The organism is Kitasatospora sp. NPDC057904 (genome assembly GCF_042887925.1).
Classification (GTDB): Bacteria; Actinomycetota; Actinomycetes; order Streptomycetales; family Streptomycetaceae; genus Kitasatospora.
Map to the genome: position 1 here is coordinate 110381 of NZ_JBHVOL010000012.1, position 114549 is coordinate 224929.

A 114549-nucleotide genomic window follows, 5' to 3' on the forward strand; every position below is an offset into this window, starting at 1 on the left:
CTCGCGACACTCTACGCGCGTAACAAATGCAGATGCTAGAGCCGCTCCGGCCCGAACGCGTCGGGCAGGACCTCGCTCATCGGCTTCACACCGGAGGCCAGGTCGACCAGCAGGTCGGGCCCGCCGTGCTCGTACAGCAGCTGGCGGCAGCGCCCGCACGGCATGAGCAGCTCGCCGGAGCCGTCCACGCAGGTGAACGCGGTCAGCCGGCCGCCGCCACTGGCGTGCAGCGCGGACACCAGCCCGCACTCGGCGCACAGTCCGAGCCCGTACGAGGCGTTCTCGACGTTGCAGCCGGTGACCAGCCGCCCGTCGTCCACCAGCGCGGCCGCGCCGACCGGGAACTTGCTGTACGGCGCGTACGCGCGGGTCATGGCCTCGCGCGCGGCGTCGCGCAGCCGCTCCCAGTCGATCACGGGGGCCGTCACTTGCCCTGGCCCTTGCGGTAGATCTGGCCGTCCGCCTTGGGCATCCGCAGGCGCTGCGAGGCCAGCGAGAGCACCACGAGGGTGATCACGTACGGCGTCGCGACGATCAGCGGGCGCTGCACCTCGTCGGTGAGCGCGTACCAGGCGCCGAGGCCGCCGGCGACCACCAGCGAGATCACCACGGCGGTGTACTTGCGGCGGTACAGCTGCCACAGCGCGAGGAGGCCCATCGCGATGGAGACGGTCAGGATCAGCACGTGCACCGACTGCGGGTCACGCAGCTGGAGGCTGTCGGTGAAGCCGAACAGCCCGGCGCCCATGGAGAGCCCGCCCGGCATCCAGTTGCCGAAGATCATCGCCGCGAGGCCGATGAAGCCGCGGCCGTTGGTCTGGCCGTCCTTGTAGAAGTGCGCGGCGACCAGCGAGAGGTACGCGCCGCCGAGGCCCGCGAAGGCGCCGGAGGCCATGACCGCCAGGTACTTGTACTTGTAGACGTTGACGCCCAGCGACTCGGCCGCGGTCGGGTTCTCACCGCAGGAGCGCAGTCGCAGGCCGAACACCGTGCGCCAGAGCGCGAAGTAGCTGACCACGATCAGCGCACCGGCCAGGACCACGACCACCGAGATGTTGGTGACCATGCCGCCGACCACGCCGGCGACGTCCGAGACGAAGAACCAGTGGTGCTTCTCGATGCCGTCCAGCCAGGGCGACAGACCCGGGATGGTGATGTACGGCAACGGGTCGGCCGGCGGGGACTGGTTGGCGCCGGCACCGACGGCGACGTAGTCCTTGTAGTAGATCCGGTTGACGTACGCGCAGATGCCGGGGATCAGCAGGTTGATGCCGACGCCGGAGACGATGTGGTCGACGCCGAAGGTCACGGTGATGACCGCGTGCAGCAGGCCGCCGAGGGCGCCGCCCGCCATGCCGGCCAGCAGGCCGACCCACGGGTTCACCAGGTAGCCGGCCCAGGCACCGCAGAAGGTGCCGGCGACCATCATGCCTTCGAGGCCGATGTTGACCACGCCGGCCCGCTCGGACCACAGACCGCCGAGACCGGCCATGCCGATCGGCACGGCGGCGCTGAGCGCGGCGGTGATCTGACCGGAGGAGGTCAGCGAGTGGTTGCCGGTGGCCATGCCCACGGCGGAGAAGAGCGCGAGGGCGCCGGCGATCAGCAGCAGCACGACCGGCCAGGACAGCTTGCGCTTCTTGGCGGGCGCACCGGGCGCCTTGGGACGAGCGGCAGCGGTGGCCGTGCTCATGCCGACACCTCCTTCTTCTCCGTGGCCGCGAGCTGGGCGGCGAGCTGGGCGCCGACCTTCTGCTGCTGGCGCTTCAGGCCGTAGCGGCGCACGAGCTCGTACGCGACGACGACGCAGATGACGATGGTGCCCTGCATGACCGCGACGATCTCGAACGGGAAGCCGCCGTTCAGCGGCAACTGCGAGCCGGTGGCGTCCAGGAACGCGAACAGCAGCGCCGCGAAGGCCATGCCGAGCGGGCTGTTGCGGCCCAGCAGCGCGACCGAGATCCCGAGGAAGCCGAGACCGGCCTGGAAGCTCTGGCCGAAGTAGAACGAGTTCTGCAGCAGTTCGGGCAGGCCGATCAGACCGGCGATGGCGCCGGAGACGGCCATCGAGATCATGACCATCCGCTTGACGTTCACGCCCGACGCGGTCGCGGCGCTCTCCGAGCGGCCGGTGGCGCGCAGGTCGAAGCCGAAGCGGGTGCGGGTCAGCACGAACTGGAAGACCACGCCGACCAGGATCGCGATGAACAGGAAGCCCCAGAGGTCGCCGCCGGCCGTGTTGATCGAGAAGAAGTGGCTGGACTGCGAGACCGGGCTGGTCTGGATCGAGTTGCTGGTGCTGCTGACCTTCGGGGCGAAGATGCCCGGGACGAGGAGCAGACCGACGATCGCGATCGAGATGGCGTTCAGCATGATGGTCGCGATGACCTCGCTGACGCCGCGGAAGACCTTCAGCGCACCGGCGATCGCCGCGTACAGGCCACCGGCCAGCATGGCGGTGATCAGCAGCAGCGGGATCTGGATGAACGACGGCAGGTCGATCTGGCTGCCGACGTACGCCGTGAACAGCGCCGCGACGCGGTACTGGCCCTCGACGCCGATGTTGAACAGGTTCATCCGGAACCCGAACGCGGCGGCCGCGGCGGCCAGGTAGTAGGTGGTGGCCCGGTTGAGGATCGCCACCTGGCCGTCCGACTTGGTGGCGTACGTGATCATCACGTTCCACGCGTCGAACGGGTTCTTGCCCGAGGTCGCCAGCAGGATCGAGCAGATCGTCACCGAGAGCAGGACCGCGAGCACCGGCGCCGCCAGTGCGAACACGATCCGCTCACCGCTGATCCGCTGCGCCAGACTGCGCTTGGCGGCAGGGGGGTTGGGACTGGTCATGTGGGTTACTCCCCCGCCTCGGCGTCGTCGGCGGTGTCGGTGTGCGGGTGCGCGTCCTCGACCGTGGTGCCCTCGGCCGCGACGGCCTGCGCGGCGGCGACGGCCTCCGGGTCGGACTCCAGGTGGCCGCGGGCCGCACCGGTCATCGCGGTGCCCAGGTCCTCGGCGGTGACGGTGGCCGGGTCGGCGTCGGCGACCAGGCGGCCGCGGTAGATGACCCGGATGGTGTCGGAGAGGCCGATGAGCTCGTCCAGGTCGGCGGAGATCAGCAGCACGGCCAGGCCGTTGCGCTGCGCGACCCGGATGTGCTCCCAGATCTGCGCCTGCGCGCCGACGTCCACGCCGCGGGTGGGGTGCGCGGCGATCAGCAGCTTGGGCTCGTGGGCCATCTCGCGGCCGATGATCAGCTTCTGCTGGTTGCCGCCGGAGAGGGAGGCCGCGGTGACCTCGATGCCCGGGGTGCGGACGTCGAACTCCCGGACGATGCGCCAGGTGTCCTGCCGGGCCCCGGCCGGGTCGAGCAGCGGGCCGTTGGAGTTCGGCTTCTCGGTGACGTGACCGAGGATCCGGTTCTCCCAGAGCGGGGCCTCCAGCAGCAGGCCGTGGCGGTGGCGGTCCTCGGGGATGTAGCCGATGCCGGCCTCGCGACGGGCGCGGGTGAGGCTGCCGGACAGGTCCTTGCCGTCGAGGGTGACGGTGCCGGCGTCCAGCGGGAGCATGCCCATGATGGCCTCGACCAGTTCGGCCTGGCCGTTGCCCTCGACACCGGCGATGCCGAGGACCTCGCCCTTGCGGATGGTCAGCGAGATGTCGTCGAGGACGACGCGCTCGATGCCCTCGGCGTCGGTCTTGGCGATCCGCAGGCCCTGGACGTCCAGCATCTCGGTGCTGGTGACGGTCGACTCGCGGCTCTCCGGGGAGGGCAGCTCGGCGCCGACCATCATCTCGGCGAGCTGGCGGGCGGTCACGGACTTCGGGTCCGCGTCGCCGACCGTGGTGCCGCGGCGGATGACGCTGATCGCGTCGGCGACCGCGAGCACCTCGTGCAGCTTGTGCGAGATGAAGATGACGGTGACGCCCTCGGACTTCAGCTCCCGCAGGTTGTCGAACAGCGCGTCGACCTCCTGCGGGACGAGGACGGCGGTGGGCTCGTCGAGGATCAGGATCCGGGCGCCGCGGTAGAGCACCTTGAGGATCTCGACGCGCTGGCGGTCGGCGACGCCGAGGTCCTCGACCAGCGCGTCCGGGCGCACGCCCAGGCCGTACTGGTCGGAGATCTCCTTGATCTTCGCCTTGGCCTTGGCGCCGATGCCGTAGAGGCTCTCGCCGCCGAGGACGACGTTCTCCCACACCGTGAGGTTGTCGGCGAGCATGAAGTGCTGGTGCACCATGCCGATGCCGCGGGCGATGGCGTCGCCCGGGGAATTGAACTCGCACTGCTCGCCGTTGATCGCGATGGTGCCCTCGTCCGGCTTCTGCATGCCGTAGAGGATCTTCATCAGCGTCGACTTGCCGGCGCCGTTCTCGCCCATGAGGGCGTGCACGGTGCCACCGCGGACGGTGAGGTTGATGTCGTGGTTGGCCACGACTCCGGGGAAGCGCTTGGTGATACCGCGCAGTTCGACGGCCGTAGTCGCCGTCCCCGCGCTGGGGGTTCCGTCCTTGCGCAGGGGGACGGGGTCGGATGCGGTGATGGCGATCTCCTGGTGGTCTGGAGGCGCGTCGTTGCGCTGGGAGGGCCAAAAGGGGGGAACGGGAAAGTGAGGGGGGACGGAAGGGGGCCCGGGGGTACGCGTTGAGCGCACCCTGCCGGGCCCCTCCCGTGTTGCTGTGCCCATCATCGCGCTGCCGGGCAGGCGGCAGCCGCTACGACGTCCGGGCCGCGCGGCGCCTTACTGGGCGGGCGCGGTCGGGACGGTGGTGGCGCCGGTCTTGATCGCGTTGGCGGCGGCGTCCAGCTGGGTCTTGATGTCGTCGATCTTGCCACCGGTGGTGGCGAGCTGGACACCGTCGGCCTTCAGGTCGAAGAGCTTGGTGCCGGTGAACGGGGCACCCTGCTTGACCGACTGGATGTACGAGAACACCGCGTTGTCGACGTTCTTCACCATCGAGGTGAGGATGCTGTTCTTGTACTTCGCCAGGGCCGGCTGGGTGGCCTGGTCGGAGTCGACACCGATGGCCAGGGCGCCCTGCTTGTTGGCGACGGCCTCGATGGCGCCGTTGCCGGAGGAGCCGGCGGCGGAGTAGATGACGTCCGCGCCCTTGTCGAGCTGGCCCTGCGCGGCCTCCTTGCCCTTGTCGGGCGAGGCGAAGCCGGAGAAGTCCGGGGGCGTGGTGAGGTAGGTGACCTCGACCGGCATCTGCGGGTCGACGGACTTGACGCCCGCGCGGTAACCGGCCTCGAACTTCTTGATCAGCTCGGTCTGCACACCGCCGATGAAGCCAACGTGCTTGGTCTTGGTCTTCAGCGCGGCGGCCACACCGGCGAGGTAGGAGCCCTCCTGCTCGGCGAAGACGAGCGAGGTGACGTTGGCCGGCTGGGCGTCGTCGTGCGAGTCGATGATCGCGAACTTGACGTCCGGGTTGTCCTTGGCGATCTTGTTGACGGCCGGCTGGTACACGAACCCGACCGCGATGACGGTCTTGTAACCGGCGTCGATCAGGTTCTTGAGGCGGGTCTCCTTGTCCGCCTCGGCCTCGCCGGCCTTGGCCTCGGCCTCGGTGACCGAGACGCCGAGGTCGGACTTGGCCTTGTCGAGACCGCGGGCGGCGGAGTCGTTGAACGACTGGTCGCCACGGCCGCCGATGTCGTAGGCCATACCGACCTTGAGGCCGCCGTCGGAGGACGAGCCGGAGGAGGTGTTGTCAGTGCTCTTTGCGCCGCAAGCGGCGAGCGAGGCCATGCCCAGGGAACCCGAGAGCACAACCGCGGCGAGCTTCATTGAACGGCGCAAGGGAGTTTCTCCTTCTCACACGCACCCGATTAGCGTGGTCGGACGCCACCGTAACGCGCGTAGAACACGGTTGTGTTACGGGGTGCCGGAGCATTCGGGTTGTTATCAAACCGTGGTCTGACGGTCGCCCCGAGGCCCATTTCCCGTGCGCGGACGGTGATCCGGAACTGGTGCGCTCCAGTTTACGGAACTGCGCCGAAACCCCGGATCCCGACGTCTCCGCCACGCGACGGCCGCACGCGCGCGGATGCGGGTCAGCTCCCGTCGACCTCCAGCGCCAGCGCCGCGAACAGTTCCGCACCGATCCCGATCGCCCGCTCGTCCACGTCGAAGCGGCCCTGGTGCAGGTCGCGGACGGAGGTGTCGCCGGGGGCGCGGACGCCCAACCGGGCCAGCGCGCCCGGGGCGTGCTCCAGGTACCAGGAGAAGTCCTCGCCGCCCAGGCTCTGTTCGGTGCTCTCGACCACCTGCTCGCCGCCCCGGCCGAACCGGGCCGTCATGGCCTCGTCCAGGAGGGCGACGGAGACCGCCTCGTTCACCACCGGCGGCACCCCGCGGTGGTAGTCGAGCGTCCACTTCGCCCGGTAGGTCTCGGCGACCTTGGCGATCAGGTCGTGCAGGACGTCCGGCGCCTCCCGCCAGCCGTCCAGCTCCAGGCAGCGGATGGTGCCCTCCAGTTCGGCGTGCTGCGGGATGACGTTGGGCGCGGAGCCGGAGGCGATCCGGCCCCAGACCAGGCTGACGCCCCACCGCGGGTCCATCCGGCGGGCGAACGCGGCCGGCAGGTCGGCGGCCATCCGGGCGATCGCGGTCACCAGGTCGGTGGTCAGGTGCGGCCGGGCGGTGTGCCCGCCGGGGCCGTCCAGGTGGAGCACCAGGCGGTCGCAGGCGGAGGTGATGGCCCCGGTGCGCAGCGCGATGCGGCCCACCTCGACCTTCGGGTCGCAGTGCACGGCGAAGATCCGCTCGACGCCGTCCATCCCGTCGGCCTTGATGACGTCCAGCGCGCCGCCGGGCATGACCTCCTCGGCCGGCTGGAACACCAGCCGGACCGGGCGGCGCAGCTCGCCGCTGCGGGCGGCGTCGGCCAGCACCAGCGCGGTGCCGAGCACGACCGCGGTGTGCACGTCGTGGCCGCAGGCGTGGGCCCGGCCGGGGACGGTCGAGCGGTAGGGGACGTCGGTCTTGGCGTCGTCGATCGGCAGCGCGTCGATGTCGGCGCGGAAGGCGAGGATCCCGGTGCCGGGGGCCGTCCCGGCGGGGACGATGTCGACGATCAGGCCGGTGCCGCCGGGCAGCACCCGGGGGGTGAGACCGGCCGCCACCAGCCGGTCGCGGATCAGGCCGGTGGTGCGGAACTCCTGGCGGCCCAGCTCCGGGTGCCGGTGCAGATCGCGGCGGAAGGCGATCAGCTCTGGCTCCAGCCTCCTGACCCGGGCGCGCAGTTCGGCGGCGGGACGGGCAGCGGACAGAGTGGCGCCCGGCTGAGCGGGCTCAGGACGGTTCATCTCCCCAAGGATAGGCCTGTCGGGGGTTCTTGGCCCGACTTCCGGAAAATTAGTCCCCGGATGGGCGCATACCGGCCGGACAGGTGGGTATGACATCTCGTTTCAGCCGCCTTCCCCGGGTTGCTTGTCCTGTGCAACGATCACCCGGGGCGGCGGTCACGGCCTTTGCGTGTTTGACGGATAGTCAGAAACGTTCCACCGGCGCGTACGTGCCCCACACCTCGCGCAGCGCGTCGCACACCTCGCCGACGGTAGCGCGGGCCGCCAGCGCGTCCTTCATGGGATAGAGCACGTTCTCCCCTCCTTCGGCGGTCCGACGCAGCGTGTTCAGCGTCCGGTCCACCGCGCTCGCGTCGCGCTCGGCGCGCAGCCGGGCGAGGCGCCCGGCCTGCTGCCGCTCGATCGCCGGGTCCACCCGCAGCGGCTGGTACGGCTCCTCGGCGTCCAGCTGGAAGCGGTTGACGCCGACCACCGTCCGCTCGCCGGCGTCGGTCTCCTGCTGGACGCGGTAGGCGGTGCGCTCGATCTCCGCCTTCTGGTAGCCGCTCTCGATCGCGGCCACCGCACCGCCCAGCTCCTCCACCCGGGCCATCAGGGCGAGGGCGGCGGCCTCCACCTCGTCGGTCAGCGACTCGACGACGTAGGAGCCGGCGAACGGGTCGACGGTGGCGGTCACGTCGGTCTCGAACGCGAGGACCTGCTGGGTGCGCAGGGCGAGCCGGGCGGCCTTCTCGGTGGGCAGCGCGATCGCCTCGTCGAAGCTGTTGGTGTGCAGCGACTGGGTGCCGCCGAGCACCGCGGCGAGCGCCTGCACCGAGACCCGGACGAGGTTCACCTCGGGCTGCTGGGCGGTGAGCTGCACCCCGGCGGTCTGGGTGTGGAAGCGCAGCATCTGCGAGCGGGGGTCCCGGGCGCCGAACTCCTGGCGCATCACCCGGGCCCAGATGCGGCGCGCGGCGCGGAACTTGGCGACCTCCTCCAGCAGCGTGGTGCGGGCCACGAAGAAGAAGGAGAGCCGGGGCGCGAAGTCGTCGACGGCCATCCCGGCGGCGAGCGCGGTGCGCACGTACGCGATGCCGTTGGCCAGCGTGAAGGCGATCTCCTGCGCCGGACCGGCCCCGGCCTCGGCCATGTGGTAGCCGGAGATCGAGATGGTGTTCCAGCGCGGGATCTCCGCCCGGCAGTACCGGAACACGTCCGCGACCAGCCGCAGCGAGGGGGCGGGCGGGAAGATGTAGGTGCCGCGCGCGATGTACTCCTTCAGCACGTCGTTCTGGATCGTCCCGGTGAGCCGGTCCGGCGCCACCCCCTGGGCCTCGCCGACGAGTTGGTAGAGGAGGAGCAGCAGGCCGGCCGGCGCGTTGATGGTCATCGAGGTGGACACCTCGCCCAGCGGGATCCCGTCGAACAGCACCGCCATGTCCTCGACGCTGTCGACGGCCACCCCGACCTTGCCGACCTCCCCGGCGGCGAGCGCCGCGTCCGAGTCGTAGCCCATCTGGGTGGGCAGGTCGAAGGCCACCGAGAGCCCGGTGCCGCCGCCGGCGATCAGCTGCCGGTAGCGGGCGTTGGACTCGGCCGCGGTGCCGAAGCCCGCGTACTGGCGCATCGTCCACGGCCGGCCGGTGTACATCGACGGGTAGACGCCCCGGGTGTACGGGAACTCCCCCGGTCTCCCGAGGCGGCTGCCCGGATCCCACCCGGCCAGCGCCTCCGGTCCGTACAGCGGCTCGATCGGGAAGCCTGACTCGGCACGGCGCGGCTCGGCTGCCATGGGTCCCTCCACGGGGATCGGCGGGCTGGGGCTCGTCGCTCGCAATGTAGGGCCTGCCGGGCCGGAGAACGGGGAGCCGACGCGATTGAGATGATCGGACCTACGACCGAAGTGCGTACCTCTTTACCGACGAGCCCCAGGGAGTGGCAATGACCGAGCAGAAGGTGGCCGTGGTCACCGGTGCCAGCAGCGGGATCGGCGCGGCGACGGCCCGCCGGCTGGCCGCCGAGGGCTTCGACGTGGTGCTGACCGCCCGGCGCACCGAGCGCGTCGAGGCGCTCGCCAAGGAGATCGGCGGCCGGGCCTTCACCCTGGACGTCACCGACCGGGCGGCCGTGGACGCCTTCGCCGCCGAGGTCGGCCGGGTCGACGTCCTGGTGAACAACGCCGGCGGGGCGCTGGGCGCCGACTCGGTCGAGCACGGCGACCCGGCCGACTGGCGCGCCATGTACGAGGTGAACGTGCTCGGCGTGCTGCACGTGACGCAGGCCCTGCTGCCCGCCCTGCGCGCCACCGGCGACGGCACCGTGCTGGTGCTCTCCTCGACCGCCGCGCTGGCCGCGTACGAGGGCGGCGGCGGGTACGTCGCGGCCAAGCACGCCGCGCACACCATCGCGGCGACGCTGCGGCTGGAGCTGTGCGGCGAGCCGATCCGGGTGATCGAGATCGCCCCCGGCATGGTGAAGTCCGAGGGCTTCGCGCTCACCCGCTTCGGCGGCGACGAGGCGAAGGCGGAGGCCGTCTACGCGGGCGTCGCCGAGCCGCTGACGTCGGAGGACGTCGCCGACACCGTCGCCTGGACGGTCACCCGCCCGTCGCACGTGAACATCGACCTGCTGGTCGTCCGCCCGCGTGCCCAGGCCGCCAACCACAAGGTGCATCGCGCCTGATCAGAGCCCCGGCGGGCAGCCCGGCACCCGTTGATCAACGGTGTGACCCGGCAGTGATACACACGTGCGATGAACATCAACCGGGCCGCCCGCCCACGGGTCCTGCTGACCGCCCTGGCAGCCGGCACCCTGCTCCTCACCTCCGCCTGCAACGACACCGCCACGACGGCCCAGGACAAGGCCGCCGGCAGCCCGGCGTCCGCCGCCACCACCGCGACGGCCACCCCGACGCCGAAGCCGACCGGGGCGGACGACCCGGCGCTCAAGCCCTTCTACGCCCAGCAGATCACCTGGGCCCCCTGCCCGCCGGACCCGAAGGCCGCGGACGCCAAGGCCGACGTCTCCGCCATGCTGTGCGGCAAGCTGCACGTCCCGCTGGACTACGCCGACCCGGCCAAGGACGCGCTCGACCTCGCGCTCGTCAAGTACCCGGCCACCAAGCCCGACCAGCGGATCGGCTCGCTCGTGGTCAACCCCGGCGGCCCGGGCGGCTCCGGCGTCGAGATGGTCAAGTACGGCGCCAAGGACTTCGCCGGCACCCTGCACAGCCGCTTCGACGTGGTCGGCTTCGACCCGCGCGGCACCGGTGCCAGCTCCCCGATCACCTGCCTGGACGACAAGCGGCGCGACGCCGAGGCCCAGGTCGACTCGCCGCTCGACCCGGCCGCCCGCAAGGCCCAGTCCGACCAGCAGAACGCCGAGTTCATCGCCGCCTGCCAGGCGAAGTCCGGCAAGCTGCTGGCCTTCGTCGGCACGCGCAACTCCGCCCGCGACATGGACGTGCTGCGCGCCGCCGTCGGCGACAAGAAGCTCAACTACCTGGGCGTCTCCTACGGCACCTACCTCGGCTCGCTGTACGCCGAGGAGTTCCCGAAGAACGCCGGCCGCCTCGTCCTGGACGGCGCCGTCGACCCCGCCGCCGACGAGCTCGACTCGGTCGTCAAGCAGCAGGCCGGCTTCGAGAAGTCCTTCGAGCGCTTCGCCGCCGACTGCGTCGACAACCACGCGGCCGAGTGCCCGCTGGGCAAGGACTCGGGCCAGGCCGCCAAGAAGGCCGCCGACTTCCTGGACGGCCTGCGCGACCACCCGCTGCCCACCAAGGACGGCCGCAAGGTCGGCAGCGACCTCGCCTGGACGGGCGTGCGCGGCGCGCTCTACGGCGACGAGAACAGCACCTGGCAGTACCTGCGCGTCGCGCTCTCCGTCGCGATGAAGAACGACAAGGGCGACGTCCTGCTCGCCTTCGCCGACGACTACGACGAGCGCGACGAGAACGGCCACTACTCCCCGATGGAGGAGGCGCACGCGGCGATCTCCTGCGCCGACGGCTCCGCCCCGGCCCCCACGGCCGAGCGCGCCCAGCAGGCCGTCAAGCAGCTCCAGGAGCAGGCCCCGCTGCTCACCAAGGGCGTCGACGTGCAGGACTTCACCGAGTCCTCGTGCAACGGCTGGCCGTTCCGGAGCCCCGAGAAGCCGCACACCATCCGGGCCGAGGGCGCCGACCCGATCCTGGTCGTCGGCTCCACCGGCGACCCCGCCACCCCGTACGCCGCCGCCGAGGCGCTGGCCAAGGGCTTCGCCGGCGCCACCCTGCTGACCCGGGTGGGCGAGGGCCACGGCGCGTTCGGCAAGGGCAACGCCTGCATCGACCAGGCCCTGGAGGCTTACCTGACCGCGGGCACGATGCCGGCCGCCGGGACGCGCTGCACCTGAGCGTCCGCGGCCCTCTAGCAGACGAAGACGGGGAGGGCGCTGACGCGAAGGTGTCAACGTCACAACTTGATAGCTCGTTCGGATGAAATCCGCGTGCGCCCTCCCCAACTGATGAGCGCTCAACTACCGTTGAGCCGCTGCCCGGCAGGCTCAGGACGCCACCCCGCGGCCCCATACTTCACCTGCTCCACCCGGACCCTTCACCGGCCACCTTCCCGCCCTCACGAGGAGGACCCGCTGGCCAGCGACATCCCGCCACAGCGGCTCGATCCCAGTTCCGAGCCGACCCTCCTCGGGTTGCACCGCTTCAACGAGGCCGACGCCGGCGCCGCCGAGGAGGCCCTGCTGGCCTGCTGCGGCAGCCACCGCTGGGCCCTGCGGCTCACCGCCCACCGGCCGTACCCCGACATAGAGTCCCTGCTGGCCGCCGCCAGCGAGGCCTCCTACGACCTCCGCCCGGCCGACCTCGCCGAGGCCCTGGCCGACGAGAGCTGGATGCCGCAGCCACTGCTCGGCATGCGGGCCCCGGGCAGCCAGGCGGCGCACACCGCGCTGCGGGCGGCCCACGCCGCGTACGAGGCCAGGTTCGGCCACGTCTTCGTGGTCTGCCTGGAGGGCGTCGCGCCCGAGGAGATGCTCGACACCGTGCTCTCCTCGATCCGCACCCGGCTCGCCAACGACCCGGACGAGGAGCGCCTGGTCGCGGCCGACGAGCTGCGCCGGATCGCCCTCACCCGGCTGGAGCACCTCGTCGCCACCCATTCGGAGGCCGGCGCGCACTGAGCCGCCGGCCCGCGTCGACCCGTCCGGGCGGCCCCTCACTTCCCGGTCTGGGCCGCCCGCAGCTTCGCCACCTGCTGCCGCACGATCCGCTCGTCCGGCGCCGCGGCCGGCTCGGAGGAGACGCCGAAGGTCGTGAACACCGCGAGTGCGGGACCGACCCGGGTCAGCACGGCACGCTGGGACAGCACGGCCGTACCCGATTCATTCGTGAGGGTGAATCCGGTCGCCGCGTCCGCTCCCTCGGGCGTGGGCGTGTCGGCCTGGGCCAGCCGGTGCCGGGTGTGCGTCGACTGCGCCCCCTTCTTCCCCCGCTCCGCCGGTGGCGGCGGCGCCGTCGAGGTGAAGACGGCGCACGGACCGAACAGCTTCTCCAGTTCCGCCTGCACCTGCGCGGCCCGCCCCGAGCGGTAGCCCACCAGGGCGCCGTACGCCGCGCCCGCGGGGTCGGCCCCCCGGGCCACGCTCAGATCGGTCTCCGCGTACGGCAGCCCCGCGCCGGGCGAGGCCGCGCCCGGGCCCGCACCACCGCCGGGTGCCACGGCGTCCAGCAGCGGCTGGCAGGCCGGGACGTCCGACGTCTCCCGCCCGGAGCCCTGCCCGGTGTCACCGTGACCGGGCGTCATGACCGTCACCGCGTAGCCGGCGCCGAGGTCGGCGTCGGTCACCGCGGCCGTCCGCAGTTCGGCCGCGGACAGTTCGTGCACCGGCGCGGCCCGGTCGTCGGACGGCCCGCCGACCGTGGTGCAGCCCGCGGCGAGCGCCAGCGCACAGAGGAGGGAGACGACGGACGGTCGGGGACGATGCGGCACAGATGCCTCAGAAGGGTGTCGGCGGCGGCGGATGCGACACCGTAGCGCAATCGATCGATCACCCAGAGTCCTCATCGGGGGTCCGGTTCCCGCCGAACTAGGCCAGTCGTGCCTGATTGATCACACCTGGGGCCCCCGGAGGCGGTTCCCGATACGGCGTCGATAGGATGCTCGCGGCCGGTGGACCGTACCCGGCCGGGCTGACCGACACCGAAGCCGGCCGAGCCCCCAATCGCTTCCGGAGGGTTTTTCCGTGCCGGCTGGAACGCTGTACCGCGGCCGGGAAGGCATGTGGAGCTGGGTGGCTCATCGAGTCACCGGCGTCCTCATCTTCTTCTTCCTGTTCGCCCACGTCCTGGACACCGCACTGGTGCGAGTGTCGCCGGAGTCGTACGACACCGTCATCCAGACGTACAAGACTCCCCTCGTGAACCTGATGGAGTACGGCCTCGTGGCCGCCATCCTGTTCCACGCCCTGAACGGCCTGCGGGTCGTCGCCGTGGACTTCTGGTCGAAGGGCCCGAAGTACCAGAAGCAGATGCTCTGGACGGTGGTCGGAGTCTGGGTCGTCCTGATGGCCGGCGCCTTCTACCCGATCCTGCAGCACACGCTGGTCGACTGGTTCGGGAAGTGAGCTGACTGATGTCCACGGAAATCTCCGACGCCCTGGTGGTCCCCTCCAACCAGGCGCACACCGGCAAGGGCCTCGGCACCGGGAACCCGGCCGACGCGTTCGTCATCGAGCCGCCGCGCAAGCGGACCAAGAGGACGCCGCGCCGCACCCGGACCAACTTCGAGATGCTGGCCTGGCTCTTCATGCGCCTGTCCGGCATCGTCCTGGTCGTGCTGATCCTCGGCCACCTGCTGATCATGCTGGTGCTCGACGGTGGCGTCTCCAAGATCGGCTTCGCCTTCGTGGCCGGCCGCTGGGCCTCGCCGTTCTGGCAGGTCTGGGACCTCACGATGCTCTGGCTCGCCATGCTGCACGGCGCCAACGGCATGCGTCAGGTCATCAACGACTACGCCGAGAAGGACTCGACCCGGCTCTGGCTCAAGGGGCTCATGGGTACCGCCACGGTCTTCACCGTGCTGCTGGGCACCCTGGTGATCTTCACCTTCGACCCCAACATCTGAGCCGCGAGCACCATCGACCATCGGCAGAGGCCAGAGGCGAGTTAACCCCCCATGCAGATTCACCAGTACGACACCGTCATCGTCGGCGCCGGTGGCGCCGGCATGCGCGCGGCCATCGAGTCGACGCAGCGCAGCCGCACCGCGGTCCTGACCAAGCTCTACCCGACCCGGTCCCACACCGGCGCGGCCCAGGGCGGCATGTGCGCCGCCCTCGCCAACGTCGAGGAGGACAACTGGGAGTGGCACACCTTCGACACGGTCAAGGGCGGTGACTACCTGGTCGACCAGGACGCCGCCGAGATCATGTGCAAGGAGGCCATCGACGCCGTCCTCGACCTGGAGAAGATGGGCCTGCCCTTCTCCCGCACCGAGCAGGGCCGGATCGACCAGCGCCGCTTCGGCGGTCACTCCCGCAACCACGGCGAGGCCCCGGTCCGCCGCTCGTGCTACGCGGCCGACCGCACCGGCCACATGATCCTCCAGACGCTGTTCCAGAACTGCGTCAAGCACGGCGTCGAGTTCTTCAACGAGTTCTACGTCCTCGACCTGCTGATCAACGACGGCAAGACGGCCGGCGTCGTCGCCTACGAGCTGGCCACCGGCGAGATCCACGTATTCCAGGCCAAGTCGGTCGTGTTCGCCTCCGGCGGCACCGGCAAGTTCTTCAAGGTCTCCTCCAACGCCCACACCCTCACCGGTGACGGCCAGGCCCTGGTGTACCGCCGCGGCCTGCCGCTGGAGGACATGGAGTTCTTCCAGTTCCACCCGACGGGCATCTGGCGCATGGGCATCCTGCTCACCGAGGGCGCCCGCGGCGAGGGCGGCATCCTGCGCAACAAGGACGGCGAGCGCTTCATGGAGCGCTACGCCCCCGTCATGAAGGACCTCGCGTCCCGTGACGTCTGCTCCCGCGCGATCTACACCGAGATCCGCGAAGGCCGCGGCTGCGGTCCGGACGGCGACCACGTCTACCTGGACCTCACCCACCTGCCGCCGGAGCAGCTGGACGCCAAGCTGCCGGACATCACCGAGTTCGCGCGCACCTACCTCGGCATCGAGCCCTACACGGACCCGATCCCGATCCAGCCCACCGCGCACTACGCCATGGGCGGCATCCCGACCAACGTCGAGGGTGAGGTCCTGCGCAACAACACCGACATCGTCCCCGGCCTGTACGCCGCCGGCGAGGTCGCGTGCGTGTCCGTGCACGGCGCCAACCGCCTGGGCACCAACTCGCTGCTGGACATCAACGTGTTCGGCAAGCGCGCGGGCATCGCCGCCGCCGACTACGCGCAGACGGTGGGCTTCACCGAGCTGCCCGAGAACCCGGCCGAGAAGGTCCAGGCCCTGGTCGACGGCCTGCGCGAGGCCACCGGCGAGGAGTCCGTGGCGCAGATCCGCAAGGAGCTGCAGGAGACCATGGACGCCAACGCCATGGTGTACCGCACCGGCGCCACCCTGAAGCAGGCGGTCGAGGACATCGCCGCGCTGAAGGAGCGCTACAAGAACGTCTCCATCCAGGACAAGGGCTTCCGCTACAACACGGACCTCCTGGAGGCCGTCGAGCTGGGCAACCTGCTCGACCTGGCCGAGGTGCTGGCCGTCTCCGCGCTGGCCCGCGAGGAGTCCCGCGGCGGCCACTACCGCGAGGACTTCCCGACCCGTGACGACGTGAAGTTCATGCAGCACACCATGGCGTACCAGGAGGTCGCCGCCGACGGCACGACCTCCATCCGCCTCGACTACAAGCCGGTCGTCACGACCCGCTACCAGCCGATGGAGCGTAAGTACTGATGAGCACTCCGACCGTGGAGCACTCGGCCGCTCTGGACGCGGCCGAGAGCGGTGCCACTCAGCTGATCACCGTCACCTTCCGGATCCGCCGGTTCAACCCGGAGGAGCACCCGGACCCGGTGTGGGTCGACTACCAGCTCACGATGGACCCGAAGGAGCGCGTCCTGGACGCGCTCAACAAGATCAAGTGGGAGCAGGACGGCACCCTCACCTACCGCCGTTCCTGCGCGCACGGCATCTGCGGCTCCGACGCGATGCGGATCAACGGCCGCAACCGGCTGGCGTGCAAGACCCTGATCAAGGACGTCAACCCGGAGAAGCCGATCACGATCGAGGCCATCAAGGGCCTCACGGTCCTCAAGGACCTGGTCGTGGACATGGACCCGTTCTTCCAGGCGTACAAGGACGTCATGCCGTTCCTCATCACCAAGGGGAACGAGCCGACCCGCGAGCGCCTGCAGTCCGCCGAGGACCGCGAGCGCTTCGACGACACCACCAAGTGCATCCTGTGCGCCGCGTGCACGTCGTCCTGCCCGGTCTTCTGGAACGACGGCCAGTACTTCGGCCCGGCCGCCATCGTCAACGCGCACCGCTTCATCTTCGACTCGCGCGACGAGGGTGCCGAGCAGCGCCTGGAGATCCTCAACGACCGCGACGGCGTGTGGCGCTGCCGCACCACCTTCAACTGCTCCGAGGCCTGCCCCCGTGGCATCGAGGTCACCAAGGCGATCCAGGAAGTGAAGCGGGCGCTGGTCACCCGCCGCTTCTGATCCCCGCCTGACACACACCGAAGGCCCTGTCCGACCAATCGGACGGGGCCTTCGGCGTCGTATCAGGCCAGCACGCCGAGGTCGTTGGCGTCGGTCCAGCCGCTGTACATCACCAGGTGACGGTCGGCGGTGACGGCCCACAGGTCGGGCTTGCCGTCGCCGTCCGCGTCGCCCGAGCTGCCGAGCGTCGGGTAGGCGGTCACGGTGAAGCCGCTCGCGACCACGTCCGCCTTCGGGTCGGCGAGCGCGGAGAAGTCGAAGGTGCCGTCGGCCTTCTTCGGGATCGGGTAGGCGTGCAGCTCGCCGGTGGCCCGGTCACGGGCCCAGAGGGCCAGGTTGCCGCCCTTGTCCGCCCCGGGGGCGATCAGGTCGTAGCCGTTCCAGGCACCGGAGGTGGTGAGCTTGGTGACCTTGTCGAAATCGGAGATGGCCCCGTCGAGCAACCAGAGGTTCCCGCCCTCCAGTGTCAGCAGCGACGGCGCAGTGCCGTCGCTCACCGGGCCGAGGGCGACGAGCTGGTCGGTCTTGGACCAGTCGGCGGCGAAGCCGTCCGGGCAGGACGAGCTGAAGGGGTCGCCGCACACGCGCTGGCCCGACCCCGTGAAGCCCTTGGTCATGGCTCCGTAGTCGAAGTTCCGGTAGACGGTCAGGTAGGAGTCGCCCGGCTTGTGGATGAACAGGTCGTCCGAGGACGGCGCGTGGACGTTGTCCCACCCCCGGTGGGCGACCTGGTAGGGCGCCCAACCCCGCCCGGCAGGAGCACGGTTGGCCGGGATGACGGTGGTCGGCGTGGCGTCGGTCGCGTTGACCGGGATGTACTGCAGGTTCCCCTGCGCGTCCGGCAGCACGATGTCCGCGACGCCGTCCCCGTCGACGTCACCGAGGGTCTTCGGCGGGTTCGGGTTGGACGGGGCGTAGAAGGTGTAGGTCGTCCGGCCGACGTTGCCCGCTCCGTCGATCACGTTGACGATGAGGTTGTTGGTACCCCAGTCGAGGACCTTGAGGTCGATCTTCGCGGTGCCGTCGGCGTCCGGCTCGACGGCCCCCGGCGAACTGCAGTCGCTCCCGGCGGAGTCCCAGCCGTACTGGAAGCAGGCGACGCCGGATCCCTCTCCGCCCGCGGGGACCGGGTCGGCGCCCTTGAGGACGAAGGTCCCCGTCTGCCCCGCGAACTTGGCCGGCTTGCCACCCGAACCGCTCGCCGGGAAGTCCGGCGAGGAGATCGTGACGGTCGGGTCCGTCGCGTCGATCGTGAAGTGGCAGTCCGCCGACGGGGCGGAGAGCTGCGTGCCCTGAAGCGCCCAGGCGTGCCAGGCGTAGCTGTGGCCGTCCACCAGGCCGGGGACGTGGAGGCCGGCGCTCGGCTGACCGTAGGTCTGGGCGTCGCCGGTGAACACCGGGTCCTCCGCGCCCGTGGTCACGTCCCACACGCTGAACCGGACCCCGCTGCCGGTGACCTTCGCGTTGAGCGCCGGTCCGTCGACGGACCGTCCGAGCCAGGTCGGATCGGCGGTCGGGTTGCAGTCGGCGGTGCGGTTGCCCGTCCCCTGAGCGGTGCCGAGGACGGCCGGCGCGGTGTCGGCGGCGGCCGCCGGCGCGGCGAGCAGGCCCGCGGCCACGGCGAACGCCGCGCCCGTCCCCAGCCGCCGGGCATGCGTGTGCTTCATCAAGTTTCCCCACCCTGGAACGATTTCATGATCGAGCGGTGAGGATCTTGCCAGTGCGCACCGACAGCGGCAACGGGGATTCCTCAGTCGGTGGCCGGGGTGCGGCGGGTGGCGCGCAGGCCGCGGAGGCCGATGGTGCCGACGGCGATGCCGAGGCAGAAGGAGGTGACGGCGAGCAGGAGGTGGATCCAGAAGAAGGCGGTGGGCTGGGAGTGGTCGCCGTTGACGAAGGCCTGGCCGCCGGAGTCCTTCCACAGGTTCTTGACGAAGGTGGTCCAGATGACGACCGACCAGACGCCGAAGGCGGTCAGGAACCAGGAGGTGCGGCGGCTGAGCTTCATGCGGGGTCCTCGGCGGCGGTGTGGAGGCGGTGTGCACCCCCAGTATGCGCGGGCTGCCGATCGGCGTACGGCTGGCCCCTCCTGCGGAGGACCTTGCCGGTGTGGCGCACGGCGGGGGTCCCGAGTGGGTACGGTCGGCGGGTGATCGCACGCCCTCGCAAGCTCGCGCACCTGTTCGCCGCCACCGCCGTGCTGCCGGCCCTGTTCGTCGCTCCGGCGGCGGCCGCGGCCCCCTCCGCGCCGGCTCCGCCGACCGTGGTCGGCGGCGACCGGCTCGGCCAGTCCGGGGTCCAGGTCTCGCCGATGGCCGGCGCTCCGGCACTGCCCGGGGATCTGACCGGCCAGTCCTGGATAGTCTCCGACGCCGCGTCGGGAGAGGTCCTGGCGTCCTACAACCCGCACCTGCGGCTGCCGCCGGCCAGCACCTTGAAGATCCTCTTCGCGGACACCGTGCTGCCCAAGTTCGACCGCAACGCGGTCCACCGGGTCGCGGACGAGGAGATCCAGGGGATCGGTCCCGGCAGCAGCCTGGTCGGCATCAAGGAGAACCTGGACTACCGGGTCGAGGACCTGTGGCGCGGTGTGTTCCTCAGCTCGGGCAACGACGCCGTGCACGTCCTCGCGCACATGAACGGCGGCGTCCCGCAGACCGTCGCCGAGATGCAGTCGCGGGCGGAGGCCCTCCAGGCGCGGGACACCAAGGTGATCTCCCCGGACGGCTACGACATGGACGGCCAGCTCTCCTCGGCCTACGACCTGTCCCTGTTCGCGCGGGCCGGCCTGCGCAACGCGGACTTCCGGGGCTACTGCGCCACCCGGGACGCGATGTTCCCGGGCGCCGTGGACAAGAACACCGGCCAGCGCGGCAGCTTCGGCATCGCCAACACCGACCGGCTGCTGGGCAAGTACCCGGGCCTGATCGGGGTGAAGAACGGCACCACGACCAACGCCGGCTCGACCTTCGTCGGCGCCGCCGAGCGCGACGGCCGCACGCTGCTGGTGACGGTGATGCACCCGGCGTCGTACCAGAAGGTCTACGACGAGACGGCCGCGCTGCTGGACTGGGGCTTCGCCGCGGCCGGGAAGGTGCAGCCGGTCGGCAGGCTCGTGGACGAGCAGCAGCCCGGCGCCGAGCAGCCCACCGGCCAGGCGGGCGGCAGGGACGGGACGCCGGCGCCGCCGCCGCACCCGTCGGCGGCCGCGTCCGGGGTCGCGGCGGCCGGTTCGAAGGACGGGGACGACGGGATCGGCGTCGGCGGCTGGCTCGCGATCGTCGTCGGGGCGGTGGCCGGGGCCGGGGCCCTGGTGGTGCTGAAGCGCCGGACGGCCGCTCCCACCGACGGCGGCTGACGCGGCGTCGCCCCGCGGCGGCCCGGCCTCACCCCAGGGGCCGGGCCGCCGCCGTCTGCGCCTCGTCCGCGGCCGCCAGCAGCGTTCGCGCGTGTTCGCGGGTCCGCTCGCGCGCGGCGGCCGGGTCGGCCAGGGCCGTCCACGCGACGCAGTACATCAGCAGGCGGCAGACGAAGTTCATCCAGAGCAGCAGCGCCACCGGCACGCCGAAGGCGCCGTACAGGCTCTTCCCGGCCACCGAGCCGAGGTAGGACGCGAGCAGGATCTTCAGCAGCTCGAAGCCGACCGCGCCGATCAGCGCGCCCTGCAGGACGTCGCGCCGGCGCTGGCCGCGGATCCCCGCGAACGGCCCGAGCAGGTAGCCGAACAGCAGGGTGTCGCAGGCGACCGCTATCACGAGGCCGACCCCGGTGAGCAGGTAGCCGTTGTGCAGGCCGATCGCGTCGGCGATCCGCCCGGCGAGCGTCGTGCCGGCGGCGGAGGTGCCCAGCGAGACCAGCGACACCAGGCCGAGGCCGCCGAGCACGACGCAGTCCCACGCCTTGCGCAGGATCACGTTGCCGTCCTCCGCCGGCAGCTGCCAGACGTCCCGGATCGAGGTGCGCATGGTGTCCACCCAGCCCAGGCCGGAGAGCAGCAGCAGCGCCCCGCTGACCAGCCCGACGGCGCCCGCGTTGGACACCAGGGACGGCAGGTTGAGCGCGTCGGAGATGCCCGGCAACTGGTCGGAGATGCGCTTCTGCAGGTCGGCGACCCGGCTGTCGCTGAGGGTCGTGGCGGCGATCGCCAGGGCCACGGTGAGCAGCGGGAACAGCGCGAGGAAGCCGAAGAAGGTGACCGCGCCGGCCAGCCGGTTGCCGCGGGCGGCGGTGAAGTGCTCGTACACCCGGTACGGGCGGCTGCGCAGCACCCGCGCGACGAGCGGGCCGACGACCGGAAGGCGGGTCAGGAAGTCCACCCGACCGGTTATACCGGCCCGTCCCCCGAACGGCCGTCAGGCTCGACCTGCGGCGGGCGGGTTCAGCGCCCCACCAGCCGCCGGGCCCGGGCGAGCACGCGGACCGTCCGGTAGGCGCCGTAGCGGCCGTGGCTGAGCAGTTCGGTGCGCACCCCGTCCACCCCGGCGGGCGGGCGGTAGCCGGCCGGGCGCAGCCGGGCGCAGTGCTCGGCGGCACGGCGGAAGTACTCGCGGCGGTCGCCGGCCGGGACCCGGCCGGGCTTGGCGACGACGGTGTTGAGGTGGTGCAGCATCTTGCCGTAGACCACCGGGCGCCAGTGGTCGAGGTCGGGGCGCCGGTCGAGGAAGGCGAAGACCAGGTCGTACTGGGCGAAGACGTCGAAGTGCTTGCGGCCGGCGGTGGCCAGGATGTTGCCGCCCTCCTGCCGCTGGCGGTAGTGCACGCCGATCCGGTCGAGCAGGGTGATGCTCGCGGCGGCGAGGAGCGCCGGGTACGTCCAGGGGGTGTCCTCGTAGTAGCCGGCCGGGAAGACCAGCTCCTGCTCGGTGATGAACCCGCGGCGGTAGGCCTTGTTCCAGACGACCTGGAGCAGGTCGAGCAGGTCGGGGCGGGCGTCGAGGTCGAAGACGTCCGGGGAGGCGGCGCCGAAGACGTGGGCGGAGGCGGCGCGGGTGATCCGGCCGTCGACGTAGGTGCGGGCGTAGTCGTAGACCAGGACGTCCGGGTCCCCGGTGGCGGCGAGCCGGTCCTCGACGGCCCGGAGCAGGCCAGGGGTGAGCGTGTCGTCGCTGTCGAGGAAGATCACGTACTCGCCGGTGGCGACCTCCAGGCCGGCGTTGCGGGCGCGGCCGAGGCCGACGTTCTCCGGCAGGTGCAGCACCCGGACCCGGGGGTCCGCGGCGGCCGCCTCGTCGAGCACCGCGCCGCAGCCGTCCGGGGAGCGGTCGTCCACCGCGATCAGTTCGAAGTCGGGACCGTCCTGGCCGAGGACCGAGTCGAGGCACTCGGCGAGGTAGTCCTGGACCTGGTACACGGGGACGATCACGCTGAAGCGGGGCACGGGCCCCAAGCGTAGTGGCCCCCGGGAGCGCCTTGGCCAGGACGGTAGGATCGCGGTGCACGTACGCACCGATTCAAAAGTGCGGCCAGACCCCGACCCGGGCTGCCACGCTGATTCCCGAGAAAGGCCTGCGTAGCCGATGGCTCCCCGCCTCTCCATCGTCGTTCCGATCTACAACGTCGAGCGCTACCTCGTCGAGTGCCTCGACTCGATCGCCGCCCAGACCTTCGGCGACTTCGAGTGCGTGATGGTCGACGACGGTTCAAAGGACGGCAGCGCGGCGCTCGCCGAGGCCTACGCCGCCAAGGACTCCCGGTTCCGCCTGGTGCGCCAGGTGAACAAGGGCCTCGGCGCGGCCCGCAACACCGGCATCCGGCACATCGACCCGGACGCCGAGTTCCTGTGCTTCGTCGACAGCGACGACTCGATGCCGCCGAGCGCGTACGAGCTCATGATCAACACGCTGGACGAGACCGGCTCCGACTTCGCCACCGGCAACGTGCTGCGCTTCCGCGCGGTGGGCTACTACCAGTCCGGCGGCCACGTGAAGCCGTTCAAGGAGACCAGGCTCAAGACCCACATCACCGAGATCCCCGCGCTGGTCACCGACCGCACCGCGTGGAACAAGGTGTACCGCCGCTCCTTCTTCGACGCGGCCGGCCTGCTGTACCCCGAGGGCATCCTGTACGAGGACGCCCCGGTCAGCGTGCCGCACCACTACCTCGCCAAGAGCGTGGACGTGCTCGCCGAGCCGATCTACCACTGGCGCGAGCGCGAGGTCGGCGAGATGTCGATCACGCAGATGCGCACCAACCCGAAGGGCCTGATCGACCGCGTCGCCTCGGTCGAGCTGGTCCGCGGCTGGCTGAAGAAGCAGACCGAGCCGCGCTTCGCCCAGTACCTGCGCTCCTACGACGAGAACACCCTCGTCGAGGAGATCCCGATGTTCTTCTGGTCCGTCGTGGACGGCGACAAGGAGTACCGGGACGCCTACGTCAAGCACGTCAGCCGGCTGCTGCGGGCGATCGGCCCCGAGCAGGTCCGCAAGCTGCGCGCGCCGCTGCGGCTCAAGTACCACCTGACCCTCCAGGGCCGGGTCGACGAGTTCGTCGAGCAGATCAAGTACGAGGGCGAGAGCAACGGCGGCGTCCAGGCCCGCGGCCTGCTGCGCCCCTACGCCGACTACCCGTTCCTGCGCGGCGGCCGCAAGAGCGTCCCGGCCGGCGTCCTGAAGCTGGACAACTCGCTGGTCATGCGCAGCCGGCTGTACGGCTCGGCCTGGGTCGGCGGCAAGCTGGAGCTGACCGGGCACGCGTACCCGGAGCAGCTGGGCGCGGCCGGCAAGCACGACATGGTCCGCACGCTGGTGCTGCGCGAGACCAAGGGCCGCCGGGTCGTCGCCGTGCCGATGAAGACCCAGTACAGCCCCGAGGCCACCGCGAGCTGCAGCCACGACCTGTACAACTGCGACTGGGCCGGCTTCACCGTCGCCCTCGACCCGAAGAAGCTCAAGCACCGCGGGCAGTGGAAGGACGGCCACTGGCGCGTCCTGGTCGCCGGCGCGGGCAAGGGCGGCGTGTACAAGGGCCGGGTCTCGGCCGGCTGGAGCGACACCGCCGAGTACCTCCCGACGCACTGGGTCGAGCCGGACGTGCGGATCGTGCCGTGGGTGCGGGACAACTTCGTCTACCTGAAGGTGGAGACGGTCAGGGCCCGGGTGACCGGCCTGGCCGCGCACGCCGGCCGGGTGGAGGTCTCGGGCGCGGCCCGCTCCGGCGCGAGCCTCGCCGGGGCCCGCCTGCGGCTCACCCACGTCGAGTCCGACCGCGAGCTGGCCTTCCCGCTGGAGCCGGGCGCGCCGGTCGGCACGCTGCAGCCGTTCTCGGTCTCCTTCCCCGCGGCCGAGCTGACCGCCGTCCGCGAGGCCTGGGCCGAGCTGGACCCGGTGGCCGCCGAGCGTGCCCGCGACCGCTGGGACACCGCCCTGGTGCTCACCGACGGAAGCGTCGTGCCGGTGGTCTGGGACGAGCGCAACGCGCCCGAGCAGCTGCACGTCGTCCTCAACCCGCAGGCGCCGACCGCGGAGCGCCGCGCGCTCTACTCCAAGCCCTCCCCCGCCGGGAACCTGCAGTTCTCGGACCAGCTGCTCCAGCCGATCGTCGAGGAGGTCGCCTCGCGCGGCGCCGACGGCTTCCTGCTGAGCGGCTCCTTCCCGCTGCCCGACTCGCACCGCTGGGAGCTGGTCGTCCGGCACGACTGGCGCGAGGAGGAGCACGTCTACCCGGTGGAGATCACCGACGGCCGCTTCCGCACCGCGATGCCGGCCGTGCCGACCGCCTCCTTCGCCGGGCGCGTGCCGCTCGCCCAGGGCACCTGGAACGTCTTCTTCCGTCCGGTCGGCGCCCCGGTCGACGACGCCGTCGTCCTGCACGCGCTGATCTCGCCGGACTGCTTCGGCACGCTGCCGCTGGAGGTGGAGTCCCGCGGCAAGCGGATAGTGCTGGAGCGGCGCCACCACGACGGCCTGTCGCTGGAGTCGCACTCGGCCCTGCTGCCCGAGGAGCGCAGCGGCTACCGCCAGCGCCAGCTGCGGACGGCCGACTACCCGGCCGCCCGTCGGCACCCGGTGCGCGAGACCGTCCTGTACAACGGCGGCCTCGGCGGCCTCTACGCGGACTCCCCGCGGGCGATCCACGAGGAGCTCGTGCGCCGCGGCCTGCCGCTGGAGCACCTGTGGGGCAGCGACGACCTCCAGGCCGACCTGCCGCAGACCGCGCAGGCGATCCGGCTGTGGAGCCCGGAGTGGTTCGAGGCGCTGGCGACCGCCAAGTACATCGTCACCAGCACCCACCTGCCCGACTTCTTCGTCCGCCGCCCCGGCCAGGTGGTCGTGCAGACCTGGCTCGGCACGCCGCTGAAGCAGATCGGCCTGGACTTCGAGAAGGTCTGGTTCACCGACTCCAACTACCTGAAGGGCCTCGCCAAGGAGGTCCCGAACTGGAACCTCCTGGTGGCCGGCAACAGCTGGTCGGCCCCGCTGCTCAAGCGCGCCTTCGACTACAAGGGCGAGATCCTGGAGAGCGGTTCGCCCCGCAACGACCTGCTGTTCGCCCCGGACCGGGAGAAGACCGCGGAGCAGGTCCGCGAGCGCCTCGGGCTGCCCGAGGGCAAGAAGGTCGTGCTCTACGCGCCGACCTGGCGCGAGGACCGGCGCCGGCCCAACGGCGGCTACCAGATCGACCTGCGGATCGACCTGGAGGCGGCCAGGGCCGCGCTCGGCGAGGACCAGGTGCTGCTGGTGCGCCGGCACAGCGTGATGTGCGGCCAGATCCCGGACGCCGGCAACGGCTACGTCTGGGACGTCGGCAGCTACCCCGACATGGCGGAGCTGCTGCTGATCGCCGACGTCCTGGTCACCGACTACTCGGCCTCGGTCTTCGACTTCGCGTCGACCGGCAAGCCGGTGCTGTTCTTCACGTATGACCTGGAGCACTACCGGGACAACCTGCGCGGTTTCAGCCTGGACTTCGAATCGGTGGTCCCCGGCCCGCTGCTGGCCACGTCCGCCGAACTCGTCTCCGCGCTCGGCCGGGTCGACGAGGTCGCCGCCGAATTCGCCGACAAGGCCGCCGCTTTCCGCGAGGCCTACTGCGACCTGGACGACGGCAAGGCCGCCGCCCGCGTCGTCGATGCGATGCTCCGAAAGGAGTAATTTTTCCCTCGAACGTCCCGAGGCGTCCGGTGCGATTGCGCACCGGACGCCTCGGCATTTCCGGGAGTTACCCGAGAGCGCCCGGATCTTTACGCCCGCATTGCACTCGAACTGGCGTTTCGTCGGCAAATTTCTCAGGAAATTCTACGAACCGTACAGTTGACCCCGGGTGTCGTCCCGGTATGGGATGTCAATTCGACTGTCACCGTTCCGGCTCCCGCCGGTCGCCAGCACCCCCCGGCCAAGCCCCACGCCGGGTTCCCGTCCCGAAGGGCTCCACCCGAAATGCCAGTGCTCACGCGGCTCGTCCTGCCCCACGCCGACCCCCGTGTGACCACCGCGCTGCCCACCCCGTCCGAGGACGCCGTCTTCGGCCTGCTGCGCGCCCGCTGGGCCGGCCGCGGCCTGGAGCTCACCGGCTTCGCCCGCCCGCACGACCAGGACACCGGCCGGGCCGGCTCCGCCTGGACCTGGCTCACCCTGCGCCACCCCGAGGACGCCCAGCCGCCCGTGCACGTGCGCTCCCGGCCGCGGCGCTTGCCCGAGATCACCGACGAGAGCGCCCAGCCCGAGCACAACCACGACTGGTCCGGGTTCACCGCCGTGATCGAGCCCGGGCGGCTGCGCCGCGGCGGCGCGTGGCTGCTGGGCGACTGGCAGATCGAGACCACCCTCTTCACCCGCCCCCGCCCCACCCGGGTGCGCCGCCAGTACGGCACGCTCGCCCCGCACTGGTGCGGCTCGGGCGAGTACCCGCCGGCCCGCTGGGTCGACCGCGACGTCCGCCTCCAGCCCCACTTCACCGACGACCGGCTGCACCTGCTGCTGGAGCGCCCCGGCGTCCGGCTCACCGCCGCCACCCCGGTCGACGGGGGCCTCGACCTGCGCGGCACCGCCGGCCACTGCCCGTCCGGCACCGTGCTGCGGCTGCGCCACCGGCAGAGCGACGCCGTCGTCGAACAGCCCGTCATCCGCACCGGCGACGCCTTCGCCGTCCACCTGCCCTACCGGCCGTTCACCGCCGAGGGACGCGGCACCGGCGACCTGGAGCACTGGGACACCGAACTGCGCCGCCCCGACGGCAGCACCGAGCAGCTCGTCGTGGACGAGCGCGGCGGCCCGGTGGCCGGCCAGCACCGGCTGCCCGGCACCGCGGACCGGGCGCTCTACCTCAAGCACCTCGCCGACGGCCGGCTCCAGGTCTGCGTCCAGCCCGCGGCCGGCCTGATCGACCGGATCGCCGTCAAGGCCGGCGCCTTCGAGCTCGCCGGGCACTGCCCCGACCCGGCCGCGGGCCGGCTGGAGCTGGTGCTGCGGCACACCGGCACGGCCGGCGAGGTCCGCCGACCGGTCGAGGCCGGCGCCGACGGCCGCTTCCGGGTGCGGGTGCCCGCCACCCGCACCGGCTCGGACGGCACCGCCCTGCCACTGCGCAAGGGCATCTGGGAGGCCGCTCTGGAGCCCGCCGACCGCTCCGGCCCGACCCGCCCGCTGCTGGCCGCGCCCGGCGCGCTGGCCGTCCTGCCGGCCGCCACCCAGGCCGGCGGCAAGCCCGTCCTGCTCCAGCGCCGCTGGCACGACACCCTGCTGGTGGACTCCACGCCGGTGCTCAGCGCCACCGAGCGCAGTGCCTGGACGCAGTCCCGCCTGCGGGCCTCCGAGTACCCCGCCGCCCGCCGCGAGCCGCTGCGCGAGGCCGTGCTGTACGACGTGTTCGGCGGCCGCGGCTACGCCGACTCCCCGCGCGCGGTGCACGCCGAACTCGTCCGCCGCGAGCTGCCGTTGGAGCACCTGTGGGTGGTCGACGACGCCCAGGCGGACCTGCCGCCCGGGGTCACCGCGGTGCGGATCTGGAGCCCCGAGTGGTACCGGGCGCTGGCCACCTGCCGGTACCTGGTCGGCAACACCCACTTCCCGGACTTCCTGGAGCGCCGCCGCGGCCAGGTGGTCGTGCAGACCTGGCACGGCTCGCTGCTGAAGCGCATCGCCCACGACGTCGAGAACCCCTGGCTGTCGGACCACGGCTACCTGGACGCGCTCGACCGCGAGACCCCGCAGTGGAGCGTGCTCGTCTCCCCCAGCCCGTTCGCCACCCCGATCCTGCGCCGGGCGTTCCGGTACGGCGGCGAGATCCTGGAGGCCGGCTACCCGCGCAACGACGTCCTGGCCCGGCCCGACGGGCGCACCGCCGCGGCCGTCCGCCGCCGCCTCGGCATCCCCGAGGGCAAGCGGATCGTGCTGTACGCGCCGACCTGGCGCGAGGACCAGCAGCGCGGCGACGGCGACGGCTTCCGGCTCGACCTGCGGATCGACGTCGACCACGCGCGCCGCGCCCTCGGCCCGGACCACGTGCTGCTGATCCGCCCGCACGCCCACGTGCGCGAGCCGCTGCCGGGCGCCGGGGACGGCTTCCTGTACGACTGCGCGGACTACCCGGACGTCCAGGAGCTGCTGCTGGTCGCGGACGTGCTGGTGACGGACTACTCGTCGATCATGTTCGACTTCGCGATCACCGGCCGCCCGGTGCTCTTCTTCACGTACGACCTGGAGCACTACCGCGACACCCTGCGCGGCTTCTACTTCGACTTCGAGACGGAGGCCCCCGGCCCGCTCGTCCCGGACTCGGCCGAGCTGGTCGGCGCGCTGCGCGGACTCGCCGACGGCGGCACCGGGCTGACCGCCGGGTACGCGGAGCGCTACCGCCGCTTCCGGGCCGCCCACTGCGCGCTGGACGAGGGCGGCGCGGCCCGCCGGGTCGTCGACCGGATGCTCGAACTCACCCGCACCGCCAGCTGATCCGGCCGCTCAGGCCGCTCGGGCCGGTCCGGCCGTTCCCGCGGGTCCAACCGGTTCAACGGTCCGGCCGGTCCGGCCGGTTCACGCGAAGGAGTAGCTCCGCCAGGGCCGCCAGACCTCGTCCGCGTCGAACCGGGAGAGGCCGAACCCGGGCACCGTGAACGCCGCCCGGAAGCCGCGCGCCTGCTCGTACGCCTGGTCCAGCACGTCGTCCGGCAGGCCGTGCGCCACCGTCACGTGCGGGTGGTAGGGGAACGCCAGCTCGCGGGCCAGCGGGCCGGAGCGGACGTCCGCCTCCAGCAGCCGGCACTCCTGCGCGCCCTCCTCGACCCGGACGAACACCACCGGGGAGACCGGGCGGAAGGTGCCGCCGCCGCGCAGCAGCATCCGGAACGGCCGGTGCGCCGCGGCCACCGCCGCCAGGTGCTCCTCGATCTTGGGGAGCTCCCCGGCCGGCACCTCGGTCGGCGGCAGCAGCGTGACGTGCGTCGGTATCGACCGGGCGAGCGGATCGCCGTGCCCGGCCCGGGCGTCCTGGATCCGCGCGCCGAACGGGTCCGGGACGCTCACGGACACGCCGATGGTGACGACCTCGGGGAGGTCGCCACCACCGGGCAGGCGTGTGAGGGGAGTCACCGCTTGGCGGCCGGGAGGAAGCCGATCCGGTCGTACACCGTCTCCAGCGTCTGCGACGCCACCTCGCGGGCCTTGTCCGCACCGAGCGCCAGCACCCGGTCCAGCTCGGCCGGGTCGTCCAGGTAGGTGCGGGTGCGCTCCTGGAAGGGGGTGACCCACTCGGTGAACAGCTCGGCCAGCTCGGTCTTCAGGGCGCCGTACATCTTGCCCTCGAAGTGGGCGACCAGGTCCTCGACGGACCGGCCGCTGAGCGCGGAGTGGATCCGCAGCAGGTTGGAGACGCCGGGCTTGGCGTCCTCGTCGTAGGAGACGACGGTGCCGGTGTCGGTGACGGCGCTCTTGAACTTCTTGGCGCTGACCTTCGGGTCGTCCAGCAGGCTGACCAGGCCCTTGGGCGAGGAGGCCGACTTGCTCATCTTGACGGCCGGGTCCTGGAGGTCCTGGATCTTCGCCGTCTCCTTGAGGATGTACGCCTTCGGCACCGTGAAGGTCGGGGTGTAGCGGGAGTTGAAGCGCTCCGCGATGTCCCGGGTGATCTCCACGTGCTGGCGCTGGTCCTCGCCGACCGGGACGGCGTCCGCCTGGTAGAGCAGGATGTCGGCGATCTGGAGGATCGGATAGGTGAACAGGCCGACCGTGGTGCTGTCGGCGCCGTAGCGGGCGGACTTGTCCTTGAACTGGGTCATCCGGGAGGCCTCGCCGAAGCCGGTGAGGCAGTTCATCACCCAGGCCAGCTGCGCGTGTTCGGGCACGTGCGACTGGACGAAGAGCGTGCAGTGCTCCGGGTCCAGGCCGGCGCCGAGCAGCTGGGCGGCGGAGATCCGGGTGTTCTCGCGCAGGGTCGCCGGGTCCTGCGGCACCGTGATCGCGTGCAGGTCGACCACCATGTAGAAGGCGTCGTTGTCCTTCTGGAGGTCGACCCACTGGCGCACCGCGCCGAGGTAGTTGCCGAGGTGGAACGACCCGGAGGTGGGCTGGATCCCGGAGAGCACCCGAGGACGGTCCTTGACCGGACCAGTGACCGCTGCGTTGACCATGCGGGCCATTGTTCCAGTTCCACCGGGCGGTCAGGAAACCTCTGCCCCTGGAGGTTCCGACAGTGTGACGGCACTCACCCTGACCCGGGCGATCCGCCGGCCCTCCAGCTTGGCCACCGTCAGCAGCACCCCGCCGCCGCCCTCGACCGGCACCCGCACCTGGTCGCCGTCCCTGGGCAGCCGGCCCAGCGAGGCGACCAGGCAGCCGGCCACCGTCTCGTACGGGCCCTCCGGGAGGGCGACGCCGGTCTCCTCCGCGAAGTCGCCGAGGTTGAGCAGGCCGTCCAGCTCCATGCCGCCGCCGGCCAGCCGGCGGATGGTGGCGGTCTGCGGGCGGTCGTACTCGTCCCGGATCTCGCCGATGACCTCCTCGACCAGGTCCTCCAGCGTGACGATGCCCGCGGTGCCGCCGTACTCGTCGACCACGATCGCCAGGTGGTGGCCCTCCCGGCGCATCTCGCCCATCGCCTCCAGCACCAGTTTGGTGCCGGGCAGCAGCTTGACCGGGCGGGCCAGGTCGCGGACCTTGGCGGCCTGCTCGCCGCGCGTGCCGTACAGGTCGCGGACGTGGACGAAGCCGACCACGGCGTCGGCGCTGCCCTCGACCACCGGGTAGCGCGAGTGCGGCGAGGTCTCGGCCTGGTGGCGGACGGCGGTCAGCGCGCGCTCGGCGTCCAGGAAGGTCACCTCGGTGCGCGGGACCATCACCTCGCGCAGCTGCCGCTCCCCGGCGGAGAACACGTCGGCGATCAACGCCCGTTCGTCGCTGCCGAGTTCGGTGTTGGCGGCGACCAGGCCGCGCAACTCCTCGGAGCTCATCGAGCCGCGCCCGGCGGTCGGGTCGCCGCCCAGCAGCCGGACCATCATGTCGGTCGAGTGTCCGAGCAGCCAGATCACCGGCCGCAGCACCGAGGACATCACGTCGACAACGGGCGCGGCGGTCACCGCGATCGACTCGGCGCGCTGCAGGCCGATCCGCTTGGGGGTGAGCTCGCCGAGCACCAGCGACACGTAGCTGATCACCAGGGTGAGGCCGACCAGCGCGACGGCGTCCGCGACGCCCCGGGTGAGCCCGGCCCGCACGAACAGCGGGGCGACCTTGCCGGCCAGCGTGTCCGCGCCGAAGGCGGCGGACAGGAAGCCCATGCAGGTCACGCCGACCTGCACGGCGGCGAGGAAGCGGTTGGGGTCGGCGGCCAGGTGCGCGGCCCGGGCGGAGCGCCGGGTGCCCTGCGCCTCCAGCGTCCGGATCTGGCCCTCGCGCAGCGAGATCAGCGAGATCTCGGCGACGTTGAAGAGCCCGCCCAGGAGGATGAAGACGAGGACGAGCGCCGCGTCCCCGATGGTTTCGTTCACAGCGCGCCAGTGTAAGGCGACGGCCCGCCGCTTCCCCGGGAGGGAGGCGGCGGGCCGTCGAAGAAGCCGGTCGGCTCAGATGAGGCCGAGCTCCTGGACCGCGTCGCGCTCCTCGGTCAGCTCCTTGACCGAGGCGTCGATGCGGGCGCGGGAGAAGTCGGAGATCTCCAGGCCCTGGACGATCTCGAACTTGCCGTCCTTGGTGGTGACGGGGAAGGAGGAGATCAGGCCGGCCGGGACGCCGTAGGAGCCGTCGGAGACGACGCCCATCGAGGTCCAGTCACCCTCGGCGGTGCCGTTGACCCAGGTGTGCACGTGGTCGATGGCGGCGTTGGCGGCCGAGGCGGCCGAGGACGCGCCGCGGGCCTCGATGATGGCCGCGCCGCGCTTGGCGACGGTCGGGATGAAGTCGTTCTCCAGCCAGGCCTGGTCGCTGCCGACGGCCTCGAAGGCCGGCTTGCCGGCGACCTCGGCCTGGAAGATGTCCGGGTACTGGGTCGCGGAGTGGTTGCCCCAGATGGTGACGCGCTTGATGTCCGAGACCAGGGCGCCGGTCTTGGCGGAGAGCTGGCCGACGGCGCGGTTGTGGTCCAGGCGGGTCATCGCGGTGAAGCGCTCGGCCGGGACGTCCGGGGCGTTGCGCTGGGCGATCAGGGCGTTGGTGTTGGCCGGGTTGCCGACGACCAGGACCTTGATGTCGGCCGCGGCGTGGTCGTTGATGGCCTTGCCCTGCGGGCCGAAGATGCCGCCGTTGGCCTGCAGCAGGTCGCCGCGCTCCATGCCCGCGGTGCGCGGACGGGCGCCGACCAGCAGGGCGACGTTGGCGCCGTCGAAGGCCACGTTCGGGTTGTCGGTGATGGTGATGTCGCGCAGCAGCGGGAACGCGCAGTCCACGAGCTCCATCGCGGTGCCCTCGGCGGCCTTCAGGCCCTGCGGGATCTCCAGGAGGCGCAGGTTCACCGGCACGTCGGCACCGAGCAGGTGGCCCGAGGCGATGCGGAAGAGCAGCGCGTAGCCGATCTGGCCGGCTGCTCCGGTGATGGTGACGTTGACGGGGGTGCGGGTCATTTCTACCTTCTCCAGCAAATCGCCAGGTGCCCCAGGCACACCGGCACTGGAGCCGAGGATGGTCTCTCGACATCGAGAGACCGGCGTCAGGTTATCGCAAAGGGAAGCGTACGCCGCGTGCGCGGGCGTGGCTGATGCGTCACAACGGCGGAACGCCCGGCGGGCACGCGGACGGCCCCCGCCCGGAGAACCCGGACGGGGGCCGTCTCGCGGCGCGGTGGCGCGGGATCAGTGCTTGGGACGCCCGATCAGCTGCCCGATGTTGTCGAGCAGCGGGAACTCCAGCCACGGGTTCGGCTGGGCCACCAGCGTCAGCAGGACGATCGCCGACCCCAGGAAGCCCAGCACGATCACGTCGGTGAAGCGGCTGCGCACCGCGAGCATCCCGACCTCGGGCAGCACCAGCCGCAGGACGGCGCCGAGCAGCACGCCGCCGCCGAGGATCAGCAGCCCGAACTTGAAACCGTCCTTGAAGTCGGCGAACCAGGTGACCGCGAGCCCGGCGCCGACCACCAGCAGGACCAGCGTTATCGGCCACTGCCGCACCGGCAGGGCGTGCTCGCGCCCGAGGGCCGCGGCCGAGCCCTCCGGCGGGATGGTGCCGGTGGTCTTGACCGGCCGCTGCCGGGACCGCGCCGCGGGTCGTGGGTCACTCATGTCCGCCGCCTCCCGGAGGTGTCAGACGCCGGCGCGGCGCTCGGCCGCCTCGACGATGTTGTTGAGCAGCATCGCGCGGGTCATCGGGCCCACGCCGCCCGGGTTCGGCGAGATCCAGCCGGCCACCTCCGCCACGCCCGGGTGCACGTCGCCGACGATCTTGCCCTCGCTGCGGCTGACGCCCACGTCCAGGACGGCCGCGCCCGCCTTGACGTCCTCCGGCTTGATCAGGTGCGGCACGCCGGCGGCGGCCACGATGATGTCGGCCTTGCGCAGGTGGTAGGCCAGGTCCCGGGTGCCGGTGTGGCACAGGGTCACGGTGGCGTTCTCGGAGCGGCGGGTCAGCAGCAGGCCGATCGAGCGGCCGACGGTGACCCCGCGGCCGACGACGACCACCTCGGCGCCGTTGATCTCGACGTCGTGGCGGCGCAGCAGCTCGACGATGCCCAGCGGGGTGCAGGGCAGCGGGCCCTGGATGCCGAGGGCGAGGCGGCCGAGCGAGGTCGGGTGCAGGCCGTCCGCGTCCTTGTCCGGGTCCATGAGCTCCAGGACCGGGTTCTGGTCCAGGCCCTTGGGCAGCGGCAGCTGGACGATGTAGCCGGTGCAGGCCGGGTCGGCGTTGAGCTCGCGGACGACGTCCTCGACGTCCTGCTGGGTGGCGGTGGCGGGCAGCTCGCGCTGGATCGAGGCGATGCCGACCTCGGCGCAGTCCTTGTGCTTGCCGTTCACGTACCAGCGGCTGCCCGGGTCGTCGCCGACCAGGACGGTGCCGAGGCCGGGCGTGACGCCCTTCGCCTTGAGGGCCGCCACGCGGACGGCGAGTTCGGACTTGATCGCGGCAGCAGTGGCCTTGCCATCGAGAATCTGGGCAGTCATGACCCCATTCTCCCGGATCGCGGCAAGCCTCCGTACCAGGGCACCGGACCCGCTCCGCCGGGGCCCGCGGGAGAACGGGACGGACACGGAAGGCCGGTACCGCGTTGCGGTTGCGCCACAGTCTCGCCACCGCCGCGGGGGCGGCTGGACACGGCACTCCCGTCCGGTCGACGATATGGGGCACGGCCCTGCCGCGACCGGCCCGGTGACGGGCCGACGGACACCACGGCGGGGCGCACCCGGGGGAAAGAAGCAGTGAGCCGACCACACGACACAGCGCCGTCCAGCGCGCCGCAGCCGTTCCCGCTCGCTCCGCACCGGGCACGTTCCTGAGCCGCCGGCGCTCGGCACCGCGGCACCGTCGCCGTGCCGCCGACGCGCCCGACCGGCGTCCCGTCCGTCCGGCACCCCGACCCGCCGGCCGGCTCCGGGCGCTCCGCCGCCCCGTCCCCACGTCCCCGTAACTGCCCGGAGGCTTCGATGAGTTACCCGCCCGACCCGAACAACCCGTACGGCCAGCCGCAGCAGCCCGGGTACGGCTACCCGCAGCAGGCCCCGCCGGCCGCCGGGTACGGCTACCCGCAGCCGGCCGCGCAGCCCGTGTACGGGTACCCGCCGGTCGCGCCCCAGCGCATGTCGATGCCGGGTCTGATGGTCACCGCCCGGGTGTTCCTGTTCATCATCGGCGCGGTGCAGGTCTTCATCACGGCCGGTCTGCTGATCGGGGCCGCCGGCGCCAAGAAGGTCGCCAACGAGCACACCACCGGCAGCGACACCGCGATCTTCGGCAACGCGGCGGCGAGCGTCCTGCTGGTCATCGGGGTCGTCTACCTGCTCGCCGCGGTGCTCTCCATCACGCTCGGCGTGAAGTTCGGCAGCGGCGGCCCGGCCACCCGGATCACCACCATCGTGTACGGCTCGATCGCCCTGCTGCTCGGCCTCGGCGTGCTGGTCAGCTCGATCACCGGGGGCGCCAACTCCCAGGTCGCGGGCGCCGCGGCGGGCGCCGGGGTCGGGGTCGGGGTCGGCGTGCTGTGGATCGCGATCTGCGTCCTGTGGATCGCCGCGGTGACCACCCGGGACGGCGTCGCCTGGTTCAACCGGCCGCGCTACTGACCGGCCCGCCCGCACGGCGACGCGGAGCGGCCCGGCCCCCTCTCGGAGGGAGCCGGGCCGCTCCTGCGTTCCGTCACGCCGTCAGTGGAAGAAGTGGCGCGCGCCGGTGAAGTACATCGTCACGCCCGCCTTGGTGGCGGCCTCGACGACCTGCTCGTCGCGGATCGAACCGCCGGGCTGCACGATCGCCCTGACGCCCGCGGCGATCAGGATCTCCGGGCCGTCCGGGAACGGGAAGAACGCGTCCGAGGCCGCGTACGAGCCCTTGGCCCGCTCGCCGGCCCGCTCGACCGCGAGCTTGCACGAGTCCACGCGGTTGACCTGGCCCATGCCGACGCCGACCGAGGCACCGTCCTTGGCCAGCAGGATCGCGTTGGACTTGACGGCCCGGCAGGCCCGCCAGGCGAAGGCCAGCTCGGCCAGCTCCGCCTCGGACAGCGCCTCGCCGCTGGCCAGCGTCCAGGTCGCCGGGTCGTCGCCCTCGGCGTGCACCCGGTCGGCGTCCTGGAGCAGCACGCCGCCGGAGACCGGGCGCACCTCCTGGCGGTTGACCGGGGCCTCGGGGGCGAGCAGCACCCGCAGGTTCTTCTTGCGGGCCAGGACCTCGACCGCGCCCTCCTCGTAGCCGGGGGCCACGACGACCTCGGTGAAGATCGGGGCGATCTGCTCGGCCAGCTCGACGGTGACCGGGCGGTTGACCGCGATGACGCCGCCGTACGCGGAGACCGGGTCGCACTCGTGCGCCTTGCGGTGCGCCTCGGCGACGTCGGCGCCGGTCGCGATGCCGCACGGGTTGGCGTGCTTGATGATCGCGACGGCCGGCTCGGCGTGGTCGTAGGCGGCGCGGCGCGCGGCGTCGGTGTCGACGAAGTTGTTGTACGACATCTCCTTGCCGTGCAGCTGCTGCGCGCCGGCCAGGCCGCCGGTGCCGGCGCTGTACAGCGCGGCGCCCTGGTGCGGGTTCTCGCCGTAGCGCAGCACGTTCTGCCGCTCCCAGGTGGCGCCCAGGAACTCGGGGAAGCGCTCGTCGCTCGGGGCGTAGCCGGCCTCGAACCAGGAGGCGACGGCCACGTCGTAGGCGGCGGTGTGGGCGAACGCCGCACCGGCCAGGCGCTTGCGGGTGGCCAGGTCGAAGCCGCCCTCGCGGGCGGCCGTCAGCACGTCGCCGTAGCGGGCCGGGTCGACCACGACGGCGACCGACGGGTGGTTCTTGGCGGCGGCGCGGACCATGCTCGGGCCGCCGATGTCGATCTGCTCGACGCACTCGTCCGGGGTGGCGCCGGAGGCGACGGTGGCCTTGAACGGGTAGAGGTTCACGACGACCAGGTCGAACGGCTCGACGCCGAGCTCGGCCAGCTGAGCGCGGTGCGACTCCAGGCGCAGGTCGGCGAGCACGCCGGCGTGCACGCGGGGGTGCAGCGTCTTCACGCGCCCGTCCAGGCACTCCGGGAAGCCGGTCAGCTCGGAGACCTCGGTCACCGGGACGCCGGCGGCGGCGATGCGGCCGGCGGTCGAGCCGGTGGAGACGATCGCGACCCCGGCGGCGTGCAGGCCCTGGGCCAGCTCCTCCAGACCGGTCTTGTCGTACACGCTGATCAGCGCACGACGGATCGGACGGATGTTCTCCGAAACGGGGGGCGTGGTGGAGCTGGCACTCATGCCGGGATCCATACCTTTCGGTCCTCGATGCGGTGACCTTCGCGGGCCAGCCGGCCCACGACGTCGACGAGCAGCTTGCGCTCGACAGTCTTGATGCGCTCGTGCAGCGCTTCGCCGCCATCGGCGTGATCGGCGTCGGCGACCTCGACGACGCCCTGCGCGATGATCGGCCCGGTGTCCACCCCGGCGTCGACCAGGTGGACGGTGCAGCCGGTGACCCTCACCCCGTACGCGAGCGCGTCGGTGACGCCGTGGGCGCCGGGGAAGGACGGCAGCAGCGCGGGGTGGGTGTTGACGATCCGCCCCGCGAAGGCCGCGATGAACTCGGGGCCGAGGATCTTCATGAAGCCGGCCGTGACGACCAGGTCCGGCTCGTGGGCGGCGACGGAGGCGGTCAGCGCGCGGTCCCAGTCGGCGCGGTCCGCGTGGTCCTTGACCCGGTGGACGAAGGTCGGCAGGCCCGCCCGCTCGGCTCGCTCCAGACCCGCGATGCCGTCGCGGTCCGCGCCCACCGCGAGGATCTCGGCCCCGTAGGCCGGGTCGGCGGCGGCGTCGAGCAGCGCCTGCAGGTTGGTGCCCGAGCCGGAGACCAGCACCACCAGGCGGGCCGGTCCGGGCGTACGGGGCGGGAAGAGCTGGGCGGGGGCGGCGGCCACTGCGCGATTCTCCGTAGGTCGGGCGCCGCCCGCTGGTACGTCCACCGGCGGTGGGGCCACTACGAACGGCAGGTCGAGCGAGGGGGAACACCAGGAGAACCCGCCGCGACGCGGGCCCCGGGGAACCTCTGTGAGCTGCTGACCGTCACCACGATAACGGCTGGTCGGACGGCCCCCGAACCCTCCGGCCGGGGCTACGCGCGTAGTTGAGACGGGGATCTCCCCGCGCCCGGCCCGGCAGGCCGCCGGGGGCCCGTCGGACCGCTGCGGGATCATAGGGGCACGGGCACCCGCCCCACCGACCGAGAAGGAATGGCGGAAACCATGAGCAGCGGTGACAACCCCGGCGAGCGCAACCCCTTCGCGCCGCCGCCGGCGGATGCCCCGGACCAGCCGTGGCAGCCGCGTGCCCCCCGGTCCGCCGACGGCGGCGACGGCCCCGACGGCGAGGGCCCCGGCCGGTCCGGCGGCGACGGCTGGCAGCCCCGCCCGCCGGCCCCGCAGCCGCCACGGCTCGACCCCACCGATCCGGCCCAGCGCAAGGCCCGCAACGCGGCGCTCGCCGGGCTGTTCGCGCTGATCTGCGTGCTCGCCGGGGTCACCTGGGTGGCACTGTTCGTCGGCGCGCTCGGCATCGTGTGGGGCATCGGCGCGATGCGCGCCCCCCGGCCGGCCACCGCCGTGGGCGTCGCGCCCGCCGGGCCGAACCCGCTCACGCCGGCCGCGCTCGCCGGGGTGCTCACCGGCGCGATGACCGTCGTGGTGGCGTCCTCGGTGATCGGCCTCGGGCTCTACTACGACGACTACGTGACCTGCGTCCGCGACTCGCTGACGACGGTCGGCGCCGACAACTGCAGCTGGCTCGCGCCGCAGTGGTACGTCGACCTGGTCGGGAACGGCCGGAACTAGGACCGGCCCTTTCCGCTCGGAGGGCCGCGGCGTCAGGGCGTGTCCAATCGCAGGGCGGAGGCTGAGGGACATCGGCCGCCGACGACGACGCGGCGACGTGCGCTCCCTGGCGTCGCGGCGCCCGGCCTGAGCCGAAAGGACACGCCCTACGGTCGATCCTCCGACGCCTCGGGGGCGCTTCCGCTCAGCCGCAGCACCGCGCCGTGCGCGCGGGCACGCAACTGCCAGCCGCTCCGGCGGGCGCGGCCGGCCAGGCCCGCGAGGACGCCGGCTCCCGGAGCGGCCGGGCCCAGCGCCCGGTGGCGCGCCAGCAGCGCCCCGGGCACCACCACGACGACGAACCAGCCCGCCGCCGCAAGGCCCGCCCACCACGGCGCCGGCCCCAGCCGGGCCATCCGGCCGCCCGCCAGCGCGCCGCCGGACAGCCAGCCCAGCGCGGCCGCCCCGGCACCCGTGAGCAGTGCCGCCAGCAAGGCCGCCACGGCCGTCGCGGCCGGCTCCCACGCGCGCCGGGCCGCGGCCCGGCCGAGCAACACCGCCGGGACCGCCCCGGCCAGGACGGGGAGCGCGATCGCCGCGAGCCGCCAGCCGCCCGGGCCGGACTCCGGGAGCAGCGCGAACAGCGGGAAGTCCGGCACCGGCCCGAGCGCCGTGCCACCCGGCGCCACCACCGTCCCCTCCCCCACGGCGAACCCCGGCCCCAGCGCGTACGCCGCTCCCCACAGGACCGCGTTCGGCAGGAGCACCACCGCCAGCAGCACCAGCCCCGCGACGGCCGTCGGGCCCCGGCCCAGCACCGCCATCCCCCGGCCGCCGCCGGTCACCGCGTCCGACACCGCCGCGACGGCGACCAGCACTCCGCCCACCGCCACCAACCCGGCCCCCGCCGCGAGCGCCGCACGGCGGACGGCTTCCGCGCAGTCCGCCGGACGGGCGTGCTCGGGAAGGCGGCCGAGGAGGCAGCTCGCGAACACGGCCCCGAGCACGTCGGAGTCGTCCGGCTCGTCCGGCTCGTCCAGCTCATCCGGCCCGTACGACGCGTAGGGCTCGTACGCCCCATAGGGCTCGTCGGGCTCGCGGACCTCGCGCGTCGACCGGGCCCCCGCGGTGACCGCGAGCGCGGCCAGCAGCCCGACCACCAGGACGTCCGGCAGCACCCGGGTGCGGAACAGGCCCGCTCCCGCGCAGTGCACCACGACCACGACCGCCACCCCGCAGTAGCCCGCCCACACCGCCACCGGGCCGCCCCACCACGACCGCAGCCCCCGCCGCGCCGACACCCGGGCGCCCGCCCGGAACAGCTGAACCACCGCCAGCAGGCCGATGAGCAGCGGAGTGACCGTCAGCGGCGCCCCCGCGCCCCCGCGCAGCAGCGGCGCACCGTGCCCCAGCAGCCACAGCGCCCCCGCGAGCCGCGACGCACCGGCCGCGTCGTCGTCCGCGTACGGCGTCACCACCCACAGCCCGAGCACTGGCACCCCGACCACCGCGAGGCCGACGAGCGCCGTCCGTACCCCCGCCAGGAGGTCGGCCAGGGCGGGGCGAGCACCCAGTTCGCCCGGCACCTCCAGGATCGGACGGCCCATCAGCTGCGTCATGCGCCTCATGGTGCCAAGGCGACTCGCCATGCTCCGTGAAGCGGCAAACCGCCGTCGTGTCCCAGATTATTGGCTTATGCGCATTTTCAGACCCTGCCCCCAAGCCGCCGGCGGCCCGACCCGGAGCGTCTGATGACCACGCCACCCCGCACGCGGAAACTGACCCCCCGTGAGGCAGAGGCCCTCGCCCAGCTCGTCGCCGGGCACCCCCTGCCCCGCGGCACCCGCGCCGCCCTGCGCCGCGCCATGGAGAAGCTGGGTGCCGCCACCGAGGCCGAGGCGGTGGCCCTGGCGAAGCGCCTCGGCGCGGACCCGGCCGAGGCGCCGTCAGCCGTCCGGCGGAAGCCCCCCGCCGAGGCCCAGGCCGAGACGGCGGCCCCGGCCAGGGCTGCTGCCCCGGCCAAGACGGCGGCACCCGCCAAGAGGGCGGCACCCGCCAAGACGGCCGCCCCGCCGGGCGAGCGCCCCCGATCCGCCGCCCGCGCCGAGGAGCAGCCGCGCCGCGAGCCCGGCAAGGTGCCCGGCCGCCCGACCGAAGGCACCGGCGGCGGCCTGGCCGCCGGCACCGCCCGCCCCGCCCCCGCCCCCGCCGAACAGCGGCGGATCCCCGCGAAGCGCCGCGAAGCCGGCGCGGAGCAGCGGCCCGGCGCGCGGCCGGCCGACCCCGGGCCGCGGACGGGCGCGCGCGACGACGCCGGCCCGGGAACGTTCGAGGAGCTGTACGAGGCCTCCCACACGCGGCTCGTCCAGCAGGTCTTCCTGCTGACGGCGTGCCGGCACCGGGCGGCGCACTGCGTGCGGCGGGCGTTCGGGGAAGCGCGGCGCGCGTGGGACGCGGTGGCGGGCTCCGGGAATCCGGAGGCGTGGGTGCGGGTGCGGGCGTCCGAGCTGGCGCTGTCGCCGTGGCACCGGGGCGGGCCGCGCCGGGCGCACGCGTGGCGGCTGCCGCACCGGCGGATCAAGGTGCGCCCGGCCGACGAGTCACAGGCGGTGCTGCCGGACCACGACCGCCTGACGGACCGGGACCGGGCCCTGCTGAAGGCGCTGAAGCGGTTGTCCCGGCCGCAGCGTCGCGCACTGGTGCTGCACGACGGGCTGGGGCTGCCGGCGGCGGCCGTCGCGGTGGAGGTGGAGTCGACGCTGGCCGCGGCGGAGGGGCGGGTGTGGGCGGCCCGGGCGGCGCTGGCGCAATGGGTGCCGGACCTGGCCGGGCCGGATCCGGCCGATCCCGGGTTCGCGGACCGGCTGAGCGGGCTGCTGCACCGGGCGGCCGTGCGCGGGTGCCCGGAGCCGCACCGGCCCGCGGTGCCGGTGCTCCGGGCCCGGCACGGGCTGCGGAGCCTGGTCCTGACGGGTGCGGCGGCGGCGCTGACGGCGTCGGTGGGCGGCGCGGCGATGATGACGCTGGTCGGCGGCCGTCCGGCGGTGCTGTTCCGGGAGCCGGAACCGCCGGCGCCGTCGGTGTGCGTCCAGGCGCCGGACGCGGCCGAGCCCGGGGTGCCGGTGGCGCCGGGCGGGCCGGCCGGCGGGATCAGCAGCCTGTGGTGCAGCCCGACGCCCGGGCTGGAGGCGGTGGTGGTGGACCCGCCGCCGCGCGCGATCGCGCTGTGGGAGCTGCCGGCGGCGGCCAAGGGGGCGGAGGCCCCGCCGCCGCAGGGACCGCCGAAGTGCGCCCGCTGGGCGCCGCTGCCCTGCACCCCGGCGCGCTGACGGGCCCCGCGAGAAGGCGAGTGCCCCCGCCCGGCGAACCGGGCGGGGGCACTCGTCGGCCGGGCTGGGGTCAGCCGGCGATGATCTCGCGCGCCAGGCGGGCGGTCTCGGACGGCGTCTTGCCGACCTTGACACCGGCGGCCTCGAGGGCCTCCTTCTTGGCCTGGGCGGTGCCCGAGGAGCCGGAGACGATGGCGCCGGCGTGGCCCATGGTCTTGCCCTCGGGGGCGGTGAAGCCCGCGACGTAGCCGACGACCGGCTTGGTGACGTGCTCGGCGATGTAGGCCGCGGCACGCTCCTCGGCGTCGCCGCCGATCTCACCGATCATGACGATGAGCTCGGTCTCCGGGTCCTCCTGGAACGCCTTGAGGGCGTCGATGTGGGTGGTGCCGATGACCGGGTCACCGCCGATGCCCACGGCCGAGGAGAAGCCGATGTCGCGCAGCTCGTACATGAGCTGGTAGGTCAGGGTGCCCGACTTCGAGACCAGACCGATCTTGCCGGAGGTGGTGATGTCGGCCGGGATGATGCCGGCGTTCGACTGTCCGGGGCTGATCAGGCCGGGGCAGTTCGGGCCGATGATCCGGGTCTTGTTGCCCTTGGAGCCGGCGTGGGCCCAGAAGGCGGCGGTGTCGTGCACCGGGACGCCCTCGGTGATGACGACGGCCAGGCCGATCTCGGCGTCGATGGCCTCGACGACGGCGGCCTTGGTGAACGCCGGCGGGACGAACAGGACGGAGACGTCGGCGCCGGTCTCCTTCATCGCCTCGGCGACGGAGCCGAAGACCGGGATCTCGGTGCCGTCGACGTCGACCGTGGTGCCGGCCTTGCGCGGGTTGACACCGCCGACGATCTGGGTGCCGGAGGCGAGCATGCGGCGGGTGTGCTTCATGCCCTCGGCGCCGGTCATGCCCTGGACGATGACCTTGCTGTCCTTGGTAAGGAAGATAGCCATGGTGTGAAAGTCCCCTTCCTTACTTGTTGGCCAGCTCGGCGGCGCGGTCAGCGGCGCCGTCCATGGTGTCCACGCGCTGGACCAGCGGGTGGTTGGCGTCGTCGAGGATCTTGCGACCCAGCTCCGCGTTGTTGCCGTCCAGGCGGACGACCAGCGGCTTGGAGACGTTCTCGCCCTTGCTCGCGAGGAGCTCCAGCGCCTGCACGATGCCGTTGGCGACCGCGTCACAGGCGGTGATGCCGCCGAAGACGTTGACGAAGACCGACTTGACGTCGGGGTCGCCCAGGATGATCTCCAGGCCGTTCGCCATGACCTCGGCGGACGCGCCGCCACCGATGTCGAGGAAGTTGGCGGGCTTGACGCCGCCGTGCTTCTCACCGGCGTAGGCGACCACGTCGAGGGTGCTCATGACGAGGCCCGCGCCGTTGCCGATGATGCCGACCTGGCCGTCGAGCTTGACGTAGTTCAGGCCCTTGGCCTTGGCGGCGGCCTCCAGCGGGTTGGCCGCGGCCTTGTCCTCCAGGGCCTCGTGCTCGGGCTGGCGGAACTCGGCGTTCTCGTCCAGGGAGACCTTGCCGTCGAGCGCGATGATCTTGCCGTCACCGGACTTGATCAGCGGGTTGACCTCGACGAGGAGGGCGTCCTCGGCGATGAAGACCTTCCACAGCTTCTGCAGGACCTCGGCGACCTGGTCGGCGACCTCGGCCGGGAACTTCGCCGCGGCGACGATCTCGGCGGCCTTCTCCGGGGTGCAGCCCTCGTTGGCGTCGACCGGGATCTTGGCGAGCGCGTCGGGGTTCTCCTCGGCGACGACCTCGATCTCCACGCCGCCCTCGACGCTGGCCATGGCCAGGAAGGTGCGGTTGGTGCGGTCCAGCAGGAACGAGACGTAGTACTCGTCCTTGATGTCGGCGGTCTGGGCGAGCATCACCTTGTGAACGGTGTGGCCCTTGATGTCCATGCCGAGGATCTGCTCGGCCTTGGCGACGGCGTCGGCCGGGTCGGCGGCGAGCTTCACGCCACCGGCCTTGCCACGGCCTCCCACCTTCACCTGAGCCTTGACGACGGCGCGGCCGCCGAAGCGCTCGGCGATGGCGCGAGCCGCTTCGGGGGTCTCGATGACGTCGCCGTCAAGCACGGGCACGCCGTGCTTGGCGAAGAGGTCCCTCGCCTGGTACTCGAACAGGTCCACGTGTTTGTCCTTGTTCGTGGTCGCGGATTGTGTCTCTACGAGCGTGCCACGGCAGGATCTTCGCTGCGGGTCGTCGGGGCGGTGCGGGTACGCAGAGGTACGGCCTTGCGGCCCACACAGCCACGGGCGCACACGTCAATCAACACGCGCGTCACGTCCGTCTGGCAGGTTATCCCCGTGGGACGGGACTCTTTCGCCCGGGACCGGCCCGTCTTTGGTGAGAACCGTCACAGACAGCCTAAAGCGGCGTGACAAACGCCCGGTCCACCCGTCGGGCGGATTCGCACGTCCGGGTGAATCCGACGGGCCGCCTGGTCAGAACCCCTGCCCGGCCCCCTCGATCAGGTGCCGGGGGATCGGCCGCTTCTCGATCGCCGCCGCCATGACGTCCGGGAAGGCGTCGGGGGTGCAGGCGAAGGCGGGAGCGCCGAGGGCGGCCAGGGCGGCGGCGTGGGCGTGGTCGTAGGAGGGGGCGCCCTCGTCGGAGAGCGCGAGCAGGGCGACGAACCGGACGCCGGCCGCCTTCATCGCGGCGACCCGCCGGAGCATCTCGTCCCGGACCCCGCCCTCGTAGAGGTCGCTGATCAGGACGACGATCGTCTCCGCCGGACGGGTGATCTTCGACTGGCAGTAGGCGAGGGCGCGGTTGATGTCGGTGCCGCCGCCGAGCTGCGTGGCGAACAGGACGTCGATCGGGTCGGTGAGCTGCTCGGTCAGGTCGACCACCGAGGTGTCGAAGACGACCAGCCGGGTGTCGAGTGTGCGCATCGAGGCGAGGACCGCGCCGAAGACGGCCGAGTGGACGACCGAGGCCGCCATCGAACCGGACTGGTCCACGCAGAGGATGACGTCCTTGCGGACGGCGCGCCGGGCGCGGGCGTGGCCGACCAGCCGCTCGGGGACGACGGTGCCGTGCTCGGGCAGGTGGTTCTTCAGGTTGGCCCGGATGGTGCGGTCCCAGTCGATGTCGCGGTGGCGCGGCCGGTGCACCCGGGCGCTGCGGTCGAGGGCGCCGCCCAGGGCGGACCTGGTCCGGTCGGCCAGTCGGCGCTCCAGGTCGGCCACCACCCGGCCGACGACGGCGCGGGCCGTCTCCCTGGTGGTCTCCGGCAGGGCGTGCTTGAGCGAGAGCAGGGTGCCGACGAGGTGGACGTCCGGCTCGACGGCGGCGAGCATCTCGGGCTCCAGCAGGAGCCGGTCCAGGCCGAGCCGGGTGATCGCGTCCTGCTGCATCAGCTGCACGACGGTGGACGGGAAGTAGCTGCGGATGTCGCCGAGCCAGCGGGCCACCTGCGGGGCCGAGCCGCCGAGCCCGGCGCCGCGGCGGCCGCCCCGGCCGGGCCGGGCGGTCTCGTCGGGGGCGGCCCGGTAGAGCGCGGCGAGCGCGCCGTCCATCGCGGCGTCGCGGCCGCGCAGCGCGCAGCCGGTGCCGTCGGCCTCGCCGCCGAGCACCAGGCGCCACCGGCGGAGGCGTTCGTCGGTCGTGGTCGTCATGTGCTCCTCCTTCACGAGGGCTTTCGAGGGGAACGGCTCAACTGTCGCGGCCGGCGGCCTGCCGGGGGATGAACGGCCGGACGCCCAGCAGCAGGGCCACCACCGGCACGGCGGCGTCGGCCCTGGCCCGGTCCAGCTCGCCGGCGGCGGGCTCGCCGGACGGCTCGGCGTCGAGCGGGCCGGCCGCGACCCGGGCACCGACGGTGCTGCGCACGCCCGCCTCCAGGCCGCTGAAGGTGCGGCGCAGCAGCGGCAGGACGTCGGTGAAGGTCGTGTCGGAGACGCCGGTCAGCCACTCGTCGAGCAGCGCGAGCAGCCGGGGGTCGTGCAGCAGCAGGGCGCCGCCGCCGGAGAGGAAGCCCTCGACCCAGCCGGCCGCGTCCGCCGGTGCGCCGGCGGCGGACAGCACCAGGCGCAGGCGGCGGCCGGCCTCCTCGGTGTCGAGCCGGCCGTCGTCCAGCAGCAGCCGGACGGCGCGCCCGCGCAGCAGGCCGGGGACCCCGGTGGCCGGGCCGCCGGCGGGCTCGCGGCGGGCCAGCGCGTGCAGGGCGGCGGCCCAGCGGTCGGCGAGGCCGTCCGCGGCGAGCAGGCCGACGGCGCCGTGCACCTCGTCGAGCCGGGCGCGCAGGTCCGCCGCGCTCGCGGCGTCCAGGCCGACGCACGCGGGCGGCAGGCCGACGCAGACGCGGTCGGCCAGACCGGTGGCGGCCTCCTTGAGCGCGCCGTGGTCGGTGCCGCGCACGTCGCCGTAGCGCAGCGCGCGGACGAGGGCGGGCAGGGCGCCGGCCAGGTGGGCCACGTCGGTGTCGAGGGCGGCGCAGTCGGCGAGCACCCGCATGACGGCGGGCAGGGCGGTGGACAGGCCGGCCAGCAGGCAGGTCTCCACCAGGCCGGTGAGCTGTCCGAGTTCGCCGGCCGCGCGGGCGGTGGCGACGGCCTTCGCGGTGGCCGCGTCCTCGACCGTGGTGCCCCACTGGGCGGCCTCCGCGATCCGGACCGCGAACTCGGGCTGCCAGCACAGCCGCCAGCTCTCCCGGAAGGTGCCGGTCGAGGCGACGGCGGAGCGCGCGGGCACGCCCCACTCGACGCCCAGCAGCCGCAGCCGGTGCAGCAGGCGGGAGCGGGCGGCGTCGGTGTCCTTGCGCAGGTCGAGGTCGAGGTCCCGGGGCGCGGCCGCGGGCTTGAGGCGCAGCGTGCGCTGCAGCCGGGCGAGGTCGCGCTGGAGCGGCACCGCCGGTGCGGCGTCCGGGACCTCGCCGAGGGCGTCGCCGATCACCAGGCGGTCGCGGACGAGCTCCAGCGCGACGTCCGAGCCGTCGCACATGACCGCGCGGACGGCGTCCAGCGTCTCGGTGAGCCCGGCCAGCGGGCGGCCGCGCAGGGCGGCGAGGGTCTCGGCGAGCCGGACCGCCTCGATGACGTGCGCGGACGAGACCGGGTGGTCCTCGGCGCGGAGCAGCTCGGCGGCGCGGGCGAGCCAGCGCGGCACCGGGTCGGCCCCGGCCGCGTACAGGTGGTGGTACCAGCCGGGCGACTCGATGCCCGCGCCGTACCCGGCGGACTGGGCGAGCCTGCGGTGCGTCCAGGGCACCCAGGTGATGTCCGTCCTGGTCTTCTTCGGCAGCTGCGCGAGCAGCGCCCGGTCGTGGGCGACGGTCGGCAGCTCGGCGAGGGCGGGCACGTGGAAGGCCCCGCAGACGACGGCGATCCGCCGGTGCCCGGCCCGCCGGGCGGCCCGGATCTGCCGGCGCATGTACGCCTCGCGCACGAGGTCCCGGCGGGACTCGGCGAGGCCCTCGGCGCGCAGTGCGGCCATCGCCTCGGCGACGGCCGCGAACGGCGCCAGGGCGTCGGCGCCGGGCGCGCGGTGCTCGACGACGTCCTCCCACCAGCGCTCCGGGTCGTCGTGGCCGGCGGCCTCGGCGAGCAGGGCGATCGGGTCGGCGGCGGGCTCGTCGGCGGCCGCAGGCTCGTCGGCGGCTCCAGCACCGTCGGCGGCGGCCTCGTCGGCGAAGCCGTACGCGGCGGGCAGGTCGATGAAGCGGACCGGCAGCTCCCGCTCCACCGCGTACCGGATCGCCACCCACTCCGGGGAGAACTCGGCGTACGGCCAGAACGCGGCCCGGGCCGGGTCGTCCACCGCGTGGGCGAGCAGCGCGACGGGCGGCACCATGTCCTTCTCGGCGGCCAGCCCGATGATGCCGTCGGCCTCGGGCGGACCCTCGATCAGCACCGCGTCCGGCGCGAGCCGTGCGAGGGCGGCGCCCACCGCCCGGGCCGAGCCGGGGCCGTGGTGGCGGACCCCGAGCAGGGTCACGTCCGGGGTGCTCGTGCCCGGTGCGGTCGGGCCCGGGGAGGTCATGCGGCCACCTCGCGGGCGGCGCGGTAGAAGTCCTTCCAGCCGTCGCGCTCGCGCACCACCCCTTCGACGTACTCGCGCCACACCGCCCGGTCCGCGACCGGGTCGCGGACGACGGCGCCGACGATGCCCGCCGTCACGTCCGCGGCGCGCAGGACGCCGTCGCCGAAGTGGGCGGCCAGGGCGAGGCCGTTGGTGACCACCGAGATCGCCTCGGCCGTGGACAGCGTGCCGCCCGGCGTCTTGACCTTCGTCCGGCCGTCGACCGTGATCCCCGCGCGCAGCTCGCGGAAGACCGTCACGACCCGCCTGATCTCCTCGGCGCCGCCGGGCAGTTCGGGCAGGTCCAGGGAGCGGCCGAGCTGGCTCACCCGGCGGGTGACGATGTCGACCTCCTCCTCCAACGAGGCAGGCAGCGGCAGCACGACGGTGTTGAAGCGGCGCCGCAGCGCGCTGGACAGCTCGTTGACGCCGCGGTCCCGATCGTTCGCGGTGGCGATCACGTTGAAGCCGCGCACGGCCTGCGTCTCGGAGCCCAGTTCCGGCACCGGGAGCGTCTTCTCGGACAGGACGGTGATCAGGGCGTCCTGCACGTCGGCCGGGATCCTGGTCAGCTCCTCGATGCGGGCGAGCTTGCCGTCCGCCATCGCCCGCATGACGGGCGAGGGCACCAGGGCCTCCCGGCTGGGCCCGTTGGTGAGCAGCTGGGCGTAGTTCCAGCCGTAGCGGACGGCCTCCTCGGGGGTGCCGGCGGTGCCCTGCACGAGCAGGGTGGAGTCGCCGCCGATCGCGGCGGCCAGGTGCTCGGACACCCAGGTCTTGGCGGTGCCCGGCACGCCGAGCAGGAGCAGCGCGCGGTCCGTCGCCAGCGTCGTGACGGCGACCTCCACGATGCGGCGCGGGCCGACGTACTTGGGCGTGATCCGGGTGCCGTCGGGCAGTTCGCCGCCGAGCAGGTACGTCGCCACGGCCCAGGGCGAGAGCTTCCAGCGCTCGGGGCGCGGACGGTCGTCCTGCGCGGCCAGGGCGGCCAGTTCACCGGCGAAGGCGTCCTCGGCGTGCTGCCGCAGAACGTCGGTCATGGGGGCTCCTTCGGGTCGGCCGCCGGGCACGGTGACGGCGGGGCGGCGGGTGACGGGAGGGCAACTCCGGCCTGCGGGAGCCACCCTGCACCCGGGCACTGACAATCCGCGGCGGGCGGTGAGGAAGTGTCAGCGCCCCCGCCTACGGTCGGTGCCATGGAGGAACGCTGGAGCACCGAACACGTCCTGTCCCTGGCGCCTGACGCCGCGTCGCAGAAGGCGGCCGGCAAGCTCTCCACGCCCGCGCCCTGGTCGGCCCAGGGCACCGACGGCGCCGCGGTCTGGGGCGAGTGCGGGGGCAGCGGCAGCACGCCGTACCGCACCGTGGTCGAGCTCGCCACGCCCGCTTACCAGTGCAGTTGCCCGAGCCGGAAGTTCCCGTGCAAGCACGCGCTCGGACTCCTCCTGCTGTGGAGCGGCACCCCGCAGGCCGTCCCCGCCGCCGAGCCCGCCGACTGGGCGGCAGCCTGGCTCGACGCCCGCCGCGAGCGGGCCGAGCAGCGCGCCGCCGCCCCCGCCGCCGCCCCCGCGGGCCCCGCCGATCCGGCCGCCGCCCGCCGCCGGGCCGAGCGGCGCGGCGCCCGGGTCGCCGCCGGCGCGGCCGAGCTGCGGCTGCGGCTCGCCGACGGGATCCGGCACGGCCTGGCCGACCGGTCCGCCGCCGGTCCGTGGGAGGAGGTGGCGGCGCGAATGGTCGACGCCCAGGCGCCGGGCCTCGCCGCCCGGGTCCGCGAGCTGGACGGCCTCCCGCAGGAGCGGCTCCTGGAGGAGTACGCGATGCTCCACCTGCTCGCCACCGCCGCCACCCGGCTCGACGAGCTGCCCACCGGGCTGGCGGCGACGGTGCGGACGAGGGTCGGCTACACCACCGACGCCGCCGAACTGCTCGCCGGGCCCACGGTCCGGGACCGCTGGCTCGTCCTCGGCAGCCGGACCGCGCCCATGGGCGAGGGCGGGGACGACCGGCTCACCACCCGCCGGCTCTGGCTGCGCGGCGCCAAGACCGGCCGCCCGGCCCTGCTGCTCGCCTTCGGCCGCCCCGGCCAGGCCCCCGACCTCGCCCTGCCCACCGGCCACGCGCTGGAGGCCGAGCTCGCCTTCCACCCCGGCGCCCGTCCGCTGCGCGCCGCCCTCGGCACCCGGTACGGCGCCCCCGCGCCCGGCCCGGCCGCCCCGCCGGACGGCCTGTCCGTCGCCGAGGCGGTGGCCGGCTACGGCACCGCCGTCGCCGACGACCCGTGGCTGGACGCCTGGCCCACCGTCCTCACAAGCGTCGTCCCCGTCCTCACCCCGGACGGCTGGCGCCTGACGGACGGCCACCACACCGTCCCCGTCCGCCCCGCGGCCGTCCCGGAGGCCGCCCTGTGGCGCCTGGCCGCCGTGTCCACCGGCCGCCCGCTCACCGTCTTCGGCGAGTACGGCCACCAGGGCTTCGCCCCGGTCACCGCCTGGCCCGGCGACGACCACCGCCCCATAGGCCTGACCACCGTCTAGGAGCAGAACATGACGACCGCCCAGGACCCGTGGGAGACCCTCCACACCACCGCCCTCCTCGGCACCGACCGCCGCCGGCTCCCCGACACCGCCCTGCCCCTCGGCGGGTCCGTGGACCGGGACGACCCGGCCACCGCCCTGCTGGAGCTCGCCGCGCTCGCGACCGTCCGGCGCCGCGCGGGCGCCCTGCCCGCCCCGGCCGCGGAGCCGCCGGACCCGCCCGCCCCGCAGGACGGCCGCCCCGAGCTGCCCCCTGCGGCGGCCCGGCGGCTCGCCGTCCTGCTCGCCGCCCGCACCACCGGCGGCACCGGCACCCTCGCCAACCTCACCGAGCTGCTGCCGCAGTGGCTCGCCGCCGCCCGCGAGCGGGGCCTGCGCCCGCCGGCCGCCCTGGTGCCCGCCCTGCTCGACGCCTCCCGAGCCCGCAGCGAACTGCGCCAGGACGGCGTCGCCCTGGCCGGTCCCCTCGGCCGCTGGCTGGCCGTGCGGAACCCGGACTGGCGCTACGTCCTGCGCACCACGCCGCCCGGCGCGCCGCCGGAGCCCGCGGACGACCGCCTGTGGCACGAGGGCCTGTTCGCCGAGCGCGTCACCCACCTCACGCTGCTGCGCCGCCGCGATCCGGCGGCCGGCCTCGCCCTGCTGCGGAGCACGTGGCCGACCGAGCGCGCCGAGGACCGGCTGCTCTTCCTGGACGCCCTCCAGGACGGCCTCTCCCCCGAGGACGAGCCGTTCCTGGAGGCCGCCCTCGGCGACCGCAGCAAGAACGTCCGGGCGACGGCCGCCGAGCTGCTCTCCACCCTCCCCGGCTCCGCGCTCGCCCGGCGGATGGCCGTCCGCGCCACCGCCGCCGTCCGCCTCGCCGATCCGGGCACACACCTGCTGGTCACCCCGCCCGCCGAGTGCGACGCGGCCATGGAGCGCGACGGCATACCCCCCAAGTCACCGACCGGGCGCGGCGAACGGGCCTGGTGGTTCGGCGAGGTGGTCGCGGCGGCGCCGCTCGCCACCTGGCCCGAGACGACGGGCCTGACACCGGACCAGCTGCTCGCCCTGCGGGTCGGCGACAGCATCGACGAGACCAGCAGCAGCTGGGCCGACGACCTCCGCGAGGCCTGGGCCCGCGCCGCCGTCCGCCAGCACGACCCCGACTGGGCCCGCGCGCTGCTCGGCCCGGCGCCCGTCCCGCCCGTCCGCGGCGCGGGCCGGGCGCGGGCGCCGCGGGCCACCGGCGCGCCCGCCAAGCTGCTGTCCGTCCTGCCGCCCGCCGAACGGGCCGCCTGGACGGCCGCGTTCATCGAGGTGCACGGCCTGGGCGAGGCCTTCCAGCTGCTCGGCGCGTGCACCACGCCGTGGACGCCGCCGCTGTCCACCGCGGTCGTCACCGCACTGTCCCGCGCCGCCGCCTCCGGGGCGTACCCGTGGAGCCACAGCGGCGTGCTCGGGATGACTGAGCGCGCGCTGGCCCCGGAGACGGCCGGCGCCGTCGAGGAGCTGGCCGCCGGCACCACACCGGACTCGGCGTGGGCCGAGACCTTCGCCCGCCTCGCCGGGACGCTCCGCTTCCGGGAGGCGATGCTCGCCGAGCTCGGGGCGTGAGCCCGGCCCGGCGCGTGAGCCCGGGTCCGGGGCCTGAGCCGAGCCCGGCCCCCGGCCCGAGTCGAGCCCCGGGCACGAGAAAGCGGGCCGGCCCCCGCCCGGGGACCGGCCCGCTCACCCGACGATGAGGGCGGAGATCAGCCCGCCGCGCGGAGGTTGGCCTCGACCCAGGCGACGACGTCCCGGGTCGGGGTGCCCGGGGTGAAGATGTCCGCGACGCCCATCGCCTTCAGCTCGGCGATGTCCTCGTCCGGGATGATCCCGCCGCAGAACACCTTGATGTCGGCCGCGTCGCGCTCCTTCAGCAGTTCCAGCACCCGCGCGCACAGCGTCATGTGGGCGCCCGAGAGGATCGACAGGCCGATGCCGTCCGCGTCCTCCTGGATCGCGGTGTCCACGACCTGCTCGGGCGTCTGGTGCAGCCCGGTGTAGATGACCTCCATGCCGGCGTCGCGCAGGGCGCGCGCGATGACCTTGGCGCCGCGGTCGTGACCGTCCAGCCCCGGCTTGGCCACCACCACACGGATCGGCCCTGACACACCCATGACTGCCTCCTGGACCTCGTCGTCCACCAACCCACCCGGCCTCGTGGGCCGTGGGCGCGTTAACGGTCAATAACCAACCTGAGGGGAGGTTAGCGCCACCCGGGCCGGTTGGCCGTGCCACCCCTCAAGAGGAGGGCAAAATCACAGGCCCACCCCTTCCTACCAGTGGGTATACCCACCTCCGGGCAATCGCACGGACCCCCGCGCGACCTCTTGACAAGCGGAGGTTTTTCGGGGGCACGGAACGTACGGATACAGTCACGCCTGTTTTCCCTCGCCCGACGACGTGACCGAGGCCCACCGAGGAGGCAGCCCCCGATGGCTCCCGACGCAGCCGCCCGTCCGACCCGTGCGGAGCTGCGCGTGGCCGCCCGGGAGCAGTCCCGCGCGCAGCGGCGCGGCGCCGCCAAGGCGGCCACCCGGGCCGCGCTGTTCCGGGTCGCGGTGCCGTCGGTGGCCGCGCTCGGGGTCGCCGCGGCCGCGGCGATCACGGTGGTGCAGGACGAGGCCGGCCGGGTGCCCCCGCAGGCGACGGCGGCCGACGCCCCCGACAGCACCGCCGCCACGGCCACCAAGGTCACCGCCCAGCAGGCCGTCGCGGCCGGCGGCGACCACTCCCAGGCCTCGCGCGGCGACGCCCGCCAGCCGCTGACCGGCGCCCAGCCGACGGACGCCCCGACCGCCCAGCCGACGCCGCCGCCCGCCCCGCAGCCGAAGGTCGTCATGCCGGTCGCCCAGCACGGCCTCGGCGAACTGTTCGGCGCGGCCGGCACCCACTGGGCCAACCGCCACACCGGCATCGACTTCCCGGTGGACGGCGGCTCCGAGGTCTACGCCGTCGCCGACGGCACGATCCGCACGCAGTGGAACCCGTTCTACGGCTACATGTCGATACTGAAGATGAACGACGGCACCGAGGCCTGGTTCTGCCACCTGCGCGGCTACAAGGTCCGCAAGGGCCCGGTGAAGCAGGGCGACCTCATCGCCTTCGTCGGCAGCAGCGGCAACAGCACCGGCCCGCACCTGCACTTCGAGATCCGGCCGCCGGGCAGCGGGCCGGTCGACCCGCTGCCGTGGTTCCTCTCGAACGGCCTGGACCCGCGCTAGCGGGCCGGGCCGGCTCGAAGGGCCCGGGCCTGCCAGCGCGGTGGCACTAGAGCTTCTCCACCGGCGCGTAGCGCAGGAGCAGCTGCTTGCGCCCCTCCGTGCCGAAGTCCACCGTGGCCTGGGCCCGGTCGCCGACACCCGTGACGGTGACCACCGTGCCCAGCCCGAAGGTGTCGTGGGTGACCCGGTCCCCGACCGCGAGCGAGACGGCCTCGCGCTCCACGACCTTGCCCGAGCGCCGCGCCGACTGCCCCCAGCCCGCCTTCGGCGAGGCCGAGGCCGACGAGCCCGCCCGCGAACCGCCGCCCCCGGAGGAGGACTTGCCCCACGAGGAGCCCGAGGAGAAGCCCCGCGCGGCCGGCGCCTGCGCCGCCCCCGTCCGCTTCCACTCCACCAGGTTCTCCGGGATCTCCTCCAGGAACCGCGAGGCCGGGTTGTACGCGGGCTGCCCCCACGCGCTGCGCAGCACCGAGCGGGTCAGGTAGAGCCGCTCGCGCGCCCGGGTCAGCCCGACGTACGCGAGGCGGCGCTCCTCCTCCAGCTCCTTGACCTGGTTGAGGGCCCGCATGTGCGGGAAGATGCCGTCCTCCATGCCGGTCAGGAAGACCACCGGGAACTCCAGGCCCTTGGCGGTGTGCAGGGTCATCATCGTGATGACGCCCCGGCCCTCCTCGTCCTCGTCCGGGCTTCCTCCTTCGGTCCCGTACTGCTTCGCATCCGGGATCTGGTCGGAGTCGGCGACCAGCGCGACCCGCTCCAGGAAGTCGGCCAGCGAGCCGACCGGCGGCGCGCCGTCCTCGCCGGCGTCCGGCCGCTCGCCCGGGTCCTGCTCGTACTCCAGGGCGACGGAGGCGAGTTCCTGCAGGTTCTCCACCCGGGTCTCGTCCTGCGGGTCGGTGGAGGACTGGAGCTCGGCCAGGTAGCCGGTCTCCTCCAGGACGGCCTCCAGCACCGCCGCCGGGCCCGCGCCCGACTCGACGACCTGGCGCAGCCCGGCCATCAGGGTGTTGAACTTCTTGACCGCGTTGGCCGAGCGCGCGGCCATCCCGTACGCCTCGTCGACCCGCAGCAGCGCCTGGGGGAAGGAGATCCGCTCCCGCGAGGAGAGCGCGTCGATCATCGCCTCGGCCCGCTCGCCGATGCCGCGCTTGGGCACGTTGAGGATCCGGCGCAGCGGCACGGTGTCCTCGGGGTTGGAGAGCACCCGCAGGTACGCGAGGACGTCCCGGACCTCCTTGCGCTCGTAGAAGCGCACCCCGCCGACGACCTTGTACGGCAGGCCGACCCGGATGAACACCTCCTCGAACACGCGGGACTGGGCGTTGGTGCGGTAGAAGATCGCGACGTCGCCGGGCTTGGCCTCGCCCTTGTCGGTGAGCCGGTCGATCTCGTCGGCGATGAACTGGGCCTCGCCGTGCTCGTCGTCGGCGACGTAGCCGACGACCTTCTCGCCGTGGTCGCCGGCCGTCCAGAGCTTCTTCTCGCGCCGGTTGGCGTTGCGCTCGATGACGGCGTTGGCGGCGCTCAGGATCGTCTGCGTGGAGCGGTAGTTCTGCTCCAGCAGGATCGTCGTCGCGTTCGGGTAGTCCTCCTCGAACTGGAGGATGTTGCGGATGGTCGCGCCGCGGAAGGCGTAGATCGACTGGTCCGCGTCACCGACGACGCACAGCTCGGCGGGCGGCACCTCGGCGAGGTGCGCGGCGGCCGGGTTCACGAACTCCCCGTCCACGGTGCGCTTCGGCGCGGCGGCGACGGAGCCGCCGCTCAGCTCCCGGACCAGCATGTACTGGGCGTGGTTGGTGTCCTGGTACTCGTCGACCAGGATGTGCCGGAAGCGCCGGCGGTAGTGCTCGGCGACGTCGGGGAAGGCCTGGAGCAGGTTCACCGTCGTCATGATGATGTCGTCGAAGTCGAGCGCGTTGGCCTCGCGCAGCCGCCGCTGGTAGAGCGCGTACGCCTCGGCGAGCTTCTTCTCCATCGGGTTGGCGGCCTGGTCGGCGAAGGTCTCCTCGTCGATCAGCTCGTTCTTGAGGTTGCTGACCTTCGCCGTGAAGGACTTCGGCGGGAACTGCTTGGGGTCCAGGTCGAGGTCGCGGCAGACCAGCGACATCAGCCGCTGGGAGTCGGCCGAGTCGTAGATCGAGAAGCTGGACGTGAAGCCCAGCACCTTGGACTCGCGGCGCAGGATCCGCACGCACGCGCTGTGGAAGGTGGAGACCCACATGGCCCGGGCGCGCGGGCCGACCAGCTGCTCGACGCGCTCGCGCATCTCGCCGGCGGCCTTGTTGGTGAAGGTGATCGCCAGGATCTCGCCCGGCTGCACGCCGCGGGCGCCGAGCAGGTGGGCGATGCGGTGGGTGAGCACCCGGGTCTTGCCGGAGCCGGCGCCGGCCACGATGAGCAGCGGCGAGCCGGCGTGCAGGACGGCCTCGCGCTGGGGGTCGTTCATGCCCTCCAGCAGCTGGGCCGGGTCGACCACCGTCCGGGCGGCGCCGTTGCGGTACCAGGCGTCGCGCTCGGCCGCGGCGGCGTGGTCCGTGTGGAAGAGCCCCTCCGGGATCGCCTCCTCGTACGCGTCGTACGGGACGTCGTCCTCGAACGGCGGGGGCTCCTCGTCGAGGGGAGTGGCGGCGGGCTGCTTCGACCCGGCGGCGGGGGCCTCGAAACCGGGGAGCGGGAGGTCGTCAAAGAGGCTACTCATGGCACTCCGAGTCTATGGCCCCGCACCGACAAGCCCGCCCGGCCCGGGCAGACCCATCGGTGCGGGGCCGGGGGCGGACGGGCTCGTGCGGACGGTGCTCAGACCAGGCGGCGCGCGGTGGCCCAGCGGGTGAGCTCGTGCCGGTTGCTCAGCTGGAGCTTGCGCAGGACGGCGGAGACGTGGCTCTCGACCGTCTTCACCGAGATGAACAGCTGCTTGGCGATCTCCTTGTACGCGTACCCGCGCGCGATCAGCCGCAGCACCTCGCGCTCGCGCTGGGTGAGGCGGTCGAGGTCCTCGTCGACCGGCGGGGTGTCGGTGGCCGCGAAGGCGTCCAGGACGAAGCCCGCGAGCCGGGGCGAGAACACCGCGTCGCCGTCGGCGATCCGGAAGATCGCGTTGACCAGGTCGTTCCCCGTGATCGTCTTGGTGACGTAGCCGCGAGCACCGCCGCGGATGACGCCGATGACGTCCTCGGCCGCGTCCGACACCGACAGCGCGAGGAACTTCACCGACTGCTCGCCGGTCATCACCCCCGCCGAGCGCCGCAGCACCTCGACGCCGCCGCCACCGGGCAGGTGGACGTCGAGCAGCACGACGTCCGGCCGGGTCTCGGCGACGACGCGGACCGCCGACTCGACGTCGTCCGCCTCCCCGACCACGTCGATGCCGGTCTCCGCGGTGCGCCCGATCTCGGCCCTGACCCCGGTCCGGAACATCCGGTGGTCGTCCACCAGCACGACCCGAGCGGTGCGCTCCGGCGCTGCCTCAGTCATTCGTTCTCTCCATCTCCAGCTCGACCTCGGTGCCGCCGTCCGGCGCGGGCCGCACCCGGGCGGTGCCGCCGTTGCGCTTCATCCGGCCGATGATCGACTCCCGTACGCCCATCCGGTCCTCGGGCACCGTGTCGGGGTCGAAGCCGGGGCCGTGATCGCGCACGAACACCGACACCGTCCTCCCCTCGACCTCCGCGTACACCTGGACCGGTCCCCCGCCACCGTACTTGGCCGCGTTGACGGTCGCCTCCCTCGCGGCCTGCATCTGTGCCGCGATCTTCTCGTCCATCGGGCAGTCGCCGACGATCACGAGCTCGACCGGGACGCCGTGCCGGTCCTCGACCTCGGCGACGACCGAGCGCAGGGTCTCCGCCATCGTCTCCGGCGCGGCCTCGGCGGCGGCCTCCGGGCGGTACAGCCACAGCCGCAGCTCGCGCTCCTGCGAGCGGGCCAGCCGCAGCACCTCCTTGGGGTCCTCGGCCCGGCGCTGGATCAGGGTGAGGGTGTGCAGCACCGAGTCGTGGATGTGCGCCGCGATCTCGGCGCGCTCCTGGGCGCGGATGCGGGCGGTCCGCTCGGCCCCGAGGTCCTGCCAGAGCCGCAGCCCGTACGGGCCGAGCAGCACGAGCACGCCGGCGAGCACCGCGATCGAGGCCTCGATGACCGAGCCGAGCGTCGAGTCGCTGGTCTGCATCGCGAGCAGGGCGATCGTGCCGGCCACCGCGAGCAGGACGCCCGCGCCGACCCGGGTGTAGGCGCCGCGCCGCTTCTCCCCCTCCTCCAGGCCGAACCAGCGCTGCCAGCGCGAGTCGTCGGCCTGCCGCCACACCAGCGCGACGCCGACGCCGATCGCCAGCAGCGGCCAGGTGTACGGCTTGGCGGTCTGCCAGCCGAGGACGTTGAGCAGCGCGATCACGCCGATGACGACCATGACCAGCGCGGCGAGCTGGCCGAGGCCGCCCTTGGCCGGGCGGGCGGAGGCCTCGCCCTCGGTGGCGGCGGCGGTCTGCACGACCGGCTCGCCCTGCAGGGCGTGCTGGAGCAGTTCGCGCAGCCGGCCGACCCAGCCCGTGCCGGCCCCCGGTTTGGTCAGCGGAGCGCTCGGCCCCTGCCACTGCGCGGCGGGCACGAACGTGCCGTTGACGTACACCCAGTGCGCGCCGCGCCGCGAGGGCTCGCCGATGCCGATCGGCACCACGAACCAGAACGCCGCGTACAGCAGCCCGCCGATCCCCTGCGCGAAGAACAGCAGCACGAACGCCAGCCGGACCCACCGCACCGGCAGCCCGAGGTGCACCGCGAGGCCGTGCGCGACGCCGCCGAGCATCCGCCCGTGCGGGCTGCGGTAGAGCCGGCGGTAGGGCGGACGGCCACCGTCGGACGCGTTCGGGTCGCCGCCCGACGGCGGCGGGGCGTCGGGGGCGAGGGGACGGGGATCGGTACCGGGTGCTGCCACGCCACCGATGGTTCCACGCGGGCGCCCGCGGGCGCATCAGGGTGGGTCCCTACCGCTTATCAGGGACAAGTCAGGGTGCGGACAGGGCTGGTACCGGTTGGGCCCGGCGGCCCGGCCCGGGAGGATGGTGCCCATGACCGAGGACCACCGCATCCAGGACGCCGGGCCCGCCGCCCCGCCGGAACCCGACCGCCCGCCGCTGACCCGGGCCGAGCACCACCGCGTGGTGGCCGGCGTCTGCGGCGGCCTCGGGCGCCACCTGGACATCGACCCGGTGGTCTTCCGCGTCGTCACCGTCGTGCTCTGCCTCTCCGGCGGGCTCGGCCTGTTCCTGTACGGCCTGGCCTGGCTGGTCGTCCCGACCGAGGGCTCGCCGGACGGCCGGGGCGCCGGCCGCGGCGGGCGCACCGAGCTCCAGCGGGTGCTCACCGGCCGGGTGGACGGCCAGTCGGTCGGCGCGGTGCTCCTGACCGTCATCGGCACCGGGGTGTTCTTCTCCTCGATGGGCGACGGCGACCAGATGCTCCCGCTGCTGCTGCTCGCCGGGCTGGTCTTCCTGGCGGTGCGCTACGACCCGGAGCGCCGCAAGGCCCGGGCCCGCGGACGCCGCCGCGGCGGCCCGTACGACCGCTACTTCCCCGAGGCCGAGGCACCCGGCTCCCCGTACGTCTGGCCCCGGCAGGACGTGCCGCAAGACGAGTCGGCCCGCGCCCGGCACGCCGCCATGGGGGTCCCCCCGGCCGAAGGCTGGGGGAGCGCCGCCGGCACCGTCCCCGCGGACACCCCCGCCCCCGGCCCCACCGGCTACCTGTGGGACCCGCGCCACCCGGAGCGGAACCCGTACGGCACCACGGCCACGCCGCCCAGGAGCGGCGCGCCGAAGACCGGCGCCACGCCCCCGTACGGCACCCCGGTGCCCCCGCCCGGCACGCCGTCCCAGCCGTGGTGGCAGCGCACCGACCTGCCGGAGGGGGACCCGCTGCGCAAGGCCGGCCCCGCGGCGCCGCCGAAGCCGACCGTGGTCCGTCACCCGAAGGAACGCTCGGCGCTCGGCTTCTTCGGATTCCTGCTGGCGATCGGCGCGGGCGCCGCGGTCTGGTCCGCCACCGTCGGCCACAACAGCATCACCGTGGTGAGCTCGACCGTCCTGGCCACCGCCCTGCTGGTGGTCGGTCTGACCCTGCTGGTCGGCGCGAAGTTCGGCCGGGCCCGCAAGCTGGCCGCGATCGGCCTGCTGCTCACCCTGGGCCTGGCCTTCGTCGGCCGCTCGCCGAACTCGCTGCAGAACGCCTTCGGCGACCGCACCTGGACGGTCGCCTCGGCGTCCCAGCTCAAGGAGAAGTACGGCCTCGGGGCCGGCCAGGCCCGGCTCGACCTGAGCGCGCTCGACCCGGCCGGGGCCGAGCTCTCCAGCCGGGTGGAGATGGGCGCGGGCGACCTGACGGTCGTGGTGCCCTCCGACGTCACCGTCAACGTGGTCACCCAGATGGCGCTCGGCAGCATCAGCGTCCCCGGCAGCGACGGGAACGACAGCACCGGCCGCCACACCTACGAGATCCACCCCGGCACCGACCGGCCGTCCAAGGGCACGCTCGACCTCATGCTGGAGGTCGGACTCGGCAACATCAAGGTGGTCCAGAAGTGAGGAAGCACCGGATCGACCTGTTCTCGCTGATCGCGGGCGCGCTGTTCACCGTGATCGCGGTGGTCTACCTGGTCGCGGCGGTCAACGACCAGTCGGTGAACGGACGGATCGTCATCCCCGTCACCTTCATCGTGCTCGGCGCCGGCGGCCTGGCCGGCGCGGTCGCGGCGGTGGCCCGCCGCGGCCGGTCCGACGACGGGGACTAGGGCCGGCGGCTCAGCTCTGCTGCGGGCCGAGGTTCAGCTTTTCGCCGCTCTTCGTGACGGTGTACTTCGCGAGCGGCTTGGTGGCCGGACCGTTGACCACCGCGCCGGTGGCCGCGTCGAACCGCGAGCCGTGGCACGGGCAGTACAGCTGGCCGTTCTTGGGGGCGTCCACCGCGCAGCCGGAGTGCGTGCAGACCGACGAGAGGCCGCAGTACTGGCCCGCCTTGGGCTGGACGATGTAGACGGCGTCGCCCGTCGCCGGGTCCTTGACCTGGGCCGAGCCGCCGACCGGCACGCTCGCGGCGGCCACCGAGGGGGCCGGCCCGGGGGGCGCGGAAGGGGTCGCGACCGGGGCGGCGGACTGCTTCGGCGCCGCCGCCTTGTCCCGCCCGAAGGTCCGGGTGAGCGAGCCGGTCAGCAGCCCGGCGCCGCCGATCGCGACGGCGGCGATCCCGCCGTCCATCAGGGCCCGGCGCCGCACGTGCTCCTCGCCCAGCCCGCGCTCGCGGTCCCGCCCGGCGCGCCGGGCGAGGTAGCCGTCCACCGAGAGCTCCGGGGTGCCGGCCAGCAGGAGCGGCGTCCAGGCCAGCAGGTAGACCAGGTCGTTGCCGAGGTAGTACGGCGAGACGTTCCAGCTGACGGTCAGCCACAGGCTCAGGCTGATCGCCGCGCCGCCGAGCGCCGCCACCCGGCCCCACAGGCCGAGCAGCGTGCCGAGGCCGACGGCCAGCTCGCCGAAGGCCACGAGGAGCGCGAACAGGGTCGGCGCGTCCAGCGCGGGGCCGAGCAGGAAGGAGACGGGGCTGGCGGCCCGGACGGCCTGCGTCTGCGAGACGAACGACGCCGGATCGCCGGCCCCGGCCAGGTAGTGCGCGTCGGACAGCTTGTCGAGGGCCGCGTAGACGAAGGTGACGCCGAGGAAGAGCCGCAGCGGCAGCATCGCGAACCGGGTCGCGAACGCCCGCCGCTGGGCCGCCCGGTCCGCCCGTCCGGCCGCGCCCCCGCCGACCGCCACGGAGTTGCCAGCCTCCGACATGCCTCACACCTTCCCTCGCGGCCTGCCGCTCCTGACAGGTCCGGTCCGCATTCTGCCCGCTCGTGAACGCTTTCGGTGGGAGGTCCACCTCACGCGGACCCCCCGGAACCGCCGACGGCCGCGCCGTCGCCCCCTCTCAAGGGAACGACGGCGCGGCCGTTCAGGCTCCGGTCCGGCGTCGGACACCCGGGCCGGCGGGAGTGCCTACTCCCACTCGATGGTGCCCGGCGGCTTGCTGGTGACGTCCACGACGACGCGGTTCACGTCGCGGACCTCGTTGGTGATGCGGGTCGAGATGCGGGCCAGCACGTCGTACGGCAGGCGCGACCAGTCCGCGGTCATGGCGTCCTCGGAGGACACCGGACGCAGCACGATCGGGTGACCGTAGGTGCGGCCGTCGCCCTGCACGCCCACGCTGCGCACGTCGGCGAGCAGCACGACCGGGCACTGCCAGATCTCGCGGTCCAGGCCGGCCGCGGTCAGCTCCTCGCGGGCGATGGCGTCGGCCTCGCGCAGCAGGTCCAGGCGCTCCTCGGTGACCTCGCCGACGATGCGGATGCCGAGGCCCGGGCCCGGGAACGGCTGGCGCTGGACGATCTCCTCCGGCAGGCCCAGCTCCTGGCCGACCATCCGGACCTCGTCCTTGAACAGCTTGCGCAGCGGCTCGACCAGCTGGAACTGGAGGTCCTCGGGCAGGCCGCCGACGTTGTGGTGGGACTTGATGTTGGCGGTGCCGGTGCCGCCGCCGGACTCCACGACGTCCGGGTACAGGGTGCCCTGGACCAGGAAGTCGACCGACTCGCCCTGCTCGCCGGCCTCGGCGATGATCTCGGCCTGGGCCTGCTCGAAGACCCGGATGAACTCGCGGCCGATGATCTTGCGCTTCTCCTCGGGGTCGGTGACCCCCTTCAGCGCGTCCAGGAAGCGCTCGGCCGCGTCGACGACCTTCAGCTGCACGCCGGTGGCCGCGACGAAGTCCTTCTCGACCTGCTCGGTCTCGCCCTTGCGCATCAGGCCGTGGTCGACGTAGACGCAGGTCAGCTGGTCGCCGATGGCCTTGTTGACCAGGGCCGCGGCGACCGCGGAGTCCACGCCGCCGGACAGGCCGCAGATCGCCCGCTTGGTGCCGACCTGCGCGCGGATCAGCGCGACCTGCTCCTCGACGACGTTGCCCGTCGTCCAGGTCGGGGCGAGGCCGGCGCCGCGGTAGAGGAAGTGCTCCAGGATCTGCTGGCCGTGGTCGGAGTGCAGCACCTCGGGGTGGTACTGGACGCCGTAGAGCCGGGCCTCGTCGTTCTCGAAGGCCGCGACCGGCACCACGTCGGTGGAGGCGGTGACGGTGAAGCCCTCGGGCGCCGCGGAGCAGGCGTCGCCGTGCGACATCCACACCGAGTGCTTCGCCGGGACGCCCTCGAACAGGGTGGAGCCGGAGCGGCTGACGGTCAGCGGGGTGCGGCCGTACTCGCGGGCGCCGCTGTTGTCGACGGTGCCACCGAGCGTCTTGGCCATCAGCTGGAAGCCGTAGCACATGCCGAACACCGGGACGCCGGCCTCGAAGATCGCACGGTCGAGCTGCGGCGCGCCCTCCTCGTAGACCGAGGACGGGCCGCCGGACAGGATGATCGCCTTCGGGTTCTTGGCGAGCATCTCGGCGACCGGCATGGAGCTCGGCACGATCTCGCTGTAGACCCGGGCCTCACGCACCCGGCGGGCGATGAGCTGGGCGTACTGGGCACCGAAGTCGACGACCAGCACGGTGTCGGTCTCAGGTACGGACTGGACGGGAATTGCAGCGGACACAGACGGCCTTCCGGCAGCGGTATCGAGGGTGTCGCTCGGCACGCGTCCCGGGCAGGGGCCACGACGGCGACGGGTGGGGGTGTCTGAGCCCGATTCTACCGGGCTGCCCGGTTTCACTCGTCTGCACGTCCAAGCGGCCGTGACCGGACGGGCTCGCGCTTCGTTGCTTCACACGACGTGCGACCGCGCCGCGCCCGCCAGACGCGCCGCCTCCGCCCCGGGCGCGGGGCGCCGCCGCGCGTCACGCAGGACCACGCGTGGAGCTCCATTCCAGTCCACCGGCGCACGTGGCGCCGCCGTCGTTCCGGCCAGACCGGGCGCGGCGCGCCGTGGGACCGTGCGCGGGTGCCGCGGCCGGCCAGCAGGGGACAGCGACCCCGGCCGCGACTGGACCGCGAGGTGGGGCGGCCGGCCCCGGGGACGCCCGGGGCCGGCCGCTGCACCCCGGCACGACCCCCGGGCGCGCGCCCGGGGGCGCACACCACTCATCGTTGCGCGCCGCTACGCGCGTCCCCGTGCGCCGCAATCGACCGAACCACTACGCACCGTGATCATCACCGCGGCGAAGCGGAGCTCGTCGTCACAAAATGGACCGGGCCGAAGTGTGCCGAACCGGTTGCAGACCGAGCCCTCCGTCCAGCACGATGCTCCGTGGAAGCGGTTCTCCCGGCGGCCTACGGCCCACTGTGGAGTCCGGGACCGCTGCCGCCGCGACCTGGGGCGGCAACGGTCGCCACCTCACGCTCCGTGATCGAGTGTCCGGCGCAGGACTGCGCGCCGACCCGACGCACCGCGAGCGTGCGCGCCCCCCGCGCCGCCGGCCACCCACGCCGGAGCCGCACCGGGCGCGGCCCCGAAGCCAACCGAATGACGGCGCTCCTCCCCCGGCGCCGTCACCTCCAGCACCGGCGCAGCCCTGACGCCGCGTGCTGAGCGACAAAGGGCCCCGTTCCCCCGCGGGGCCCTTTGCCCTTTCCGGCGCCGGCCTTTCCGGCCCCGACCGGTCCCGCTCGACCTGCCGGGGCCCCGACCTGCCGGGATCCGCGCTACGGGTGGTCGCGCCAGACGCTCGGGTCGACCCTGCCTTCGCCGTCCCGGGGCCCCGCGAGCCGGTCGTCCGCCCCGCCCGTCGGCCCCGACGGCCCCTCGGACGAACCGATCACGTCGCTCACCCCCGCCTCCGGCCGGTACGGCTCGGGCTCCCCGGCGGCGTGCCCGTACCCGGGCCCGACGTGGTCGTACCCGTCCGGCGGACCCTGCGGCGGCACGGCGCCCGCGTACGGGACGGCGGCCGCGCCCCGCCCGCCCGTCGCGGCGGCCAGCAGCGGCGGCAGCGCCAGCGCGCCGATCGCCGCCCAGATCACGTTGGCCGCGAGCAGCGAACCGAAGACCAGGCTCACCGAGTAGCCGGCGGTGGCCGGGTCGGAGCGCGTCCCGCCGCTGCCGAAGCCCGTGGTCGCGGCGCCGGAGAACACCATGAGCAGGGTCAGCCCGACCGCGTACACCACCGCCAGCCGGATCCGGTCGGCCGCGTCGAGCCGACGGCGGTGGGCCGTCCAGGCCAGCAGGATCACCGAGGCGACGGCCAGCAGGCCGGCGAAGCGCCAGGCGCCGCTCTCGCCGTGCAGGTCGAAGAACGAGAACTCCTGGAAGCCCGGGTAGCCGCCCCGCCCGCCGCCCCAGTCCGGCCCCCGGGAGGCGGGCCCGCCCTCGGCGCGGAACGTCGCCCCCGAGCCGATGCCGATCAGCATCAGCCCGAGGTTGGGCAGGAAGGCCGACGACACCGCGGTCTGCCAGCCCTCGCTGTTGGCCGCGACCAGGACGAACGCCACCAGCGAGGCCGTGCCGACCAGCAGCGCGAGCACCTGGCCGGCTGCCAGCCCCGCCACCGCCCAGCCGCGGATCGTCCGATTGCGCCAGGCCGCCCAGCGCAGCGCGTCGGTGCCGTACACGGCGAACGCGACCAGCCCGGCGAGCAGGGCGCTCCAGCCGACCGCCTGCGGCCAGCCGGCGTCCGCGGTGTAGGTGATCGCCGACGAGCGGCCGAACCCGGTGGGGTTGCCGGGCAGGTAGGGGCTCCAGTCCGCCCCGGCGAGCAGGCCGACGAGCAGCGTCACGCCGGCCGCGACAAGCGCGGTGCGCAGCGCCTCGCCGGCCGCCTGGCCGCGGGTCATCTGCTCGGCCGTGCGGGCCTGCCGACGGCGGGAGAGCGTCCGCAGGCCGAGCCAGAGGGCGAGCAGCCACAGCACGGTGACGGTCAGCGGGAGCACCCGCGCCGTGAAGCCGAAGTCGGTGTCGGTGCCCCGCCAGTGGATCGCGTAGGAGAGCTTGAACGGGGCGCCGAGCGCGCCGAGCGCCATCGCGAGGGCGGCGCCGTAGCGGTCGCCGAACCCGGGCATCTGGACCAGGGTGGCGGATTCGTTGTAGTCGCTCGGGATCGCCGCGACCAGCGCGGCGACCAGCAGGACGACGGTCGGTGCGAGGAGCGCGAGGAGCGCCGGGCGCCAGTCCATGGCGGTCAGCCCGCGCAGCACGGGCGACTGCCCGGCAGCCGGGTCGTACGGCCGCCCGGCGCCCCAGGTGCCCGGCGCGGGAGCGTACCCGGGCGGCGCGGGCGCGTACCCGGGAGGCGGGGGCGGCGGCACCACGGGCGGGGCGGCCGGCGGGCTGCTCGGCGGACCGGCCGGCGGTGGGGGCGGTGGCGGTGGCGCGGACGGCCGTCCGCACGCGGCACAGGCCCGCGCCCCCTCCACCGAAGCCGCACCGCACGATGCGCAGATGGCCATGAACCGCGTTCCCCCCGCTCGACGAGTCCCTGGTCCCCCAGGACGCCCGTTTATCCCATCGGATCCGAACGGATGTCAACCGGCTTCCAGCCCCGGCGCGTTGGCCGCGCCGTCGAGCGTCAGCCGCGCTTCTTCGGCACCTCCGGGACGGCCAGCAGCGGCAGCCGCAGCGCCCCGAACGCGTCCTTCGGCACGGCCGGGCGCACCGGCGCGACGGCCGCGGTGCGGCGGTACTCCGCGCCCTGCTCCGGCCGCGGGTCGGCCTCGCCCTTGTTGGGCCACATCGACATCGCGCGCTCGGCCTGCGCGGTGATCGTCAGCGACGGGTTGACGCCGAGGTTGGCGGAGACCGCCGCGCCGTCCACGACGCTGATCCCCGGGTGGCCGTAGAGCCGGTGGTACGGGTCGACCACGCCGGTCTCGGCGGTGTCGCCGATCGGGCAGCCGCCGAGGAAGTGGGCGGTCATCGGGATGTCGAAGATCTCGCCCACGGTGCTGCCGGCGAAGCCGTTGATCTCCGCGGCGAGCGCCTGGGCGCCCTTCTCGGCGGCCGGGATCCAGGTCGGGTTGGGCGCGCCGTGGCCCTGGGCGGAGGTCAGCCGGGCCTTGCCGAGCAGGTCCTTCTTCAGCGAGACGGTGATCGAGTTGTCCAGCGACTGCATCACCAGGCCGATGATCGTCTTCTCCGACCAGCGGCGCTGGTTCATCGAGCGCGCGAAGGTCACCGGGTGGCTCACCGAGTTGCCCAGGTAGCGCAGCCAGCGCGGGGCCCGACCACCGCCCGCGACCTGGGCGATCGACAGCGCGCCCATCGCGTTCGAGCCCTTGCCGTAGCGCACCGGCTCGATGTGGGTGTTCGCGTCCGGGTGGATCGAGGAGGTGATCGCGACGCCCTTGGTGAAGTCCGCGCGGCTGCCGTAGCGCCGGTCGGTGGTCTGCGCGCCCACCAGCGCCTCGGAGTTTGTCCGGGTCAGCTCGCCGAGCCGGGCCGAGAGCCGGGGCAGGTGGCCGTCCGCGCGCATCCGGTGCAGCAGCGACTGGGTGCCGTAGGTGCCGGCCGCGACCACGACCCGGGCGGCGGTGATGGTCCGCGCGCCCGCCTTGACCCGGTCCGTCTTCGAGCGCGAGTCGGTGCGGCGCACGTCCACCGCGTAGCCCTCGCCCTGCTCCCGGATCCGGGCCACCGTGGTCAGCGGGTGGATCTCCGCGCCGCCCTGCTCGGCCAGGTACAGGTAGTTCTCGGTGAGCATGTTCTTGGCGCCGTGCCGGCACCCGGTCATGCACTCGCCGCACTCCACGCAGGCCTTGCGGGCCGGGCCGGCGCCGCCGAAGTACGGGTCGGCGACCTCCTCGCCGGGCGCGGCCTTGGCCGTGCCGTCGGTGTCCTTGCCGTCCCCGAAGAAGACCCCGACCGGCGCCATGTGGAAGGTGTCCCCGACGCCCATCTTCTCGGCCGCCGCCTTGAGGTGGACGTCGGACGGCGTGACGGTCGGGTTGAGCCGGACCCCGAGCATCCGCTGCGCCTGGTCGTAGAACGGCGCCAACTCCGCCTGCCAGTCGGTGATGTGGCGCCACTGGCGGTCCTCGAAGAACGCCTTCGGCGGCACGTACAGGGTGTTGGCGTAGTTCAGCGAGCCGCCGCCGACCCCGGCGCCGGCCAGGATCAGCACGTTGGTCAGCAGGTGGATCCGCTGGATGCCGTACAGCCCCAGCTGCGGCGCCCACAGGTAGTTCGGCAGGTCCCAGGAGTTCCGGGGCAGTTCGTCGCGGTCGAAGCGCCGCCCGGCCTCCAGGACGGCCACCCGGTAGCCCTTCTCGGTCAGCCGCAGCGCGGCGACCGAACCGCCGAAGCCGGAGCCGACCACGACCACGTCGTAGTCGAACTCGCCCTGTTCCGGGGACCCCGCCATCTGCCACTGCTCCCTTAGCCGTCCGAATCCGCCCGCACCGCCCACCGGCCGGGCTCCGCCACTGCCCCGCCTACTTGAGGCGCAGCGCCTTCAGCACCCGCAGCCCGCCGGTGAACACCGCCGCGAACTGCCGGTCGTCGAGCCCGAGCGAGGGCGCGAGCGGGAGCAGCCGCTGGGTCGCGATGGTCTGGGCCTCGGTGAACCGCAGGATGCCCTCCGCGCCGTGCCGCCGGCCGAGCCCGGAGTCGCCCATCCCGCCCATCGGCGAGCCGACCGAGCCGTATGCGGCGGCGTACGCCTCGTTGACGTTGACGGTGCCGGTGCGCAGCCGGGCCGCGACCGCCCGGCCGCGGCGCGGGTTCCGGGTCCAGACGCTGGAGTTGAGGCCGTACGGGGTGGCGTTGGCGGCGGCCACCGCCTCGTCGTCGGTGTCGAAGCGGTAGACGGAGACGACCGGGCCGAAGGTCTCCTCACCGCAGACCGCCATCTCCGGCGTGACACCGTCGAGGATGGTCGGCTCGTAGAAGAAGGGGCCGAGGTCGGGCCGGGCGCGGCCGCCGGCCAGCACGGTGGCGCCGGCCTTGACGGCCTCCTCGACGTGCCGGGTGGTGGTGTCCAGCTGGCGGGCCGAGACCAGCGAGCCCATGTCGGCGCCGTACGCGAGGCCGCCGCCCAGGCGCAGGGCCCGGGTGCGCTCGGCGAACTTCTCCAGGAAGGCGTCGGCGACCGAACGGTGGACCATGAGGCGCTCGATGGAGATGCAGAGCTGACCGGCGGAGGAGAAGCAGGCCCGCACGGCGCCGGCCGCGGCCCGGTCGAGGTCCGCGTCGGCGAGCACCAGCATGGCGTTCTTGCCGCCGAGTTCGAGCGAGGCGCCGATCAGCCGGGCGGCGGCGCGCTGGGCGACGTCGCGGCCGGTGCGGGTGGAGCCGGTGAAGGAGACGTAGTCCGCGTGCTCGACCACGGCCGGGCCGATCACCGGTCCGTCGCCGATCACGACCTGCCACAGGTCGGCCGGCAGCCCGGCCTCGACGAGCAGTTCGCGGGCCCACAGCGCGGTGAGCGCGGTCTGCGTGTCGGGCTTGTTGACGACGGCGTTGCCGGCCACGAAGGCGGGCAGGGCGTCGCCGACGGACAGCTCCAGCGGGTAGTTCCACGGCGAGACGTGGCCGATCACGCCCTTGGGGCGGCGGGCCTCGATCGCCTGGGTGAGCACCGGCAGCGCGCCGCCGTGCCGCTTGTCGCACAGGTACCCGTGCGCGGCGCGCCCGTAGTGCCGGGCGGCCATGGCGACGGCGAGCACCTCCTCGAAGGCGTGCAGCCGGGCCTTGCCGGTCTCGGCCTGGATCAGGTCCAGGACCTCGTCCTGCCGCTTGAGCAGCAGGTCGTGGAAGCGCAGCAGGACGGCGGCGCGGCGGCGCACGGGCAGCGCGGCCCAGGCCGACTGGGCGCGGCGGGCCAGCTGGAAGGCGACCTCGACGTCGGCCGGGGTGGACTGCGGCAGGCTCGCCAGCCGCTCACCGGTCAGCGGGGCGACGGTCTCCACCACGCTGGGCTCGCCGGTCGCGGTGACGCCGCCGGCCAGCCGGGCGACCAGGGACGGCGGGACGGCCCCGGCGACGGTCCGGCCGCCGCCCGGAGCGGCCGGGTTGCCGCCCGCGGGGGCGGCGTCGGGACGTCCGGTGGCCACTGCATCTGCTGTGAGGTCCGACATACGGCGCAGCCTAGGCGCTCGGCGCCCGGCGCGGTACCCGTCGGTAACAACAATCTGCCGCACTCGGGCGAAAGCGGGCGCTCCGCCCGGACGGCGCCGTGGTCAGCGGGTGGGCGTGAAGCTGTTGAGCACCGTCGTGAAGCGCTGGAGGGCCTCGTTCCAGTCGTTGCCCTTCTCCGGGCTGGACGAGTAGATCGCGTAGGCGGTGCCGTCCTCGTCGATGAACTCGGTCTCGACCGCGCGGCGGCGGCCGCCCTCCTTGGCCGCGTAGCTGAACTCCCAGACGGCCGCCTCGTGGCCGTTCACCGCGGTGCTCGCCATCCGGTGCTGCTTGTAGTCCTTCTGCGCCTTGGAGACGCTGGCCTCCATCTCCCGCATGTGCTCCAGCGGCTTGACCGACTGCCCGACGGTGACGGCGAACTGCAGGTAGTGCACCTTGCCGTCGGGGCTGTAGAAGATCTGGTTGTTGTCGCTCCCGAGGATGCGCTGCCAGGCCGGGGACGCGGACGGCAGCACGAAGCGGAACCCGGCCGGGTCCTCCACCCACTGGTAGCCGGCGGGCACCGGCCCGCCGCTCGCCGATCCGGTCGGCACCGGCACGGCCGAGGTGGTCACGGCGGGCGTCGACGGGTCGTCGGCGGGGCCGGCGTCGGAGCCGACGACGTGCCGTGTGGCGAAGAAGGTGCCCGCGGCGGCGACCAGGCCGACGGCCACCGCGATGCCGACGACCTTGGCCAGGCTGCGGCGCCTGGCCGGTCCGCGCGCGGGCGCGATGGTGTGCGGCACCGGCGCGACAGGCCCGGTGGGCGCCCCCGCGGTGATCGGCGCGCCCGCCTGGGCGCCCACGGCGGGAACGTGCGCCGCGGCCACGGCGCCACCGGCCGGAGCGTGCGCCGCGGTGACGGCCGTCTCCGACGAGCGGGCCGCGGCCGGCTCCCCGGCGGTGTCCGGCTCGATGCCGGTGTCCGTACCGGCGTCACCGGCGTCGGCCGCGGCCCCGCCGGTCGTGTCGCTCCGGTCCACGACGGGCACCGACATCGTCGGCGTCCGGACCGGCGCGACCGCCTTCAGGCCGACCGTGTGCCCGGCCTGCACCTCGGCGAGCATCCGGGCCGCCTCGTCCGCGGTCGGCCGCTCGGCCGGGTCCTTGGCCATCAGCGCGGCCAGCACCGGCCCGAGCGGCCCGGCCCGGCGCGGCTCCGGCAGCGGATCGCCCACGACCGCGGCCAGCGTGGTGATCGGCGAGGTCCGGCGGAACGGCGACTGCCCCTCGACGGCCGCGTACAGCGTCGCGCCGAGGCCCCACAGGTCGGAGGCCGGCCCGGGCCGCTCGCCCTGGGCGCGCTCGGGCGCGAGGTAGTCCGGCGAGCCGACGAGGTCGCCCGGCCGGGTCAGCTCGGCGGAGCCCTCGAACTTCGCGATCCCGAAGTCCAGCAGGACGACCCGGCCGGTGCCGCGCTCCAGCAGCACGTTGGCCGGCTTGACGTCCCGGTGCAGCACGCCCAGCTGGTGCCCGCGGTGCAGCGCGGCCAGCACCTGGCTGCCGACCTCGGCGGCGGCGCGCGGCTGGAGGGTGCCGTCCTGGCTGATCACGTCGGCCAGCGAGCGGCCGTCGACCAGCTCCATGACGATCCACGGCCGGCCGTCCTGCTCCAGCACGTCGTGCACGGTGATGACGCCGGGGTGCTTGATCCGGGCCGCCGCGCTCGCCTCGCGCTTCATCCGGGCGTGCAGGATCTCCAGCTCGTCCTCGGGGAGGTGGTTGACGGTCAGTTCCTTGACCGCGACCTCACGGTCCAGCATCCGGTCCCAGGCCCGCCAGACCGTGCCCATGCCGCCGCGGCCGAGCCGATCGCCCAGCTCGTACCGCCCGGCCAGCAGCCGCTCCGTCTCGGCCGTCTCCGGCCGGTCCTGCACGCCCATCGGCGACCGCTCCCCCTCGCTTCGGCTGCCGTCAGTGCGACGGAGGGCCTGGTGCAGACCACTGTTCGAACAAATCCCACGCACACATTAGGCCCACCTCGCCGACCCGGGTAATCTCCCCGGTCCGCCGCGTCCGCGAACCGCGGCCGGGCCGGGCCGTCAGCCCGCGAACATCACCACGGCGACCACCCCCAGCACGAGCAGCATGAAGACGCCTCCGACCAGCACCGGCCCCAGCAGGGCCGGGGGTATCCGGGGCGGCTTGCCCCCGTCCGTCCCCGCCCCACGGCCGGCGGACGGCACGGCGGCGCTCCGGCCGCGCCCGCGCGCGGACTTCACCAGCGGACCGGCCGGCCGCAGCACGACCTCCCGGGCCGCCCGCTCGCCGTCGGCCGGCTCCGGCGCGCCCGCCAGCAGCACCGCCAGCTCCCGGCGGACCTCGTCGGCGGTCGGCCGCAGCGCCGGATCGGGCTGGAGCAGCCGCTCGACGAGCGGCGCCAGCGGCCCGCAGGAGGCGGACGGCTCGCGCCGCCCGTCCCGGACCGCCGTCACCAGTTCCGGCACCCCGCCCTCGGGGTAGGGCGAACGCCCGGTCAGCAGCCGCTGCAGCAGCACCCCGAGCGCCCAGCAGTCCCCGGCCGGGCCGCCGTCCAGCGGCCAGCGCTCCGCCACCGGGCCGACCAGGGTGGCCCGCACCTCGTAGCGGCGGCGCCCGCCGGGCCCGCCGAGGTCCTCGGCCAGCGCCTCCTCGGCCACCCCGGGCAACAGTCCGCCGAGCATCGCCGCGCCGTCCTCGCAGACCAGCACCGACTCGGCGGTCAGGTTGCCGTGGCTGAGCCCGGCCTCGTGCAGCGAGCGCAGCGCGCCCGCCAGGTCCGCCGCCAGCTCGGCCGCCCGGTAGGGCGGCAACGGCCCGGCGGCGGCGAGTTCGGCCAGCGGGACGCCGGCCGGCCGCTCCTCGACCGTCCACAGCAGCTCCCCGTCGACGAACGCCCCGACCCCGCGCAGCAGCCGCGGGTGCCAGGCCGGCGCCGTCGAGCCGACCGCTCCGACCCGCCGGACCAGCCGGTCGGCCTGCGGCGGCGTGCCGTCCTCCGGATCGTGGCCGCCGGTCAGCAGCGCGGGCAGCTCCAGGGCGCGCAGCAGCACCGACTCGCCGGTGCCCTCGTCCACCGCGGCCGCCCGCAGCGCCTCCGGACGGTCCGTCAGCCGGTAACGCCCCGCCAGCACGTGCCCAGGGCCCGCTCGCATGCCAGTTCCTCTCGCTCACCGAGCAGCCTACTGAGCGGCTCCCCCGGGCTCGGCCCCGTGGACCGGACCGATCTGATCGACACCGCGTTCCGGGTCGCCGGCAACGGCGGCCGGGCGACGCGGGCCGAGGCCGTGCGCACGGTCGAGGCGGCCGTGATCGACGGTGAGCGGCCCGTCGCCTCCACCGTCGGCCGCCACCCCGACCACGTCCGCGAGGGCGCGCTGGTCCCGACCACCTACCGGCTGCTCTTCCTGAAGGACGGGAAACCGCCGGTACCGGTTCCGCTTGCCGCTGTCACCGACGCGACCATGCCGCGGACCGGGCTCGACGGCGACGCCCTGACGATCATCGCCCCGACCGGCCCCCACGGCTTCGAGGACGCGGCCGGGGCCGGGGAGTTCACCGAGCGGATCAGGACCGCCGCACGGGCCGCGCGGGCCACCCCGCAGGCGGCCGCCTCCCTGACCAAGACACCGTCCGACGCCGCCGAGGAGCCCGGCGCGGGCGGGCGACCGCTGGACCGGCTGGAGCGGTCGGCCGCCCCGCACCGCTCCGGGGCGCTCACCGACCAGGAGTTCGCCAGGGCCGAGGAGCGCCTGCCCGGCCGACCGGCCCGGCCGACCGCCGGGTTACGGCGCGGGCTGGAAGCTGGCGAACGCCTCGTCCCTGGCCTGGGAGTTGGCCGGGGCCGCCCAGTCGGCGTCCGGCGTGGTCCAGTAGATCGCGTAGCCGTACTTGGCCGGGCTGCCGGTCACGAAGCCGCGGTTGAGCGAGTGCATCCTCGGCGTGCCGTTGGTCCACTCCCAGTCGGCCGCGTTGCTCCACTGCCGGTAGCCGACGGCCGCGAGGTTGACCCGCTGGTAGTTGGTCACCTGCGCACGCAGGCCGGGCTCGGCCTCCTGCCAGTCCGCCAGCGCGCTCGGGTCGGGGCTGGTGGTCCACTCGATCCGCAGCGTGCTGCCGTTGCCCTGGAAGGTCCGGCGGGTGGCCTCCGAGCCGCTCTGCTGGAGCCAGTCCGGCAGCACGACCGAGAAGCCGGTCGGGTCCTTGTACAGGTGGTACCCGGCCGGCACCGCGCCGGCCGGGGCCGGCTGGGCCGCGCCCGGCGCGGCGGCCGGGGGCGGAGTCGGAGTCGGGGTCGGCGTCGCCGCCGGGGCGGGCGCCTGGCCGCCCGCGGGGGTCGTCGCCGCGGTGGCCGGGGCCTGCGGCGGGGCCGCCTCGGTGCCGGCCGGCGCGGGCTCGGCCGCCGCCGTGGTCGGCGCGGCGGCGGTGGGCGCCGCGGCCCCGCTCGGCGTCGCCTCCGTGGTGGCCGCCACCGGCGAGGTCGCGCCCGCGCCGTGCGCCGTGCCGGCCTCCGAACCGCCGACGGCCTTCACGACCGCGACGATCCCGGCGATCAGCAGCAGCACCAGGACGATCGTCACCACGGCCAGCCGCCGCCGGCCCTTGCGCGGATCGGCGCCCGCCGCCTGCGTCGCGCCCAGCGTCCACTCGCTGGTCACCGGCCGGATCGGCTCGGTCTCCGGCGCCGCGGGCGGGGCCGGCTCCGCCGCCGGGACCACCGCCGGGACGGCCGCCGGCTCCTGGTCCTTCGCCTTGCTGCCGACCCGCACGGTCCCGAGCAGCCCGCCGATCGTCCGCTTCGCGGTGCCGTCGGGGGACGGCGGCTGCTCCTCCGCCTTCTCGCCGGTCTTCTCGGCGGCCTTCCGGTCGGCCTTCGCCACCGGGGCGGGAGCCGCAGCCGCCGATCCGGCGGCCGACTTGACCGGCATCGCGTGCTCGGTCGTCGACTCGGCCTTGGCGGTGGCCTCGGCTACGACCCGCTTGAGCATCGACCGGGTCTGCGAGGCGTCCAGCCGGTCGGCCGGGTCCTTCTCCAGCAGCCCCTCGATCACCGGCAGCAGCGCCCCGGCGTTCTTCGGCGTGGCGAGCTCCTCGGTCATCACCGCCGTCAGGGTGGCCAGCGCCGACCCGCGGTCGTACGGCGGCCGGCCCTCCACCATCGCGTACAGCGTGCCGCCCAGCGACCACAGGTCGGCCGGCGGCCCGGGCTTCTGCCCACGCGCGCGCTCCGGGGATATGTACGAGGGCGCGCCGACCAGCATGCCGGTCGAGGTGACCGAGGCGTCACCCTCCACGCTGGCGATGCCGAAGTCGGTGAGCACCACCCGGCCGTCCTCGCCGATCAGCACGTTCGACGGCTTCACGTCCCGGTGCAGGATGCCCAGGGCGTGCGCGGCGCTCAGCACGCCCAGCACGTCGAGCGCGATCTCGGCGGCCCGGGCGGGCGCCAGCGGCCCGTCCTCCTTGATGACGTCGGCCAGCGAGCGGGACTCGACCAGCTCCATGACGATCCACGGCCGGTCGTCCTCCTCGACCACGTCGAAGACGGTGACCGCCGAGCCGTGCCGGATCCGCGCGGTGGCCTTGGCCTCGCGCAGCGTCCGGACGATCAGCCGGTGCTTCTCCTCCTCCTCGACGCTGGCGTTCATGCGCAGTTCCTTCACCGCGACAATCCGGCCCAGCATCTCGTCCTCGGCGCGCCAGACGGTGCCCATACCGCCGCGCCCGAGCACCCCGTCCAGCCGGTAGCGTCCGGCCAGGAGTCGGCCGGTGGAACCCTGCGCCTGGGTCATTCGAAACGTTCCCCCATGTGCTGCTGGCGGTCGAGGTGACAGCGCGTCGGCCCGGCGTCTGGGCCCGAACGCCAAGCCTCCATCATCCCCTGTCCACCGGGCCCGCGACCACCCGGCCCCCGGCACGGGGTGCGACGGACCGCAACAACCCCGGCTCTCCGTGCCCGATCTGTGATCGAAAACTCGCCGAGATTCGTCCCGAACACTGTTACGGTGCGGCAGCTCACCGTCTTTTCCGGGGGGATCCGACACCCATGACCGCACCCGCCTGGGGCACTGACGAACAGTCGGGCCGACCGCGAACGGCCCAGCACTACACGGTGGCGCCCGCCGTCGGCGCCCCGGAGGGCTACGTCGCGCCCGGCATGCCCGGTGTCCCGGTGGCCGGATACGAACCCGTCGTCCCCGTCACCCGCCGCCGGCGCCCCCGCCGGCGGGTCGGACTCGCCGTCAGCGTCGCGGTCGCCGCGATGCTCCTCGGCGCCCTCGCCTACGGCTGCGCGCCGCTGCGGGCCGCGGACAGCGTCGGCTGGCTGGCCATCGCCCCCACCGCCGCCGTCTCCTGGCCGCTCGGCCGGCTCGGCGGCCGCAGCCGGGTGCTGCCCCTGCTGGGCGCGCTGCTCGCGGCCGGCGCGCTCTTCCTCGGCCAGTTGCTCCTCCAGGGCCGCGTGCTCCACTCGCACGGCCTGCCCGGCACCCCGCCGCGCGCCCTCGTCCACGACGTCCTGGCCGCGTGGCGCGCCGACCTGCGCCCGCTGGACCTCGCCTTCTACGGCATAGCCCTGGTCGGCGGCTTCATCCTTACCCGCCGCACCGCCGTCCGCGGCTGACGGAACGACGAGGGCCCCCGCCGTTCGCACGGCGGGGGCCCTCGTCAGCGTTCGCCTCAGCGGTGGTCGAGCGCCGGGTTGACGGTGACCTCGACCCGCTGGAACTCCTTGAGCTCCGTGTAGCCGGTGGTGGCCATCGCCCGGCGCAGCGCGCCGAACAGGTTCATGGTGCCGTCCGGGGTGTGCGACGGGCCGGTGAGGATCTCCTCGGTGGTGCCGACCGTGCCGAGGTCCACCCGCTTGCCGCGCGGCAGCTCCTCGTGGACGGCCTCCATGCCCCAGTGGAAGCCCTTGCCGGGCGCGTCGGTGGCGCGGGCCAGCGCGGCGCCGATCATGACCGCGTCGGCGCCGCAGGCGACGGCCTTCGGGATGTCGCCGCTGTAGCCGACGCCGCCGTCCGCGATCACGTGCACGTAGCGGCCGCCGGACTCGTCCATGTAGTCGCGGCGGGCGGCGGCCACGTCCGCGACGGCGGTGGCCATCGGCACCTGGATGCCGAGCACGTTGCGGGTGGTGTGGGCGGCGCCGCCGCCGAAGCCGACCAGCACGCCGGCCGCGCCGGTGCGCATGAGGTGCAGGGCGGCGGTGTACGTGGCGCAGCCGCCGACGATGACCGGGACGTCCAGCTCGTAGATGAACTGCTTGAGGTTCAGCGGCTCGGCGGCGCTGGAGACGTGCTCGGCCGAGACGGTGGTGCCGCGGATGACGAAGACGTCGACGCCGGCGTCCACGACGGCCTTGGAGAACTCGGCGGTGCGCTGCGGCGAGAGCGCGGCGGCGGTGACCACGCCGGACTCGCGGACCTCCTGGATCCGCTGCTTGATCAGCTCGGCGCGGATCGGCGCGGCGTAGATCTCCTGGAGGCGGCGGGTGGCGACGGCCTCGTCGGTGATCGAGGCGATCTCGTCGAGCAGCGGCTGCGGGTCCTCGTAGCGGGTCCACAGGCCTTCCAGGTTCAGCACGCCCAGGCCGCCGAGGCGGCCGATGGCGATGGCCTGCTGCGGCGAGACCACGCTGTCCATCGGGGCGGCCAGGAACGGCAGCTCGAAGCGGTAGGCGTCGATCTGCCAGGCGATCGAGACCTCCTTCGGGTCCCGGGTACGGCGGCTGGGGACGACGGCGATGTCGTCGAAGGCGTACGCCCGGCGGCCGCGCTTGCCTCGCCCGATCTCGATCTCGGTCACTTCGAGCCCTTCTGCTGTGTTGCTCATGCCCGCCGGGTCACCCCGGCCGCCCCCAGTATCCCGCACGGACCGTGCGCACGCCCCGACGGCCCGGCCCGCGGACACGCGCGAGGGGCCCGCCGCTGCGGACGGCGACGGGCCCCTCGGGGAGTGCGGACGATCAGCGCGACGAGTAGTTCGGCGCCTCGACGGTCATCTGGATGTCGTGCGGGTGGCTCTCCTTGAGACCCGCCGAGGTGATCCGCACGAAGCGGCCCTTGCTCTCCATCTCGGCGATGGTGGCGGCCCCGACGTACCCCATGGTCTGGCGCAGACCGCCGACCAGCTGGAACAGCACCGCGGACAGCGGGCCGCGGTAGGGCACCTGGCCCTCGATGCCCTCGGCGATGAGCTTCTCGTCGGAGCTGACGTCGGCCTGGAAGTAGCGGTCCTTGGAGAAGGACTTCGCCTGGCCGCGGGACTGCATGGCGCCCAGCGAGCCCATGCCGCGGTAGGACTTGTACTGCTTGCCGTTGATGAACAGCAGCTCGCCCGGGGACTCCTCGCAGCCGGCCAGCAGCGAGCCGAGCATGACGGTGTCGGCACCGGCGGCCAGCGCCTTGCCGATGTCGCCGGAGTACTGCAGGCCGCCGTCGCCGATGACCGGCACGCCGGCCGCCTGGCAGGCCTGGGCGGCCTCGTAGATCGCGGTGATCTGCGGGACGCCGATGCCGGCGACCACCCGGGTGGTGCAGATCGAGCCCGGGCCGACGCCGACCTTGACGCCGTCCACGCCGGCGTCGATCAGCGCCTGGGCGCCGTCGCGGGTGGCGACGTTGCCGCCGACCACGTCGACCTTGACGGCCGACTTGATCTTCTCGATCCAGGCCAGCGCGTTGTGGCTGTGGCCGTGCGAGGTGTCCACGACCAGGAAGTCCACACCGGCCGCGACCAGGGCCTGGGCCCGGTCGAACGCCTCGGCGCTGGCGCCCACGGCGGCACCGACCAGCAGACGGCCCTCGGCGTCCTTGGCAGCGTTCGGGTACTTCTCGGCCTTGACGAAGTCCTTGACGGTGATCAGGCCCTTGATCCGGCCCTCGTCGTCGACCAGCGGCAGCTTCTCGATCTTGTGCCGGCGCAGCAGCGCCATCGCGTCCTCGCCCGAGATGCCGACCTTGCCGGTGATCAGCGGCATCGGGGTCATGATCTCGCGGACCTGACGGCTGCGGTCCGACTCGAAGGCCATGTCGCGGTTGGTGACGATGCCGAGCAGCTTGCCCGCCTCGTCCGCGACCGGCACGCCGGAGATGCGGAACTTGGCGCACAGCGCGTCGGCCTCGGCCAGGGTGGTCAGCGGGCCGACCGTGATCGGGTCGGTGACCATGCCGGACTCCGAGCGCTTCACCAGGTCGACCTGGTTGGCCTGGTCCTCGACCGACAGGTTCCGGTGCAGGACACCGACACCGCCCTGGCGGGCCATCGCGATCGCCATCCGGGCCTCGGTGACCTTGTCCATCGCGGCGGAGAGCATCGGGAGGTTCACGCGCACGTTCCGGGAGACCCGCGAGGAGGTGTCGACCTGGTTCGGCAGCACCTCGGAGGCCCCGGGCAGCAGCAGGACGTCATCGAACGTGAGCCCGAGCATGGCGAACTTCTCGGGTACGCCTGCGGCGTTGTAAGACATTTCGGGGGTACCTTCCGTGGCCGGCCGTTTGATCCGCACACGCCCTGAGGGTGGGGACGCGTTCATCGCTCACTCGCGCAGACCGCCGAAAGCCGGGTGGACTTTGGAGGATCCTCCAGGGGAACCCCGTTCGCACCCGTGAAACTTTGGCAACCTGCCCAGGCGCCGATACCCCATGGTACTGGCACCGGGATTGTGGTCCTCGTGTGCCCTTGACAACACCCTCCGCCCATGAGCCATTCCGGCCGCTCCCGGCGGCAGCGTCAGGAGGACTCCTCCGCGAGCGCCCGCAGCCGGCTCAGGGCACGGTGCTGCGCCACCCGGACGGCCCCCGCCGACATCCCCAGCACCTCGCCGGTCTCCTCCGCGGACAGCCCGGCAGCCACCCGCAGCAGCACCAGCTCGCGCTGACGGGCCGGCAGGTTGGAGAGCAGTTCCTTCGCCCAGGCCGCGTCACTGCTCAGCAGCGCCTGCTCCTCCGGACCGAGCGCCTCGTCCGGCACCTCCGGCAGGTCGTCCTGCGGCACCACGGTCGAGGCGGGCCCGCGCATCGCGGCCCGCTGCAGATCGGCGATCTTGTGCGCGGCGATGCCGTAGACGAAGGCCTCGAACGGCCGCCCCTGGTCCTTGTACCGGGGCAGGGCGCACAGCACGGCGACGCACACCTCCTGCGCGATGTCGTCCACGTGGTGCCTGGCCCCGCCGGGCAGCCGGACCAGCCGGCCGCGGCAGTACCGCAGCGCCAGCGGGTGGACGTACGCGAGCAGCGCGTCGATGGCCGGGCCCTCGCCGCGGACGGCGGCCGCGACCAGCTCGCCCACCAGCGGCGACCCGCCGCCGCCGAGCACGGGCGGACGACCGGGGCCGGCGCCACCGCCGGGCACCCCACCCGGCGGGCCGGAATCGGCGTACGACGGATCGCCACCCGGGCCGGAGGGCTCGGCCTCCACCGGGTCCGCCTGGCCGGCCGCACCGGCGACGTCGTCACGCATCGGTCCATGGTGCCTGGTCGAACGGGAAAACGCGGCACCGCGTCCGGAGTTGTGCACCGGAACGTTATGCGGTGCGGCACCGCGCGGCGTGCCGCCGGGCACCACCGGCCCCTCCTGCACCGTGCCGCCTCCCGCCCCGCCGCCGTCGGTGGTCCCGTCCGCCGCGCCGTCCGCCGAGTGTCCTGCGGCTGCGTGGTTCGCCGCAGTGCCTGTCCGCTGGTCCCCGAGGTGCTCCACCACTCCATGGTGCAACCTCGGGACCGTAACGTCACACGTCCGTGCGGCACCCGTCCCCGGAAACACCGGCGGCGCGCCGCAGCCGGCGGCGCCGCCTGCGGTCAGCGGACCAGGCCCCAGCGGAAACCCAGCGCCACCGCGTGGGCCCGGTCCGAGGCCCCGAGCTTCTTGAACAGGCGCCGGGCGTGGGTCTTGACGGTGTCCTCGGAGAGGAACAGCTCGCGGCCGATCTCGGCGTTGCTGCGGCCGTGGCTCATGCCCTCCAGCACCTGGATCTCACGCGCCGTCAGCGTCGGCGCCGCGCCCATGTCGGGGCTGCGCAGCCGGCGCGGGGCGAGCCGCCAGGTCGGGTCGGCGAGGGCCTGGGTGACGGTGGCCCGCAGCTCGGCGCGCGAGGCGTCCTTGTGCAGGTACCCGCGGGCGCCGGCGGCGACCGCGAGGGCGACGCCGTCGAGGTCCTCGGCGACGGTGAGCATGATGATGCGCGCGCCCGGGTCGGCGGACAGCAGCCGCCGGACCGTCTCGACCCCGCCGAGGCCGGGCATCCGGACGTCCATCAGCACGAGATCGGAGCGGTCGGCCACCCAGCGGCGGAGGACCTCCTCCCCGTTCGTCGCGGTGGTGACCCGGTCCACACCGGGTACGGTCGCGACGGCGCGGCGAAGCGCCTCGCGGGCGAGCGGGGAATCGTCGCAAACGAGAACGGAAGTCATGACCGTCGTCCTCCGCAGCTGATCCGCGTCACGTTGAGCCTCCTGGCTGGTACGAACCTCTCCGACACGGCCGATCGGCGACAGAGTCCGTGCTGATCGCCTCAACTTCCCCGCGATCGTTCCCGACGTCCGGCGCCCGCTAACCGCCTCCGCACTTCCAACGACCGTCACTCGAATGAGTTACGGCCTTCGGGGCCATCTCCACCACTGTACGTGGCCAACCCATTACCGATCAGCCGCATCGCGGTGCACACGCCGCACTTTTGTGCAGCTCGCGCGCGGTCGGCGTGCGACCCGCACACCGGTGCGGGGCTCCGTGCGCCCCTCGGACCACCCGATTGCCACGTCCGCGCCTGCGGAAGTCCATGCCCACTTCGCCCGTTTTTATAGCTTTCGTATGGTCATTGACTGTTGTGCCACTCTGTGGGTGACTTGTCCATGGAGTTGCCTTAAGTCATATTTCCAGGTGTCCACACCAGTGCATCGACGCCCCGCCACGCCCGCAGCGAGCTCCGCTGGGGCCGGCCCGCGGCCGACGAGCCTCTGAAGGGAATGAGCCATGGCAGATTTCTCCCGCCTCCCCGGTCCCAACGCGGACCTCTGGGACTGGCAGCTCTCCGCAGCCTGCCGTGGCGTGGACAGCTCGCTCTTCTTCCACCCCGAAGGCGAACGCGGGGCCGCGCGGAGCTCGCGCGAGGCCAGCGCCAAGGAGGTCTGCACGCGCTGCCCCGTGATCGCCGAGTGCGCGGCGCACGCGCTGGCGGTCCGCGAGCCGTACGGCGTCTGGGGCGGGATGACCGAGGACGAGCGCGAGGAGCTGCTCGGGCGCTCGCGGCACCGGCTGGTGGAGGTCCCACTGGTCGCGCCGACGGTCGCCCAGCGCTAGCGCCACGCCGAGGCCGCGCCGTGAAGAAACGTTTCTTCGCGGCGCTCCAAGCCCCCCGGCCGGTGACCCTGCGTCAGCGAGCCCCGGCGGCCCCCGCGAGCCGCTCCAGCATCAGCGCCACGGCCGGCACCTCGGCTAGGTCCGGCAGGGTCAGCGCGACCACCTGCCGCACCGCCGGCGCCCCCGAGGCGGTCCGCACCGGCGCCGTCGACACCCCGTCAGGCCGCACCGACTCCAGCGCCAGCCGCGGCAGCACCGCCACCCCCAGCCCGGCCGCCACCAGACCGACCACCGCCGGGTAGTCGTCCGTCGCGAAGTCGATCCGGGGCTCGAACCCCGCACCGGCGCACAGCTCCACCAGGTGCCCGCGGCACTGCGGGCAGCCGGCGATCCACTGCTCCCCCGCCAGCTCGGCCAGCTCCACCGCGCCGCCGCGCCCCGCCAGCGGGTGCGCGGCCGGCAGCAGGCCCACCAGCGGGTCGTCCAGCAGCGGCGTGACCACCAGGTCGGACCAGTCGGTGCCGGCGCTCAGCTGCTGCGCCTCCAGGTTCGCCTCGGCCCGCGCCTCGCGCGGCGTGCCGTGCGCGGGCACCGGGAGAGCGGTGGCGCCCTCGGACTGCGGGTAGCGGAAGGCCAGCGCGATCTCGCACTCGCCGCCGCGCAGCATCGCCAGCGACTCCGGCGGCTCCGCCTCGACCAGCGACACGCGCACCCCCGGATGGCTGTCCCGCAGGCGGGCGACGGCGGGCGGCACCAGGGTGGAACTCGCGGTCGGGAAGGACACCAGCCGCACCCGCCCGGCCCGCAGCCCGGCGATGGCCGCGACCTCCTCCTCGGCCGCCGACAGCCCGGCCAGGATCCCGGTGGCGTGCTTGAGGAGCACCCGTCCGGCCTCGCTCAGCTGCATGCCCCGGCCCGAACGGACCACCAGCGGGGTGTCCACGGACTTCTCCAGGGCCTTCATCTGCTGGCTGATGGCGGGCTGGGTACAGCCCAGCTCGCGCGCGGCGGCGGAGAAGGAGCCGGTGCGGGCGACGGCACGCAGGACGCGCAGGTGGCGGGCCTCGATCATGCCTCAGTTATAAGGCAATCTTTGCCGAACGCAAAATTTCACTGATAGTTGAGTCTTCAAGCGGACTCGCGGACCCCCGGGCCCGAACGCCGGAGGCCCGGCCCGCCTCCCAGGATGGGGGCGGACCGGGCCTCCGGTCCACTTCAGGGGCCTCAGTGCGAGTGGCCGTGACCGCCGTGCGAGTGGCCGTGACCGGCGTCGGCGGCCTCCTCCTTCTTCTCCACCACGAGGGTCTCGGTGGTGAGCAGCAGGGAGGCGATCGAGGCGGCGTTCTCCAGGGCGGAGCGGGTGACCTTGACCGGGTCGATGACGCCGGCCTTCACCAGGTCGCCGTACTCGCCGGTGGCGGCGTTGTAGCCCTGGCCGGCCTCCAGCTCGGCGACCTTGGAGGTGATGACGTAGCCCTCCAGGCCGGCGTTCTGGGCGATCCAGCGCAGCGGCTCGTGCAGCGCCTTGCGGACCACGGCGACACCGGTGGCCTCGTCGCCCGACAGGCCCAGGCCGCCGTCCAGCACCTTGGCGGCGTGGACCAGGGAGGCGCCACCGCCGGCGACGATGCCCTCCTCGACCGCGGCGCGGGTCGCCGAGATGGCGTCCTCCAGGCGGTGCTTGCGCTCCTTCAGCTCCACCTCGGTGGCGGCGCCGACCTTGATGACGCAGACGCCGCCGGCCAGCTTGGCCAGGCGCTCCTGCAGCTTCTCGCGGTCCCAGTCGGAGTCGGTGCCGGCGATCTCGCCCTTGATCTGGGCGACGCGGCCGGCCACGGCCTCGGCGTCGCCGGCGCCCTCGACGATGGTGGTCTCGTCCTTGGTGATGGTCACGCGGCGGGCGCTGCCCAGCACGTCCAGACCGGCCTGGTCGAGCTTGAGGCCGACCTCCTCGGAGATCACGGTGCCGCCGGTCAGGGTGGCCAGGTCGCCGAGGATCGCCTTGCGGCGGTCGCCGAAGCCCGGGGCCTTGACGGCGACGGCGTTGAAGATGCCGCGGATCTTGTTCAGCACCAGGGTCGACAGCGCCTCGCCGTCGACGTCCTCGGCGATGATCAGCAGCGGCTTCGAGGCACCGCCCTGCAGGATCTTCTCCAGCAGCGGCAGGAGCTCCTGGATCGAGGAGATCTTGCCCTGGTGGATCAGGATGTACGGGTCCTCCAGGACCGCCTCCTGCCGCTCCGCGTCGGTGACGAAGTACGGCGACAGGTAGCCCTTGTCGAACTGCATGCCCTCGGTGAACTCGAGCTCGACGCCGAAGGTGTTCGACTCCTCGACGGTGATGACACCGTCCTTGCCGACCTTGTCGATCGCCTCGGCGATCAGCTCGCCGACCTGGGTGTCCTGGGCGGAGAGGGACGCGACGGCGGCGACGTCGTCCTTGCCCTCGATCTCGCGGGCCACCGAGAGCAGGTGCTCGGAGACGGCGGCGACGGCCTTGTCGATGCCCTTCTTCAGGGCGGCCGGGCCGGCACCGGCGGCGACGTTGCGCAGACCCTCGTTGACCAGGGCCTGGGCCAGCACGGTGGCGGTGGTGGTGCCGTCGCCCGCGACGTCGTTGGTCTTGGTGGCGACCTCCTTGACGAGCTGAGCGCCAAGGTTCTCGTACGGGTCGTCCAGCTCGACCTCACGGGCGATGGTGACACCGTCGTTGGTGATGGTCGGGGCGCCGAACTTCTTGTCGATGACGACGTTGCGGCCCTTGGGGCCGATGGTCACCTTGACGGTGTCGGCCAGCTTGTTGACACCGCGCTCCAGCGAGCGGCGGGCGTCCTCGTCGAACTGCAGGATCTTCGCCATGTTCCCTATTCCCTCGGGGCTGCGGCCGGCCCACCGGCCGCCGAACTACGTGAACCAACAACCACGCCCCGGGCCCCTGTCACTTGGGACACGGATCCGGGGCGGGTCGGAACGACTTACTTCTCGATGATGGCGAGAACGTCGCGGGCGGAGAGGACGAGGTACTCCTCGCCCTGGTACTTCACCTCGGTGCCGCCGTACTTCGAGTACAGGACGATGTCACCGACGGCGACGTCGAGCGGCAGACGCTGGCCGTCCTCGAAGCGGCCCGGGCCGACGGCCAGGACGACACCCTCCTGGGGCTTCTCCTTGGCGGTGTCCGGGATAACCAGGCCGGAGGCCGTGGTGGTCTCGGCGTCGAGCGGCTGGACCACGATGCGGTCCTCGAGCGGCTTGATGGCAACCTTGCTGCTGGTGGTCACGTCCGAGCTCCCCTTCGGAGATTACGGGGTTTTCTAACGGGTAAGGGGCGAACCTGCGCACCTGCCGTCGCGGGGGTCAGGCACGCGTCTTCGCGTTAGCACTCCCCAGGTGGAGAGTGCCAAGGACGACCATAGGCCCGTGTTAGCACTCAGTCAACCAGAGTGCCAACGACGCGCCCCGCCGTCCCGGCCCGCGGACGCGCGGCCGCCGTCCCGCGCGGCCCTGCACGACCGCCCGGGACCGGCCACCACACCGCCCGACCGGCGAGAATGGCCCCGTGGACACCGAGAACCTCCAGCCGCTGCTGACCCCCGAGGGACAGGACCTGCTCGCCGCGCTGCGCGAGTTCACGCCCGAGGAGGAGCTCGCGCTGGCCACCCGGCTGCGGCGCGAGCACCCGGCCGACCTGGTGTCGGCGGCGTTCGGGCAGGCGCGGCTGCGCCAGCGCGCCCGCGCGAAGTTCGGGGCGGACGCCGACCTGATGTACTTCACGCCCAACGGCGTCGAGCAGTCCACCCGGCGCAGCGTCGCCGAGTGGCGCGCACAGCGCTTCGCCGGGCTCGGGGTGCGGCGGCTGGCCGACCTGTGCTGCGGGATCGGCGGGGACGTCCTGGCGCTGGCCCGGGCCGGGATCGAGGTGCTGGCCGTCGACCGGGACCCGGCCGCCTGCGCGGCCACCGCCGCCAACGCCGCCGCGCTGGGCCTCGCCGACCTGGTCGAGGTGCGCTGCGCGGACGTCGCCGACGTGGACGTCACCGGCTACGACGCGGTGTTCACCGACCCGGCGCGACGGACGGCGCGCGGCCGGGTGTTCGACCCGGAGGCGTACGCCCCGCCGCTCTCGTGGGCCGTCGAGGCCGGCCGCCGGACCCCGATCGGCGCGCTGAAGGTCGCGCCGGGCATCCCGCACGAGGCCGTCCCCGAGGACGCCGAGGCCGAGTGGGTCTCCGACCACGGGGACGTGAAGGAGGCGGTGCTCTGGTTCGGCACCAAGGCCGCCCACCCGCACCGCGCGACGCTCCTGCCGCACGCCGCGAGCCTCACCGGCGGCGATCTGCCCGACCCGGCGGCCGGGCCGGTCGGCCGGTACCTGTACGAGCCGGACGGCGCCGTGATCCGCGCCCACCTGGTGGCCGAGGTGGCCGAGCAGGTGGGCGGACGGCTGATCGACCCGAAGATCGCCTACCTGACCTCGGACGAGCTGGTCCCGACGCCGTACGCGCACGCCTTCGAGCTGACCGACGTGCTGCCCTTCCACATCAAGAAGCTGAAGGCCCTGCTGCGCGAACGCGGGGTCGGCACCGTGGTGATCAAGAAGCGCGGGATGGCGATCACCCCGGAGGAGCTGCGCCGCCAGCTCAAGCCCTCCGGGCCGAACTCCGTCACGGTGATCCTCAGCCGCACCGACAACGGCCCGCTGATGATGCTCGGTCAGCCGGTCTGATCGGCCGCGCCTGACGGACGGAGCGGCTGACCGGACGGACGGACCGGACGGCTACGCCGGCGGCTGGATGTAGTCGTCCAGCCGGGCCACCGAGAAGCCCTGCTCCTGGATCCGGGCCAGCAGCTCGCCGAACATCTGGGTCATCGTGGCGCCCTTGAGCTCCTTCGGCCCGCGGAAGTGGGCCAGGATGATGTCGCCGGGCTTCAGCTTCTTGTCCGCCGCCTGGTACTGCATGTCGTGGATCTGCATGGACTCGCGCCACAGCACGACCGCCCGCGGACCGCACTCCTGCACCGAGGTGTTGAGCGTCGGCGTGTTGGCACCGTCCCCGAACGGCGGGCGGAACAGCAGCGGCGCGGTGCCGTACTGCTGGGTGAGCGCGCTCTGGTCGTCGCAGATCTCGGACTTCTGCTTGTCCGGCGTGAGCTTGCTCATCACCGGGTGGGTGACGGTGTGGTTCTGGATGTGGTTGCCGAGCGCCTGGAGTGGCTTGAAGTAGCCGTAGTCGTTCTTGACGATGTCCTTGGTCAGGAACATCGTGATCGGCACCTTGAGGTCGGTCAGCATCTCGACGAACTTCGGGTCCTTCTCGGCACCGTCGTCGATGGTGATGAAGACGACCTTGTCGCTCGTCTTCACGTCGCTGAACACCGGTACGGTGCCGGTCCGTTCGAGCTTGACGGGCTTGTCGGCGGGCGGCGCGGGGGCCGGGGCCAGCGGCTTGAGGTTCCACTTCGCCCACGCGGCGTCGCCCGCGGCCTGCGCCGCCGCGGGCGTGGTCGCCGCGGCGGTCGGCGCGGCGCCGCCGGCGGGCTGGCCCCCGGCCGGGGCCGCGCTCGTGGGTGCCGGGGCGGCGGCGCCGTCCCCGTTGCCGCCGCACCCGGTGGCGAGGGCCAGCAGGGCCAGCGCCCCCGCCGCGTACGCCTTGGTCCTGTTCCGGCCGTCCTGCTTCACCGCACGCGCTCCTGGTCCGTCCGCCGTTTCTCAGCTAGCACGGTAGTGGCCCGGCGCGCGGTTCCCGTACCGGCCTACTCGACGTGCTCGCTGGTGAAGGACCAGCGGTGCACCGGACGGCCGAGCAGCTCGGCCGGCGGCTCGGCGACGGGCACCGGCTCGCCGCTCCACCAGGCGATCAGCAGCACCCGCTCACCGGGGGCGCCGAACAGTTCGAGGCGCTCCAGGCCCGCCGAGCCGCGCAGCGCCGGGATCGCCGTCTCCCGTGCCCAGGAGGCGAGTTCGGCCCCGCGGCCGTCGGCGGCGCGGGCCTCCCACATCATGGCGACGGTCACGCCGCACCGCCGCCGAGGGCCTCGTACGCCTGGCCGTGGACGTCGCCGTGGTGGTGGTCCACGCCCGGGACGTGGACGTCGGTGACGGGCAGCGAGGAGTCCGCCGACAGGTCGAAGGCGGACGGCGCGCGGTCGCGCCACACCATCTCGGAGCCCAGCGCGGCCACCATCGCGCCGTTGTCGGTGCACAGGCCCGGGCGCGGCACCCGCAGCTTGATCCCGGCCCGGTCACAGCGCTGCTGGGCCATCTCGCGCAGCCGCGAGTTGGCCGCGACCCCGCCGCCGATCATCAGGTGGTCGACGCCGTTGTCCTTGCACGCCCTGACGGCCTTGCGGGTGAGCACGTCGGTGACCGCCTCCTGGAAGGACGCCGCCACGTCGGCGATCGGCACCTCCTCGCCGGCCCGGCGCTTGGCCTCCACCCAGCGGGCGACGGCGGTCTTCAGGCCGGAGAACGAGAAGTCGTACGCGGGGTCGTTCTTGCCGCTCAGCCCGCGCGGGAAGCCGATGGCCTTGGGGTCGCCCTCGCGGGCCGTGCGGTCGACGATCGGGCCGCCGGGGAAGCCCAGGCCGAGCACCCGGGCCACCTTGTCGAAGGCCTCGCCGGCCGCGTCGTCGATGGTCGCGCCGAGCGGGCGGACGTCGGTCGTGATGTCCTCGCTGAGCAGCAGCGAGGAGTGCCCGCCGGAGACCAGCAGCGCCATGGTCGGCGAGGGCAGCCGGCCGTGCTCCAGCTGGTCGACGCAGATGTGCGAGGCGAGGTGGTTGACCCCGTACAGCGGCTTGTCGAGCGCCCAGGCGTACGCCTTCGCGGCGCTGACGCCGACCAGCAGCGCGCCGGCCAGGCCGGGGCCCGCCGTCACGGCGATGCCGTCCAGGTCGCTCGCCTTGACCCCGGCGGTGTCCAGGGCGCGCTGGATGGTCGGGACCATCGCCTCCAGGTGGGCCCGGCTGGCGATCTCCGGGACGACGCCGCCGAAGCGGGCGTGGTCGTTGACGCTGGAGGCGACCGCGTCGGCCAGCAGCGTGGTGCCGCGCACGATGCCGACGCCGGTCTCGTCGCAGGAGGTCTCGATGCCGAGGACGAGCGGTTCGTCAGCCATGGCGGGTGTCCTCAATGTCCTTCGGGTCGGTGCTGTCGGTGCTGTCGGTGCTGGGGTGGTCGAGGCGCATCACCAGCGCGTCGACGTTGGCGGGCTGGTAGTAGCCGCGCCGGATGCCCACCGGCTGGAAGCCGTGGCGCTCGTACAGCCGCTGGGCGCGCGGGTTGTCCACCCGCACCTCCAGCAGCAGTTCGGCGCAGCCCCGCCGGGCGGACTCCCGGATCAGGTCGGTGAGCAGCGCCGCGCCGAGGCCGGCGCCCTGGTGGCGTTCGTCGACGGCGATGGTCTGGACGTCGCCCTCGCCGGCGATCGCCATCAGTCCGGCGTAGCCGACGATCGTGCCGTCCGCGGCGGTGGCGACGGTGTAGTGGCGGGTGCCGCCGGGGTGGGTCTCGGCCAGCTCGGACCAGTACATCCCGTGGGACCAGGCGTCCTCGGGGAAGAGCCGCAGCTCCAGTTCCATCACCGGCTCGATGTCCCACCAGCGCATCGGGCGCAGGGTGGTGCCGTGGTTCACGCCGGGAGCACCGCCTTGTAGCCGGCCGGCACCTGGGCGTCCGGGCGGCGCAGGTACAGCGGCACGTTCGGCAGCAGCTCGCGCCCGGCGGCCAGCTCGGCGGCGGCGAAGCCGGCCAGGGCGCCGGCCGAGACGTGCTCGGGGCCGTGCGCGCCCGGGAAGGCGTCGGGGTAGAGCAGCGCGCCGGCGCCGACCGAACGCGGCTGCGGCGACAGCTCGGCCGGGCGGTCCACGCCGGGGCCCTCGGTGCGGCGGCCGTCGGCGTCGTAGGAGGCCCAGTAGACCTCCTTGCGGCGCGCGTCGGTGGCCACCGTGAACGGCTGCCCGGCCAGGCCCTCGGCGCGCGCCTGGAACGCGATCGCGTCCAGGGTGCAGACGCCGTGCACCGGCAGGCCCAGCGCGTGGCCGAGCGCGGCGGCGGTCACGAGGCCGACCCGCAGGCCGGTGTACGGGCCGGGGCCGACGCCGACGGCGATGCCGGTGAGCTGCTGCTTGTCGACGCCGGCCGTCCGCAGCACCCGGTCGATGGCGGGCAGGAGCAGTTCGCCGTGGCGCCGGGCGTCGACCTGGTCGGTCTCGGCGAGGACGGCCGTGCCGTCGTGGACGGCGGCGGTGACGGCGGGGGTAGCGGTGTCGAACGCGAGCAGCAGCACGGGTCAAGGTTAGACCGACGTTGGGCCGACCGGCCGATCGATACGGCGTACCACTGCGGAACACACGTCCGAGCCGCTGCGGAGCGGCCCGCAGGACCTGGCACGATTAGGGCGGTACGTACAGCGGACGGCGGCGGGAGCGGCAGTGGCGAAGATGGGTCCTGGAGTGGTGGTCACGGGGCTGACCCTGGGAGCCCTGGCGGTCGTGAGCCTGCTGGCCTTCCAGGCGAACGGCGCCCAGGACCGCGCGGGCGCCGCGCGGCCGACCGCCACCGCGACGGCCGGCGGCCCGGCCACCTCGGCGGCGCCGAGCACGACCCCGACCCCGACGGCACCGACGCTGCCGGCCTCCTCGGGCACCGGCACGCGGGTCGTCTACTCGGTCTCCGGCCACTACGTGTGGCTGATCGAGCCGAAGAAGAACCCGCAGGTGGTCGCGGCGTTCCCGGTCACCCCGGGCACGGTCGAGCCGACCCCCGGCGCGTACCCGGTGTACAGCCGCACGGCCACCACCACCGGGACGGACGGCAAGCAGATCGAGCACGTGGTGCGCTTCGCGCAGCAGAACGGCGTGGTCTTCGGCTTCAGCGCGGCCGTGGACGGCGCGACGCCGACCGCCGACCCCAAGACCAAGACCGGCGGCATCCGCAGCTCCCGCCAGGACGGTCAGCTGCTGTGGGACTTCGCCCCGAAGGACACCAAGGTGGTCGTGGTCGCCTGAGGCGTGCCCGTCCGACTCGTGGTCACCCGGCGCGCGCGTCCGACCAGGGCCGTCAGGCCGCGCGGGGCGTGTCCGTCCCGGCGTCGTCGGCCCGGCGCGGCGCCGGTTCGGGCGGGGTGGACACCGCCTCGGCCGCGGCGCACGCGGCCAGCAGCGCCCGCATCGGCTCCCCCGGAGCGCGACGGGCGGACTCTCCGGCCCCGGTGGTGCGCACGGCGCGCTCCGGGGCGGGGGTGGTGCTCGACATGGCGCCTCCCTAGTTAGGCAGACCTAACCGCAGCACCCATCCCATCACGCCCGGCGCCCCCCTCGCAACACTTTCCCGACAGCCTGTCGGCAAACGGACGGCGAAGCCTCCGCACGGTCCGACGGGCCGTCACGCCAGCTTCGCCAGCTCGACGTCCTCCCAGCGCGCCCCGATGCCGGTCAGCAGCACGCGGCGCGGGTCGTGGTCCTCGCCCGCGGTGTCGCCGATCGCCCGCTCGATCCGCACCTCCAGGCGGTCCTCGGACAGCCGCTCGACCTTGCCCTCGCCCCACTCGACCACCACCACCGACTCCGGCAGCGACACGTCGAGGTCGAGGTCCTCCATCTCGTCCAGGTCGCCGCCCAGCCGGTACGCGTCCACGTGCACCAGGGCCGGACCGCCCACGAGCGACGGGTGCACCCGGGCGATCACGAAGGTCGGCGAGGTCACCGCGCCGCGCACCTGCAGGCCCTCCCCCAGGCCCCTGGTCAGCGTGGTCTTCCCCGCGCCCAGCTCACCCGAAAGGAGCACCAGGTCCCCCGGCCTCAGCAGCGCGGCCAGCTCCCGGCCGAGCCGGCCCATCCGCTCCGGGGTGGGGACGGTGAGAGTGGCGTGCGAGCCCATGCGCGTGTCTTGCCCTTCGGTCCGTACCGGGCGCGCCGACCACCGGCCGCCCCCGCTACCGTGCCACATCCGCGGCCGGGCGCGCGCCGCGGTCCCCGGCCGTCCCTCAGACCGGATCGAGGACGGACGGCGGCGGCTCGGCGGCCCCGCCGAACGCCGCGGCCCGCCTGAGCAGCGCGGCCAGGTGGTGGTCCACCAGCTCCGGGCGCTCCAGCATCACCAGGTGGCCGGCGCCCTCGACGATCACCAGCTCGGCGCCGGGCAGTTGCTCGGCCATCGCCTCGCTGTGCGCGGGCGGCGTCAGGAGGTCCTTGGTGCCGGCCAGCACCAGCGCCGGCAGGCCGCGCAGGGCCGCCAGCGCGGCGGTCTTCTCGTGCGCGCCGAACACCGGGTAGAACTCGGCGACGACGTCGATCGGCGTGGCGTCCAGCAGCTGCTCGGCGAAGCGCACCACGCCCGGGTCGACGTCCTTCGAACCGAAGGAGAACTTCCGGTAGAACACGGCCGCGACGTCCGAGCCGAACCGGCGGGTCGCCTCCACCAGCTCCACCTGACGGCCCAGCAGCTTGACCACCCCGGGCGCGACCCGCTTGAACAGCTTCGCGCCCGCCGACGGCAGGCCCAGGCTGACCTGGTCCCAGTTCCCCGCCAGCGTGCCCACCAGCGCCACGCCGGCCACGCGCTCGCGGAACAGCTCCGGGTGCTGGTCGGCCAGCGCCATCACCGTCATGCCGCCCATCGAGTGGCCGACCAGCACCAGCGGCCCGGTCGGCGCGACGGCGTCGATCACCGCCTTGAGGTCCCCGCCCAGCTGGTCGATGCTCGCGGGCTCCCCGGCCAGGTAGGAGCGGGAGCGCTCCGAACGGCCGTGGCTGCGCTGGTCCCAGAAGACCAGCCGCAGGCCGTCGAGCAGCGCGGCCCGCTGGAAGTGCCAGCTGTCCTGGTTCAGGCAGTAGCCGTGGCTGAAGACCACGGTCAGCGGCCCGGCGGCACCGCCCGCGTCGTCCCAGCCGGTGCCGTCCAGCTCGACGTACAGCTCGGTGCCGTCCGGTGCGGCCACCGTCCGCGGGCGCCCGCGCAGCGAACCGTACGGCGCACCGGCGTCCAGCTCGGCCCGGGCCCGGCGGCGGGTCGCCCGGCCGACCGTCAGCCGTTCGATCGCCACGCCGGCCGCGGCCCCCGCCGCCAGCACGCCGACCGAGATCCCGATCACGCCCGCCCGGCTCACCCCGGACGCCGCCTTCGCGACCGCCCCGGCCGGGCCGTCGGACTCCGTCATGCGCGGACCGTGCCGTCCAGGTGGCGCCGCGGCACCCGGGCGCCGATCCGGGTCACGATCTCGTACGCGATGGTGCCGCAGGCCCGGGCCCAGTCCTCCGCGGTCGGCTCGCCGCGCTCACCGCTGCCGAACAGCAGCACCTCGTCGCCGACCCGAGGGGTGTCCCCGCCGAGGTCCACGACGAACTGGTCCATCGCCACCCGGCCCGCCACCGTGCGCCACTTGCCGCCGATCTGCACCGGCCCGGTGCCGCTCGCGTGCCGCGGGACGCCGTCGCCGTAGCCCACCGGGACGAGCCCCAGCGTGGTCGGCCCCGGGGTGGTGTAGTGGTGGCCGTAACTGACCCCGTGCCCGCCCGGCACGTGCTTCACCAGCGCCAGCCGCGCCGTCAGCGACATCACCGGGCGCAGCCCGAAGTCGGCCGGCGAACCCACCTCGGGCACCGGCGACAGCCCGTACGCGGCCAGGCCCGTACGGACCAGGTCGAAGTGCGACTCCGGCAGCAGCAGCGCGGCCGGCGAGTTCGCCAGGTGCCGCACCTCGGGGCGCAGCCCGGCGGCCTCCGCGTACGCCAGCGCGGTGTGGAAGGCGTCCAGCTGGGCCTGGATCGACGGGTGCCCGGGCTCGTCCGCGGCGGCGAAGTGCGACCAGACGCCGACGACCGTGAGCAGCCCCTCGGCCTCGGCGCGGCGGGCGGCGTCGACCAGGGCCGGCCAGTCGTGCGGCTGGCAGCCGTTGCGGCCGAGGCCGGTGTCCGCCTTCAGGTGCACGCGGGCCGGGATGCCGGTCTCGCGGACCGCGGGGAGCAGCTCGTCGAGCGCCCACTGCCCGCTGACCGAGATGTCCAGGTCGGACAGGAGCGCCTGCCGCCACGGGCCGCCCGGCGTCCACAGCCAGCACAGGACGCGGGCCTGCTCCGGGCCGATGCCCGCGGCCCGCAGCGCCAGCGCCTCCTCGGGCGTCGCGCAGCCCAGCCACCCGACCCCGTTCGCGACCGCCTCGCGGGCACACGCGACCGCGCCGTGGCCGTAGGCGTCCGCCTTGACCGCGAGCATCACCGCCGCGCTTGCGACGCGTTCGCGCAGCGCGGCGAGGTTGCCGCGCAGGGCGCCCAGATCGATGGTCGCCTCGGCCCGTACGCCGTCGGTGAGGGTGGCCGAGCCGGCCGTCTTCGCAGTTGTCATCAGGGTCAGTCTCCCAGACGTCCCGGAGTCCTCGCCGAACGCCCCGTCGGCGCGGCGCCCCACGGCCGCCGTCCACCCGCTGCTCCGACCTGCACCGGACCGGCTCTCCGCTACCACGGACGCCCCGGCCCCACCCCCGGTTCCGCTCCCCTCCACACACGAGACGTCGGCCGAACCGACTTCCCACCGGAGCGAACGGTCCAACCCCGACACGAGAGCACCACACCAAAAGTCGGCCCACCCGACTTCCCGTGCCTCATCCTCAGCCCCGCATACCCGCCCGCACATCTCGCCGCACCCAGGACGTCGCCGCCGCCCACGGAGGGCACCGCTCGCCACCCCACCCGGGCGTCCCTCCACGCCATCCGGGACGCCGACTGCGCCGCTTCATGGTGGCCGCCCGACCTGAGAGCATGCGCGCGCCACCTCACCTGCACGCCCTGCCTCGCCACCGCCGGCGCCGCGTGTGCCGCCCCGGAGGCAGGCCGCGCCACACCCCCGGCGACGCCTCGGCCACCGCCCGGCGGCCGGCCAGGCCAGACCAAGCAAGCAAGCCTCCGGCCCGGAGGCAGGCCGCGCCACACCACCGGCAGCGCACCCATCACCCGGCAGCCGGCCAAGCCAAGCGAGCAAGCCACCGCCCCTCGCCGCGCCCTACCCCGCCCGCACGGCCCGCCACACCACCACCAGCGCCTCGGCCACCACCCGGCAGCCGGCCAAGCCAGACCAAGCGAGCAAGCCTCCGGCCCGGAGGCAGGCCGCGCCACACCCCCGGCAACGCCTCGGCCACCACCCGGCAGCCGGCCAGGCCAAGCGAGCACGCCACCGCCCCTCGCCCCGCCCTACCCCGCCCGCACGGCCCGCCACACCACCGGCAACGCCTCGGCCACCGCCATGGCCGTCGTCGGGGCGCCCGGTGTGCCCGCTGCCCGGCGGCCGGCCAGGCCGTGGAGGTAGGCGGCGACCGAGGCGGCGTCCAGTGGGGTCAGACCGGCGGCGAGGAGGGAGCCGGCCAGGCCTGCCAGGACGTCGCCGCTGCCGGCGGTCGCCAGCCAGGAGGTGCCGGTCGGGTTGACGCGGACCGCGCCGCCGGGGTCGGCGATCACCGTCGTGGAGCCCTTGAGCAGGACGGTCGCCCGGTAGGCGGCGGCGAGGCGGCGGGCGGTGGTCAGCCGGGTGGCGGCCAGGTCGTCGGCGGCCGGGGGTGGTGTGCCGTCGGCGCCGGCGAGCAGCCGGGCGGCCTCGCCGGTGTGCGGGGTGAGCAGGGTGGGCGCGGTGCGGCCGGCCAGGGCGGCCGGGCCGAGGCGGCCGAGTTCGGTCAGCCCGTCCGCGTCGACCAGCACCGGGACGTCGCTCGCGAGCGCCTCGGCGAGGGTCTGGCGCGCCGTTTCGCCGCCGCCCGGGCCGACCACCCACGCCTGCACCCGTCCGGCGCCGTGCGGCCCGCCCTCGGTGACGAGCGTCTCGGGGAAGCGCCGCACGACCTCCTCGGCCGCCGCGCCGACGTACCGGACCGCGCCGGCGCCGCCGCGCAGCGCCGCGGCGACGGCCAGCACCGCCGCACCGGGGTACGTCGCCGAGCCGGCCGCCACGCCGACGACGCCGCGCCGGTACTTGTCGCTCTCGACGCCCGGCTCGGGCAGCAGCGCCGCCACGTCCGCGTGCTGGAGGGCGGTCACGTCCGCCTCCGGCAGTTCCAGCCCGATCCCGACGAGTTGGAGCGTCCCCGCGTACGAGGCGCCCGGGTCGACGAGCAGGCCGGGCTTGTACGTGCCGAAGCACACGGTGACGTCGGCGCGCAGCGCTTCGCCCGGCACCTCGCCGGTGTCGGCGTCGACCCCGCTCGGCAGGTCCACGGCCACCACCAGGCCGCGCCGGGCGGCCTGCGCGTACGGCAGCGCCCCGGACCGCAGCCCGCCGCGGCCGCCGATGCCGACGATCCCGTCCAACACCAGGTCCGCGCGCGAGAAGTCGGCCAGGCCGACTTCCTGGTCCACGACCACCCGTCCGCCCGCCGCCCGCACCGCGGCGAGCCCGCCCGCGTGCGCTCGCTCGGGCGCGAGCAGCACCGCCGTCGCCCGCGCACCGCGCCGGGCCAGCGCGGCGGCGGCGTACAGGGCGTCACCCCCGTTGTCCCCGCTGCCCGCGAGCACCACCACCCGGCTGCCGTACACCCGGCCCCGACGGCCCGTCAGCAGCCGCGCGCACGTCGCCGCGAGCCCCGCGGCCGCCCGCTGCATCAGAGTTCCGTCGGGCAGCCGGGCCATCAGCTCCCCCTCGGCGGCCCGGACGACTTCCACACGGTGTGCATGACGCATTCGGAAGCTCCTTCAGCAGACGCCGACGCCGGCCCGCGGCACACTTTCGAGTGACCCTACTTCGATCCCCCGCCGGCACCGGTCCGTACGCCTACGGTGTCGCACGTGGACCTGCTCCAGACGTTCCTGAGGCTGCATGTGCCTCAGTTCTTCAAATCCGAGCTCTTCCAGCCCGAAGAGGAGATCGTCCTCGCGCCATCAGCGGGCGGCACTCACGAGCACGCGGTCGCGTGGTTCGCCCGGACCGTGGCCCGGGAAGCGGTCGAGGAGCTGTACGTCAGCACGGCCAGGGGGCTGATCACCCCGGCGGGCCGGTTCGTCCCGGCCGCCACCGTGGCCCCGTTGGGCCACTTCCGGGATCAGGCTCCGTGGGCACCGTCCGCCGGCGTCGCGCTCGTCCTCGAACTCCCGTCGACCTGTCCGCACAGGGCGCGCGAGCCGAAGCGCCTCGGCTACGCAGCCGCAGCCATCCCCTGCTATCTGCTGGTCGACCGCACTGCGGGCAGGGTCACGCTGTTCACGGACCCGGAGAACGGCGACTACACAGCCCACACCCAGACCGACTTCGGCAAGCCGATCGACCTGCCCGCCCCGTTCTCCTTCACGCTCGACACGGCGCCCCTGCGGTAGCCGCAGGGGCGCCGTGTAGAGGGGCCGGGACTACTCGACCGTGACGGACTTCGCCAGGTTCCGCGGCTGGTCGACCTCGTGGCCCTTGGCCGTGGCCAGCTCGCAGGCGAAGACCTGCAGCGGGACGGTGGACACCAGCGGCTGGAGCAGCGTCGGGGTCGCCGGGATGCGGATCAGGTGGTCGGCGTACGGCACGACCGCCTCGTCGCCCTCCTCGGCGATCACGATCGTCCGGGCGCCACGGGCGCGGATCTCCTGGATGTTGGAGACGATCTTGTCGTGCAGGATCGAACGCCCGCGCGGCGAGGGCACGACCACGACGACCGGCAGCCCCTCCTCGATGAGCGCGATCGGGCCGTGCTTCAGCTCGCCGGCCGCGAAGCCCTCGGCGTGCATGTAGGCGAGCTCCTTGAGCTTGAGCGCGCCCTCCAGGGCCACCGGGAAGCCGACGTGGCGGCCGAGGAACAGCACCGAGCGGGCGTCGGCCAGCGAGCGGGCCAGCTCGCGCACCGGCTCCATCGTCTCCAGCACCTGCTCGACCTGCTTCGGCGCGTCGCCGAGCTCGCGGATGATCGTGAAGATCTCGTCGCCCCACTTGGTGCCGCGGACCTGGCCCAGGTACAGGGCGACCAGGTAGCAGGCGACCAGCTGGGTGAGGAACGCCTTGGTCGACGCGACGGCGACCTCGGGACCGGCGTGCGTGTACAGCACCGCGTCCGACTCGCGCGGGATCGTCGAGCCGTTGGTGTTGCAGATCGCCAGCACCTTGGCGCCCTGCTCGCGGGCGTGCCGCAGGGCCATCAGGGTGTCCATGGTCTCGCCGGACTGCGAGATCGCGATGACCAGCGTGCCCGGGCCCATGATCGGGTCGCGGTAGCGGAACTCCGAGGCGACCTCGACCTCGCAGGGGATGCGGGTCCAGTGCTCGATCGCGTACTTGGCGATCATGCCGGCGTGGAACGCGGTGCCGCAGGCGACGATGACGACCTTGTCGACGGAGCGCAGGTCGGCGTCGGAGATCCGCAGCTCGTCGAGGGTCAGGCGGCCGTCGGTGCCGATCCGGCCGAGGAGGGTGTCGGCGACGGCCTTCGGCTGCTCGGCGATCTCCTTGAGCATGAAGTAGTCGTAGCCGCCCTTCTCGGCGGCGGAGGCGTCCCAGTCGACGTGGTACTCGCGCACGTCGGCCGGGGTGCCGTCGAAGTTGGTGACGGTCACGCCGTCGTGGCGCAGCTCGACGACCTGGTCCTGGCCCAGCTCGATCGCCTCGCGGGTGTGCGCGATGAACGCGGCGACGTCCGAGGCGAGGAAGTTCTCGCCCTCGCCGCGCCCGACGACCAGCGGCGAGTTGCGGCGGGCGCCGACGACGACGTCCGGCATGTCGGCGTGCACGGCGACGAGGGTGAAGGCGCCGTCCAGCCGGCGGCAGACCACCCGCATGGCCTCCGCGAGGTCGCCCTGATAGGCCTCGCCGAGCAGGTGCGCCACGACCTCGGTGTCGGTCTCGGAGCGCAGGGTGTGGCCGCGCTCGGCGATCTCGGCGCGCAGCTGGGCGAAGTTCTCGATGATGCCGTTGTGCACGACGGCCACGCGGCGGTCGTCGTCCAGGTGGGGGTGGGCGTTGGCGTCCGTCGGGCCGCCGTGGGTGGCCCAGCGGGTGTGGCCGATGCCGGTGGTGCCGCCGGGCAGAGGGGACTCGGCGAGCGACTTCTCCAGGTTGGCGAGCTTGCCGGCCCGCTTGTCGGTGACGAGGCTCCACTGCCCGTCGGAGCCCTGGACCTGCACGGCGACACCGGCGGAGTCGTAGCCCCGGTACTCCAGTCGCTGCAGGCCTGCGATTACTACGTCGAGGGCGGACTGCGCGCCCACGTATCCAACAATTCCGCACATGCGTGCCAGCATAAGGGCGGGTCTGGGCCCGTTTTCCCACCTTTCGCGAACAGTGCGTGACCGACACCACAACCACCGTGAACGCCGCCACCGCTCACAATGGAGGACGTGCTGACCGAACTCTGTACCCGGGGCGCGACCGCCCCCGGCCCCTCGCCGTCCCCCTACGTGGACCTCAGCCGGGCCGAGTGGAGCGCCCTTCGCGAGCGTACGCCGCTGCCACTGACCGCCGAGGAGGTCGAGCGGCTGCGCGGTCTCGGCACGGCGCTCGACCTGGACGAGGTCCGGGACGTCTACCTGCCGCTGTCCCGGCTGCTGAACCTGTACATCCACGCCACGCACGACCTGCGGGGCGCGCTGGGCACGTTCCTGGACACTCCGGACACCGAGCGCACCCGCACGCCGTTCATCATCGGCGTGGCCGGCTCCGTCGCGGTCGGCAAGTCGACCACCGCCCGGCTGCTGCAGGCTCTGTTGGCCCGCTGGCCCGAGCACCCGCGGGTCGAACTGGTCACCACCGACGGCTTCCTGCTGCCCAACGCCGAGCTGCGCCGCCGCGGCCTGATGGCCCGCAAGGGCTTCCCCGAGTCCTACGACCGCCGCGCGCTGATGCGCTTCGTCGCGGACGTGAAGGCGGGCAAGGACCGCGTCAGCGCCCCGGTCTACTCGCACCTGGTGTACGACATCGTGCCGGACGAGCGGCTCACCGTGGAGCGCCCGGACATCCTGATCGTCGAGGGCCTGAACGTCCTCCAGCCCGCCCTGCCCGGCACCGACGGCCGGACCCGCCTCGCGGTGGCCGACTACTTCGACTTCTCGATCTACGTCGACGCCCGCACCGACGACATCGAGCACTGGTACCTGGACCGCTTCCGCAAGCTGCGCGAGACCGCCTTCCAGGACCCGAACTCCTACTTCCGCCGCTTCACCGAGGTGCCGGAGGAGGAGGCGATGGACTACGGCCGCCAGGTCTGGCGCACCATCAACAAGCCCAACCTGCTGGAGAACGTGCTGCCGACCCGGGGCCGGGCCACCCTGGTCCTGCAGAAGGGCCCGGACCACAAGGTCCGCCGGGCCCTGCTGCGCAAGCTCTGACGCCCCCTCGGAGCAGACCGCGAAGGCCCCCGCCGCGCCCCCTGATGTCCAGGGGCCGCGGCGGGGGCCTTCGTCACGTCCGGGCTCAGCCCAGGTGCGTCCGCACGGCCTCGGCCAGCTTGGCGGCGACGCCCTCGGCCTGGACGGCGTCCGCGGCCTCGACCATGACGCGCACCAGCGGCTCGGTGCCCGACGGGCGCAGCAGCACCCGGCCGGTGGAGCCCAGCTCGGCCTCGGCCTCGGCGACCGCGGCGGCCAGCTCGGTGCTGGTCTTCACGCGGCCCTTGTCGACGCCCTTGACGTTGATCAGGACCTGCGGCAGCCGGGTCATCACGGCGGCCAGGTCGGCGAGCGGCTGCTTGGTGGCGGCCAGGCGGGCGCCCAGCATCAGGCCGGTCAGGGTGCCGTCGCCGGTGGTGGCGTGGTCCAGCAGGATGACGTGGCCGGACTGCTCGCCGCCGAGCGCGAAGCCGTGCTCCTTCATCGCCTCCAGCACGTAGCGGTCGCCGACGGCGGTCTCCACCAGGTCGACGCCCTCGCGCTCCATCGCCAGCTTGAAGCCGAGGTTGGACATCACGGTGGCGACCGCGGTGTTGCGGCGCAGGGTGCCGGCCTCCTTCATGGCGACGGCGAGGATGGCGATGATCTGGTCGCCGTCCACCTCGTTGCCGTCGGCGTCGGCGGCCAGGCAGCGGTCGGCGTCGCCGTCGAGGGCGATGCCGAGGTCGGCCTGGTACTCCTTCATCGCCGTGCGCAGCCGGTCCAGGTGGGTGGAGCCGACGCCGTCGTTGATGTTGAGGCCGGTGGGCTCCGCGCCCAGGGTGTGGACGACCTCGGCGCCGGCCCGGGCGAAGGCCTCGGGGGCGACGTAGGCGGCGGCGCCGTGGGCGCCGTCGATGACGACCTTGATGCCGTCCAGACGGTTGGGCAGGACGCCGATCAGGTGGGCGACGTACTTGTCGAAGCCCTCGGTGTACTCGCGCACCCGGCCGACGGCCGCGCCGGTCGGACGGTCCCACTCCTCGCCGCCGAGGGCGTGGGCGCGGTAGTGGGCCTCGATCGCGTCCTCGATCGTGTCGTCCAGCTTGTGGCCGCCGCGGGCGAGGAACTTGATGCCGTTGTCCGGCATCGCGTTGTGGCTGGCGGAGAGCATCACGCCGAAGTCGGCGCCGAGCGCGCCGGTGAGGTACGCCACGGCCGGGGTGGGCAGCACGCCGACGCGCAGCACGTCGACGCCGGAACTGGCCAGGCCCGCGATGACCGCGGCCTCCAGGAACTCGCCCGACGCCCGCGGATCGCGACCGACCACCGCGACCGGCCGGTGGCCGTCGAAGGCGCCGGCCTCGCCGAGCACGTGGGCCGCCGCGACCGACAGGCCGAGCGCGAGCTCCGCCGTCAGGCCCACGTTGGCCACTCCGCGCACGCCGTCCGTACCGAAGAGTCGTCCCACTGTCCCGTCCTCCATCAACCAGTCCCGGAAGTCCACTCGGTCCCCGGCCGCCGCACAGTAGCCGGGGAACGCGTCGCCCCGGAGTACACGTGGTACTCCGGGGCGACGGTTGCGCAAACCAGGGGGCGGCGCCGCCAGGGCGGTACGCACCCCCTGGGACGCGATTAGCGCTTGCTGTACTGCGGCGCCTTGCGGGCCTTCTTCAGACCGGCCTTCTTGCGCTCGACGGCGCGGGCGTCACGGGTCAGGAAGCCGGCCTTCTTCAGCGCGCCGCGGTTGTTGTCCACGTCGGCCTCGTTCAGGGCACGGGCCACGCCGAGGCGCAGCGCGTAGGCCTGGCCGGAGACGCCGCCACCGCTGATGCGGGCGACGACGTCGTAACGGCCGTCCAGCTCGAGGAGCTTGAAGGGCTCGTTCACGGTCTGCTGGTGCACCTTGTTGGGGAAGTAACCCTCGAGGGTGCGACCGTTGATCTTCCACTGGCCGGTGCCGGGGACGATGCGCACGCGGGCGATCGCCTCCTTGCGACGGCCCAGGCCGGCGCCGGGGACGGCCTCGCCGAAGCGGCCGGCCAGCGACTCGGAGGTGTAGCTCTCCTCGGAGGTGTACTCGCCCTCGACGGCCTCAACGGCCTCGTCGAAGTCGACCTCAAGGGTTTCAGTGGTCTCGGCCACGGTGTTCCTCAGCTCTTTTCAGTGTTGGGGGGCTTGGTGGCCGAATTACTGCGCGACCTGGGTGATCTCGAACGGCACCGGCTGCTGGGCAGCGTGGGGGTGCTGGTCGCCCGAGTAGACCTTCAGCTTCGAGAGCATCTGACGGCCCAGGCTGTTCTTGGGGATCATGCCCTTGATGGCCTTCTCGACGGCCTTCTCCGGGTTGTTCGCCAGCAGGTCGTCGTAGCGCACCGAGCGCAGACCGCCCGGGAAGCCCGAGTGGCGGTAGGCCAGCTTCTGGGTCTTCTTGTTACCGGACAGGTGCACCTTGTCGGCGTTGATGATGATGACGAAGTCACCAGTGTCAACGTGCGGCGCGTAGATCGCCTTGTGCTTGCCCCGGAGGAGGTTGGCGGCCTGGGAAGCCAGGCGGCCGAGCACGACGTCGGTCGCGTCGATGACGTGCCACTGACGCTGGACGTCGCCGGGCTTGGGGCTGTACGTACGCACGGTCGTAGCCTTCGCTTTTCAGTGAGTGAGTCCTGACAGGAGCACCCGGACGGAAGAGCAGCCTGATCACCCTTGGACGCAATTCAAGGGTGACCGCTGGTCGTCGACCTGATGTCTCCGGCGTACCGACCTCTCACGTGAGATAGAGCGAGCCAATACGCACATCAAGCGTCCAGGTTACCGGGCGGGCGGGGAGGGGTCAAAATCCCGCTCCCACCGGCCGCGGGACCGGCCGCCCGTCACTCAGCGTTCGCGCTCGACCCGGGTGACGTCCCAGACCGGCTCGGACGACTCAAACACCCGGCCGTCGGCCCCGAACACCAGGTAGCGGTCGAAGGTCCGGGCGAACCACCGGTCGTGGGTGACGCACAGCACCGTGCCCTCGAAGGCCTCCAGCCCGGCCTGCAGCGCCTCGGCGCTCTCCAGGTCCAGGTTGTCGGTCGGCTCGTCGAGCAACAGGGCCGTCACGCCGGAGAGTTCGAGCTTGAGGATCATCAGCCGGGCCTGCTGGCCGCCGGACAGCGACTCGAACTTCTGCTCCTCCTGCCGGTCCAGCTCGTAGCGGCGCAGCGCGCCCATCGCGGCGCCGCGGCTGAGCGCGTGCTCCTCCTCCACGATCGAGCGGACGGTGCGCCCGAACAGCTCCGGGTGGGCGTGCGTCTGCCGGAAGTGGCCCGGGACGACCCGGGCGCCGAGCTTCCACGCCCCCGTGTGCGCGACCGTCTCGTCGCCGGCCAGCAGCCGCAGGAGGTGCGACTTGCCGGCGCCGTTGGCGCCGAGCACCCCGACCCGCTCGCCGTAGAAGACCTCCAGGTCGAAGGGCTGCATCAGGCCGGTGAGCTCCAGCTGCTCCATGGTGAAGGCCCGGACGCCGGTGCGCCCGCCCTTGAGCCGCATGGTGATGCTCTGCTCGCGCGGCGGCTCCTCCGGGCGGCCGGCCTCCTCGAACTTCTTCAGCCGGGTCTGGGCGGCGGCGTAGCGGGTGGCGAGCGCGTGGCTGACGGAGGCGGCCTGGCGCAGGGTGACGACCAGCTTCTTGAGCTTGGCGTGCTCCTCGTCCCAGCGCCGGCCGAGCTCCTCGAAGCGCGCGAAGCGGTCCTTGCGGGCCTCGTGGAAGCTGTCGAAGCCGCCGCCGTGCACCCAGACGCTGCTGCCGGCCGCGCCGGACTCGACGGCGATGATCTTGTCCGCGGTCTTCGAGAGCAGCTCGCGGTCGTGTGAGATGTACAGCACGGTCTTCGAGGTGGCCTTGATGGCCTCCTCCAGCCAGCGCTTGCCCGGGACGTCCAGGTAGTTGTCCGGCTCGTCGAGGAGGAGCACCTCCTCCGGGCCGCGCAGCAGCGTCTCCAGGACGAGCCGCTTCTGCTCGCCGCCGGAGAGGGTGTTCAGGCCGCGCCACTGGGCCTTGTCGAAGGGCACGCCGAGGGCCGCCATGGTGCAGACGTCCCAGTCGGTCTCGTAGTCGTAGCCGCCGACGTCGGCCCAGTCGGAGAGCGCCTGGGCGTAGGCCATCTGGGTCTTCTCGTCGTCTTGCGCGATCATCGCGAGCTCGGCGGCGTCCACCGCGCGGGCGGCGGTGGCGATCCGCTCGGGGGCGACGGAGACCAGCAGGTCGCGCACGGAGGCGTCGGCCGGCAGCGCGCCGGGAGTGGCCGACCGGTCCTCGCGGCCGGTGGTACCGACGAACTGGCGCATCACGCCGAGCCCGCCGCTGATCGTCACCGAGCCGCCGTGCGGCTGGATGTCGCCCGCGATCATGCGCAGCAGCGTCGTCTTGCCGGCGCCGTTGGCCCCGACCAGGGCGACCGCGGCGCCCTCGCCGACCCGGAAGGACGCGTCGTCGAACAGCACCCGTCCGTCCGGCAGGTAGTACTCAAGGTGCGAAATCTCGACGTGTCCCATGGGAGCGATTGTCCCAAGCCGACGCCTCCGGCCAAAACGGATTTGGGGCCGGCCTCCGGAGACGCGCCCTAACCGGCGGCCGGCTGCCCGGGCAGGGTCCGCATGCGCCGGGCCTGGCGGTTGCGTTCGGCCAGCTGGTCGTCGGCCGGGTAGCCGACCTCCTCCAGCGTGAGCCCGTACGGCCGGATCACGTTGACGGCCGAGTTGCGGACGCCGCCGGCCAGCACCTCGCCGGGGAACTCCACCGGCCGGTGCCCGTCGCCGACCAGCAGCATCGCGCCGACCAGCGCCCGGACCATGTTGTGGCAGAACGCGTCGGCGCGGACGGTGGCGACCGCGAGCGAGCCCTCCTGGGCGGCGTAGGGGTCCACCGGGACGCGGTCCCAGTGGAGCTCCAGCAGGGTGCGGATGGTCGTCGCGCCCTCGCGCTTCTTGCAGTACGCGGCGAAGTCGTGCTCGCCGAGCAGCAGCTTGGCGGCCTCGTTCATCCGGTCGAGGTCGAGCGGCCGGTCGTGCCAGAGCACGTGCCCGCGCAGCAGCGGGTCCACCCCGCCCTGGTGGTCGGCCACGCGGTACGCGTAGCGCCGCCAGATCGCCGAGAAGCGCGCGTCGAACCCGGGCGGCGCCTCGCCGACCCGGTAGATCCGGACGTCCCCGGGCAGCCGCCCGGCCAGCCGGCGCAGCAGCTTCTCGCGGTGCGCCTCCCACAGCTCGGCCGGCAGGTCGACGTGCGCGACCTGGCCGCGCGCGTGGACGCCGGCGTCGGTGCGGCCGGCCACGGTCAGCGGGAACAGCTCGCCGCTGCGGGTGACGACCTGCAGCGCGCTCTCGATCTCCTCCTGGACCGTCCGGCGGCCGCCCTTCTGGCGGGCCCAGCCGGAGAACTCGGCGCCGTGGTAGGCGAGGTCGAGCCGGACCCGGACGTAGCCGTCGGCCGGGCCGTCCTTCACCGGCGGCTGCTCGGCGCAATCGTTGACCACTGCTTCTCTTCTCCCGGGGACCTCGAAGACAAGGAACGGGCCCGCTCCCCCATCGCTGGGAGAACGGGCCCGCGGTACACCTAGAGGTGTCAGGCCTGCTCGGCGGCCTCGGCCTCGTCGGCCTTGGTCTCGACGGCGGCGGCCTCGTCGGCCTCCTTGACGGCGCGCTTGGTGGCGGCCTCGGCCTCGCCGACGGCGGTCTGCGCGACGGTCAGCGCCTCGACCAGCTCGATCACGGCCATCGGGGCGTTGTCGCCACGACGGGGACCGACCTTGGTGATGCGGGTGTAGCCACCCGGGCGGTTCTCGTAGCGCGGCGCGATCTCGGTGAAGAGGGTGTGCAGCACGGCGATGTCGGTGATCGTCTTGCGCACCAGGCGACGGTTGTGGATGTCGCCCTTCTTCGCCTTGGTGATCAGCTTCTCCGCCAGCGGGCGCAGGCGGCGGGCCTTGGCCTCGGTGGTGGTGATGCGGCCGTACTGGAACAGCTCACGGGCCAGACCGGCGAGCAGCAGCGGCTCGTGGTGCGGGCCACCGCCGAGGCGGGCACCCTTGGTGGGACGCGGCATGGAATTACTCCTTGGATCTCCGACTGCGGCCGTACCAGGTACCGCAGCGGGCGTGCGGGCACTGTGCCCGCACGACTTTCACGACGACGGGGACGGTCCTCGCGAGAACCGCCCCCGCGGCCAAATCTCTTAGTACTGCTCGGTCTCGGCGTAACCCGCGTCGTCCAGGTCGTCGGCGCCGAAGGCGTCGGCGGCCGCGGTCGGGTCGAACCCGGGCGGGCTGTCCTTGAGGGCCAGGCCCATGCCGGCCAGCTTCGCCTTGACCTCGTCGATCGACTTCGCACCGAAGTTGCGGATGTCGAGCAGGTCGGCCTCGGAGCGGGCCACGAGCTCACCCACGGTGTGGATGCCCTCGCGCTTGAGGCAGTTGTAGGAGCGGACCGTGAGCTCCAGCTCCTCGATCGGCAGCGCCAGGTCGGCGGCCAGGGCGGCGTCCGTCGGGGACGGGCCCATGTCGATGCCCTCGGCGTCGATGTTCAGCTCGCGGGCGAGGCCGAACAGCTCCACCAGGGTCTTGCCGGCCGAGGCCATGGCGTCGCGCGGACGCATGGCGGGCTTGGTCTCGACGTCGACGATCAGCTTGTCGAAGTCGGTCCGCTGCTCGACACGGGTGGCCTCGACCTTGTAGGTGACCTTCAGCACGGGGCTGTAGATCGAGTCGACCGGGATGCGGCCGATCTCCTGGCCGGAGGCCTTGTTCTGGACGGCGGAGACGTAGCCGCGACCGCGCTCGACGGTCAGCTCCATCTCCAGCTTGCCCTTGCCGTTCAGCGTGGCGAGGACCAGCTCCGGGTTGTGCACCTCGACACCGGCCGGCGGCGCGATGTCGGCGGCGGTGACGACACCCGGGCCCTGCTTGCGCAGGTACATCACGACCGGCTCGTCGTGCTCCGAGGAGACGACCAGCTGCTTGATGTTGAGGATGAGGTCGGTCACGTCCTCCTTGACGCCCGGCACGGTGGTGAACTCGTGCAGGACGCCGTCGATGCGGATGCTGGTGACAGCGGCACCCGGGATCGACGACAGGAGCGTGCGGCGCAGGGAGTTGCCGAGGGTGTAGCCGAAGCCCGGCTCCAGCGGCTCGATCACGAACCGCGAGCGGAACTCGTCGACGACCTCTTCGGTCAGCGAGGGGCGCTGAGCGATAAGCATGGGGGGTAATCCTCCGGTTGTCTTCGGCACCCACTATTTGATGCCGACAGGACCAAGCGTACGGGGTCTCGCACAAAACGAGACCCCGTACGTGGTTTTAAAGCAGGACCGGCGTGCCCGAAGGCGCTGCGTCAGACGCGGCGGCGCTTCGGCGGACGGCAGCCGTTGTGCGGGGTGGGGGTGACGTCCTGGATCGAGCCGACCTCCAGGCCGGTGGCCTGGAGCGAACGGATCGCGGTCTCGCGGCCGGAGCCCGGACCCTTCACGAAGACGTCAACCTTGCGCATGCCGTGCTCCTGCGCGCGACGGGCAGCGGCCTCGGCGGCCATCTGCGCGGCGAACGGGGTGGACTTGCGCGAGCCCTTGAAGCCGACGTGGCCGGCGGAGGCCCAGGAGATCACGTTGCCCGCGGGGTCGGTGATCGAAACGATGGTGTTGTTGAACGTGCTCTTGATGTGCGCGTGGCCGTGAGCGACGTTCTTCTTTTCCTTGCGGCGGATCTTCTTCGCGCCGGCAGCCTGACGACCCTTGGGGGGCATAAGTCTGTTCTCCTACTGAGGTGGTCGGTCCGCTGACCCGCGGGCCGGAGGGATGTCCGGTTACGGGACGGACTACTTCTTGCCCGGCTTCTTCTTGCCGGCGATCGCGCGACGCGGGCCCTTGCGGGTACGCGCGTTGGTGTGGGTGCGCTGGCCGCGGACCGGCAGGCCACGGCGGTGACGCAGACCCTCGTAGCAGCCGATCTCGACCTTGCGGCGGATGTCGGCGGCCACCTCACGGCGGAGGTCACCCTCGACCGTGTAGTTGGCGTCGATGTACTGGCTCAGCTTGACGAGGTCTTCCTCGGAGATGTCGCGAACGCGGACATCCGGGTTGACACCGGTCTCGGCCAGGGTCTGCTGGGCGCGGGTACGGCCGATGCCGTACACGTAGGTAAGGGCGATCTCGATCCGCTTCTCACGGGGGAGATCAACGCCGGCGAGGCGTGCCATTCAAGGCTCCTGTGTTTCTTCAGAGGTCTTGCGTGCTACCTACTCCGACATCTCACGATGAGGGAGCCCCGGCCTCTGACCGGGGGCGGCAGTCCGTCCGGTGTCCCGTAGACGGATCGGGTAGCCCGCTTATGACGTTTTTCGCGTCGCGCGAAGTACTACGAGAAATGCTGGGGAGAGATCAGCCCTGGCGCTGCTTGTGGCGCAGGTTGTCGCAGATCACCATGACCCGGCCGTGGCGGCGGATCACCTTGCACTTGTCGCAGATCTTCTTGACGCTCGGCTTGACCTTCATGTTCAGGTTCTCCGGGTCTAGATCTGACGTTCTTACTTGTAGCGGTAGACGATCCGGCCGCGCGTGAGGTCGTAGGGGCTGAGCTCCACGACGACCCGGTCGTCCGGCAGGATGCGGATGTAGTGCATGCGCATCTTGCCACTGATGTGCGCGAGGACCTTGTGACCGTTCTGCAGCTCGACCTTGAACATCGCGTTCGGCAGAGACTCGATCACGGTGCCCTCGATCTCAATGGCGCCTTGCTTCTTAGCCATGAACTGCGAGATCCACCTTCCGGGACCGGCTACCGTATGCGGAACGCTCGTGCGAACCTGGGTTCACCCCGTCCCCGAGGGGAAGAGGGCGCGCTGAAGCACGCTACGAGTGAGCCGACGGTCCATCCTACGCCAGCGCGTCCGATGGGCCAAAACGAGGCTCCCACGGGACGGCCGCGTCACACCCCGGCGGACACCGCCAGCGGCTCGACGTGCGCGGTGCAGGCCGAGCAGCGGCGGGCCGCCTCGGGGATGTCGGTCAGGCACTCGGGGCACGGACGCTTCGGGGTGGCCGGCTTCTTCGGCATGTACCGGGCGGTGGCCTTGCTCACCGGCAGGACGACGCAGAAGTAGAGCACCGCGGCGGTCATCACGAACGCGATCACCACGTTGAGGAACTGCCCGTACGGGAAGGTCACGTTGGCGACCGTCGCCTTGTACGAGCTGAAGTCGCCGGCCGCGCCGACGACCACGCCGACCAGCGGGGTGAGGAACGCGGACACGAAGCCGGTCACCACCCCGGTGAACGCGGCCCCGATGACGACACCGACCGCCATGTCGACGACGTTGCCGCGCATCATGAAGTCGCGGAATCCCTTGAGCACGTGCTCTCTCCTCGCTCTGAGCCCACAAGTAGCCACTGCCAGCCGATAAAAATAGGACAAAAGCCCTGGAGGTCCAAACCTCCAGGGCTCCGGTGCCTTGTCGGCGGCGGCAGTCGGCCGCCGGGCGACTACGCGAGCGGGTCCGGCGCGGCCGTGACGCCGAGCTTCGCGAGCTCCGCCTTGCCGCCGTCGAAGGCGGTCAGGACCAGCGGGCCCTGCTCGGTGACAGCGACGGAGTGCTCCCAGTGCGAGGCCCAGGTGCCGTCGTTGGTGACGACCGTCCAGTCGTCCTCCAGCACGGTGGTGTGCGGGGTGCCCAGCGAGACCATCGGCTCGATCGCCAGCACGGTGCCGGGGATCAGCTTCGGGCCCTTGCCGCGGCCGCGCTCGACGTAGTTCAGGACGTGCGGCTCCATGTGCATCGCGGTGCCGATGCCGTGACCGCCGTAGCCCTCGGTGATGCCCCACTTGCCCTTCGGCGGCAGCGGCTGGCGGCGGATGAAGCCCTCGATCGCCTTGGAGACGTCGACCAGGCGGTTGCTCTTCTTCATCTGGGCGATGCCGGCCCACATCGAGCCCTCGGTCACCCGGCTCAGCATCTCGACCTCGGGGCGGACCTCGCCGACGGCGACGGTGATCGCCGCATCGCCGTGCCAGCCGTCCAGGATGGCGCCGCAGTCGATCGAGATGATGTCGCCCTCCTGCAGCACCCGGTCGCCGGGGATGCCGTGCACGACCTCGTTGTTCACCGAGGCGCAGATCACGCCCGGGAACCACAGGCCGCCGTGGTGCGCGCGGAAGTTGGAGGTGGCGCCGTGGTCGGTGATCACCTTGTCCGCGACGTCGTTCAGCTCCTGGGTCGTCACCCCCGGGGCGACCGCCTCACGGCAGGCCTTCAGCGCTTCGGCGACGACCAGCCCGGCCGCTCGCATCTTCGCGATCTGCTCGGGGGTCTTGATCTCCACCATCAGGGTCACGCCTTCCACGTTCCGTTTGCCACTGCGTACCACCGTACGACGCCGTACGGCCGCGCTGCCCGGGATAGGGAGCGCGGCCGTACGTACGTCGCTGAAAAACTCAGCTGTCCTGCTTCAGCGCCTCGATCGCGCGCTGCGTCACCTCGTCCACCTTGCCGAGCGCCGAGATCGTCGCCACCAGGCCCTGCTGGACGTAGTAGTCGATGATCGGCTCGGTCTCCGTGTGGTAGACCTCCAGGCGCGTGCGCACCTTCTCCTCGGTGTCGTCCGAGCGCTGGTACAGCTCGCCGCCGCACTCGTCGCAGACGCCCGCGACCTTCGGCGGGTTGTAGTCCACGTGGAACACGTGGCCGCCGTCGTTGCGGCACAGGCGCCGGCCGGCGATCCGGCGGACGACCTCGTCCTCGGGGACCTCCAGGTCCAGCACGCCGTCGAGCGTGATGCCCTGCTCGACGAGGAACTCGTCCAGCGCCTTCGCCTGGCCCAGGTTGCGGGGGAAGCCGTCGAGCAGGAAGCCGTTCGCGGCGTCCGCCTGCAGCATCCGGTCCTTGGCCATCCCGATGGTCACCTCGTCCGGCACCAGGCGACCCGCGTCCATGTAGCTCTTGGCCTCGAGCCCCAGCGGGGTGCCCTGGCCGATGTTGGCGCGGAACAGGTCTCCGGTGGAGATGTGGGGGATGGACAGGGTCTTGGCGAGCAGGTGCGCCTGAGTACCCTTCCCGGCCCCGGGAGGACCAACGAGGACGATACGCATCAGCGGAGGAACCCTTCGTAATTGCGCTGCTGGAGCTGGCTCTCGATCTGCTTCACAGTTTCGAGTCCGACGCCGACGACGATGAGAACGCTGGTGCCGCCGAACGGGAAGTTGGTCTGCTGTCCGAAGGCGACCAGGGCGATCATCGGGATCAACGCGATCAGGCCCAGGTAGAGCGAACCCGGCCACGTGATCCGGGTCAGCACGTAGTTCAGGTACTCGGCCGTCGGCCGGCCGGCCCGGATGCCCGGGATGAAGCCACCATACTTCTTCATATTGTCGGCAACTTCTTCGGGGTTGAAGGAGATCGCGACGTAGAAGAAGGCGAAGAAGACGATCAGCAGGAAGTAGGTGGCCATGTAGATCGGGTGGTCACCCTTGACGAAGTTCGTCCGGATCCAGGTCGCCCAGCCGGCCTGGCTGTTGGTCAGCTGGACCACCAGGGCGGGGATGTACAGCAGCGACGAGGCGAAGATGACCGGGATGACACCGGCCTGGTTCACCTTGAGCGGGATGTAGGTCGAGGTGCCGCCGAACGCGCGGCGGCCGATCATGCGCTTCGCGTACTGCACCGGGATCCGGCGCTGGGCCTGCTCGACGAAGATGACCAGCATCACAACGATGACGCCGACGGCCACGACGGAGAGGAACTCGACCCAGCCGCCACCGATGGTGCCGGACTGCTTGATCGCCCACATGTTGGAGGGGAACTGCGCCGCGATCGAGGTGAAGATCAGCAGCGACATGCCGTTGCCGATGCCGCGGTCGGTGATCAGCTCGCCCAGCCACATGATGACGGTGGTGCCGGCGGTCATGGTGAGCACCATGACGGCGACCCGGAACACGCCGGTGTCCGGCACGATCTGGTTCGCCAGCGGGCAGCCGGAGAACAGCGCACCGCTGGAGGCCGTCGCGACGATGCCGGTGCCCTGGAGCACGGCGAGCGCGATGGTCAGGTAGCGGGTGTACTGGGTGATCTTCGCCGTACCGGCCTGGCCCTCCTTCTTCAGCGCCTCGAGTCGCGGGATCACGACGGTGAGGAGCTGGAGGATGATGCTGGCCGTGATGTACGGCATGATGCCGAGCGCGAAGATCGTGAGCTGAAGAAGCGCGCCACCACTGAACAGGTTGACGAGCCCGAAGAGGCCGCTGTTCTTGGTCTCCTTCACGCACTCGTTCACGGCCGTGAAACTCACGCCGGGAATCGGGATGTGCGAGCCCAGCCGGAACAGCACCATGATGCCCAGCGTGAACAGCAGCTTCTTGCGCAGGTCGGGCGTCTGGAACGCCCGCGCGAACGCACTGAGCACGGTGCCTCCTGCGCCTCCCGCACGTCGTCGGCGGGAGGGTCGGTCCTGAATGGGGAGTTTGCGGTTCGGGCCCCCGTACAGACGGCACAGGCGAGCCTACGCGCAGCCTACAAGGGAACTCCACGGACTCTAACAGTGCGCAGCCACTCGGAAGAAGCGCGTACGGCCCCTCCCCCACTCACGGGGTACGGGATGCCCGGATTTGCCACACAAAAGAACGAGGACCACTCCGGCCGGTTTTCGGTCCGTGGCCGAACCGGAAAAGCGCGAACCCCGCACTTCCCGGAGGAAGTGCGGGGTTCGGAGCTGTGATCAGCGGGCTCAGACGAGCTCGGTGACCGTACCGCCGGCGGCGGTGATCTTCGCGGCGGCGGAGCCGGAGACGGCGTCGACCGTCACCTGCAGCGCGACCGAGATCTCGCCGGTGCCGAGCACCTTGACGAGCGAGTTCTTGCGAACCGCGCCCTTGGCGACCAGGTCCTCGACCGTGACCTCTCCACCCTGCGGGTAGAGCTCGGCCAGCTTGTCGAGGTTGACGACCTGGAAGGTGATCTTGAACGGGTTCTTGAAGCCCTTCAGCTTCGGCAGGCGCATGTGGAGCGGCATCTGGCCACCCTCGAAGCGCTGCGGAACCTGGTAGCGGGCCTTGGTGCCCTTGGTGCCACGACCAGCGGTCTTACCCTTGGAGCCCTCACCACGACCCACGCGGATCTTGTCGGTCTTGGCACCCGGGGCGGGACGCAGGTTGTGGATCTTGATCGGGTTGTCGCCCATGATCAGTCCACCTCCTCAACCGTCACCAGGTGACGGACCGTGTGGGCCATCCCGCGGATCTCGGGACGGTCCTCCTTCACCACGACGTCGTGCATGCGCTTGAGACCAAGCGAACGCAGGGTGTCACGGTGATTCTGCTTGCTGCCGATGTACGACTTGGTCTGCGTGATCTTCAGGCGAGCCATCAGGCGCTCACCCCAGCAGCACGCGCCCGCAGCAGAGCGGCGGGGGCCACGTCCTCCAGCGGCAGGCCACGACGGGCGGCGATCTCCTCGGGGCGCACGAGGCCCTTCAGAGCAGCCACGGTGGCGTGCACGATGTTGATCGCGTTGTCCGAGCCGAGCGACTTCGACAGGATGTCGTGGATGCCGGCGCACTCCAGGACGGCGCGCACCGGACCACCGGCGATAACACCGGTACCGGGGGCGGCGGGCTTCAGGAGCACGACGCCGGCGGCCTTCTCACCCTGGATGGGGTGCGGGATGGTGCCCTGGATACGGGGGACCTTGAAGAAGTTCTTCTTGGCCTCCTCAACACCCTTGGCGATGGCGGCCGGAACCTCCTTCGCCTTCCCGTAACCAACACCCACGGTGCCGTCACCATCGCCCACCACGACCAGCGCGGTGAAGGAGAAGCGACGACCACCCTTGACAACCTTGGCGACACGGTTGATCGCGACAACGCGCTCGACGTAAGCGGTCTTCTCGACGGCGGGGGCGTTGCCCCGGTCGTCACGCTTACGGTCGCGCCGCTCGCCACCGCCGGTGCCACCGCCGGCGCCGCTACC

98 protein-coding genes (1 of these 98 running past the window's edge) are annotated in these 114549 nt (G+C 73.1%); 24 read left to right on the plus strand and 74 right to left on the minus strand.

All coding sequences use genetic code 11. The annotated features are described in order from the left end of the window. Positions 1 to 35: 35 nt before the first annotated feature. From ACFVSN_RS28145 to ACFVSN_RS28175, 7 genes are all read right to left on the minus strand, one after another. Positions 36 to 428, minus strand: a complete 393-nt coding sequence (locus tag ACFVSN_RS28145; RefSeq protein WP_380439050.1) for a cytidine deaminase — start codon at positions 426 to 428, stop codon at positions 36 to 38. Continuing rightward, positions 425 to 1693, minus strand: coding sequence for an ABC transporter permease (locus tag ACFVSN_RS28150; protein ID WP_380439048.1), 1269 nt, complete (start codon positions 1691 to 1693; stop codon positions 425 to 427). The genes ACFVSN_RS28145 and ACFVSN_RS28150 overlap by 4 nt, the downstream gene beginning before the upstream one ends. Continuing rightward, positions 1690 to 2847 carry an ABC transporter permease gene (locus ACFVSN_RS28155; RefSeq protein ID WP_380439046.1) on the minus strand — a complete coding sequence of 386 codons (1158 nt, stop codon included), beginning with the start codon at positions 2845 to 2847 and terminating at the stop codon, positions 1690 to 1692. The genes ACFVSN_RS28150 and ACFVSN_RS28155 overlap by 4 nt, the downstream gene beginning before the upstream one ends. A gap of 5 nt (positions 2848 to 2852) precedes the next feature. Beyond that, positions 2853 to 4433, minus strand: coding sequence for an ABC transporter ATP-binding protein (locus ACFVSN_RS28160; protein ID WP_380439043.1), 1581 nt, complete (start codon positions 4431 to 4433; stop codon positions 2853 to 2855). Positions 4434 to 4739: 306 nt separating this feature from the next. Then, positions 4740 to 5801, minus strand: coding sequence for a BMP family protein (locus tag ACFVSN_RS28165; protein WP_380439042.1), 1062 nt, complete (start codon positions 5799 to 5801; stop codon positions 4740 to 4742). Positions 5802 to 6055: 254 nt separating this feature from the next. Next, complete coding sequence (locus tag ACFVSN_RS28170; protein WP_380439040.1) at positions 6056 to 7309, minus strand: amidohydrolase; 1254 nt, start codon at positions 7307 to 7309, stop codon at positions 6056 to 6058. 184 nt (positions 7310 to 7493) lie between these two features. Further along, positions 7494 to 9083 (minus strand): methylmalonyl-CoA mutase, encoded by a 1590-nt coding sequence (locus tag ACFVSN_RS28175; protein ID WP_387956803.1) that lies wholly within the window; start codon positions 9081 to 9083, stop codon positions 7494 to 7496. Between the two features lie 149 nt (positions 9084 to 9232). Between ACFVSN_RS28175 and ACFVSN_RS28180 the strand changes: the two genes are divergently transcribed. The 3 genes from ACFVSN_RS28180 (at position 9233) to ACFVSN_RS28190 (ending at position 12469) form a co-directional block, all read left to right on the plus strand. Continuing rightward, positions 9233 to 9973 carry an SDR family oxidoreductase gene (locus ACFVSN_RS28180; RefSeq protein WP_380439036.1) on the plus strand — a complete coding sequence of 247 codons (741 nt, stop codon included), beginning with the start codon at positions 9233 to 9235 and terminating at the stop codon, positions 9971 to 9973. Positions 9974 to 10042: 69 nt separating this feature from the next. Beyond that, positions 10043 to 11686 carry an alpha/beta hydrolase gene (locus ACFVSN_RS28185; RefSeq protein ID WP_387602643.1) on the plus strand — a complete coding sequence of 548 codons (1644 nt, stop codon included), beginning with the start codon at positions 10043 to 10045 and terminating at the stop codon, positions 11684 to 11686. A gap of 297 nt (positions 11687 to 11983) precedes the next feature. Continuing rightward, positions 11984 to 12469, plus strand: a complete 486-nt coding sequence (locus tag ACFVSN_RS28190) for a 2-oxo-4-hydroxy-4-carboxy-5-ureidoimidazoline decarboxylase (RefSeq protein WP_380439032.1) — start codon at positions 11984 to 11986, stop codon at positions 12467 to 12469. Positions 12470 to 12504: 35 nt separating this feature from the next. Here ACFVSN_RS28190 and ACFVSN_RS28195 read toward each other — a convergent pair whose 3' ends face one another. Further along, positions 12505 to 13278, minus strand: a complete 774-nt coding sequence (locus ACFVSN_RS28195) for a hypothetical protein (protein WP_387956804.1) — start codon at positions 13276 to 13278, stop codon at positions 12505 to 12507. A 253-nt stretch (positions 13279 to 13531) separates the two neighbouring features. On the opposite strand from ACFVSN_RS28195, the gene sdhC reads away from it, so the two are divergent. Genes sdhC through ACFVSN_RS28215 form a run of 4 tightly spaced genes read left to right on the plus strand, consistent with a single transcriptional unit; the run spans position 13532 to position 16976 of the window. Then, positions 13532 to 13912, plus strand: coding sequence for a succinate dehydrogenase, cytochrome b556 subunit (gene sdhC, locus ACFVSN_RS28200; RefSeq protein ID WP_218198520.1), 381 nt, complete (start codon positions 13532 to 13534; stop codon positions 13910 to 13912). An 8-nt stretch (positions 13913 to 13920) separates the two neighbouring features. Then, the gene (locus ACFVSN_RS28205) at positions 13921 to 14412 is read left to right on the plus strand and encodes a succinate dehydrogenase hydrophobic membrane anchor subunit (protein ID WP_380439028.1); all 492 of its coding nucleotides are present in this window, start codon (positions 13921 to 13923) and stop codon (positions 14410 to 14412) included. Between the two features lie 51 nt (positions 14413 to 14463). Then, positions 14464 to 16206: a succinate dehydrogenase flavoprotein subunit gene (gene sdhA, locus ACFVSN_RS28210; RefSeq protein ID WP_380499132.1), complete on the plus strand. Its 1743-nt coding sequence runs from the start codon at positions 14464 to 14466 to the stop codon at positions 16204 to 16206. Beyond that, on the plus strand, positions 16206 to 16976 hold the full coding sequence (locus ACFVSN_RS28215; RefSeq protein ID WP_387956805.1) for a succinate dehydrogenase iron-sulfur subunit: 771 nt from the start codon (positions 16206 to 16208) through the stop codon (positions 16974 to 16976). Before sdhA ends, ACFVSN_RS28215 begins: the two co-directional genes overlap by 1 nt. A gap of 62 nt (positions 16977 to 17038) precedes the next feature. On the opposite strand, the gene ACFVSN_RS28220 is transcribed toward ACFVSN_RS28215, so the two are convergent. Both ACFVSN_RS28220 and ACFVSN_RS28225 read right to left on the minus strand, forming a co-directional pair. Continuing rightward, positions 17039 to 18643: a hypothetical protein gene (locus tag ACFVSN_RS28220; protein ID WP_387956806.1), complete on the minus strand. Its 1605-nt coding sequence runs from the start codon at positions 18641 to 18643 to the stop codon at positions 17039 to 17041. A gap of 83 nt (positions 18644 to 18726) precedes the next feature. Next, positions 18727 to 18984, minus strand: a complete 258-nt coding sequence (locus tag ACFVSN_RS28225; protein ID WP_380439021.1) for an SCO4848 family membrane protein — start codon at positions 18982 to 18984, stop codon at positions 18727 to 18729. A gap of 141 nt (positions 18985 to 19125) precedes the next feature. On the opposite strand from ACFVSN_RS28225, the gene ACFVSN_RS28230 reads away from it, so the two are divergent. Beyond that, positions 19126 to 20334, plus strand: coding sequence for a D-alanyl-D-alanine carboxypeptidase family protein (locus tag ACFVSN_RS28230; protein ID WP_380439019.1), 1209 nt, complete (start codon positions 19126 to 19128; stop codon positions 20332 to 20334). Between the two features lie 28 nt (positions 20335 to 20362). Here ACFVSN_RS28230 and ACFVSN_RS28235 read toward each other — a convergent pair whose 3' ends face one another. Together ACFVSN_RS28235 and ACFVSN_RS28240 are read right to left on the minus strand one after the other, a co-directional pair. Beyond that, positions 20363 to 21292, minus strand: coding sequence for a YihY/virulence factor BrkB family protein (locus tag ACFVSN_RS28235; protein WP_380498952.1), 930 nt, complete (start codon positions 21290 to 21292; stop codon positions 20363 to 20365). A 62-nt stretch (positions 21293 to 21354) separates the two neighbouring features. Beyond that, positions 21355 to 22353: a glycosyltransferase family 2 protein gene (locus tag ACFVSN_RS28240; RefSeq protein ID WP_380439015.1), complete on the minus strand. Its 999-nt coding sequence runs from the start codon at positions 22351 to 22353 to the stop codon at positions 21355 to 21357. Between the two features lie 139 nt (positions 22354 to 22492). On the opposite strand from ACFVSN_RS28240, the gene ACFVSN_RS28245 reads away from it, so the two are divergent. Both ACFVSN_RS28245 and ACFVSN_RS28250 read left to right on the plus strand, forming a co-directional pair. Continuing rightward, positions 22493 to 26065, plus strand: a complete 3573-nt coding sequence (locus tag ACFVSN_RS28245) for a CDP-glycerol glycerophosphotransferase family protein (protein WP_387601834.1) — start codon at positions 22493 to 22495, stop codon at positions 26063 to 26065. 285 nt (positions 26066 to 26350) lie between these two features. Next, a complete protein-coding gene (locus ACFVSN_RS28250; protein ID WP_387601837.1) occupies positions 26351 to 28861 on the plus strand; it encodes a CDP-glycerol glycerophosphotransferase family protein in 2511 nt (836 codons plus the stop codon). A gap of 81 nt (positions 28862 to 28942) precedes the next feature. Here the strand turns inward: ACFVSN_RS28250 and ACFVSN_RS28255 are convergent, their stop codons facing one another. From ACFVSN_RS28255 to ACFVSN_RS28280, 6 genes are all read right to left on the minus strand, one after another. Beyond that, positions 28943 to 29497: a 2'-5' RNA ligase family protein gene (locus ACFVSN_RS28255; protein ID WP_380439009.1), complete on the minus strand. Its 555-nt coding sequence runs from the start codon at positions 29495 to 29497 to the stop codon at positions 28943 to 28945. Continuing rightward, positions 29494 to 30534, minus strand: a complete 1041-nt coding sequence (gene trpS, locus ACFVSN_RS28260; protein WP_387601841.1) for a tryptophan--tRNA ligase — start codon at positions 30532 to 30534, stop codon at positions 29494 to 29496. Before trpS ends, ACFVSN_RS28255 begins: the two co-directional genes overlap by 4 nt. 30 nt (positions 30535 to 30564) lie before the next feature. Beyond that, on the minus strand, positions 30565 to 31890 hold the full coding sequence (locus ACFVSN_RS28265) for a hemolysin family protein (protein ID WP_380439005.1): 1326 nt from the start codon (positions 31888 to 31890) through the stop codon (positions 30565 to 30567). Positions 31891 to 31965: 75 nt separating this feature from the next. Further along, a complete protein-coding gene (locus ACFVSN_RS28270; protein ID WP_380439003.1) occupies positions 31966 to 32958 on the minus strand; it encodes a malate dehydrogenase in 993 nt (330 codons plus the stop codon). Positions 32959 to 33186: 228 nt separating this feature from the next. After that, the gene (locus ACFVSN_RS28275; protein WP_380439001.1) at positions 33187 to 33615 is read right to left on the minus strand and encodes a DUF3017 domain-containing protein; all 429 of its coding nucleotides are present in this window, start codon (positions 33613 to 33615) and stop codon (positions 33187 to 33189) included. A gap of 21 nt (positions 33616 to 33636) precedes the next feature. Then, the gene (locus ACFVSN_RS28280; RefSeq protein WP_380438999.1) at positions 33637 to 34491 is read right to left on the minus strand and encodes a bifunctional methylenetetrahydrofolate dehydrogenase/methenyltetrahydrofolate cyclohydrolase; all 855 of its coding nucleotides are present in this window, start codon (positions 34489 to 34491) and stop codon (positions 33637 to 33639) included. 480 nt (positions 34492 to 34971) lie between these two features. Here ACFVSN_RS28280 and ACFVSN_RS28285 point away from each other — a divergent pair, with 480 nt between their 5' ends. Further along, a complete protein-coding gene (locus ACFVSN_RS28285) occupies positions 34972 to 35607 on the plus strand; it encodes a hypothetical protein (protein ID WP_380505449.1) in 636 nt (211 codons plus the stop codon). A gap of 81 nt (positions 35608 to 35688) precedes the next feature. Here the strand turns inward: ACFVSN_RS28285 and purH are convergent, their stop codons facing one another. Then, complete coding sequence (gene purH, locus ACFVSN_RS28290) at positions 35689 to 37266, minus strand: bifunctional phosphoribosylaminoimidazolecarboxamide formyltransferase/IMP cyclohydrolase (RefSeq protein WP_387601846.1); 1578 nt, start codon at positions 37264 to 37266, stop codon at positions 35689 to 35691. Next, positions 37263 to 37922 (minus strand): phosphoribosylglycinamide formyltransferase, encoded by a 660-nt coding sequence (purN, locus tag ACFVSN_RS28295; protein WP_380438993.1) that lies wholly within the window; start codon positions 37920 to 37922, stop codon positions 37263 to 37265. The genes purH and purN overlap by 4 nt, the downstream gene beginning before the upstream one ends. A gap of 324 nt (positions 37923 to 38246) precedes the next feature. On the opposite strand from purN, the gene ACFVSN_RS28300 reads away from it, so the two are divergent. Next, complete coding sequence (locus ACFVSN_RS28300; RefSeq protein ID WP_387956807.1) at positions 38247 to 38831, plus strand: hypothetical protein; 585 nt, start codon at positions 38247 to 38249, stop codon at positions 38829 to 38831. A 146-nt stretch (positions 38832 to 38977) separates the two neighbouring features. Here ACFVSN_RS28300 and ACFVSN_RS28305 read toward each other — a convergent pair whose 3' ends face one another. Next, on the minus strand, positions 38978 to 40429 hold the full coding sequence (locus tag ACFVSN_RS28305) for a DUF6350 family protein (RefSeq protein ID WP_387956808.1): 1452 nt from the start codon (positions 40427 to 40429) through the stop codon (positions 38978 to 38980). Between the two features lie 132 nt (positions 40430 to 40561). Between ACFVSN_RS28305 and ACFVSN_RS28310 the strand changes: the two genes are divergently transcribed. Then, the gene (locus ACFVSN_RS28310) at positions 40562 to 42139 is read left to right on the plus strand and encodes a hypothetical protein (protein ID WP_387956809.1); all 1578 of its coding nucleotides are present in this window, start codon (positions 40562 to 40564) and stop codon (positions 42137 to 42139) included. Positions 42140 to 42209: 70 nt separating this feature from the next. Here the strand turns inward: ACFVSN_RS28310 and sucD are convergent, their stop codons facing one another. The 5 genes from sucD to ACFVSN_RS28335 all read right to left on the minus strand — a co-directional run bounded on the left by sucD (position 42210) and on the right by ACFVSN_RS28335 (position 49221). Then, positions 42210 to 43094: a succinate--CoA ligase subunit alpha gene (gene sucD / locus ACFVSN_RS28315; RefSeq protein WP_380438985.1), complete on the minus strand. Its 885-nt coding sequence runs from the start codon at positions 43092 to 43094 to the stop codon at positions 42210 to 42212. 19 nt (positions 43095 to 43113) lie between these two features. After that, positions 43114 to 44286: an ADP-forming succinate--CoA ligase subunit beta gene (gene sucC, locus ACFVSN_RS28320; protein WP_359962397.1), complete on the minus strand. Its 1173-nt coding sequence runs from the start codon at positions 44284 to 44286 to the stop codon at positions 43114 to 43116. Positions 44287 to 44601: 315 nt separating this feature from the next. Further along, positions 44602 to 45780, minus strand: a complete 1179-nt coding sequence (locus ACFVSN_RS28325) for a vWA domain-containing protein (protein ID WP_380505462.1) — start codon at positions 45778 to 45780, stop codon at positions 44602 to 44604. Between the two features lie 37 nt (positions 45781 to 45817). Continuing rightward, a complete protein-coding gene (locus tag ACFVSN_RS28330; protein ID WP_387601855.1) occupies positions 45818 to 48142 on the minus strand; it encodes a DUF5682 family protein in 2325 nt (774 codons plus the stop codon). Continuing rightward, the gene (locus tag ACFVSN_RS28335) at positions 48139 to 49221 is read right to left on the minus strand and encodes an AAA family ATPase (RefSeq protein ID WP_380438979.1); all 1083 of its coding nucleotides are present in this window, start codon (positions 49219 to 49221) and stop codon (positions 48139 to 48141) included. The genes ACFVSN_RS28330 and ACFVSN_RS28335 overlap by 4 nt, the downstream gene beginning before the upstream one ends. A 156-nt stretch (positions 49222 to 49377) precedes the next feature. Here ACFVSN_RS28335 and ACFVSN_RS28340 point away from each other — a divergent pair, with 156 nt between their 5' ends. Continuing rightward, positions 49378 to 50715, plus strand: coding sequence for an SWIM zinc finger family protein (locus tag ACFVSN_RS28340; protein WP_387956810.1), 1338 nt, complete (start codon positions 49378 to 49380; stop codon positions 50713 to 50715). 9 nt (positions 50716 to 50724) lie between these two features. Continuing rightward, complete coding sequence (locus tag ACFVSN_RS28345; protein WP_387956811.1) at positions 50725 to 52314, plus strand: DUF5691 domain-containing protein; 1590 nt, start codon at positions 50725 to 50727, stop codon at positions 52312 to 52314. Between the two features lie 137 nt (positions 52315 to 52451). Here ACFVSN_RS28345 and ACFVSN_RS28350 read toward each other — a convergent pair whose 3' ends face one another. Continuing rightward, on the minus strand, positions 52452 to 52859 hold the full coding sequence (locus ACFVSN_RS28350) for a cobalamin B12-binding domain-containing protein (protein ID WP_153460947.1): 408 nt from the start codon (positions 52857 to 52859) through the stop codon (positions 52452 to 52454). A gap of 318 nt (positions 52860 to 53177) precedes the next feature. Between ACFVSN_RS28350 and ACFVSN_RS28355 the strand changes: the two genes are divergently transcribed. Then, the gene (locus tag ACFVSN_RS28355; RefSeq protein WP_387602581.1) at positions 53178 to 53966 is read left to right on the plus strand and encodes a M23 family metallopeptidase; all 789 of its coding nucleotides are present in this window, start codon (positions 53178 to 53180) and stop codon (positions 53964 to 53966) included. Between the two features lie 46 nt (positions 53967 to 54012). Here ACFVSN_RS28355 and pcrA read toward each other — a convergent pair whose 3' ends face one another. From pcrA to ACFVSN_RS28370, 3 genes are all read right to left on the minus strand, one after another. After that, positions 54013 to 56667: a DNA helicase PcrA gene (pcrA, locus tag ACFVSN_RS28360; RefSeq protein ID WP_380438971.1), complete on the minus strand. Its 2655-nt coding sequence runs from the start codon at positions 56665 to 56667 to the stop codon at positions 54013 to 54015. Positions 56668 to 56765: 98 nt separating this feature from the next. Beyond that, a complete protein-coding gene (locus tag ACFVSN_RS28365; RefSeq protein WP_329927624.1) occupies positions 56766 to 57443 on the minus strand; it encodes a response regulator transcription factor in 678 nt (225 codons plus the stop codon). Continuing rightward, positions 57436 to 58899: a PspC domain-containing protein gene (locus ACFVSN_RS28370; RefSeq protein WP_380499233.1), complete on the minus strand. Its 1464-nt coding sequence runs from the start codon at positions 58897 to 58899 to the stop codon at positions 57436 to 57438. The genes ACFVSN_RS28365 and ACFVSN_RS28370 overlap by 8 nt, the downstream gene beginning before the upstream one ends. Positions 58900 to 59032: 133 nt before the next feature. On the opposite strand from ACFVSN_RS28370, the gene ACFVSN_RS28375 reads away from it, so the two are divergent. Continuing rightward, positions 59033 to 60544 (plus strand): PspC domain-containing protein, encoded by a 1512-nt coding sequence (locus tag ACFVSN_RS28375; RefSeq protein ID WP_380438965.1) that lies wholly within the window; start codon positions 59033 to 59035, stop codon positions 60542 to 60544. Continuing rightward, complete coding sequence (locus ACFVSN_RS28380) at positions 60541 to 60750, plus strand: hypothetical protein (RefSeq protein WP_380438963.1); 210 nt, start codon at positions 60541 to 60543, stop codon at positions 60748 to 60750. The genes ACFVSN_RS28375 and ACFVSN_RS28380 overlap by 4 nt, the downstream gene beginning before the upstream one ends. 10 nt (positions 60751 to 60760) lie before the next feature. On the opposite strand, the gene ACFVSN_RS28385 is transcribed toward ACFVSN_RS28380, so the two are convergent. The 8 genes from ACFVSN_RS28385 to ACFVSN_RS28420 all read right to left on the minus strand — a co-directional run bounded on the left by ACFVSN_RS28385 (position 60761) and on the right by ACFVSN_RS28420 (position 75807). Continuing rightward, the gene (locus ACFVSN_RS28385; protein WP_380438961.1) at positions 60761 to 61786 is read right to left on the minus strand and encodes a Rieske 2Fe-2S domain-containing protein; all 1026 of its coding nucleotides are present in this window, start codon (positions 61784 to 61786) and stop codon (positions 60761 to 60763) included. Between the two features lie 204 nt (positions 61787 to 61990). After that, positions 61991 to 63586, minus strand: a complete 1596-nt coding sequence (guaA, locus tag ACFVSN_RS28390) for a glutamine-hydrolyzing GMP synthase (protein ID WP_380438959.1) — start codon at positions 63584 to 63586, stop codon at positions 61991 to 61993. 1046 nt (positions 63587 to 64632) lie between these two features. After that, positions 64633 to 66234 carry a hypothetical protein gene (locus ACFVSN_RS28395; protein ID WP_387956812.1) on the minus strand — a complete coding sequence of 534 codons (1602 nt, stop codon included), beginning with the start codon at positions 66232 to 66234 and terminating at the stop codon, positions 64633 to 64635. A gap of 257 nt (positions 66235 to 66491) precedes the next feature. Further along, on the minus strand, positions 66492 to 68282 hold the full coding sequence (locus ACFVSN_RS28400) for a GMC oxidoreductase (protein ID WP_387956813.1): 1791 nt from the start codon (positions 68280 to 68282) through the stop codon (positions 66492 to 66494). Positions 68283 to 68352: 70 nt separating this feature from the next. Continuing rightward, positions 68353 to 69996: a succinic semialdehyde dehydrogenase gene (locus tag ACFVSN_RS28405; protein ID WP_387956814.1), complete on the minus strand. Its 1644-nt coding sequence runs from the start codon at positions 69994 to 69996 to the stop codon at positions 68353 to 68355. Positions 69997 to 70098: 102 nt separating this feature from the next. Next, positions 70099 to 71919, minus strand: coding sequence for a serine/threonine-protein kinase (locus ACFVSN_RS28410; protein WP_380509169.1), 1821 nt, complete (start codon positions 71917 to 71919; stop codon positions 70099 to 70101). Positions 71920 to 72078: 159 nt separating this feature from the next. Beyond that, positions 72079 to 73170 (minus strand): protein kinase, encoded by a 1092-nt coding sequence (locus ACFVSN_RS28415; RefSeq protein WP_387956815.1) that lies wholly within the window; start codon positions 73168 to 73170, stop codon positions 72079 to 72081. A gap of 630 nt (positions 73171 to 73800) precedes the next feature. Beyond that, a complete protein-coding gene (locus tag ACFVSN_RS28420) occupies positions 73801 to 75807 on the minus strand; it encodes a serine/threonine-protein kinase (RefSeq protein ID WP_380435968.1) in 2007 nt (668 codons plus the stop codon). 254 nt (positions 75808 to 76061) lie between these two features. Between ACFVSN_RS28420 and ACFVSN_RS28425 the strand changes: the two genes are divergently transcribed. After that, entirely contained in the window at positions 76062 to 76637 is a 576-nt protein-coding gene (locus tag ACFVSN_RS28425) for a hypothetical protein (protein WP_387956816.1), read from the plus strand. Positions 76638 to 76693: 56 nt separating this feature from the next. On the opposite strand, the gene ACFVSN_RS28430 is transcribed toward ACFVSN_RS28425, so the two are convergent. The 4 genes from ACFVSN_RS28430 to ACFVSN_RS28445 form a co-directional block, all read right to left on the minus strand. Beyond that, positions 76694 to 77821, minus strand: coding sequence for a GuaB3 family IMP dehydrogenase-related protein (locus ACFVSN_RS28430; RefSeq protein ID WP_363651523.1), 1128 nt, complete (start codon positions 77819 to 77821; stop codon positions 76694 to 76696). Positions 77822 to 77981: 160 nt separating this feature from the next. Continuing rightward, the gene (guaB, locus tag ACFVSN_RS28435) at positions 77982 to 79484 is read right to left on the minus strand and encodes an IMP dehydrogenase (protein WP_380435965.1); all 1503 of its coding nucleotides are present in this window, start codon (positions 79482 to 79484) and stop codon (positions 77982 to 77984) included. Between the two features lie 263 nt (positions 79485 to 79747). Continuing rightward, complete coding sequence (shbA, locus tag ACFVSN_RS28440; RefSeq protein WP_387956817.1) at positions 79748 to 80476, minus strand: RNA polymerase sigma factor ShbA; 729 nt, start codon at positions 80474 to 80476, stop codon at positions 79748 to 79750. 338 nt (positions 80477 to 80814) lie between these two features. Beyond that, on the minus strand, positions 80815 to 81426 hold the full coding sequence (locus ACFVSN_RS28445; RefSeq protein ID WP_014136228.1) for a response regulator transcription factor: 612 nt from the start codon (positions 81424 to 81426) through the stop codon (positions 80815 to 80817). Positions 81427 to 81985: 559 nt separating this feature from the next. Here ACFVSN_RS28445 and ACFVSN_RS28450 point away from each other — a divergent pair. Beyond that, entirely contained in the window at positions 81986 to 82312 is a 327-nt protein-coding gene (locus tag ACFVSN_RS28450) for a WhiB family transcriptional regulator (RefSeq protein ID WP_380435961.1), read from the plus strand. A gap of 73 nt (positions 82313 to 82385) precedes the next feature. On the opposite strand, the gene ACFVSN_RS28455 is transcribed toward ACFVSN_RS28450, so the two are convergent. From ACFVSN_RS28455 to groES, 3 genes are all read right to left on the minus strand, one after another. Beyond that, the gene (locus ACFVSN_RS28455) at positions 82386 to 83384 is read right to left on the minus strand and encodes a LysR family transcriptional regulator (protein ID WP_387592809.1); all 999 of its coding nucleotides are present in this window, start codon (positions 83382 to 83384) and stop codon (positions 82386 to 82388) included. A 152-nt stretch (positions 83385 to 83536) separates the two neighbouring features. After that, on the minus strand, positions 83537 to 85171 hold the full coding sequence (groL, locus tag ACFVSN_RS28460) for a chaperonin GroEL (RefSeq protein ID WP_380435955.1): 1635 nt from the start codon (positions 85169 to 85171) through the stop codon (positions 83537 to 83539). Between the two features lie 116 nt (positions 85172 to 85287). Next, complete coding sequence (gene groES / locus ACFVSN_RS28465) at positions 85288 to 85593, minus strand: co-chaperone GroES (protein WP_014136232.1); 306 nt, start codon at positions 85591 to 85593, stop codon at positions 85288 to 85290. A 278-nt stretch (positions 85594 to 85871) separates the two neighbouring features. Here groES and ACFVSN_RS28470 point away from each other — a divergent pair, with 278 nt between their 5' ends. Beyond that, positions 85872 to 87038, plus strand: coding sequence for a methyltransferase domain-containing protein (locus ACFVSN_RS28470; protein ID WP_380496076.1), 1167 nt, complete (start codon positions 85872 to 85874; stop codon positions 87036 to 87038). Between the two features lie 51 nt (positions 87039 to 87089). Here ACFVSN_RS28470 and ACFVSN_RS28475 read toward each other — a convergent pair whose 3' ends face one another. The 5 genes from ACFVSN_RS28475 to tsaB all read right to left on the minus strand — a co-directional run bounded on the left by ACFVSN_RS28475 (position 87090) and on the right by tsaB (position 90600). Continuing rightward, positions 87090 to 87992, minus strand: coding sequence for a polysaccharide deacetylase family protein (locus ACFVSN_RS28475; RefSeq protein ID WP_380435952.1), 903 nt, complete (start codon positions 87990 to 87992; stop codon positions 87090 to 87092). A 74-nt stretch (positions 87993 to 88066) separates the two neighbouring features. After that, a complete protein-coding gene (locus ACFVSN_RS28480; RefSeq protein ID WP_380496074.1) occupies positions 88067 to 88327 on the minus strand; it encodes a hypothetical protein in 261 nt (86 codons plus the stop codon). After that, positions 88324 to 89430, minus strand: a complete 1107-nt coding sequence (tsaD, locus tag ACFVSN_RS28485; protein ID WP_387956818.1) for a tRNA (adenosine(37)-N6)-threonylcarbamoyltransferase complex transferase subunit TsaD — start codon at positions 89428 to 89430, stop codon at positions 88324 to 88326. The genes ACFVSN_RS28480 and tsaD overlap by 4 nt, the downstream gene beginning before the upstream one ends. Next, entirely contained in the window at positions 89423 to 89920 is a 498-nt protein-coding gene (rimI, locus tag ACFVSN_RS28490) for a ribosomal protein S18-alanine N-acetyltransferase (protein WP_380435988.1), read from the minus strand. The genes tsaD and rimI overlap by 8 nt, the downstream gene beginning before the upstream one ends. Before the next feature lie 23 nt (positions 89921 to 89943). Continuing rightward, complete coding sequence (gene tsaB / locus ACFVSN_RS28495; RefSeq protein ID WP_380502152.1) at positions 89944 to 90600, minus strand: tRNA (adenosine(37)-N6)-threonylcarbamoyltransferase complex dimerization subunit type 1 TsaB; 657 nt, start codon at positions 90598 to 90600, stop codon at positions 89944 to 89946. A gap of 154 nt (positions 90601 to 90754) precedes the next feature. On the opposite strand from tsaB, the gene ACFVSN_RS28500 reads away from it, so the two are divergent. Then, positions 90755 to 91321 (plus strand): hypothetical protein, encoded by a 567-nt coding sequence (locus ACFVSN_RS28500; protein WP_380435986.1) that lies wholly within the window; start codon positions 90755 to 90757, stop codon positions 91319 to 91321. A 52-nt stretch (positions 91322 to 91373) separates the two neighbouring features. On the opposite strand, the gene ACFVSN_RS28505 is transcribed toward ACFVSN_RS28500, so the two are convergent. The 5 genes from ACFVSN_RS28505 to ACFVSN_RS28525 form a co-directional block, all read right to left on the minus strand. After that, positions 91374 to 91568, minus strand: coding sequence for a hypothetical protein (locus ACFVSN_RS28505; RefSeq protein ID WP_380435946.1), 195 nt, complete (start codon positions 91566 to 91568; stop codon positions 91374 to 91376). A 129-nt stretch (positions 91569 to 91697) separates the two neighbouring features. Further along, positions 91698 to 92192 carry a tRNA (adenosine(37)-N6)-threonylcarbamoyltransferase complex ATPase subunit type 1 TsaE gene (tsaE, locus tag ACFVSN_RS28510; RefSeq protein WP_359962313.1) on the minus strand — a complete coding sequence of 165 codons (495 nt, stop codon included), beginning with the start codon at positions 92190 to 92192 and terminating at the stop codon, positions 91698 to 91700. Positions 92193 to 92298: 106 nt separating this feature from the next. Beyond that, positions 92299 to 93471, minus strand: a complete 1173-nt coding sequence (locus tag ACFVSN_RS28515) for an alpha/beta fold hydrolase (RefSeq protein ID WP_387956819.1) — start codon at positions 93469 to 93471, stop codon at positions 92299 to 92301. Continuing rightward, a complete protein-coding gene (gene alr / locus ACFVSN_RS28520; protein ID WP_387592802.1) occupies positions 93468 to 94655 on the minus strand; it encodes an alanine racemase in 1188 nt (395 codons plus the stop codon). Before alr ends, ACFVSN_RS28515 begins: the two co-directional genes overlap by 4 nt. Before the next feature lie 842 nt (positions 94656 to 95497). Next, positions 95498 to 96973 carry an NAD(P)H-hydrate dehydratase gene (locus tag ACFVSN_RS28525; RefSeq protein ID WP_387956820.1) on the minus strand — a complete coding sequence of 492 codons (1476 nt, stop codon included), beginning with the start codon at positions 96971 to 96973 and terminating at the stop codon, positions 95498 to 95500. Between the two features lie 105 nt (positions 96974 to 97078). Here ACFVSN_RS28525 and ACFVSN_RS28530 point away from each other — a divergent pair, with 105 nt between their 5' ends. Next, positions 97079 to 97603 carry a Uma2 family endonuclease gene (locus ACFVSN_RS28530; RefSeq protein WP_380435938.1) on the plus strand — a complete coding sequence of 175 codons (525 nt, stop codon included), beginning with the start codon at positions 97079 to 97081 and terminating at the stop codon, positions 97601 to 97603. 30 nt (positions 97604 to 97633) lie between these two features. Here the strand turns inward: ACFVSN_RS28530 and glmS are convergent, their stop codons facing one another. After that, a complete protein-coding gene (gene glmS, locus ACFVSN_RS28535) occupies positions 97634 to 99490 on the minus strand; it encodes a glutamine--fructose-6-phosphate transaminase (isomerizing) (protein ID WP_380435936.1) in 1857 nt (618 codons plus the stop codon). 99 nt (positions 99491 to 99589) lie between these two features. Here glmS and coaA point away from each other — a divergent pair, with 99 nt between their 5' ends. Further along, complete coding sequence (gene coaA / locus ACFVSN_RS28540) at positions 99590 to 100585, plus strand: type I pantothenate kinase (protein ID WP_380435934.1); 996 nt, start codon at positions 99590 to 99592, stop codon at positions 100583 to 100585. 85 nt (positions 100586 to 100670) lie between these two features. Here coaA and glmM read toward each other — a convergent pair whose 3' ends face one another. The 18 genes from glmM to rpsE form a co-directional block, all read right to left on the minus strand. Further along, complete coding sequence (glmM, locus tag ACFVSN_RS28545; protein ID WP_387956821.1) at positions 100671 to 102035, minus strand: phosphoglucosamine mutase; 1365 nt, start codon at positions 102033 to 102035, stop codon at positions 100671 to 100673. Between the two features lie 164 nt (positions 102036 to 102199). After that, entirely contained in the window at positions 102200 to 102709 is a 510-nt protein-coding gene (gene rpsI / locus ACFVSN_RS28550) for a 30S ribosomal protein S9 (protein ID WP_049649053.1), read from the minus strand. Between the two features lie 45 nt (positions 102710 to 102754). Next, positions 102755 to 103198 (minus strand): 50S ribosomal protein L13, encoded by a 444-nt coding sequence (gene rplM / locus ACFVSN_RS28555; RefSeq protein ID WP_030055846.1) that lies wholly within the window; start codon positions 103196 to 103198, stop codon positions 102755 to 102757. Between the two features lie 243 nt (positions 103199 to 103441). After that, positions 103442 to 105100 carry an ABC-F family ATP-binding cassette domain-containing protein gene (locus tag ACFVSN_RS28560; RefSeq protein ID WP_380496056.1) on the minus strand — a complete coding sequence of 553 codons (1659 nt, stop codon included), beginning with the start codon at positions 105098 to 105100 and terminating at the stop codon, positions 103442 to 103444. 68 nt (positions 105101 to 105168) lie between these two features. Next, positions 105169 to 106080 (minus strand): tRNA pseudouridine(38-40) synthase TruA, encoded by a 912-nt coding sequence (gene truA, locus ACFVSN_RS28565; protein ID WP_380435927.1) that lies wholly within the window; start codon positions 106078 to 106080, stop codon positions 105169 to 105171. Between the two features lie 89 nt (positions 106081 to 106169). Next, entirely contained in the window at positions 106170 to 106649 is a 480-nt protein-coding gene (gene rplQ, locus ACFVSN_RS28570; RefSeq protein ID WP_359962289.1) for a 50S ribosomal protein L17, read from the minus strand. Between the two features lie 129 nt (positions 106650 to 106778). Further along, positions 106779 to 107801, minus strand: a complete 1023-nt coding sequence (locus ACFVSN_RS28575) for a DNA-directed RNA polymerase subunit alpha (RefSeq protein ID WP_030055844.1) — start codon at positions 107799 to 107801, stop codon at positions 106779 to 106781. A gap of 131 nt (positions 107802 to 107932) precedes the next feature. After that, positions 107933 to 108340, minus strand: a complete 408-nt coding sequence (rpsK, locus tag ACFVSN_RS28580) for a 30S ribosomal protein S11 (RefSeq protein ID WP_030232513.1) — start codon at positions 108338 to 108340, stop codon at positions 107933 to 107935. A 72-nt stretch (positions 108341 to 108412) separates the two neighbouring features. After that, the gene (gene rpsM, locus ACFVSN_RS28585) at positions 108413 to 108793 is read right to left on the minus strand and encodes a 30S ribosomal protein S13 (RefSeq protein WP_097237495.1); all 381 of its coding nucleotides are present in this window, start codon (positions 108791 to 108793) and stop codon (positions 108413 to 108415) included. 181 nt (positions 108794 to 108974) lie between these two features. After that, on the minus strand, positions 108975 to 109088 hold the full coding sequence (gene rpmJ, locus ACFVSN_RS28590; protein WP_003956441.1) for a 50S ribosomal protein L36: 114 nt from the start codon (positions 109086 to 109088) through the stop codon (positions 108975 to 108977). 32 nt (positions 109089 to 109120) lie between these two features. Then, the gene (gene infA, locus ACFVSN_RS28595) at positions 109121 to 109342 is read right to left on the minus strand and encodes a translation initiation factor IF-1 (RefSeq protein ID WP_003956442.1); all 222 of its coding nucleotides are present in this window, start codon (positions 109340 to 109342) and stop codon (positions 109121 to 109123) included. A 179-nt stretch (positions 109343 to 109521) separates the two neighbouring features. Further along, on the minus strand, positions 109522 to 109947 hold the full coding sequence (gene mscL / locus ACFVSN_RS28600; RefSeq protein ID WP_380435925.1) for a large conductance mechanosensitive channel protein MscL: 426 nt from the start codon (positions 109945 to 109947) through the stop codon (positions 109522 to 109524). Positions 109948 to 110075: 128 nt separating this feature from the next. Beyond that, positions 110076 to 110915 carry a type I methionyl aminopeptidase gene (map, locus tag ACFVSN_RS28605; RefSeq protein ID WP_380496090.1) on the minus strand — a complete coding sequence of 280 codons (840 nt, stop codon included), beginning with the start codon at positions 110913 to 110915 and terminating at the stop codon, positions 110076 to 110078. A 109-nt stretch (positions 110916 to 111024) separates the two neighbouring features. Continuing rightward, complete coding sequence (locus ACFVSN_RS28610) at positions 111025 to 111678, minus strand: adenylate kinase (protein WP_380435923.1); 654 nt, start codon at positions 111676 to 111678, stop codon at positions 111025 to 111027. Then, on the minus strand, positions 111678 to 112988 hold the full coding sequence (gene secY, locus ACFVSN_RS28615) for a preprotein translocase subunit SecY (protein ID WP_380435921.1): 1311 nt from the start codon (positions 112986 to 112988) through the stop codon (positions 111678 to 111680). The genes ACFVSN_RS28610 and secY overlap by 1 nt, the downstream gene beginning before the upstream one ends. Before the next feature lie 321 nt (positions 112989 to 113309). Beyond that, complete coding sequence (gene rplO / locus ACFVSN_RS28620; RefSeq protein ID WP_380435919.1) at positions 113310 to 113762, minus strand: 50S ribosomal protein L15; 453 nt, start codon at positions 113760 to 113762, stop codon at positions 113310 to 113312. A gap of 2 nt (positions 113763 to 113764) precedes the next feature. Then, positions 113765 to 113947, minus strand: coding sequence for a 50S ribosomal protein L30 (gene rpmD / locus ACFVSN_RS28625; protein WP_030055835.1), 183 nt, complete (start codon positions 113945 to 113947; stop codon positions 113765 to 113767). Further along, a protein-coding gene (rpsE, locus tag ACFVSN_RS28630; protein WP_030055834.1) for a 30S ribosomal protein S5 crosses the window boundary here: on the minus strand, positions 113947 to 114549 show its 3' portion. 21 nt of this gene lie beyond the right edge of the window; the window shows 603 of its 624 coding nt (coding positions 22-624); its start codon lies off the right edge, out of view; the stop codon is at positions 113947 to 113949. The genes rpmD and rpsE overlap by 1 nt, the downstream gene beginning before the upstream one ends.

Coding starts and splice junctions, on each gene's coding strand:
- rpsK (WP_030232513.1), bottom strand. CDS start 108,340: ATGCCCCCCAAGGGTCGTCAGGCTGCCGGCGCGAAGAAGATCCGCCGC.
- alr (WP_387592802.1), bottom strand. CDS start 94,655: ATGACAACTGCGAAGACGGCCGGCTCGGCCACCCTCACCGACGGCGTA.
- ACFVSN_RS28345 (WP_387956811.1), top strand. CDS start 50,725: ATGACGACCGCCCAGGACCCGTGGGAGACCCTCCACACCACCGCCCTC.
- ACFVSN_RS28245 (WP_387601834.1), top strand. CDS start 22,493: ATGGCTCCCCGCCTCTCCATCGTCGTTCCGATCTACAACGTCGAGCGC.
- ACFVSN_RS28150 (WP_380439048.1), bottom strand. CDS start 1,693: ATGAGCACGGCCACCGCTGCCGCTCGTCCCAAGGCGCCCGGTGCGCCC.
- glmS (WP_380435936.1), bottom strand. CDS start 99,490: ATGTGCGGAATTGTTGGATACGTGGGCGCGCAGTCCGCCCTCGACGTA.
- rplQ (WP_359962289.1), bottom strand. CDS start 106,649: ATGCCGCGTCCCACCAAGGGTGCCCGCCTCGGCGGTGGCCCGCACCAC.
- rpsM (WP_097237495.1), bottom strand. CDS start 108,793: ATGGCACGCCTCGCCGGCGTTGATCTCCCCCGTGAGAAGCGGATCGAG.
- ACFVSN_RS28220 (WP_387956806.1), bottom strand. CDS start 18,643: ATGAAGCACACGCATGCCCGGCGGCTGGGGACGGGCGCGGCGTTCGCC.
- ACFVSN_RS28505 (WP_380435946.1), bottom strand. CDS start 91,568: ATGTCGAGCACCACCCCCGCCCCGGAGCGCGCCGTGCGCACCACCGGG.
- guaB (WP_380435965.1), bottom strand. CDS start 79,484: ATGTCTTACAACGCCGCAGGCGTACCCGAGAAGTTCGCCATGCTCGGG.
- shbA (WP_387956817.1), bottom strand. CDS start 80,476: ATGCGTGACGACGTCGCCGGTGCGGCCGGCCAGGCGGACCCGGTGGAG.
- ACFVSN_RS28185 (WP_387602643.1), top strand. CDS start 10,043: ATGAACATCAACCGGGCCGCCCGCCCACGGGTCCTGCTGACCGCCCTG.
- ACFVSN_RS28175 (WP_387956803.1), bottom strand. CDS start 9,083: ATGGCAGCCGAGCCGCGCCGTGCCGAGTCAGGCTTCCCGATCGAGCCG.
- ACFVSN_RS28170 (WP_380439040.1), bottom strand. CDS start 7,309: ATGAACCGTCCTGAGCCCGCTCAGCCGGGCGCCACTCTGTCCGCTGCC.
- sdhA (WP_380499132.1), top strand. CDS start 14,464: ATGCAGATTCACCAGTACGACACCGTCATCGTCGGCGCCGGTGGCGCC.
- ACFVSN_RS28415 (WP_387956815.1), bottom strand. CDS start 73,170: ATGCGAGCGGGCCCTGGGCACGTGCTGGCGGGGCGTTACCGGCTGACG.
- ACFVSN_RS28215 (WP_387956805.1), top strand. CDS start 16,206: ATGAGCACTCCGACCGTGGAGCACTCGGCCGCTCTGGACGCGGCCGAG.
- ACFVSN_RS28275 (WP_380439001.1), bottom strand. CDS start 33,615: ATGAGTGACCCACGACCCGCGGCGCGGTCCCGGCAGCGGCCGGTCAAG.
- groL (WP_380435955.1), bottom strand. CDS start 85,171: ATGGCGAAGATCCTGCAGTTCGACGAGGACGCCCGCCGCTCGCTGGAG.
- tsaD (WP_387956818.1), bottom strand. CDS start 89,430: ATGGCTGACGAACCGCTCGTCCTCGGCATCGAGACCTCCTGCGACGAG.
- ACFVSN_RS28455 (WP_387592809.1), bottom strand. CDS start 83,384: ATGATCGAGGCCCGCCACCTGCGCGTCCTGCGTGCCGTCGCCCGCACC.
- ACFVSN_RS28205 (WP_380439028.1), top strand. CDS start 13,921: ATGTCCACGGAAATCTCCGACGCCCTGGTGGTCCCCTCCAACCAGGCG.
- ACFVSN_RS28300 (WP_387956807.1), top strand. CDS start 38,247: ATGAGCAGCGGTGACAACCCCGGCGAGCGCAACCCCTTCGCGCCGCCG.
- ACFVSN_RS28385 (WP_380438961.1), bottom strand. CDS start 61,786: ATGTCGGAGGCTGGCAACTCCGTGGCGGTCGGCGGGGGCGCGGCCGGA.
- ACFVSN_RS28285 (WP_380505449.1), top strand. CDS start 34,972: ATGAGTTACCCGCCCGACCCGAACAACCCGTACGGCCAGCCGCAGCAG.
- ACFVSN_RS28330 (WP_387601855.1), bottom strand. CDS start 48,142: ATGACCTCCCCGGGCCCGACCGCACCGGGCACGAGCACCCCGGACGTG.
- ACFVSN_RS28365 (WP_329927624.1), bottom strand. CDS start 57,443: ATGACTGAGGCAGCGCCGGAGCGCACCGCTCGGGTCGTGCTGGTGGAC.
- infA (WP_003956442.1), bottom strand. CDS start 109,342: ATGGCTAAGAAGCAAGGCGCCATTGAGATCGAGGGCACCGTGATCGAG.
- ACFVSN_RS28500 (WP_380435986.1), top strand. CDS start 90,755: ATGGGTCCTGGAGTGGTGGTCACGGGGCTGACCCTGGGAGCCCTGGCG.
- tsaE (WP_359962313.1), bottom strand. CDS start 92,192: ATGGGCTCGCACGCCACTCTCACCGTCCCCACCCCGGAGCGGATGGGC.
- ACFVSN_RS28375 (WP_380438965.1), top strand. CDS start 59,033: ATGACCGAGGACCACCGCATCCAGGACGCCGGGCCCGCCGCCCCGCCG.
- ACFVSN_RS28155 (WP_380439046.1), bottom strand. CDS start 2,847: ATGACCAGTCCCAACCCCCCTGCCGCCAAGCGCAGTCTGGCGCAGCGG.
- ACFVSN_RS28445 (WP_014136228.1), bottom strand. CDS start 81,426: ATGACTTCCGTTCTCGTTTGCGACGATTCCCCGCTCGCCCGCGAGGCG.
- ACFVSN_RS28225 (WP_380439021.1), bottom strand. CDS start 18,984: ATGAAGCTCAGCCGCCGCACCTCCTGGTTCCTGACCGCCTTCGGCGTC.
- ACFVSN_RS28310 (WP_387956809.1), top strand. CDS start 40,562: ATGACCACGCCACCCCGCACGCGGAAACTGACCCCCCGTGAGGCAGAG.
- rpmD (WP_030055835.1), bottom strand. CDS start 113,947: ATGGCTCGCCTGAAGATCACGCAGACCAAGTCGTACATCGGCAGCAAG.
- trpS (WP_387601841.1), bottom strand. CDS start 30,534: ATGGTCAACGCAGCGGTCACTGGTCCGGTCAAGGACCGTCCTCGGGTG.
- ACFVSN_RS28515 (WP_387956819.1), bottom strand. CDS start 93,471: ATGACGGAGTCCGACGGCCCGGCCGGGGCGGTCGCGAAGGCGGCGTCC.
- ACFVSN_RS28610 (WP_380435923.1), bottom strand. CDS start 111,678: ATGCGTATCGTCCTCGTTGGTCCTCCCGGGGCCGGGAAGGGTACTCAG.
- pcrA (WP_380438971.1), bottom strand. CDS start 56,667: ATGAGTAGCCTCTTTGACGACCTCCCGCTCCCCGGTTTCGAGGCCCCC.
- ACFVSN_RS28420 (WP_380435968.1), bottom strand. CDS start 75,807: ATGACCCAGGCGCAGGGTTCCACCGGCCGACTCCTGGCCGGACGCTAC.
- ACFVSN_RS28425 (WP_387956816.1), top strand. CDS start 76,062: ATGACCGCACCCGCCTGGGGCACTGACGAACAGTCGGGCCGACCGCGA.
- ACFVSN_RS28325 (WP_380505462.1), bottom strand. CDS start 45,780: ATGACGACCACGACCGACGAACGCCTCCGCCGGTGGCGCCTGGTGCTC.
- sucD (WP_380438985.1), bottom strand. CDS start 43,094: ATGGCTATCTTCCTTACCAAGGACAGCAAGGTCATCGTCCAGGGCATG.
- map (WP_380496090.1), bottom strand. CDS start 110,915: ATGGTGGAGATCAAGACCCCCGAGCAGATCGCGAAGATGCGAGCGGCC.
- ACFVSN_RS28575 (WP_030055844.1), bottom strand. CDS start 107,801: ATGCTTATCGCTCAGCGCCCCTCGCTGACCGAAGAGGTCGTCGACGAG.
- ACFVSN_RS28525 (WP_387956820.1), bottom strand. CDS start 96,973: ATGCGTCATGCACACCGTGTGGAAGTCGTCCGGGCCGCCGAGGGGGAG.
- ACFVSN_RS28350 (WP_153460947.1), bottom strand. CDS start 52,859: ATGGGTGTGTCAGGGCCGATCCGTGTGGTGGTGGCCAAGCCGGGGCTG.
- ACFVSN_RS28270 (WP_380439003.1), bottom strand. CDS start 32,958: ATGACCCGCACCCCCGTCAACGTCACCATCACCGGAGCAGCCGGCCAG.
- rplO (WP_380435919.1), bottom strand. CDS start 113,762: ATGGGCGACAACCCGATCAAGATCCACAACCTGCGTCCCGCCCCGGGT.
- coaA (WP_380435934.1), top strand. CDS start 99,590: ATGGAGGACGTGCTGACCGAACTCTGTACCCGGGGCGCGACCGCCCCC.
- rimI (WP_380435988.1), bottom strand. CDS start 89,920: ATGCGCTGGTGGGACATCGAGCCGGTGATGGAACTGGAGCTGCGGCTC.
- ACFVSN_RS28400 (WP_387956813.1), bottom strand. CDS start 68,282: ATGGCGGGGTCCCCGGAACAGGGCGAGTTCGACTACGACGTGGTCGTG.
- ACFVSN_RS28280 (WP_380438999.1), bottom strand. CDS start 34,491: ATGACTGCCCAGATTCTCGATGGCAAGGCCACTGCTGCCGCGATCAAG.
- ACFVSN_RS28560 (WP_380496056.1), bottom strand. CDS start 105,100: ATGGGACACGTCGAGATTTCGCACCTTGAGTACTACCTGCCGGACGGA.
- ACFVSN_RS28405 (WP_387956814.1), bottom strand. CDS start 69,996: ATGTCGGACCTCACAGCAGATGCAGTGGCCACCGGACGTCCCGACGCC.
- ACFVSN_RS28250 (WP_387601837.1), top strand. CDS start 26,351: ATGCCAGTGCTCACGCGGCTCGTCCTGCCCCACGCCGACCCCCGTGTG.
- ACFVSN_RS28410 (WP_380509169.1), bottom strand. CDS start 71,919: ATGGGCGTGCAGGACCGGCCGGAGACGGCCGAGACGGAGCGGCTGCTG.
- ACFVSN_RS28335 (WP_380438979.1), bottom strand. CDS start 49,221: ATGACCGACGTTCTGCGGCAGCACGCCGAGGACGCCTTCGCCGGTGAA.
- ACFVSN_RS28180 (WP_380439036.1), top strand. CDS start 9,233: ATGACCGAGCAGAAGGTGGCCGTGGTCACCGGTGCCAGCAGCGGGATC.
- ACFVSN_RS28340 (WP_387956810.1), top strand. CDS start 49,378: ATGGAGGAACGCTGGAGCACCGAACACGTCCTGTCCCTGGCGCCTGAC.
- purH (WP_387601846.1), bottom strand. CDS start 37,266: ATGAGTGCCAGCTCCACCACGCCCCCCGTTTCGGAGAACATCCGTCCG.
- rpmJ (WP_003956441.1), bottom strand. CDS start 109,088: ATGAAGGTCAAGCCGAGCGTCAAGAAGATCTGCGACAAGTGCAAGGTG.
- ACFVSN_RS28355 (WP_387602581.1), top strand. CDS start 53,178: ATGGCTCCCGACGCAGCCGCCCGTCCGACCCGTGCGGAGCTGCGCGTG.
- ACFVSN_RS28305 (WP_387956808.1), bottom strand. CDS start 40,429: ATGACGCAGCTGATGGGCCGTCCGATCCTGGAGGTGCCGGGCGAACTG.
- ACFVSN_RS28450 (WP_380435961.1), top strand. CDS start 81,986: ATGGCAGATTTCTCCCGCCTCCCCGGTCCCAACGCGGACCTCTGGGAC.